The organism is Cupriavidus sp. FW305-3-2-15-C-LB2, from assembly GCF_058787575.1.
This window is the reverse complement of the sequence record NZ_JBYSZW010000001.1, coordinates 296,132-389,026: the sequence shown is the minus strand read 5'-3', so window position 1 is coordinate 389,026 and position 92,895 is coordinate 296,132. Positions and strand designations below refer to the sequence as shown.

The following is a 92,895-nucleotide window of genomic DNA, read 5'->3' as shown; positions in this document are numbered from 1 at the left end:
CGAACACCATGCGCACGGCGCGCTCGCGGACCTCGGGGGAAAACTTCACTGACTTCCTCATGGCTCCATTCTCTCAACGATTGGAGCCTCCTCAAAACCCGGGGCGGTTCAGTGCCTTTGAGTTGCAGCTTCAACTAAATCGAAGGTCGCTTTCGACTAAGAAGGATTCCGCATGCGCCCCACGCACCCCACAATCTACTTGGAGCCTCTTGGTTTGCATGCCACGAAGGGCGGATAAGGAACGAACAGCCGCATGCCCTGCGCATGGGCGTAGGAGACCAGCATCGCGGATTTCCACCTCTCGCCGGCGCGCTAGCCATTCCTCGTCCTAGCCAGCGGTATCGCGCATGCCGATAAAACCACCGGCCTGACCCAGGACTCCAGCAAGCTGGGGATCTTCGCCCCATGAGGGGCACCGCGGCTGCGTTCGGCAAGGAAATTTCGATGTCGAAACAGTCTACAAGTCAGTCAACTACGCGGGCAGCACCTACTGCGCAAGATCGAGATCGTGTGCGAAGACGCTCCCTGCGATGCCATGCGCGGCCCTGGAAGCGCTCGCGAAGCCGGCATCGACGAACGGGTGTTTGCCGGGATTCCGGCGCTGTGAAGCATATAGGAGACAAAGCATGAACATTTTCGATGTAGCGGTCATCGGCGGCGGCAACGCTGCCATGTGCGCCGCCCTGTCGGCGCGCGAATCGGGTGCGCAGGTCGTCGTCATCGAACGGGCCCCCAGGGAAAACCGGGGCGGCAGTTCCGCCTTCACCGGCGGGGCTTTCCGCATTGCCTACAAAGGCAACGATGACCTGAAGACGCTGATGCCCGACCTGAGCGAGGACGAACTCGCCAGCAGCGACTTCGGCACCTATACGGAAGACCAGTTCTATACCGAGGCGGTGGCCATGAGCGGCTATCGCGCCGACGCCGACGTGCTCGACACCGTGGTCAGCCAAAGCTTTCCGACCATGATGTGGATGCGCGGCCATGGCGTGCGCTTCATGCCCATCTACGGCCGCCAGTCGTTCAAGGTAGACGGCAAGAACACGTTCTGGGGCGGCCTTACCGTGGAGGTCTCCGGCGGTGGCCTGGGCCTGATGCAGTCCCTGTACGCGCGCGCCGAGAAGCTTGGCCTGGAACTGCGCTACGGCGCGCGCGCCTGTGGACTGGAGCGCCAAGGCGATGCCTGGACCATCACGCTTGAGCAGGACGGCCAAACCAGCACCCTTCAGGCCCGCGCTGTCGTGCTGGCCACCGGCGGCTTCCACGCCAACGTGCGCTGGCGCGCCCAGTACCTGGGCCCCAACTGGGATCTCGCCAAGGTTCGCGGCTCGCGCTACAACACCGGCGATGGCATCGACATGGCCATGGGCGCCGGCGCCATCGCGCATGGCAACTGGACGGGCTGCCATGCCGTGTTCTACGACCTGAACGCCCCGGCCTTCGGCGACATCAACTTGCTCAACCAGCAGAAGAACTATTTCAACTTGGGCATCGTGGTCAACGCCGACGGCCGGCGCTTCGTCGACGAGGGGCTGGACTTCCGCAACTACACCTACTCGGGCATGGGCGCCCGCGTGCTGGCCCAGCCCGGCGCCGTAGCCTGGCAGGTGTTCGACGCCAAGACCATGGGCCTGCTGCCCGACGAATACCGCGTCAAGCATGCCACCCGACTGCAGGCCGACACGCTCGAGGAACTCGCCGCCCAGATGGAAGGCATCAACCAGCGCGGTTTCCTGGAGACCGTGCGCGAATTCAACGAATCCATCGACCAGGACGTGCCTTTCAACCCCGCGGTCAAGGACGGCCGCGGCACGCGCGGGCTGCCCGTGCCCAAGTCGAACTGGGCCCACCCCCTCGACACCGGTCCTTTCGTCGCCTATGCCGTCACGTGCGGCATCACCTGCACCTATGCCGGTGTAAAGGTCAACCCAAGCGGCCAGGTGCTCGACGGCAATGACCTCCCGCTACCAGGGCTGTATGCCGCTGGCGAGATGGTCGGCGGGCTCTACTACGTCAAGTACGCGGGCGGCATAGGCCTGACCGCTGGCTCGGTGCTGGGCCGCATCTCCGGCGCGCACGCCGCCGCACTGGCCCGCAGTGCCTGAACACGACCTTCCGTCACGATCAAATACGGATACACCCATGAGCACTTCTGATCTGAAAACGACCCTGGTGGTAGTCGGCGCCGGCATGGCCGGCTTTTCGGCCGCGCTGCAGGCAGCCCAGGCCGGGCACGACGTCATCCTGCTCGAAAAGCAATCCGAGACCGGCGGGTCCTCCGCCATGAGCGGCGGCTGTCTGGCTTTCGCCGGCACCGACCTGCAACGCGCCAATGGCGTGGACGACTCCAGCGAGTTGCTGTTCAAGGACCTGCGCGAAGTCGGCAAGTTCGAGAACGACGAGCGCCTGGTGCGCGCCTACGTCGACAATCAGCTCGACACCTACGAATGGCTGAAGCAGGCGGGCGTGCAGTTCGGCCCGCACATCGAAACCTCGTCGGGCCAATCGGTGCCGCGCGTGCACAACGTGGACCCGGCCGACGCAGTGCGCGCGCTGGCGGCCAGCGCCAGGCGCACCGGCCGCGTCCAGCTGCTGACCGACACTCGCGCGCTGCGCCTGGTCCGCGACCCGCAAAGCGGGCGTGTCGCGGGCGTGACGGCGCAGCGTGGCAATGAAACCTTCAAGGTGCTCGGCAGCCGTGGCGTGGTGCTGGCCAGCGGCGGTTTCGTGCATAACGCCGAGCTGATACACCGCTATGTGCCCCAGTACAACGAGGAGGCGGCTGTCTTTATCGGCGGAGAGGGCAATGTGGGTGACGGCCTGAAGATGGCCCAGCAACTGGGCGCCGACTGCCGCGACATGATCTATATCAAGGGCACCTACGGCAAGCATCCTGTCGACGAGAGCAACCACCACAGCCTACTGGCCGTGTACAAGGGCGCCATCGCTGTCAACCAGGACGGCAAGCGCTACGTCGACGAATCCATCTCGTACAAGCTGCTGGGCGATGCCTGCATCGCCCAGCCCTATAGCTCCACGTTCCAGATCTTCGACCAGCCCATCTTCGAAAGCGGCGACAACCAGACGCGTATCCTGGACATCGAGCGGCGCCACGAAGAAGGCCTCGTCATCCAGGCCGACACGCTGGAAGAGCTGGCCGCGATGATCGAAGTGCCCGCCGACGTGCTGGCCGACACTGTCAAGACTTACAACGGCTATGTCGATGCCGGCCACGACCGCGATTTCGGCCGAGAGCACCTGGTGCACCAGCACGGCGAATTGGTAAAGATCGAGACCGGCCCTTTCTATGCCTACCCGTCCACCGCCGCCGTCTACGGCACCTACTGCGGCCTGTGCGTCGACCCCGACATGCGCGTGCTGGATGTCTACGGCGAACCGCTGGAAGGACTGTACGCGGCGGGCGAGGTCGTGGGCGGGCTGCACGGCGCGGCCTACATGACCGGCTCCGCCCTGGGCAAGGCTGCCATCTTCGGCCGCATCGCCGCGCGCGCGGCGCTGGCCGACTGAAGCGGAGACCGCCATGCATGTCGCCGTACTACTCGCCGGCGTGGCCGACCCCAGGAAGCTGCTGCCAAGGCCCGCCTCGGGCGATTGGCGCGACCTGCCGGGCGATCCCTCGGTGTCATACAAGCTCAGTCCCTTTGACGAGGCCGCGCTGGAAATCGCCCTCAAGCTGCGCGACCAGGGCGCGGCCACGCGAGTCACCGCCCTCGTCACCGATGGCGCCAGCGATATTGCCCTGATGCGCGCGATCGCGGCGCTCAAGCCCGACCGCGTGCTGGGCCTGTGCCCGCCCGCCGCGCAGCGCGGCAACCCTGCCTGGCTTGCGCAACACGCGTCCGGCCTGCTGCGCGAGGGCGATGCCTGGCCTGACCTGATCCTGATCGGCCGGGAGCATGGCGACCTGGATGACGGCATGGCGCCGGCCTACCTGGCCGAATCCTGGCGCCTGCCCTATGCGGGCCTTGCCCTGCAGGTGCAGGCCCGCGCCGATGGCGGCTGGACCTTGCTGCGCAGCGGCGCGCACCAAGACGAGTCGCTGCAAGTGCCCGCGCCTGCCATGATCAGCATCAGCAACGACAAGAGCAACCGCCTGCGCCACCCCCTCATGAAGAACGTGGCACTGGCCAAGCAATGCAAATTCGACCAGGCCACGCCGGATGCCACCCTGCCCCCCGCGCAAGCCACGCTGGCCCAGGCCGCTCCCGCCGAGGCATCCGCACGCGGAGCGCAGGCCTGCCGGCTGTTCACCGGCCCGATAGAAGAACAGGCGGCCGCGCTCGCCGCCTACCTGCGCGCGAATGCGGCCACCCACTGAGCCATGCCATCCATGTCCGTCACACACCACCTCCTGGCCCTCATCCCGGGCTACGACGCCGATGCACCGGCCGGGCGCGCCCTCATGGACGAGGCCCGGCAGCTCGCCGACCTCTGCGGCGGCACCGCCCATGCCTTGTTGGCCGCCCCTGCGTCGGCGCGCGATGCCGCGCTGGCCAGCTCCCAGGCCGCCGGGCTGGACCATACCTGGTTCATCCCGACGCCATCGGATGCCCTGCAGGCGCAGCAATACGTCGATCTGTTTGCCGGCGCGCTGCGGGCTGACGGCCTGGCCGCCCTGCTACCTCATGCCCTAATGCTGGTGGCCGCCCAGCCCGACAACGAGGCCTTTGCCGGCGCCCTGGCCGCACGCCTGGAAGCCGCGCCTCTGGGCCGCTGCACAGACCTCGAATTCGACGCGCAGGGCACGCTGCATGCCAGGCGCGGCGCCTACGGCAACAGGCTCGGCATCACCCTGGCCTGCGCCGGCACCGCAATCGCCGCCATCCGTCCCCGGCTTGGGCAAGCGCGCGCGCCCACCCGGCAAACCGCAACGCAGATAATGGACGGCCTGCCCGCGCCGCGGGCTGCGCATCCGCTCACGCTCCTGCCGCGCAACGAACCCCATGCCGGCCTCGATGGCGCGCGCATCGTGGTGTCCGGCGGCCGCGGCATGGGCAAAGACACGGCCTTCCCCATCCTGTACGACATAGCGGCCAGGCTGGGCGGCGCGGTCGGCGCAAGCCTGCCCGCCGTCGACGCGGGCTGGGCCCCCGTGACCCGCCAGGTGGGCATTTCCGGCAAGTACGTGAGTCCCGACATCTACCTCGCTGTCGGCATCTCGGGCACGCCCCAGCACCTGGCGGGCATTGACCCGCACACGCGCATCGTCGCCATCAACAAAGATGCCGAGGCCAACATCTTCAACGTCGCCCAGGCTGGTGCCGTCGCTGAATGGCAGACCCTGTTGCCGGCCTTGCTCGACGCATTGGACAAGACCCCTGGCCCTTAAATATCGTTATCGTTACTGCCGCCCGAAACGCCACAATCACCCATAACGAGACGGAGACAAACCATGCAAAACCACCGCACCTCCCGACGCAGCACGCTGCGCAGGCTGGCCGCATCCCTGGCCCTCCTTCCCCTGGCCATGGGAGTCCCAGCCAAGGCCGCGGACAACTTCCCCAGCAAGCCGATACGCCTCGTAGTAGGTTACCCGCCAGGCGGCTCCAACGACATCGCGGCGCGCATCATCGCGCCTGAACTGGGCCAGGCCCTGGGTGTCTCGGTCGTGGTGGAAAACCGCGTGGGCGCCAGCGGCGTCATCGGTGCGGACCATGTCGCCAAATCCGAGCCCGATGGCTACACGCTGATGCTCTCGAGCATCAGCCCCATCGTGCTGGCGCCCCAGACGATGAAAGCGCCCCCCTTCTACGCGCCCAAGGACTTCAAGGCAATCAACATGATGGCCCTGACGCCGGAAGCCATCGCCGTAGGCCCCAGGCTGAAGGGCGTCAAGACCCTGAAAGACCTGCTCGAGCGGGCCAAGACGCAGCAGATCACCCTGTCCTCCTCTGGCACGGGCGGCTTGCCCCACCTGACCATCGAACTGCTGAGGAAAATCCGGGGCAACATCGTCCATGTGCCCTACAAAGGCGCTGGTCCTGCCGTCACCGACACGTTGGGCGGCCATGTCGACGGCATCGTGATGGACTTGCCGCCCCTCTACAACCAGATCAAGGAAAAGCGCCTGACGGCCCTGGCCGTCACCAGCGAGAAGCGCGTGGACTTTCTTGCCGAGGTCCCCACTGCGCAAGAAGTGCTCCCGGGCTTCAGTGTAGAAAACTGGGTCGGCCTCTTCGCTCCCTCCAACACGCCCAACGCGGTCATCGCGAAACTGGACCAGGCCTTGCGCAAGGCCGTGTCCCAACCCCAGGTGAAGGCCCTGCTTGCCAACGCGGCCATGGCGCCTGCGATGATGGATTCACCACAGGCTTTCCAGAAACGGCTCGCCGATGACTATGCCCGCTGGGGCAAGGTCATCAAGGATGCGGGCGTGGAAATGACCGACTGATCGACCGGTCCGCGCCTACCCGGCGCGGACCGAGAATTCGCTTTCCTGGCGAGCGAGCGCGCCCAGGGCCCGCCTGGCGTGGCTTCTCATGGCGTCGGTGGGCTGAGCATAGAGCAGCCGGCGGCTGACATCCAGGCAACCGGCGGCACGTGCGCGCGCAAAGAATGCCGCATGGTGGAACAGCACCCCCAGCGCGTCGAGCACGACCGCGCCCTCCACCGACAGCAACCGGTGCCTCACCAGGAATTCATTGAGCACGCCATCGCCGGGAATGATGACTTCGGCCCCCTGCGACAGGGCCACCCGGCAGGCCTCGATGAAACGATCCCGGACAGAGGCCGCGGCGTCTTCGCCGCCCTCCAGGTCGAACAGGTTCACCGCGGGGCTCATCGACACCACGCCCGACAAGCGCCCGGACAAGCCATATTGCATGGCCAGGTCTTCAGTCTGCATCTTCTGGAATGGCGTCAGCGCGATCATGCCGACCTTGCGCCCCAATGAGCATGCGGTCAGCAGGCAACTTTCGGTCAGGCTGACCACGGGAATATCGACCAGGGACCGCGCCTCCACCAGGCCCGGGTCGAAGAAGCAGCCCAGCGCGAAGGCGTCGTAGCCCGCGGACTGCGCGGCCTCGGCGGCCTCGCAGACCTGGCGGACATTGAGCATGCGCATGCCCGCGCAACTGTTGACGCTCATGGGGGCCACCCCGGCAGGATAGGTACCCGGACGCAGGCCGTGCACGACGACCTGCGCCTGCGTGCCCATGACCGCATCGGCATGCGCCTGCAAGGTCTCCCGGTATTGCGGGAAAACATCCAGGTCGGTGAAGCTCTGGTGCCAAATTTTCACGATCGCTCTCCTTCCCAGTGGCGCAGGCCTTGTCAGGGATTCGCGAACACCACGGTTTCGCTGTTCTCCGTCTTGCAGAAGCGGCCGATGCTGCCAACCGAGTTGGCGTGCTCTTGCGCGCTGTGCGCGGCGCACAGGTCTTCGAGCAGGATCATTTCGTAGTCGCGGTCGTGGCCGTCGCGCGCGGTGGCCTGCACCACGGCCTGGGTGGAAACACCGGAGAAATAGATGCGCTGGATGTTCTGGGCGCGTAGCTGGGCTTCCAGCGTGGTCGCATAGAAGGGGCTGACGCGGTGCTTGATGACCTGGATGTCACCCACCTTCTGCTCGAGCTCGGGGTGGATCTCGGTACCCCAGGCACCGAGCTTGAACAGGCCGTGCTGCGGCGCGGCCGAGAACACCTGAGAGCCCTGCGGGCACTCCGGATAGCCTTCGGAGAAGCCGACGCGCACGAAGCCCACGGCGATGCCGGCGGCGCGGGCACGAGCAATTGCCTTGGCCGTCTTGGCGAGCAGCTGGCGCTCGCGCACCTGCTCGCCCAGTGGGCTCTTGCCATTGGGACCGTCGACGTGCACGAGGTCGTTCTGCATGTCCAGGACCAGGAAAAGGGCGCGGGGTTGTTGCATGGTTGGGTCTGCCTTGAGTTGAATTGGGGTTTATGGGAAAAAGGATTTCAATCGCACCAGATGCCGCCGTTGACATCCAGGATCTCGCCGGTGATGAAGCCGGACTGCGGCGCGGCCAGGAACAGCACGGCTGCGGCGATGTCTGCCGCAGCACCCATGCGGCCCACAGGGATCAGGTCGCGCAGGGTCTGCGGAAAACTGGTGGTCATGGCCGAGGCGACCGGGCCAGGGGCGACGGCATTGACCGTGATGTTGGCGCACGCCAGTTCCTTGGCCAGGAAAGCCGTCATGATATGAACGCCGGCCTTGGACGCGCCATAGGCGACGTTGCTGGCGCGGTCCTGCTCGCGCGGGTCCAGCCAGGGACGCGGGTTGCCGCCGTTCTTGCCGATGACCGATCCCATGTTGATGATGCGGCCGCCGCCACTGCGCTTCATGTGTCCGATGGCCGCCTGGCAGCACAGGAAGGTGCCCTTGAGGTTGATGTCAATGACGCGGTCCCATTCGGCCTCGGACAGGGTCTCGGCATTGCCCATGGAGACGACGCCGGCCACGTTCACCAGGATATCCAGGCGTCCCAGGCGGGCCATGGCCTCGTCCATGCACCGCACGATATCGTCGCGGCGCGTGACGTCCAGGGACATGCCCTGGACACCAGCAACCGGCGGCTCGAACGCCACGCGGTCCGCCGCGACGACTTGCGCGCCATGGCAGGCCAGGGCTTCGCAGACAGCCCGTCCTATGCCGCCTGCGCCGCCCGTCACCAGGGCGACGCGGCCCGAGAAAAGATCTGCGCTGTACATGTCACGATTCCTTAAAAGCCATGTCGAATGCCGCTTGCATGCGGGCAAGCCGGGTCCGGCTAGCGGGCGTCCGCGATATGGCTGGCCGCCCTGCGGCCGAACACCAGGCCCTTGAGCACCGACGTGGCACCGGTGTAGTTGGTGTAGTAGGTGCCAACGATCTCGCCGGCCGCATAGAGGTTCTTCATGGGGTTGCCGTCGGTGTCCAGCACCTGTCCGGACGGATTGATCTTGAGGCCGCCAAAGGTAAAGACGTTTGACGAGATGATGGGATAGGCAATAAAGGGGCCTTGCTCGATGCGGCGCGACCAGTTGGATTTCCGGGGCGCGAGGCCCTGCGTGGCCAATCCGTCGAGCTCCAGCGGCTTGAAACCGGCCTCTGCCGGACAGGCCGCGTTGTAGCGTTCGACGGTGGCTTCCAGCGCACCTTCGGGCAGGCCGATCCTGGCGGCCAGCGCGGCCAGCGTGTCGGCCTCGATCGCCGGTTGGTCGGTGCGGATGGCCAGACGATAGTTGGGCACGTCCTTCACGCGCTGGTCCAGGATGACATACGCGATACCCTGTTCCTGTTCGTAGATGCGGCGGGTGACGCGCTCGTAGTAGGCGTCGACCGTGCCCGGGGCTTCGTCGGTGAAGCGCTGGCCCGCCTTGTTGACGAGGATGCCGTAGGGAAAGATGAAGATCGACGGCTCGGACACGCCCGAGCGGGGGTCGACCGGCTCGGCGTGGTAGCTGCCGAATTCGCCGCTGGGCGCGGCGCCGGCCTCGAACGCCATCTCGATGCCTTCGCCGCGGTTGAAGTACCCGCCCTTACACACCGGACGCAGGTACACCGAGCGCGGACCGATGTACTTGGCCATGAGCGCCGAGTTGCCCTCGAAGCCGCCGCAGGCCAGCACCACCTGGCCCATGAGGCGCATGCCGCCTTCCTGCGCATGGTGGGCGAGCAGGCCCTGCACCGTGCCGTCGTCGCCGACGATCAGGCGCCGCGCGGTGGTGTGGTAAAGGAAGGTCACGCCCAGGCTCTCGGCCTTGGCGGCCAGCGCCTCGACCAGGGCCTCGCCGCCACCCACGGGCAGCAGGCGGGGCTGGGTCTTGGTAAGGAACTGCGTGGGCAGGAAGTCGAACTTCACGCCCATGTCCTGCAGCCAGGCAATGGTACCCGGCACGTGGTCGGCAAAGCCGCTGATCAGCTCAGGATCCAGCACGGACAGCGTTCGCGCGGCGTGCGACCATGATTCGCGGCCCTGGACCATCTCCGCCGCAAAATCGGGGTCCATATAGACACCGGCGTTCTCGGCCAGGTGCGTCTCGAAATCGTCGGACACCTGGTCAATAGCCTTCATGCGCAGGTAGGCCTCCGTATAGCGGCTCTGGCCGCCGCGATCGGCGCGGCTCGCGCGCTCGAGCACGGCCACCTTCAGGCCGCGCTCGGCCGCTGTCACGGCCGCCGACAGGCCTCCCACGCCACAACCGGCCACCACCACATCGAATGTACGTTCCATGCTCTCCACCTTTTTGGAAATGACGTCTGCGCCATATGAATCGGCGCCACACTCGAAAGAGTAAGATGCAACCTGCCTGCGTGTTTAGCCCCCGGTGGCTAATGCGCGATTTAAAAAAATCGAAAGGAGACTCATGGACAAGTTATGGGCCATGGAGGTGTTCGTGCGCGTCATGGAATGCGGCAGCCTCTCGCGCGCCGCCGAATCACTGGATCTTGCCAACGCCACGGTCACCACCAGCCTGCGCAATCTCGAGGCGCACCTGGGCACGACGCTGATCCAGCGCAACTCCCGGCACCTGCACCTGACCGAAGAAGGACGGATATTCCTGCCGCACTGCCAGGAGATCCTGCGCAGCGTGGCGCGTGCCGAAACGGATGTAAAGATCCACGCGACCGACGTCGTCGGGCCCTTGCGCGTGGAAGCGCCTTTCGCCATCGGCCAGAACCTGTTGTGCCCGGCCCTGGCCGAGCTCACGCGCCGCCATCCGGGCCTGTCCGTTTCCGTATCGTTGACCAACGACCCGCACAACCTGATCGAGCGGGCCACGGACGTGGCCATCCGCATGGACCGCGTGGAAGACGCCGACCTGGTGGGCCGGCCTATCTATGAAGCGCAATACGTCGTGTGCGGCACGCCGGCGACGGTCGGTGCCATGCGCGCCGCCACGCCGCGCGACCTCGACCCGGCTCGCTGCTTGGGGCTGTTCGCCGAAGGCAACCACACGCCCAATCCCTGGCGCTTCTCCCAGGATGGAAACGAAGTGGAGGTGAAGCCGGCCGGGCCACTGCACTTCAACAATACCGAGGCCCTGATCCAGGCCGCCTTGCAGAACGTGGGCCTGATCTGCGTCCTAGACGTGTTCGTGAGCGACCTGATCAAGCAGGGCAAGCTGGTCGAGCTCTTCCCCGACTGGCAGACTAGCAAGCGTACCTTCCACGCCGTGACGGTAAAGTCGCGCTTCGCGGCGCCCAAGGTGCGCGTCTTCATCGATTTTCTGCTCGAAATCTTCGACGCGCGGCGCCGCCCCAGCGTCACGACGATGGTTGCAGTCGGTCCAGACCGTAGAATGAAAAAACCTCATTGACGCGGCCGGCCTCGGGGGGCTTGTGGTAGTAGCCCTTGCGGCAGGTCTTGATGCCGCACAGGCGGCGCAGGTCGTGCATGGTCTCGGCCTGCTTGACCCAGGCGGCCAGCGAATCCAGGATGGGCACGCCATCCACTTCAGCAATGCCATTCTGCGCCAGCAGCACGTTCAGGGGGGCTTCGCCCGGGATGATGACGTCGGCGCCCTGCGCGATTAGCTTGCGCGCCGCGGCCTTGAACCGCTCGATCAGCTCGGTGGGATCTTGGAAGCCCTTGAGCACGTCATTGAAGGTAAAGCCCACCGGCACGGCGCCGGCAAAGCGCGACTCGAGGCCATGATTCCTGGCGTTCTCGGCGATAAGCTCGTTCATGTCGTCGATGAAGAGCAGCACGCCGAACTTGCGGCCCAGCATGCAGGCCGTCAGCATGGCCGACTCGCCATACCCCACCACCGGGATGTCCACCAGGCTGCGAATCTCGCGCAAGGCAGGCTCGGGCAGCGTGCTCAGCGAATAGACATCGTAGCCCTGCTCCTGGGCCTGCACTGCGGCCGCCATGAACTGTAGGCCGTGCACATACTGGAAGGCCACGTGGCGGATGTCGGAGCCAGGATAGTTGCTGCGGTAGGTGCCGACCTGCATGCCGTGCATGTCGATCTGCGTGTCGGGTCGGGCCACCCGCGCGAAGTGCCGCTTCAGCGCCTCACTGTAGGGACCCAGGTCGCTGAGCACGGTAAAGCTTTGATGCCAGATTTTCATATCACACCACTGTAGGGAACGGGTTAGGGATCAATCCAGGTGGACGTGGGCCTCGTCGACGACCTTGGCCCATTTCCGTACTTCCGACTTGAAAAATGCATCGAATTCACGCGGGCTGGTCCCCATGGGATCGCAGCCGACGGCTTCCAGCGCGGCGCGCACCTCGGGGGCCTGCGTGGCCTTGGCGGCGGAGGCGCTCAACTTCTGGATGACATCGGCCGGCGTCCCAGCCGGCGCGAACAGGCCGAACCAGGCCGTGGCGTCGTAGCCGGGCACGCCGGCCTCGGCCACGGTGGGGATATCGGGAGCGGCGCGCGAGCGTGTCTTGGTGGTGACCGCCAGCGCGCGCAGCTTGCCGCTCTTGACCAGCGGCAAGGTGGTGACGATGTTGTCGAAGGCCAGCGGGAGCTGTCCGCCCAATACGTCGGACATGGCCGGCGCCGCGCCGCGGTATGGCACGTGCCGCATCTTGATGCCTGCCTGGCTGTTGAACAACTCGGCAAAGAGGTGCGCCCCTGAGCCATTGCCCGCGCTGGCAAAGTAGATGGGCTTGTCGGCGGACTTCCTGGAGGCGGCGATCAGGTCGGCCAACGAATGGTAGGGCGTGCCGGGATTGACCACCACCAGAAAGGGCGTCGAGGCAACCTGCGCGATGGGAGCCAGGTCTTTCAAGGGGTCGTAGCTGAGCTTGCGGTAAAGGCTGGGATTGACCGCCAGCGAGATTGTGCCAAACAGCAAGGTGTAGCCGTCGGGCGTCGCCTTGGCCACGTGATCGGCCCCGATGTTGCTGGCAGCACCGGCCTTGTTCTCGATGACGATGGCCTGGCCAAGCATGGCTCCCATCTTGGCGGCGATGGCACGCGCAGCCACGTCCGAGGCACCACCCGCGGGAAAGCCCACGATGAGCCGTATCGGTTTGTCGGGATAGGCAGCCTGGGCCGCGCCCGCGAAGCCGAGGGTGGCCAGCATGCCGCTGGCCAGCAGCGTCTTGAGGTACTTCATGATCTCCCCCAGTAGTTCTGTTTTCTGGGCATTCTGCCCGGCCCGTGCCCGCCGGGAAATCTAGAGAAGCCGAAGGGCCGGTTCATTTATGTTGAATCCTGCATGCCTGCATGTCGTGTGTTTCAGAATTATTGAACGCCGCTTTCGATGACCGCGCCTTCTGTCCTGCCATGGGTGCACGCAAGAATGACCGGCATCGCACCAACGATCCGGAGACAACGATGAAAAATCTTCTGCGCGATGCCATGTACGCCATGGCCTTGTCGCTATGGGGGATCGCCCTGCCGCAAGCGGCCCAGGCCAAGACCGCAGCGGACTATCCGTCCAAGCCGATACGGCTGGTCGTGCCGTGGGCGCCGGGCGGGAGCACCGACATCCTGGCTCGCACCACGGCTGAACGGCTAACGCGCGCGCTCAAGCAACCGGTGATCGTCGACAACCGGGCAGGCGCCAGCGGCAATATCGGCGCGGATATCGTGGGACGCGCCGCACCCGACGGCTATACCCTACTGTTCACCAGCACCAATCTCACGTTGAACCCTGCCGTCATTCCCCAGACACCCTACGATCCGATCAAGAATTTCACGGGCATCACCATGGTGGCGTTCGCACCCATGATGTTGGTGACCAAGACGGGCTTTGCGGGCGATAGCTTGCAACGGCTCATCACGTACGGCAAGGCACACCCAGGAAAACTCAATTTCTCAAGCAGCGGCGCAGGTGGTGCACCACACCTGGCGGGGGAAATGTTCAAGCAAGCCACGAACCTGGATATCGTGCATGTGCCTTATACCGGCGCAGCGCCGGCGCTGACCGATGTGCTGTCGGGCCAGGTGCAGATGACTTTCACCACGTATATCTCGGCGCAGGCCATGCTTTCGGCAGGGCAGATGAAGGCGCTGGGCGTGGCCAGCAAGAACAGGCTGCCCGTGCTGCCCAATGTGCCTACCTTTGCCGAGCAAGGGCTGGATATCGAAATCGGCACTATGTTCGGCCTCTTGGCGCCGGCCGGCACGCCGCGGCCCATCGTGGACAAGCTGTATGCCGTGATCAAGCAGGCCGCGGCAGACCAGGCATTCCAGGAAAAGATCCTGCAGCAGGGCGGGACGGTCGTGGCCGACGATCCCGATCACTACAACGCCTATCTACGTGAAGATGTAGCCAAGTGGGCGGCCCTGATCAAGAAGATCGGAGGCTTGTCTACCCACTGAGGGGCCGCACGCCAATAGCCTGCGTCCATGTAGGCACCATCTGGGCCGGGCATGCCTGGCGGCCGGGAGCATTTCCCGGCCGCACCTGTGCGTTACTCCAGCACGGCCAAGGCTTGCGCGATGCGCCCTTGCATGCTGGCGTTCCAGGCCTGCTCGACGACCGCGCTATCGCGGCCCGAGTAGGCACAGCATTGCTCGAACTTGCTTCGAATGCCCTGCTCGTCGATCTTCAGGCTCAGGGGGTCAAACACATAATGCCGGCTGGCCCCATCGCCCGCATGCAAGGTGAGTTCGGCCTGGGGATGCCCGGGATTGTCAGAAAGGTTTTCAGTGATCGCCACACGCTCAGCCAACGTCAGCACGGCTTCGTCTCCAAGCACACGGTCGTCCATCCTGTCGAGTACGGGCGCGCCATGGACCAAGGCATAAGCCGTCATGAACGGCACGCTGTATTTGGCATCTTGCAGGGTCTGCGGACGCCGGCGTTGCGGCAAAGGATGACACAACCGGGCCGCCGATGCATTCACGGCAACATCGATACGTCCCTGCGCCGGTATGCCATCAGCTCGCGCAGCCAGCGCCACCGCAATGTACGGGTGCGACAGGCGACAGGACGGCCAGGGCTTGATATCGACATTTAGCAAGTGCCAGATCGAGAAATCCAGCAATTGCGGCCGGCTTTCTTCGTCGGGCGGGCCGCCCAGGTAGATGCGAAACATCCCTGCCGCGCCATCGAGCCCGCCAGCCGGGCCGGTAACGCCGGCGCGTGCCAATAGCGCGGCATGCATGCCACCCTGGGCCCCAAACGCGGGGTAGATGGCCCGGGAGGTCGCGCCTGTTCCAAAACCTGCCTGCTTGCCGCCAGCTAACTGCATGTAGGCCAGCCCCAGGGCCGAGGTCAGGCGCGCTGCATCGAACTGCATCACCACCCCGGCCGCCACGGTCGCGCCAAGATAGCCAAACAACTGCGTCAGGAACCAGTCGGAACCCGGGCCATCGCCTTGGGGCGCACACAACACGCCCAGGCGCACCATCAGTTCGGTACCCAATGCCACGGCATCGACCAGCCGCTCGTCGGAACAAGGCGCCAAATCCGCTGCCGCCAAGGCAGCCGGGAACACACACGCAGCCGGGTGCAAACGACCAAAATCGTGGATATCATCGAAATCCAGGATATGGATCAACGCCCCATTCGTGAAAGCCGCGGCTAGGGCTGACGCCTTGCCTCCACCGATCAACCGGCAAGGGCCATCGCCCGAAGCCGCGCGTTCGGCGGCCTCAACCTGTGCTGCCAGCTCGGTGCGTCTCGCCGCCAGGCCGATGCCCAGCGCGTCCGCAATGTGCAGGCAAGTAGTGGTTCGCACGGCTTGCGGAAGCCCTTCTCGGGCCAGCTCGACGAACACATTCGACAAAGCCTCGGCCAGCGACATGGCCGTGGACTCCTGCGCTGATGACATGCCTCTCTCCTGATGGACCGATTGGGGGGATCGTCCTGTTATCCCCATTTTGTTCCCGGAAGGAAACCTGGCGCACCACGGCTTACTGAATGGGTTTTTTGTTTATTTTGAAGGATCACCTATTAAATAATATGGAAGACCGTTGATCACGCAGATCGTGCGCGCGTTCACGTAGCCCGTGGGTTACCAACGCGACTTCCTTGACGCCTATCAACCCAATGTCACACGGTATCTGTCGGAATCGCTTCGGCGTCAGCTACACAAGATGGGCAAGACCGCACAGGCTGATGCCCGCTGTGGCCAACTCCGGCGGAGACTTTCACCCCGCAGCTCGCCCGCTCTCACGGGCGTACACTAAACCGGTCGCGCGGTAACCCTCCGGCCAAGCGCAAATTGACTCATCCGCCAGCGCTGTTTCCTATGTTGAGGACCTAGGAAATTCGCCTCGACCCTCGACCCTCGACAGGAGCACAGCCATGTCAGTCGCGACGCCTACCATCAGCCCGCTACGCGAGCGCTGATTGAAGACATGGGGATGTGCAAGCTCGCGGACAAGACCCAGGCCCGATGCATCCGCGCCGTGCGTCAGTTCATCTTCCTCGGCCGCTCTCCCGACACGGCCAGTACCGAAGACCTACGGAGCTATCAACTCCATCTGGTTGATCACGGCATCTCTTCGGTTTCGCCCAATGCCGCGATTACCGGATTGAAGTACTTCTTTGAAGTGACCCTCGGCGACGCCCAACTCATGGACCGATGCGTGTGCCATCAAACATCAAACAATCCTTAACAGCCTCGGTCATGCAACGGATTGATGCGAGGAGTCAGCATTGTCGCCCCAAGACGTAATCGCTCAACCCAGAAGAGCGAGGCTACTAGCCCTCGGCGGCTCTCCACCCGTAGGTGAACCCACCAATGTGGTCTCGCGCTTTCAGACCTCGGCAATTTACTGCCGCCCGACCTTGGCGCCATTGAGCAGTTCCCAGTGACGGTGCGATTCGTTTGAAGTCGGAACGGTTCTGAAAACCGCATAGATGGCTTCCTCAGTCGAGGCGGATATTTGCTTTCTTGATCGTCACACCCCAGCGCTGGTATTCGGATGCCAGTATCTTGCGAATCTCTCCGGGTGTGCCGCCGGCCGGAAGCACCGACATGCGCTGCATGGCTTCCACGAACTGACGATCGCGTACCACTTTTTCTATCGCCAAATTCAGCTTCTCTGCTAGCCCCGTCGGCACCCCTGCCGGCGCCACTACCACCAGCCAAGTGCCGCCGATAACGTCGATGCCGCGCTCCTTGAGTGTGGGAACGTGCGGCACTTCGGGCAAGCGCTCCGGCGCTGCTACAGCGAGAATTCTGGCCTTGCCGCTCTGGTGATAGGGGGCGGCAATGGAAACCGGGATCATCAAAGCGTCAATCTGACCCGCGGCCAGCGCAGCCAACGCCGGCGCCGCGCCGGTGAAGGGGACATGCATCATGTCTATACCTGTGGCCGCTTTGTACATTTCCATCGCAACTTGGGAAGAACTACCGACCCCCCAGGATCCATATGACATGCGGCCGCCGGCCTTCTTTGCATAGGCCGTAAATGCATCAACGGAGTCGGCAGGCACGCTGGTGCCGACGACAATTGCGTAGGGAAACGAGCCGATGCGGCCTACGGGTTCGAACTGTCGAAACGCGTCGTAACTGACTTTTTTGTAGACCTGCGGATTAATGGCATGTGTCTCGACCGATGCGATGCCCAGGGTGTAGCCGTCCGGTGTAGCGCGCGACGTCAACTCCGTCCCGATCATGCCGTTCGCGCCTGGCCGATTTTCCACCACCACATTCTGCCCCATTCGCTCGGACAAGTGCTTGGCAAATACACGCACCACAACGTCGGTGCCACCCCCGGCTGGCCAGGGTACGACCAAGCGCACTGGGCGGCTCGGAAAGCTATCTGCTAATGCCGTAGGCATCACCAGCACGGCGACGGTCAGCAGCAGCCATCGGCGGAATCGGCTAATCATCGTCAAATCTCCTCTTGTTTGTCCTACAAACGTGTCTTCGGTAATTGGCGCAATGTACGGCCCCCCGTCGCCAAAGCACAGCTATGCCGACCAAATAAGTCTTTCAAATTTCCTGAAATGCGGGGATCTCCCAGATGGGCACAGGCGAGGCTTTTCGCTTTTTCGAAAGGCGATTTCGCCGCGTGGCGGGGCCTATCTGCAGCCGTAAGCGCCGCAAGCGGCTTGAACGGCAGCCGATGTTCGCGCACTTGAAGCGACGCACCTCAACGGCGAGAACGACCCGCTGCTCGAGCATCGGTCGTTCTTCCAGACTGCGCACATAGCTGCCGTGGAGTCGGTTACTCCAACGACGGCATGCAGGACAAGGTGCCGCGCGAACCGTACTGCGGGCTTCGACAGTGATGGTCTCCCCTCGCGCGTCGCTGGAGACGACGCGCTTACCCACACGGGCGAGAATACGATCGATCCCACCGAGAACTTGGCTCAAGGTAACGATCAACGTGGGGCCAGATCGGCCCGAGATCAAGCCCTCGACGCGGCCGTCACACAAAGTGCGGAAGACCCAAAATTGCTTTGTTCTACGCCTGCCGCCGGTCCCGCGCCACGGCAATCCGCATCGCCGGCGGCCGACAAGGGCGCGGCGCCACTGGTCCAGGACATCGGTGGTGGCCAGCTGGACTTCGCCATCGTGCCCTTCAATGCCGCGCTTGGGGCCATGGCGCAGCAGGGGCGGCTGAAGCTGCTGGCCACCGTGGGCGCCAACCGTCCCGCGCTGTTGCCCAATGTGCCTACCATCAGCGAAGGCAAGCTGCTCAAGAACTTCGCCTTCACCATCTGGACTGGCGTCATGGTCAAGAAGGGAACGCCGCCCGACGTGGTCCAGCGCCTGAACCAGGCGCTCGGCAACGTGCTGCAGGATCCCGCCGTGCGCGCGGGCCTGGAAACCCAGATGCAACTGGTGGCCGCACCGATGTCGCTGCAGGAAGCGGCCCGTTTCTATGAGAGCGAAACCGCACGCTATCGTGGCCTGGCCAAGGCCATCGGGCTTCAGCCTCAGTAACGCGCCGACGCACCTCACGCATCACCGCCCTCACCTGACACAGAAAGGGAACCCCATGCATGCCATCCTGGAATCGCTGCGCGCGGGCGCAGACAAGTTCATCGCGTTGCGGCGCGATATCCATCAGCACCCCGAGCTCGGCTTCCAGGAGCACCGCACCAGCGATGCCGTCGCGAAATGCCTGGTGGAATGGGGCTACGAAGTCGAGCGCGGCTTGGGCGGCACTGGCGTGGTCGGCAGGCTGCAGCGCGGCAACGGCAAGCGCCGGCTTGGCCTGCGGGCCGACATGGATGCCCTGCCGATCGACGAGGCGAACGGGCTGCCCCATGCCAGCCGCCACGCAGGCGTGATGCATGCCTGCGGACACGATGGCCATACCGCCATGCTGCTGTGCGCCGCCGAATACCTGGCGCGCGAGGCGGCGTTCTCGGGCACGCTCAACCTGATCTTCCAGCCGGCCGAGGAAGGCCTGGGCGGCGCCCTGCGCATGATCGAGGAAGGACTGTTCGAGAAATACCCCTGCGACGCAGTGTTCGCCATGCACAATATGCCGGGCATGCCGCAGGGCAAGCTGGTGCTGCGCGAGGGGCCAATGATGGCCTCGTCGGACTACGCGACCGTCACCCTCCGGGGCGTGGGCGGCCACGGCGCCCTGCCCCACCGCGCGGCCGATCCGCTGGTAGCAGCGGCCGGCATCGTGCTGGCCTTGCAGACCGTGGTCGCGCGCAACGTCGATCCTCTGCAGATGGCGGTGGTAACCGTCGGCGCCATGCACGCCGGCCGCGCCAACAACGTGATTCCGCAGGAGGCCACGCTGGAGATCAGCGTGCGTGCGCTGGACGGGGAGGTGCGCGCCATGCTGGAGCGGCGCATCAAAGCCCTCGTGCAAGCGCAGGCGGAAAGCTATGGCGTGCGCGCAGAGATCGACTACCGGCAAGGCTACGCGGTGCTCGTCAATACGGCGCAGGAGACCGAATTCGCACGCCGCACGGCGCTCGAACTGCTGGGAGCGGACGGTGTAGTGCCGCAAAGTCCCGCGCTGCCGGGCAGCGAGGACTTCGCCTTCATGTTGGAGCGCTGCCCGGGTAGCTACCTGCTGATCGGCAATGGCGATGGCGACAGCGCAGGCGCCTGCATGGTGCACAACCCCGGCTACGACTTCAACGACGACAACATCGCCATCGGCGCGGCCTACTGGGCCCTGCTCGCGCAGCGTTTCCTGACGGACTGAAGCAGCAACCGGAGCCGACCGGCTGTCTGCACGCTGCAGTCATGCTGATGCCGCGCCCTGTCAAGAAGAAAAGCGGCGCACCTGCGCTTGCAATTTTGGCCTCCGAAGGAGCTGGGCCGCAGGCACTGCCGGTGATCGGCACAGTGCTGTACGCCGTTTCGCTGATGCACTTCCATAAGACCACCCGTTCAATCGTCAGCGGCGCTGCTTGGCACGTGGAGGCCGCCGGGCTCCCACGACACGTGCTTAAAGGCCTCCACCAGATAATCCACCAGCCGCCGTACCTTCAGCGGCAGCTGCTTGCGCGTGGGATAGACCGCGTACACGCCGATCTCGACGGCGCGAAACTGAGGCATCACCTCCACCAGCGCGCCGCTGCGCAAGTCCTCGTACAGCATGAAGCTGGGCTGCAGCATGATGCCGCCATGCCCGAGGGCAATGCCACGGCAGGTGTCGCCGTTGTTGGTGTGCACGCGCGCACGCGTGCGCACGCTGACCTTGCCGTGCGGGCCGTCGAAATGCCATTCGTCGCGATCGGACCAGTTCGTGTAGGCCAGCACGCGGTGGTGCGCGAGGTCGTGTGGATGCAGCGGCGTGCCGTGCCGCTCCAGATAGCGCGGCGTGGCGCATAGCAGCATGCGGGTGCTGACCAGCTTGCGGCTGATCAGGGCGGAACTGGGCATGTCGCCGATGCGCACCGCGAGGTCGTAACCTTCGTCGACGAGGTCGACCACGCGATCGTTCAGCGTGATGTCGAGGTCCACTTGCGGATGTGCCTCCATGAACGCGGCCCACAGCGGCGCGAGGTGCAGGATGCCGAAGGTCAGCGGCACGTTGATGCGCACCAGTCCACTGGGCTCCAGTGTGCGCGAGCTGACCTCGGACTCGGCGTCGTCCAGCGCCCCTAGCACTTCCTTGGCGCGCTCGTAGAAGATGCGTCCCTCCTCGGTGAGCGACAACCGGCGCGTGGTGCGCTGAAGCAGCCGCGCCCCCAGGCGCTGCTCGAGCGCATCCACATGGCGCGACACCGCCGCCTTGGACATGCGCAGTCCCTCCACAGCGCCGACGAAACTGCCCGCCTCGACCACGGCGGTGAACACAGTCATTTCCAGGGCTCTATCCATCACGTTCTTGCTGATTGTCTCGATTATCGGGACGATAAATCACAGGATAGGCAGTTTATCAGCGAATGCAAAACCAATAGACTGCGTTGATGCCTGTCGCCCGGCCGCGCGCGTTGTCGCGCCCCTCCCCGCGGCGACGACCATTGAGATGCCGTCATGTCCGCTACCGCCACCGCCACTCGCACCACCCTACCCGTGCTGTTCATCTCGCACGGCGCGCCCACCTTCGCCATCCAGCCCGGCATGGCCGGCCCGCAGCTCACTGAATTGGGTCGCACGCTGCCGCCCGCGAAAGCAGTGCTGGTGGTGTCGCCGCACTGGATGACGCCGCATGAAGTACGCGTGAGCACCAACGCGCAGCCCGATACCATCCACGATTTCGGCGGCTTCCCGCGCGCGCTGTATGAGCTGCAATACCCGGTGGCCGGCCATCCGGCCCTGGCCGCGCGCACGGCCGAACTGCTGACGGAATCCGGCTTCCCCACGCGGCTGGATCCGCAGCGCGGATTGGACCACGGCGCCTGGGTGCCGCTGCGCCACCTGCTACCCGATGCGCACGTGCCGGTGTTTCAGGTGTCGCTGCCGCATCCGCTGGACCCTGCCGGCGCACTGGCGCTGGGTCGCACGCTCGCGCCGCTGCGTGACGAGGGCGTGCTGATCGTCGCCTCCGGCAGCATGACGCACAACCTCAACGAGTTCCGCGGTCACGGCAGTGGCGAGGCGCCCTATGTGGCCGAGTTCACCCGCTGGGTGCGCGGCGCGGTGCGGGCCGCCACGCAGCACGGCAACGTGCAGCCGCTGATCGACTACCGCAGCCTCGCGCCGCATGCCGTGCGCGCGCACCCCAGCGACGAGCACTTCCTGCCGCTGCTGGTGGCCGTGGGCGCGGCCAGCACGGGCGAGCCGCTGCAGGTGATCGACGGCGGCATCACCTATGGCGTCCTGTCGATGGAGTCGTATGCGATCGGCGCGAGCGCGGCGGCCTGAGCCGCGGCTTCGCCCCCCAAGCCTTGAACACAGGAATTGAGATGAACACCACCCCACAAGACATCGGCCCGCTGCATCAGGATGCTGCCTCCGGCCTGCGCTATCGCTTGCGTGATACGGATGACGTCCCCGCTGGGCGTCTTCTGCTGCTGCATGGCGTCGGCAGCAACGAGACCGACCTCGCTCCCCTGGCGAGCTACATCGACCCGCGCGTGCAGATAGCGTTGGTACAAGGCCCGCTGGTCTTCGGCCCACGCCAGCATGGCTTCTTCGAAGTCAGCTTCCAGAACGGCGCACCGGCCATCAACGCGGCGCAGGCCGAGCGCAGCCGCCAGCAACTGATCACGCTGGTGCGCAGCTTCCACGCGCAGGATGCCAAGGTTGCAGCGCCGCGCGTGCCCACGGTGATCGCAGGCTTCAGCCAGGGTGGCATCCTCAGCGCCAGCGTGTCGCTGACTGCGCCGCAAGAGGTGGCGGGCTTCGCCGTGCTGAGCGGCCGTATCTTGCCCGAGATCGAACCGCATCTCGCGCCGCGCGAGGCGCTGGCCAAGCTGTCGGCGCTGATCTCCCACGGCGAGTTCGATGACAAGCTGCCGGTGGCCTGGGCCGAGCGCGCCAAAGAGTGGCTGACTGCGCTGGGCGTGCCAAACCAGAACCGCCGCTATCCGATCGGCCACACCCTGAACCAGCAGGTCGTCAGCGACTTCGCGCGATGGCTGGCCGGCCCGCTCGCGCTGGCCTGATCGACACAAGCCAGCTCCATCACCTCGCGCGCCAGCACGAACACGGCGCGCGTTATCCTGCGCCTCTGCTTTTGAAACCAGTCATGTCTTCGAAGCGGCCATCCTCTGCCTCCGCCCCCCCGCATCCGCAAGCCGCTGACCCTGATCCAGACTTTGAGCCTGATCGCCGTGCTTGGCCTGCTCGCCTGCGTCGTATTGAAGACGCACGGCTGAGCCGTGCACGCGCGTTCTCCGCTTCGGCCCCACTGCCGGAGACGCCGGCAGACACAAAAATCCACCGTCCCCTGTCGGCGATCCTTATTGGATCGACCTGACCACCGATGAAGCACAAGCCCTGCTCACGCAACTGCAGGCACGCTTGGGCAACCAGGGAGCAGACTCAGGCGTCGCCGCTGGTGTTTAGTTTGGAAGAGCCGGAAGGCACCGTGACCAACTCCGTTACTGCGACCGACGCCAAACCCAGAGGCGGCGGAGACCCTGGCGGACTCGATTGTGGTGAGCGATGTGGGAATGTGCTCAGCACAAATTCAGGATCTCGCGAGCCTGGGCTGCAGTCGCGACGGAGCGACCATACTCCTCGCAAAGCTCGGCAACCTGGCGCACAAGCGCGGCGTTCGACGGAGCGAGCGTATGCTTGTCCATCCGCACATTGTCCTCGAGCCCGGTGCGGCAGTGCCCGCCCAGCTCGAGAGACCAGCGAGCCATCGTCAGTTGATTTCGACCGATGCCAGCGCCGGTCCACGTCGCATCTGGCGAAAGACGCTTAAGGGTACGAACGTAGAATTCAAGCACTTCGCGATCGACCGGCATTGCGTTCTTGATGCCCATGACAAATTGGATATGCAGGGGACCGACGATCGCACCGGCTGCCTGCATAGCTGCGGCCTGGAAGATCATCGACAGGTCAAACGCCTCGACTTCGGGCTTGATGCCGTAGGTTTTCATTTCGGCGGCGAGCCAGTCGACCAGGTCCGGAGCATTGTCATAGACCCGGGTCGGGAAGTTGACGGAGCCGGTGGCCAGGGATGCCATGTCCGGCCGCAGGGATAGCATGGCACCTCTCTCATTGCCGGCCCCAGAGCGGCCCCCGGTGGACACTTGGGTGATCATGCCCGGCGCGTGCTTGCGAATGCCCTCCAGCACCAGGGCGAAACGATCGGGATTTGACGTGGGAGTTTCGTCATCGTTGCGTACGTGAAGATGGACCAGGGTCGCCCCGGCTTCGAATGCCGCCTGGGTCGACTCCACCTGCTCGCTCACTGTGATTGGTACAGCCGGATTGTCTTTTTTGCGCGGCAGTGATCCCGTGATCGCAACAGAAATAATGCAAGGCTTGCTCATGATTGATTTCAGTAAATTGGGTAGAATGGGCGTGGCATACTCTTTGCACCTCCAGGGTCACCGATAAGGCGACCTCTGTGCTTGCTTGGCGCCGTCTTCGTTTGTATTGGTCGGCAATTCGCACGCATCGTGTGCGGGGCAGCCTGGCTTCGTCCAATACTGATTGGGTCAGCGATGGCAGGCTTTTCGTCTCCGCGAGAGCCTGTCCTTTTTCTCTCAGGCCCGAGTCGCCAAGAAGATAGGCGTCGCACATCCTGGCTGTCCTATCTCAGGATTTTCGGTGTTGGGCGCGTAGAACGACCGTCCGTTCCGAATCCTCTTCTCCCTGGCTCGACCTGCTGTCGATCACCGATGCCGACCGCTTATGGTCAATCAGGAGCACAGCCAGCACTGCTATGGCACCAGGCACTGCCATTGCAGCGAAATTCTGCTGGAGCGGAAGGGACATGCTTACCAGCACGCCGATGACAATGGGCGCGAGGATTGCGCCGCTTCTGCCGACACCAGAGGCCCAGCCAATGCCCGTACCCCGGACGGTGGCTGGGTAGAACTGCCCTGCATAGGCGTACGTCACAATTTGCGTGCCGATCGTGGATGCTCCGGCGAGCGCAACCACGACGAACAAGGCCTCGGTCGGCATCTTGTAGCCAAGCAGCGTGATCGATATCGCGGCGAGTGCGTACATGCCAACCAGCACGTATTTGATATTGAACTTGTCTGCCAGCCAACCACCTCCGATTGCGCCGGCCATCGCGCCAAAGTTCAACACCAGCACGAACGTCAGTGCCGAGCCGAGGCTATAGCCCGCGCCAGCCATGAGTTTCGCGAGCCACGAGCTCAATGCATAGACCATAAACAGGCACATGAAGAAGGCGACCCATAGCATCGCGGTGCTGAATCCGCGGCCATCACGGAACAGCATGCTGATGGGAGCGCTGGACCATTTCTCGGCCTGCGGCAAGTCGAACCGGTCTGTCGTCTGAGCGCGGTAGGTGGGCTCCATCTGGGCCAGTACCGCTTTGAGAGTGTCCAGACGATTGCGCTGGATCAGGAAGGGCAGTGACTCCGGCATCAGCTTCAACACAGGAGGGATGATAAGTACGGGAACGCTCGCAGCCAGGAATACCGATTGCCAACCGTACGTCTCGATCAGTGATTTGCCCATAATTGCGGCAAGAATCCCGCCTACGGAATACCCGCTAAACATCAGCGTGACCATGGTTCCGCGGATCTTGCGCGGCGAGAACTCTGTCATCTGAGCGACGACATTGGGCATCACACCGCCGATGCCCAATCCGGCAAGGAACCGGGTAATGCTGAACGTGACCGGATCATGCGTCATTCCCGCCGCAGCAGTAAAGACGCTGAAGAGCGCAATACAGACTGCAATGGCCTTGGGCCGGCCAATGCGATCGGCAATAGTACCCATGAGGACGGCGCCGAACATCATGCCGAACAGCGCGGAGCTGACCATGAAGCCGGCGCGGGTCGCGTCGACGCCCATGTCTTTCATGATGGATGGGAGCGCAATGCCCACGACGGCAAGGTCATAGCCGTCAAAGATGATGATGAGCGCGCACCAGAACAGCAGGCCAGCGTGGAATCTGTTGAAGCGCGCATCGTCGGCGAGCTTGTGAACGTCAATGTGACGCATGCCTTGTCTCCTCCATTGTTTTAGGAATGGTCGCGGCGTTCTCCGCGGCAACTGCGGTTCACGCGCGCGCCTCCAGGTCTCTGAGCCTGAAGCGTTGGATCTTGCTGTTGCCGTCTTGGGCAGCGTGGGCAGGAATGGGATGGTGCGCTGATAGTTGCAGGCTGAGGCGGCCCTCTACGAAGGCCCTCAGCTCGCCATCGCATCACGACCCATCTGGTCAGGGACGCTCAAAGCGCTTCTGACCTTCACAGCAGGCGCGTAACGAATCTCTTTGTGGACCGCCTCCATCCCGGCTGGGACAATGGCTCTCCGTTAGCTCACCGTCCGGTTCCCTATCGCCGTTTCTTCGACGCGTTCTAGCCGTTGTCGCCGCCCGCAACCGGCAGCACGGCGCCTGTGATATAGCCTGCTTCGTCAGAGGCAAGGAAAAGTATCGGCGCAATCTGTTCGTCGAGCGTGCCGTAGCGTTTGAAGAAGGTCGACTCAGTAACCTGCGTCACCGCCTCGCCCATCCAGGTCCTCTCTTGCTCGCTATCTCCAGCCGCGTTGCGAGGCACGCGCCGGGGAGGCGCCTCGGTTCCACCGGGTGCCGCAGCAACCACGCGGATGTTGTGCTCGCCATACTCCATCGCAAGCGACTGGGTTAACGCGTTGACGCCGCCCTTTGCCGCCGAATACGGCACGCGGCGGATGCCGCGCGTTGCATTCGAGGAAACGTTGACGATGGTTCCGCGTCCTTGAGCGAGCATGTACGGGAGCACCGCGTGGCAGCCGTACAAGGTCGGCATGAGCGAGCGGCGGATTTCCGCGTCAATCTGAGCCGGTTCGAACTCGGCATAGGGCCGCATGCGAATGGCTCCACCGACACCGTTTACCAGAATGTCAATTCGACCAAATCGCTCCACAGCGAAGGCCATCGTGGAGGCTGCGCCTTCATAGGTCTCAAGGTCGGCAATGAAGCCGGCAGTGTCGGCCCCAACTGCTTCCGCCGCGACCTGGGAGACGAAGTCGGCGCGATCGACAAACAGAACCTTCGCACCTTCAGCCGCAGCGCGTAGCGCGACGCCGCGTCCGATACCTTGGGCGGCACCGGTGATCACCATCACCTTGCCTTCGAATCGCTTGGCGCTCATGGGGTCACCGGGGCTGCGTTGGGCGTGAACTTCTCGTAATGGAAGCTGTTGGGCTTCACGCCGTTGTCGTCGAAATACTTGCGCACCGCGTCGACCATCGGCGGCGGTCCGCACAGGTACACGTCAACATCACCATCGTTCAGACATTCCGCCGGCATATGCTGGGTCACCCAGCCCTTGCGGGGATGGCTCGATTCCGCTTCTGCGACCACTGTGCTGAACGTAAAGTTCGGCAACTTCGCGGCGTACGCCTGGATCGCCTCAACCTGGACCAGGTCGAGGTCTCGTGTCACGCCGTAGATGAGATGCACCTTCTGCTCCGAGTTCGCGCGAACCAGAACTTCCAGCATTGACAGGAAGGGAGCCAAGCCCGTGCCGCCAGCCAGGAACAACAAGGGACGCTCCACTGCCCGGAGGTAGAAGCTGCCCAGGGGGCCCGTCAGTTGCACCTTGTGGCCTGGCTGCGCCGATTCGAGCCAGGTACTCATCACGCCGCCAGGGATTTTTTTGATCAGGAAGCTGATTTTCGATGCGCCCGGCGCGGACGAAAATGAGTACGAGCGATGCTTTCCGCTGCCGGGGACGTCGATGTTCACATACTGGCCGGCGAGGAAGACCGGAGGGATGCTGTCCACGTCCAATTCAAGGACCACCGCCGCATCATTGTGCTGTTCGACTTTCGTGACCGTCGCAGCGAACTTGTTTTGCTCGGTTTTGCACACCGTCGACGATGCCGGAACTGCGATGACGCAGTCACTCTGCGGCACCATCTGGCACGTGAGCACGAGACCGCCAGCTTTCTCGTCGTCGCTCAACGCGTCCTCAATGTAGTCATCGCCCAGGTCGTAGCAGCCACTCTCGGCGCGGCACTTGCAGGTGCCACACACGCCGTCGGAGCAATCCATCGGCAGGTTAATCTTGGCGCGAAACGCGGCATCGAGAACCTTTTCGCCGGCCTTGCATTCGACAAAGCGGGTTACGCCGTCTTCAAAGTTCAGTGCGATGTTGTAGCTGGACATGTTACCTCCTGCGTCCTTTCTCATTCCATCCGGTGGCATCAGACGTGGTAGACGTCCAGCACCTGCCGGATATAGTCGTTCTTAAGCACAATCTTCTTGCTCGAAATCAGCAACCGGTCGTCAACGTTGCGCAAGGTGACGTAGGCGGTGCCGAAATACTGATCCGTGACCTTGTAACGATGGCTCAGCGTGTTGAAGTTGTATCGAACGTCGACTTCGTTATCCCGCTCCGCCAGCACTTCGACATTAGTGACGTTGTGGCTGGTGCGCGGTTCCGGCATCGACGCGCTGCTGCGCTCGGTTCTGATACGGAACACCCGATCTTCCAGGCCGCCGCGGTCCGAGTAGTACATCAGGGAAATTTCGCTTTGCGGGTCTTCGGTAAGCTTGTCATCGTCATCCCAGGCAGGCATCCAGTAGGTGACGTCTGCTGTGTAGCAGGCCAACCACTCGTCCCACTGACGGTCATCCAGAAAGCGCGCCTCTTGATAGAGCGCGCTACAGACCTTTTGATAGCCGATGCTCATACCGCTGCCTCCGCCTGTTCTTTGCGCAGGGCTTCGCGCATCACCCGCACCCAATATTCGTGTTGAACCACAAAGAGACCTTCATCTTCGCTGCGCTCGCCAGATATCAGTGGGTTCAATCCCATGCCCTTCGCGTTCGCGTCAGGTCCGTGGACCCACAACGGTGCGCCGCGCGACATGTCGTTCCACATCGACGTCGTGCTGGCGTAGCCCGCCTGGCATGCACGGAACTCTTCGAGGTCGTCGCTGGTGCCCATGCCCGAAACGTTGAAGAAGTCTTCGTATTGACGAATGCGGATCGCGCGGCTTTCTGCGCTTTCGCCCTTCGGTGCGAAGCAGAAGATGCTGACCTCTGTCTTGTCGACACTGATCGGACGGACGACACGAATCTGGGTACTGAACTGATCCATCAGGAACACGTTCGGATACAAGCACAGGTTTCGTGTCTGATTCACGATGTACTTCGCCTTGTCTTCGCCGACACGAGCCGCGATTTCGTCGCGATGTTGATAGACAGGACGCACTTCAGGATTCATCGTGTTGGTCCAAAGGAGAATATGGCCATGCTCGAAGCCATACACACCGGCAACCGACTTGCTCCAACCGTTTGCATCGACGGCCTTGGTGCCTTCGACATTGCGGCGGCCCATCGTTGCGGCATAGTTCCAGTGCACGGTGCTGACGTGATAGCCGTCACAACCGTTTTCCATCTGCATCTTCCAGTTGCCGTCGTAGATGTACGAAGAGTTGCCTCGCAACACTTCGAGACCATCCGGCGCCTGCGAGACGATTTGGTCAATGATGACTTTCGTCTCGCCGAGATAGTCCTCGAGCGGCATCACATCTTCGCTAAGGCTACCGAACAGGAAACCCCGATAGTTCTGGAAGCGCGCAACCTTCTTCAGGTCGTGCGACCCGTGTTTGTTGAACTGCACCGGATACTCGGTGGTCTTCTCGTCCTTTACCTTCAGCAGCTTGCCGGCGTTCGAGAACGTCCAGCCATGGAACGGGCAGGTGAAGCTGCCCTTGTTGCCGTGCTTGCGACGGCACAGCATGGCGCCCTTGTGGGCGCACGCGTTGATGACCGCGTGCAACTCACCGGCCTTGTCACGCGTGATGACAATTGGCTGACGGCCAATCCACGTCGTGTAGTAATCGTTGATGTTCGGTACCTGGCTTTCGTGCGCGAGGTAAACCCAGTTGCTCTCGAAGATGTGCTTCATCTCGAGCTCGTACAAATCGGCGTTCGTGAAGATGTCGCGGCGACAACGGAAGACACCGTTCTCCTTGTCGTCCTGGACGGCGTTGCTCAGCAAATCGTCCAGTTGCCGTGCTTTATCGATAGTTGCGGACATGAGTCGTCTCCCTATGCGAGCTTCGTAGTCAAGCCCTTGGCATCGGTTCAGATATTTCGTGCGTGGAAGTTGGCGGCCTGGCGAGAGAGGCCGCCGCGCGACAGGTTACGCCGTGGCGGAGGCGCGAGGGCGATTCACAAGCTGGTTGTCCTTGCCTTGCACCAGCGGAGTCAACTCGATGTTGAATTCGATTTCCTTATACGCATCGCCCTTGAGGCCGAGTGCGGCACCGCCCGTCTTCTCGACAACGTGCGGCACAAGTTCTTCGCGAGTCGCATAAGCGAAGTCATCCCAGATCAGCGGATCGCCTTCGATATTGATCTGCGTCGTGAGCTTGCGCGTCTTGTCGCTCGTGACGAAGAAGTGCACGTGCGCCGGACGGTTGCCGTGGCGGGCGATCACGTCAAGCAACTGTTGCGTGGCGCCTTGCGGCGGACACCCATAGCCGACGGGCATCAGCGTGCGGAACTCGTACTTGCCGTCGGCCCCGGTCTTTACCGCGCCGCGAAGGTTGAAATCGTCTTGCGCGCCGGTCGGATCGAAGTGCGAGTAGAAGCCCTTGGAGTTGGCGTGCCAGCATTCGACAACCGCATCGGCCACGGGCTTGCCGTCCGGTCCGGTCACCGTGCCACGGATGATGAGCGGACCCGCGTCTTCGTCGGCATTGAGATCAATCTTGGAGACGCCATCACGTACCGGGGCGCCAGCCACATACAACGGGCCTTCGATCGTGCGCGGCGTGCCGCCGTGGATGTCAGCTTCACGGTCCTCTGCATCCATGCGGATGTCGAGATACTTCTCGAGACCAAGGCCGGCGGCCAAAAGAGCCGCCTCACCATCTTGTCCAAGCTTGTTGAAGTAATTCACACCGGCCCAAATCTCGTCGGGCGTCATGTCCAAGTCGTCGATGGCCTTGAAGAGGTCGCTCAGCAGACGATGAGTAATCTGCTTGGTGCGAGCGTTGCCATCCTGGCTTCCCAAATTGGCAGCGGCCTTCAGCAGGTCCTGCACTTCCTTCGAGTCGAACACTTTGACACTCATGTCTGCTCCTAAACTTTCTGTGTTTTGCTGGGGTAAACCCTCGTTTCAGGTGGATCTGAATTTACTCAGAAGGTATGATCCGGCCTTAAAACAGAGCGTGATGGCAGAATAGAGGACGGCAAACTGGTCAGTCCAACACCGTTTTAGTATCGGATCATATCCCGGAGGTATCATATGGAGCTGCGACATCTTCGCTACTTTGTAGCGGTTGCCGAGGAACGCAACTTCACGCGCGCAGCCAAGCGGCTCCACATCGCGCAGCCGCCGTTAAGCCGCCAAATACAGCAGCTCGAAGAAGCGCTGGGGGTACTGCTATTCGAACGGAGCTCCCGTCCGCTCAAGCTCACCGAGACCGGCAAGTTTTTTTACTCGCACGCGGTGAATCTGATTGCGCAGACGAACGAGTTGGAGTCGATGACGCGTCGCGTGGGCAACATCGAGCGCAGTCTGTCTGTCGGTTTTGTGGGATCCACGCTCTACGGCATGCTGCCAAAGATCATTCGGCGATTCCGAGACGAAAACAAGTCGGTCGAGCTCAGCCTCCACGAGATGTCGACGATGGACCAGATTCGCGCGCTCAAGGACGGACGCATCGATGTAGGCTTCGGCCGGATTCGACACGAGGATGCGAACATCCGTCGGGTGACTCTCCGCGAGGAGAAAATGATCGTTGCACTTCCCGTCGGTCATCCGCTCTCGACGTCGAAGCCGATACTCGCGCTTCGGGACCTCATCTACGAAACACTCATTGTTTTCCCCAAGGCACCAAGGCCAAGCTTCGCGGACCAGGTTCTGTCGGCTTTCCAGGAGCGAGCCCTTGCGCCTCGCCGCATCTATGATGTCCGCGAATTGCAGATCGCATTGGGGCTTGTCGCGGCAGGAGAAGGGATAGCAGTCGTGCCAAGCAGCGTCTATGGGCTGAAGCGCGACGACGTGAGCTACATGGAACTGGATGACCCTACCCTCACGTCGCCAATCATCATGAGTATGCGTGCGATGGATGAGTCGCGTGACATCAAAGAAATGTTGGAACTGATTTATCGACTCTACGAGGAAGAGGGAATTCCCTATGTGCCTCGCACGGACAAGGGGTCGTAGAACGGTCATACCTCTGGGGGGGTATGATGGTCTTGGACAGCCGAAGATTGCCGGCGCAAAACTCCAACCTTCACCTGCGTTCAAGCGACGGCTTTGAGGGCATTGGTGAAGACGGGTCGAACAGGACGCGACGATGCACGCGCCGGCCACAGTAGAGGGCCCAACTGCGCCGCTGACATGCATCCCCGGAAAAGAGCATAACGCCGCTCCCCGGGTAGACCAAGCCGTGATGATAAGTTGCTTCTGCCCAGCTAAAAGCGACAGTTGGTATGTTTATATGCCGCCGATCCAGAACCAGGACACTATGCTTGAGGAAGCTCCGTGTGCTGCAACACCCATTCCACCGCGCGCGCCAGGAAGGGCGACGTGTCGCCGGCCCGCATGCTCATGATCACAGGCGAGACGAAACCAGGTGCTTCAATGGGGTAATAACGCACGTCGTCGCGGTGCAAGCGTTGTACGGAGGCCGGCACCAAGGTGATGCCCAGACCGGCGGCGATTAGCCCCAGGGCGGTTTGCAGTTCATTCGCTTCCTGGACCACGCGCAACTGCAGCCCGCGGGCGCGAAAGAGTGAAAGCAGATGATCCGCGTAGCTGGGCCTTGGTCGCGCAGGGTAAAGCACAAACGGCCGCCGGGCCAACGCTTCCGGCGTGAGTGCGTCGTCACCTCGAATCTCGACGGCAGCCGGCAACGCCGCGATTAACGGCTCGTTCATGACAACCGTTTGCGTGATGCCGGGATCGTTCAACGCAATGCGGCCAAAACCAAGGTCAATGCGCCCGGCCTTGAGTGCGGTCGCTTGCTGAACCGTGATCATTTCGCTGAGCCCGACTTCCACTTGGCTATCGGCACCCCGTAGTTCCCGAATCAGCTCTGGCAAGAAGCCGTACAGCACCGACGGCACGAAGCCAATGCCAAACCAGCGCTTTTCGTTGCGGCCGATACGCCGCGTGGCCTCGATCGTTTCCTCGAGCCGCTGGGTCATTTGTAGCGACTGCTCCAACAAGAATCGCCCAGCCTCGGTCAGGCGCATTCCGCGACCGACGCGGTGAAATAGATCCACGCCGATTTCATCCTCGAACTGGCGGATCTGGCGGGACAACGGCGGCTGGGCCATATGCAAGATCGAAGCCGCCCGCGTCACATTTAACTCCTGAGCGACGGTCTGGAAATAGCGTAAGTGGCGAAGCTCCATATCGGACCCCAGAAATACCTGTACGGTATGCTATCAGACACGAATGGTCTTGGACACCCATACGGTTGAGACGCATACTCAGAGGCAACTCAAATTGCACCGACAAGGTATCGAATGACCCATGCAACGGTTACGGCAGTCGAAGCCATCCTGGTCGATCTACCGACCATCCGCGCACACCAGCTCGCCATGGCGACCATGCAGCAGCAGACGCTGGTTATCGTGCGGCTGCAGTGCAGCGACGACATTGAAGGTATCGGCGAGGCCACTACTATCGGTGGCCTGTCCTACGGCGACGAAAGTCCCGAAGGCATCAAACTCACCATCGACACCTACCTGGCCCCGGCGCTGGTCGGCCAGGACGCCTCCAACGTGCATGCGGCCATGGCGCGCCTGAACAAGGTGGCGCGCGGCAACCGCTTCGCCAAGTGCGCCCTTGAAACCGCATTGCTGGATGCCCAGGGTAAGCGCCTCGGCGTGCCGCTGGCCACGCTGCTGGGTGGCGCCGTGCGCGACACGCTGCCGGCGCTATGGACCCTGGCCAGTGGCGATACCGGGCGCGATATCGCAGAGGCCGAGCAACTGCTGGAAGCCCGCCGCCACAACACCTTCAAGCTCAAAATCGGCCGCCGTGCCGTGCGCGACGACGTGGCCCACGTGGCCGCGATCAAGCGCGCGCTGGGCGAGCGTGCCCGCGTGACCGTTGACGTGAACCAGGCCTGGAACGAAGCCGAGGCCGCCACCGGCATCGCCATGCTGGAAGCTGCCGGCATCGACCTGATCGAACAACCCACGCCGCGTGAACAGCGTGCCGCGCTGGCCCGGCTGGCCGCCCGTTTTGTCGTGCCGATCATGGCCGACGAGGCGGTGTGCGGGCCGGAAGACGCGATGGAGCTGGCACGCATCGGCGGTGCCGACGTGTTTGCCCTGAAAGTCGCCAAGTCCGGCGGCATCTTCGGCATGCTGCGCACCGCGGCCGTGGGCGACGCCGCTGGCATCGCGCTCTATGGCGGCACCATGCTGGAAGGCAGCGTGGGCACCATCGCCGCCGCGCACGGCTTCTGCACCCTGCCGCAGCTCGCGTGGGGTACGGAACTGTTCGGGCCGCTGCTGCTCAAGGACGATATCGTCACGGCGCGCCCGGAGTACCGGGATTTCGCGCTGCACCTGCCGCAGGGGCCGGGCCTTGGGCTCGCGCTGGACGAGGACAAGCTGGCGCACTATCGCCGCAAGCAAGGCTGAAATCAGCCTCCCACAACACGATCGGAGAAACGCTCATGCTTTATCTGGTACGAATGGACGTCAACTTGCCGCACGACATGCCTGCGGCCCAGGCCGATGAGATAAAGGCGCGCGAGAAGGCCTACGCACAGGACCTGCAGCGCCAGGGCAAGTGGCAGCAGCTCTATCGCGTGGTGGGCGAATACGCCAACTACAGCATCTTCGATGTCGAATCCAACGACGAACTGCACACGCTGCTGGCCGGCCTGCCGCTGTTCCCGTATATGAAGCTTGCGGTCACGCCGCTGGCGAAGCATCCGTCATCGATACGCTGAACGAATCAATCACGAGACAGGACGGAGACAAATGAAATCCCTGCTGCAGCAGCTGTTCTCGCAGCCATTGACCAAACCTGAGGCCCGCACCGGCGCCGCCGCGCTGATGCTCGCCCTGGCCGCGGCCAGCGCGCCCGCCCACGCCGCGTGGCCCGACCACCCGATCCGCTGGATCGTGCCGTTCCCCGCCGGCGGCGCGATGGACAATATCGCGCGCACGCTGGGTGAAGATATGTCGCGCACGCTCGGTCAAGCCATCGTGGTGGAAAATCGCCCCGGCGCCGGCGGCAACATCGGCGCGGAGCTGGTGGCGCGCGCGCCGGCCGACGGCTACACCGTGATCATCGTGGCCAACGGCATGGCGGTGAATCCCGCCCTGTACGGCAAGCTCGGCTACGACCCGGTGAAAGACTTTGCCCCCGTGTCGCTGCTGGCTGTGGTACCCAATGTACTGGTGGCGAGCAAGGCCAAGACGCCAGTGAAGACGGTTGCGGAGGTGGTGGCCAATGCCAAGGCGCGGCCGGGCAAGTACACCTATGCGTCGGCGGGCAATGGCACCTCGATCCACCTAGCAGGCGAGTTGTTCACTTCCATGGCGGGCGTCGACCTGCTGCACGTTCCCTACAAAGGCAGTGGACCGGCCATGACCGACCTGCTTGGCGGCCAGGTCGACTACATGTTCGACAGCATCACCTCGGCAAAGCCGCATATCGATTCCGGCAAACTCACCGCCATCGCGGTAACGACCACCAAGCGCTCGACGGCGCTGCCCAATGTGCCTACCGTAGCCGAGTCCGGGTTGGCTGGCTATGAGCTATCGCCGTGGTTCGCCGCCTTTGTTCCGGCACGCACGCCTTCCGCCGCCATTGAGAAGCTGAACCAAGCCATGCTCGATGCGCTACGCAATCCTGCCGTGCAGAAACGGCTGGCGGCGATTGGCGCGGAGCCGATTGGCAGTACCCCGGCAGCACTACGCGACCACCTGGCGCGTGAGACCGCCAAGTGGGGCGAGCTAATCCGGGCGCGCGGGATCCGCGCCGATTGATCTCCAGTGCAGTCTGAGCCTAGTGCGATGATGCTCGGTAATGCGACCACGCAACGCTTCTCGCAATTTGGCAATGCCTCTGTCGGGCGTTGCCGAGGGCCAGGGCGGCAAGTCGCTCGGGGAAAACCATATCCATCGTCAGGAGCGCGAAGGACGGGACACCGCCGTTCTGCTGAGGCGGGTCAGGTCACACCCAACCGCTCTCGCATGCGACTGGGCACGTCGCGGGCCTCTCGATCGGGAGGCGCAGATTGTCGGTCTGCACGGCCTCCTCCGTAGCAGCCGGTGCGCTCGAAAATGCGACAAGGCGCACTTCATGAACTCAGCAATTGTTTTCCCGTTTTCAGCGATCGGTGCTGAGATCATCCATGCAAGTCTGCCTGGACAGCCAGTATTGGGCTGACCTCGCTCGGGTCGGAACGGAAATGGGGCCGGCAGGTTCTTTGCTGTCGGGATCATGCGTTTCGTCAAGTCGAAGGCCTCGTTTGTGAATTGTGAATTCCAATGTCACCGCTGTCGCCCTACTGTATTTGGCACGCCTATGGTGCAAATCTAATAAAAGGCGGCGCACGCTTTGGCGTGATCAACTAGGGAGACGACGATGAAGCAAGGCCTTGAAATGCTGCGGCTGGCAGTCGCCAGGCTGGTATTGGCGACAGCCGGGATGACGGGGGCCGTTGGCGTGGCGGCGTTGGCCGACCCGGGCGCTGCGCTGGCGGCATATCCCGACAAGCCGATCCGGCTGATCGTGCCTGCGGCAGCGGGTGGTACCACGGATATCGCGTCGCGTCTGGTTGGCAAACGCATGGCCGAACTCCTGGGCCAGCCGGTAGTGGTAGAAAACCGTGCCGGCGGCGCCGGCATCATTGGCGTGCAGGCGCTCAAGCAATCTGCCCCCGACGGCTACACCCTGATGATGGGCAATATCGGACCCAATGCGATCAACTATAGCTTGTACCGACAACTGCCCTATCGCGCGGAGGACTTTGCGCCGGTCAGCATGGTGGTGTCGGTACCCAACGTTCTTGTGGTCAATGCTAATGTGCCCGCGCGTACGGTGGCCCAGCTGGTAGCGCTGGCCAAGGCCCAGCCCGGCAAGCTTTCCTTCGCCTCGTCCGGCACTGGCCAGTCAGTCCATTTGTCCGGGGAACTGTTCCGCAATCGCACCGGTATTGACATTATCCATGTGCCCTACAAGGGCGCGGCACCGGCCGTGGCCGACTTGGTCGCCGGCCAGGTAACCATGATGGTGGATAATCTCCCCAGCTCCCTGCCTCATATCCAGTCGGGCAAATTGCGTGCTCTGGCCGTGACCAGCGCGAGCCGCGTCCGCGAGCTGCCCGACGTGCCTACCATGAAGGAGGCCGGTTTGGACGACTTCCAGGTGACTGCGTGGTTTGGCCTGGTGGCCCCGGCAGGCACGCCGCCGGCCGTGATCGACCGGCTGCAGAGGACCGTGGCTATCATCCTCGCCGAGCCCGAGGTCAAATCACGCCTGGCTGATCTGGGCGGCGTGCCCGGTGGTGATACGCCCACGCATTTCGGAAACTTCATCAAGAGCGAGCGCGAGCGCTGGGCACGCGTGGTCAAGGAAACCGGTATTCCGCTCCAATAAGCCTGCAATCGATCGCTGAGCCTCTTTGAGAGAGAGGCATAAGCGGCAAAACTGCACACCTGGCGCACCGTGAGAACCGCAACAGGCCGGCAGCTTAAGGCAACGCGAAGATCGAACGCGACCAACGTCGAGCAGGAGCTGGCCGGCCCCTTCTGCTGGCCAAACCTTCCTGCTCAAGTGATCGGGGGGCTTAGCTCCTCCCGCTTGCTCTTGGCCTTGCGAGACCCGTTTGGGCAGCGCCTCGCCGCATCGGCACCTCCAACGCAGCCACACACTCCCCGCCACGACGAGCATGCTTCGCTGCGCGCTGTACTGTTCTGGCTTCAGCCGCCCCCCTTTTTCCCAGACTCGAATGCATAGCAGCTTCCAAATGCGCCTTGCACTCGCAGGGGCTATCCCCCTGTTCGCATCAAGTCCTTCTCCCAAGGCAAGCCCTGCTCGAATTTGCATTTCAGAAAGTCAATAAATGCTCGCAACTGCGGCGGCGTGTATCGGTTAGGGAGCGTGATCGCATACAGTGTGCTGCCAGGCGAACGGGTTAGCCTATATTCGTTTAGGACGGTTTCCAGCCTACCGCTTTGCAGATGTTCTACTGCGACATACGAAGGCAGCAAGCCAATGCCGAGCTTTGCCGCAGCCATTTCGCCAAGGAAACCATAGTCCGAGCACTCCAAATGCGGTTGGATGGAAACCCTGTGCACGAGGTCACTGCCTGCTCGCACATATTCCAGCCCCACACGTGTGCGCACGCCAAGGCAGGTATGAGACGCCAAATCTTCCGGCGTGACCGGTCGACCATGCCGCTCCAAATACTCGGGATTCGCGCATAGCATCCATTCGATCGGCCCGAGGGCACGCGCCACACAATGTTCTCCGGGGTCATTGGTGACCCGCAAAGCCAGGTCGAGATCATTTTCCATCAGGTCCACGGCACCGCCTTTGAAGCTCACCGACAGCGATACCTTGGGATACAGATTGCAGAACTCGGCGAACATAGCGGTCAAGTACAGTCGGCCGACCGCCGGTGGACAACTCACACGCAATGGACCGCGGATGGAAGTGCCGAAGGTGTGCAGTAGTTCGTCCGCGCGCTCTACCTCGGCGCGGATGACGGCGCATTGCGCGTAAAACGCCTCGCCTATTTCCGTCAGACTCATGCGGCGCGTGCTCCGCCGTACGAGCTGCGCCTCCACATCGCGCTCCAGCTTACGGATGCGCCGGCTGACATTGGAGCGGTCAATGCCAAGCTTGAGCGAAGCATTCATGAAGCTGCCAGATTCCACAACCGTGGCGAAAAACAAGTAAGCGTCGAGTTCCATGGCTTGAGCAGCGATTGGTGCGCTGCGCGCAACGCACCTGTGCGCAAGCGCAGGCTTACGTGCCTGAAAAGTGGATGCAATACTCTCCCAAAGCCCGATTTGCTTGTTAAAAAGGCGGAGGAGACATGAAGCGGATCATACCCGCGCTACTGCTTTGTAGTGCGACAATCGCAACGAATGCGCAGGCCGAGTATCCCGTCAGGCCCATCACGCTAGTGGTGCCTTTTCCCGCCGGCGCAACGACGGATACAGTGGCCCGCGTGGTCGGCCAGGCGGCATCGGCCCAGCTTGGCCAGCCCATCGTGATCGACAACAAGCCAGGCGCGGAAGGGCAAGTGGCCGCGCAGGAGGTGGCCCGAGCGACACCGGACGGCTACCGTTTGCTGCTCGCCACGTCGGGCAACCTGTCGTTGGTGCCGGCGTTGCGCAAGAAGCCGCCCTACGACGTGCTGACCGATTTCACGCCCATCGCCGATGTCGGTCGCTTCGGCTTTTTCCTGTACGTGAACCCTGCCGTCCCGGCCAGCAACCTGAACGAGTTCCTCGCCTACGCCAAGGCCAATCCCGGCAAGCTGAGTTACGGCACCGGCAACAACACCGGCGTGGTCGCGTTCTCGCACTTCAAGACACTCACAGGCATCGAGCTGACCCAGGTGCCCTACAAGGGCGAGCCGCCGGCCATGCTGGATCTGATCGCCGGCCGCACCCAGGCCATGATCGGTACGACCATCGGCGCGTCCTATCTGCGCGAGGGCAAACTGCGCGCACTGGTCTCCATCAATGCCCAGCGAAACAGCCTGCTTCCCGATGTGCCGACGCTGCGCGAGGCAGGCATGCAGGATTTGGAGATCATGCCGTGGGCGGGTCTGGTCGGACCGGCGGGCATGCCCAAGGACGTCGTGGCCCGTCTGAACCAGGCATTCGTTGCCGCCATGAACAATCCGAAGGTACGCGAACAGATGGACCGGCTGGGCTTTCCGTTGACGCCTTCTTCACCTGAAGCGTTCGGTCGTCTGATCAAATACCAACTGGCGGTCCATGGCCGCCTGGTGAAGGACGCCGGGCTGCAGCCAGAATAACTGCACGTACCGCAAAGGAGAGAGTTAATGGTTGCCTCACTGCAATATGGCGAAGACCGGTTCGACGGCGCTGAGATCGAGCGCCGCGCCGCGCAGGTTGCCGGCGGCCTGGCTGCCTTGGGCGTGGGAGAGGACGATGTCGTGGCCATCGTGCTTCGCAACGCGCCCGCGATGTTCGAGATCACGCTGGCATGCAACCGCGTCGGCGCATATCACTGTCCGGTGGACTGGCGGTTCACCGTGGATGAGCTGGGCTATATCCTGCAGGACAGCGGTGCCTGTGTGCTGTTCATCGAGGCGGACCTGTTAGCAACATTGCGTGCCGCGATCCCGGAAGGGGTGCGCGTACTGGCGGTCACGCCAGAACCGTTGGCCGTGCAGGCTTATCCCTCTTCGCGCGTTACCGGCGAAGTGCCGGCAGACGTCCTTCGCTATGAAGCATGGCGCAGCGCACAGGCCGCGTACAGCGGTCCGTCGTGCTGGCCGCGCGGGCGCTTCGCCTATACCTCCGGCACGACTGGACGTCCAAAAGGCGTGCGGCGCCTCGAGCAGGGCCTGCATCCAGAGCAGCCGCGCCTGCTGCGCGATACCGTCAAGGCCGTGTTCGATTTTTCCGCGGAGGCACGCGTGTACCTGTCCGCGCCGCTCTATCACGGCGCGCCCAATCTCTACGGCGTGCAGGCCATGCTGGCAACCGGACTGGTCGTGCTGGATCCCCGCTTCGATGCCGAAACCACGCTGCGCGCCATCGAGCGCCATCGCATCACGCACCTGTACCTGGTGCCCACCATGTGCGTACGCCTGCTGGCGTTGCCGCAACACGTGCGCAACCGCTACGACCTGTCCTCCGTGCGCTTCGTCGCCTGTACAGGCGCGCCCTTTTCCGTTGCCATCAAGCAGGCCATGATCGATTGGTGGGGGCCAGTGATCAATGAATCGTATGCGTCCAGCGAAATGGGCATGATCACCGTGATTTCGTCCGCGGACGCCATCCGCAAGCCCGGGTCGGTCGGCCGGCCTGTGAGCGAGGCTGAGGTGCGCATCTACAGCGACGCGGGCTGCCGCCTCGGCACAGGAGAAGTTGGCAACATCCATGTGCGCCAGCCTGCCTATGCGGACTTTACCTACCACAATCGCCCTGAGGCACGCGCCGCGATAGATTGCGAAGGACTGGCATGCGTGGGCGACATGGGCTACGTCGATACCGACGGCTTCCTGTTCATCTGCGACCGCAAGAGCGACATGGTGATCTCCGGCGGTGTGAACATCTACCCGGCCGAAATCGAAAACGCACTGTCCGGCATGCCGGGTGTGGTGGACTGCGCGGCGTTTGGCGTGCCCCATGAAGAGTTTGGCGAAATGGTCGTGGCAGTGGTACAGCCTGCCGACGGCGCGCAACTGGATCCGGAGGGAATGCGTGTGTGGCTGAAAGAGCGGCTCGCCGCTTACAAGGTGCCAAAGGTGATCGAACTGCGCACCGAACTGCCGCGCCAGGAAAGCGGAAAGCTCCACAAGCGCAAGCTGCGCGATGGCTATTGGCAGCATGCCGGGCGCAGGATCTGAACAAGCGTCAGCAAGTGTAGGGATGAACAACAATCAACACGCTGCGAATGCAGCAATATGGGAGGCCGCATGAAGGCGAATCTGTGGAGCCTGATCGACGCGCACCTGGCAGAGCACCCTGATGCGGTCGCATTCATAGAGGGTGAGCGTGCCATCACCCATGCAGAGTTCGATCTGCTGTGCCGTCGCACAGTCGCCTGGTTGGACGCCCAGGGTATCGGCAAGGGAGACCGGGTAGGTGTGTGGCTCGTCAATCGCATCGAATGGCTGGCGCTGTTCTTTGCGCTGGTGCGCGTCGGCGCGACGCTGGTGTCGGTCAACACGCGCTATCGTAGTGAAGAGGTGAGCTACCTCATCGAAAAGAGCGGCGCCCGCCTGCTGGTGCTGCAACCGGGCTTTCGAAAGATCGACTTCTCCGGGATTCTCGATGCCATGGATCCCGCCTCGCTGCCCACGCTGCAAGCCATCGCGGTGGTGGATGCCAGTCCGGCAACGCCCGCCCGTCTGCTAGGCCGCCCGGTGGTGCCTTTCGATTTGCATATGCGCGAGCCGGTGCAAGGGCTGGATGAATCCGATCCCAATGCCTGCGCCATTTTGTTCACGACCTCGGGTACCACCAAAGGCCCCAAGCTGGTGATGCACCCCCAACGCACGCTCGTCGATCATGCCTGGCGTTGTGCAGACGCTTATGGCATGGATGCGGATGGTGCGGTCATGCTGGCCATGCTGCCGTTCTGCGGCGTATTCGGGCTGAATGGCGTGCTGGCGGCGTTCGCGGGGGGCGCGCCCGTGGTACTGCTCGAGACGTTTGAGGGGCCTCAGGCCGCCAGGCTGCTGGCTGACCAGCGTGTCACGCACACATTCGGCAGCGATGAGATGTATCGCCGCATCCTGGACACGGCACCGGCGGACCGGCCATTTCCGGCCGCGCGGCTATTCGGCTTCGGTGCATTTACTTCAAGCTTCTCCGAATATGCCAGCGAGGCTTGCGTACGGGGCATTCCACTCGCAGGGCTGTACGGATCGAGCGAAGTCCTCGCATTGTTTTCCTGCCAGCCGATGACGCTGCCGGTGCAGGCGCGCATCGAAGGAGGCGGCCTCCCGGTGGCACGGGGCGAGGCCACCGTGCGCATCCGTGATGTCCAGACGGGGGAGTTGCTGCCTGCTGGACAGTCCGGCGAGATTGAGATCAGCGCACCGAGCTTGTTCCTGGGGTATGACCACGATCAGGACGCCACCGCTGAAGCGATACGTCCCGACGGCTTTTTCCGAACTGGAGACCTTGGTCATCTACGCGCCGACGGCACTTTCGTGTATGAAACGCGCATGGGCGATGCGATTCGCCTGGGCGGGTTCCTGGTCAACCCGGTCGAAATCGAGGCCGTGCTCAAGCGCTTCGAGGGTGTCGCCGATGCGCAAGTGGTCGCCGTGGAAATCGATGGGCAGACCCGCGTGGTCGCTTTTCTGATCCTCACTGACGGTGCCCGGCTAGCCGAGGCCGATGTCATGGCCCAGATGCGCGCCCAAGTGGCGCCGTTCAAAGTGCCCGCGCGTGTCTGGTTCGTCGATGCCTATCCGGTCACGCTGAGCTCCAACGGCGTGAAGACCCAGCGCAACAGGCTGCGCGATCTGGCACTGGCGCGGCTGGCGGAACCTGTCCCGGCCGCCGGCGCGTGAACCCCTTCCGGAAAAATTTCATGCCGACTACGCTTTATTTCGAGGATTTCCTTCGCGGGCAGGTGTTCGAGAGCACTGGCCGCACCATCACCGAGACCGACCTGACGATGTTCTCAATGCTGTCTGGAGACTGGAATCCGATCCATGCCGACGCGGAATTCGCCAGGGGCACGCGCTTCGGACAACGTGTGGTCCACGGTGCGCTAGGCATCGCACTGGCCACCGGCATGCTGCATCAGCTCGGAGTCTTTGACAAATCAGCCGTGGCCATGATGTCGCTGCAGAACTGGACCTTCGCGGCCCCGATTTTCGTTGGCCAGACGCTGCGGCTCAGAATGGAGATCCTAGAAACAGAGGCCGGCACCAGCAAGCGCGTAGGGCGCGTGAACCGGCGACTGCAGTTAATCGACCAGACCGGTGGCGTGATCCAGGACGGCACGACCGACGTGCTGGTGCTCAAGCGCGACGCCCAGGCAGCCTGAGCGCGCGCCACATCGCCGCTCTCCCCTTGATCCGTTTCAGCGGGGTATCCGATCGCAGAATCGGGGCTCCTGTCCGCGACCGCCCGTGCGGTGGCGCATTGCAACCCCAGACGAACACCAGGAGACACCATGCAATCCCTGATCAGACTGACCGGCATGCTGGTCGCCCTAACGGTTGCCGGCACCGCAGCGGCACAGAGCTTCCCGAGCAAGCCGGTGACCATCGTCGTGCCGTACTCGGCCGGCGGGCCGGTGGACAGCTTCGTGCGAGGGCTCACGCCACGGCTTGCCGATGCGTGGAAGCAGCCGGTGGTGGTGCTGAACAAGCCTGGCGCCAATGAAATCATCGGCGCCGAGTTCGTCGCCAAGAGCGCGCCGGACGGCTACACGCTGTTTGCTGGCACGGAAGCTGCGCTAACCATGAACCAATTCCTGTACAAGAAGCTGCCGTACAGCCCAGACAAGGACTTTGCCGAGGTGTCGCGACTCGTGGCACTACCGTTGGTGTTCTTCGTGCCGAAGACCTCGCCCGCCAATTCACTCAACGAGTTCATCGCGCTCGCGAAGAAGGTTTCGGCAAGCAAGCCGATGACCTACGGCTCCTCTGGCGCCGGCGGCATCGCGCACCTACCCATGGCGATGTTCACGCATAACGAGAATCTGACCATGGTGCACGTCCCTTACAAGGGTGCCGCGCCACTGATCCCAGAAGTGATCTCAGGGCAGATCGATGCCGCCGTGCTCGGCGTCTCGGTGATCGAGCAGCACGTCAAGTCGGGCGCGCTCAAGGCCCTCGCCGTCTCGGCGGGCACGCGCTCGGCGGCGCTGCCCGATGTGCCCACCTTCAAGGAGTTAGGGATCAAGGAGATCAATGCGGTCTTCAATATCGGCCTTGTGGCGCCGCATGGCACGCCGACCGCGCTAGTGGAGAAGATTTCCTCTGACGTCAGCCGCATCGTCCAGTCTCCAGACTTCCGGAGAAAGTATATCGATGCGTTCTCCTATGTCGCGGTGGGCTCCACACCAGCGGCCTTCAAGGATTTTCTGGCACAAGACCGAAGAATCCAGAGCGAACGCGTGAAACTTTCCGGTGTGTCGCTCGATTGAGCCGAACTTAATCAACTCAAGGGAACCACCATCATGGCTACCGCCCCCCATCTGCCTCCCATCCTGCAGAACCTGACCTTGCCAGTGATCTCGTCGCCAATGTTCACGGTGAGCTATCCGGAATTGGTGCTAGCCCAATGCAAGGCCGGCATCGTGGGTTCATTTCCCGCATTGAATGCGCGTCAGCCGGAATTGCTCGATGAATGGCTGACGCTGATGAGGGAGGAGCTCGACACCTTTCGGGCGGCCAATCCCGGCGCGATTGTCGGGCCGCTCGCGGTCAACCAGATTGCCCACACTTCCAATGTGCGGCTGGAACAAGACGTAGCAACGTGCGTGCGCCATCGCGTGCCAATCTTCATCACCTCACTGCGGGCGCCGGTTCGGGAAATCGTCGAAGCCGTCCATTCCTATGGCGGCATTATCTTCCATGATGTGGTCAATCTGCGCCATGCAGAGAAAGCATTGGAAGCTGGTGTTGACGGGCTGATTCTTGTCGCTGCCGGTGCCGGTGGACATGCTGGAACACTGTCGCCGATGGCTTTGGTAGGTGAGGTCCGTCGTCGCTTCAACGGTCCCATCGCGCTGTCCGGCGCTATCGCCACCGGCGATGCAATTCTTGCGGCGCAGGCCATGGGCGCTGACTTTGCCTACATCGGTACGCGCTTCATCGCCAGCGAGGAAGCCAATGCGAGCCCGGACTACAAGCAATCGCTGATCAAGGCCAGCGCGTCTGACATCGTCTATAGCAATTTATTTTCCGGTGTGCACGGAAACTACGTCCGCGAAAGCATCGAGCGTATTGGGTTGGATCCCGATAATCTGAGAGAAGGCGAGAAATCCAAGATGAGCTTTGCGGATGGTCGCTCCAAGCCAAAAGCTTGGAAGGATATCTGGGGCGCCGGGCATGGCGTGGCGCAGATCCATGACATTCCTACCACCTCCGAGATCGTGAGACGACTTAGTCGTGAGTACGTTGCTGCGCGCGATCGTATTGCACGATTGCCCTGATCCCAAGACAAAAGAGCATCGCGCAACACAAGTGCAATCACTGTGACTGCGGTATCCGACTTTCTCGGAACCGTGGGATCTGGTGGAAAGGGCTCGAATCTGAAAAGGCTCTCCCGTCAGATCTGTCTTGCTGACGTCACCTTGAACACTGTCGGTAGTGGCATTCGAACACTCCATTCCGGGCTATATACCCTGCACAGACATGAAGGCGACAATTCAATCGATAGAAGCCATTCTGGTCGACTTGCCTACCATCCGGGTACACCAGCTCGCCATGGCCACCATGCAGCAGCAGACGCTGGTGATCGTGCGGCTGCGCTGCTGCGACGGCATCGAGGGCATCGGCGAGGCCACCACCATCGGTGGGCTGTCTTACGGCGATGAGAGTCCGGAAGGCATCAAGCTGACCATCGACACCTACCTCGCCCCCGCGCTGGCCGGGCAGGACGCCACGAACGTCCACGCCGCTATGACACGGCTGAATAAGGTGGCGCGCGGCAACCGCTTTGCCAAGTCGGCGCTGGAGACTGCGCTACTAGACGCACAAGGCCAGCGCCTCGGCGTGCCGCTGGCCACGCTGCTGGGCGGCAAGGTGCGCGACACCCTGCCGGTGCTGTGGACGCTGGCCTCCGGCGACACCGCGCGCGACATCGAGGAAGCCGAGCGCCTGCTGGCCGAGCGCCGGCACAACACCTTCAAGCTGAAGATCGGCCGCCGCAGCGTGCGTGACGACGTGGCGCATGTCTCCGGGATCAAGCGCGCGCTGGGCGATCGCGCCTGCGTCACCGTCGACGTCAACCAGGCCTGGAACGAGGCCGACGCCGCCACCGGCATCGCCGCGCTGGAAGCCGCTGGCATCGACCTGATCGAGCAGCCCACGCCGCGCGAGCAGCGGACGGCGCTGGCCCGGCTGGCCGCGCGCTTCATTGTGCCGATCATGGCAGACGAAGCCGTCTGTGGGCCGGAAGATGCCATGGATCTGGCTCGCCTCGGTGCCGCCGACGTATTCGCGCTGAAGATCGCCAAGTCTGGCGGCATCTTCGGCATGCTGCGCACCGCCGCCGTGGGCGACGCCGCCGGCATCGCGCTCTATGGCGGCACCATGCTGGAGGGCACCGTGGGCACGATCGCCGCCGCGCATGGCTTCTGCACCCTGCCGCAACTGGCCTGGGGCACCGAGCTGTTGGGCCCGTTGCTGGTGAAGGACGATATCGTCGTGAAGCGCCCCGAGTACCGCGATTTTCGCCTGCACTTGCCCGAAGGCCCGGGCCTAGGCCTCACGATTGATGAAGCCAAACTGGCGCACTACCGTCGAGTCTGATCCCGCACAGTTTCTGAAAGAGGATTGCCATGCTCTATCCGGTCCGTATGGATGTGAACCTGCCGCACGATTTGTCCGTCGGGCCGCCGGACGACCTCAAGGCGCCCGAAAACGCCTACGCCCAGCAGCTGCCGCAAGAAGGCAAGAAAACAAGTGGCAGCAGCTCTATTGCGTCGTCGGCCAATACGCCAACTACAGCATCCTCAACGTGGAATCGAACGACGCCCTGCACACGCTGCAGTTGGGCCTGCCGCTCGTCCCGTACATGACGATCCACGCCGCTAGCAAAGAACCCGTCGTCGATTCGATGAGTGCCGCGCCATTGATTTAGTCCCTGTATTTGAACCTGAACCCTGAGAGGAGACTATGAAGACATTGTTCCAGCGGCGGGGTAGCACCTGCCGCGCAGGCACCGTGGCACTCGCCACAGGCCTTTCGTTTGCACTGGCATTCGCAACTGCGGCCGCGCATGCCGCCTATCCCGACCGCGCCATCCGCTGGGTAGTGCCGTTTCCTGCGGGCGGTGCCATTGACAATATCGCCCGCACGCTGGGAGACGACATGTCGCGCACGCTCGGTCAACCGGTCGTCGTGGAGAATCGGCCTGGCGCCGGCGGCAATATCGGCGCCGAAATGGTCGCGCGCTCGCCCGCCGACGGCTACACAATGATTATCGTAGGCAACGGCATGTCCGTTAACTCCGCGCTATACGGCCAACTGACGTATGATCCTGTCAAGGACTTTGCGCCCGTTTCGCTGCTGGCCGTGGTGTCCAATGTATTGGTCCTCAACAAGAACCGAAGGCAAGAAGGCAGCGTCAAGGAGGTGATCGCCCACGCCAAGGCTTCGCCCGGCAAGTACACGTACGCTTCGGCTGGCAACGGTACTTCTATCCACCTCGCGGCTGCGCTCTTCAACTCGATGGCCGGCATCGACATGCTGCACATCCCTTACAAGGGCAGCGGCCCTGCCATGTCCGACATGCTGGGCGGGCAGGTGGACTATATGTTCGACAGCATCACGTCGGCCAAGCCGCAAATTGACGCCGGTAAGCTACGCGCCATCGCAGTGACCACTGCCAAACGCTCCAGTGCGCTGTTGAACGTGCCGACGGTGGCCGAAGCCGGACTTCCGGGCTATGAGCTATCGCCCTGGTTCGCCGCCTTCGTGCCGGCTAAGACCCCGCAGCCAGTGATCGAGTCGCTGAACCGAGCCATGCTCGAGGCACTGAAGAAACCGGAGGTGCAGAAGCGTCTGGCCTTGATCGGTGCCGAGCCGATCGGCAGCACGCCCTCCGCCCTGCGCGACCACCTGGCGAAAGAAAGCCAGAAGTGGGGCGTGCTGATCCGTGAGCGTGGTATTCGCGCCGACTGACCGCACATCGTGCCTGGTCGACCAAATGGACATTGTTCGGCGACCAGCGCATTTGTTGAAGCTCGCATACGCTGGTTCAGTACCTGATTGCTTGGCTTCAAGCGCGAGCAACTCGCTAGTCGCCAGCTCCGGGATGTACTCCGTCATCGGGCTCTCGGTCCACGCTATGCTCGGCCACGCGCTCAAATGTAAGTGGGAGGCACCCAATGCGCAATGAGACGGGTCATCTGCTGCCACGTTAGGCCGCACTTCTGACTCCGGCGACGCAAAGTGCGGTACCACGGTCGGGCAATGCAAATACGGAAACGGTCTAGCGGCGCTGTCCGTTGCGCGACACCCCGAACTACCGCACATGCCGGATCACCATCGCGCTCAGATACCTCTCTTGCTCCGCGATGGTCTGGTGCATGCGCCTGCGCAGTTGCTCTTTGACCGCCACCAGCTTGGAGCGCATGCGCTTGGCGCTGGTCACCCGCAGGACCGCGAACTTCCCTTTGCGAATCTTCCCGCAGCAATGCGAGAACCCAGGAGGTTTCAATGCGTATTGTTGATTCGCCAAGGCGCTGCGATACCTTGTAGATATCGAATCCAACATTTTCAGTCTTGGACACCCCAAGACTTGTGACTCATACTCTGACACGCATGCGAGTGTGAAATGCACCGCACGCATGAATCTGCCTGAAACCCCTCTTTTGGAATGCAAAATTGGCGGCGGGATGAAGATCACCGATGCTTGACGCCGGCCAATTCGGGCCTTGGCCATACCGCAAAGACAGGTCCCAAGGCGGGCCATCGCAACACCAGAAAAGGAGACACGGCACATGATGCAATCGCGCACCCTCGGCGACCTGAAGGTCACCCGCATCCTCGAATACGCGGGACCCACGCATGATCCCGCCTTCCTCTTCCCGGACATCGACCGCGCCGTGCTCGATGCCAACGCTGACCTGATGGCACCGCACCATTGGATACCACACATGAACAAGCTGATCGTGACGATCCAGTTCTGGGTAGTGCACGCCGGCGACAACATCATCGTGGTGGATACCGGCGTGGGCAACTTCAAGCCGCGCGCCGGCATTGCGCGTATGAATATGCTCAACACGCTGGTGCGCGAGTGGATGATCGCCGCCGGCGCACCACCGGAGAAGGTCACGCATGTGGTGATGACGCACTTGCATGCGGACCATGTCGGCTGGAACACTACCTGGCACGACAACCGCTGGGTACCAACCTTCCCCAATGCGCGCTACTACATCCCCAAGGATGACTTTGTCTTCTGCGACGAGGGTCGCAACAAGGAGCCGGACGTGGTGGATGTGTTCGGCGAGTCCTTTTTTGACAGTGTCATGCCGGTGGTCACGGAAGGCCTGGCAGAAATGATAATGCCCGGGCAGGAGATCGCCGGCTGCCTGCAGGTCGAGCCCGCCTCGGGCCACAGCCCTGGCCAGGTGGTGTTCCGCGTCCGCTCGCGGGGTGAGGAAGCGATTTTCTGCGGCGACATCCTGCACAGTCCGCTGCAAATCGTGCGCCCTGACATGAATTCCGGCTATTGCATCCGCCCCGACTTGGCGCGCAGTACGCGCCTGGCCTTCCTCAACCAGGCCGCTGACCGCGAGGCACTGGTCTTGCCGGTGCATTTCGGCGAGCCCTACTGTGGCTACGTGCGCCGCCAGGGCGAAGGCTTTCGCTTCGAGCCCGCCACCTGGTGACCAATGGTAGCCACGGCACGGCCGCTTTCCCGCCGCGCGCCTACCCGCCCTCGCGGGTATGAGCGTGGCACAGTCAGTTTGTGCGTGAGAACTGTGGCATGGCCGTTCCCTTCGACATCACCGATTTCCGCCTCTTCGTCAATGTAGCGGAGACGCGCAGCCTGACCCGTGGTGCGGAGCGTTCCTTCCTCTCCGTGCCGGCAGTCAGCAACCGCATCAAGAATCTCGAAGACACGCTGGGTGTGCGCTTACTGGAGCGCTCGCCCCAGGGGGTAGCGTTGACGGCGGCCGGCGAGGTTTATCTCCAGCACGCCCGCGTGGTGCTCGCCGAACTGGAGCGGCTCACAGGCAACCTCCAGCCGTTCACTGCGGGCCTTTCGGGGCAGCTCAAGCTGGTGGCCAACACCACGGCCATCACGGAGTACCTGCCACCGGTGATCGGCGACTATCTCGCCAGCCACCCGGACGTGCGCATCGACGTACGTGAGCGCCTGAGCGACGACATCGTCCGCCTGGTGCGCGAAGGTGCCACCGATCTGGGCATCATCTCCGGCAATGTGCCCACCGCGGGCCTGCAGGCGGTGCCCTTCGTCAAAAGCGCGCTGATTCTGGTTGCACCACTCGGCCATCCGCTGCTTGCGCAGCGCGAGGTCTGGTTCGAGCAGTCGCTGGAATACGCCTTCGTCGCGCTGCTCGAAGGCAGTGCCTTCCAGATGTTCATGACGCGTGCTGCCGGCGCGCTGCACAAGCCCATGACCATCCGCGTGCATGTGGCCAGTTACGACGCCATCTGCCGTATGGTCGCCGCCGGGGCTGGCATCGCCATCATGCCAAAGGCCGCGTTCGCGCGCCTCAAGGGCGAGCAGCCGATCGGCGCCTGCAACCTGCGCGATGACTGGGCCATCCGCACCTTCCAGGTTTGCGCGCGAGACCTGGAAGGCCTGTCGAGCTTCGCCCGCGAGTTCGCCAACCGGCTGATCGGCCGCTACGCACCGGGCGGCAGCGCTAGCTAGCTCCCTTGCCTGCTTGCACCTGCCCCGTACCCGCTCGATGTCAGCGCCGAGACCGGCTCGCGCGGGTTCGTTGTCGCCCGCCTTCGCAGATATAGAGATTGACGAGCATAGCGTTCCTCCCGCCGCAAGCAAGCGTGCTGTTGCCCGGCCTCACCACGCCTTAACCCAGCGCTAAGGGAGCTTGCAGAACCCGAAATTGTGAGGCCACCGACTGCATGGCAACCTACTCTCGCAGACAACAAGGACGCGAGACATGATCGATAAGCTTTACAGAACGGCGCGCGAAGCCATGGACGATGTCCCCGATGGCGCCACCATCGCGATTGGCGGATTCGGCGGCGCCGGCATGCCCGACGAACTGATCGACGCTCTGATCGAGCAGGGCGCCAAGGACCTCACGGTGGTCAGCAACAACGCCGGCAACGGTGACACCGGGCTGGCGGCGCTACTCAAGGCCCGCCGGGTACGCAAGCTGGTGTGTTCCTTCCCGCGCCAGCGCGATGCCTACGTATTTGAGGAACTGTACCGCGCCGGCCAGATCGAGCTGGAAGTTGTGCCGCAAGGCACGCTAGCCGAGCGCCTGCGCGCCGCCGGAAGCGGCATCGGCGCCTTCTACACTCCCACCGGTTACGGCACGCTGCTGGCTGAGGGCAAGGAGACCCGCCAGATCGACGGTCGCGGCTACGTACTCGAGTACCCCCTCCCTGTCGATGTCGCGCTGATCAACGCCGCGGCCGCCGACCGCTGGGGCAACCTTATCTATAACAAAACCGCGCGCAACTTCGCGCCCGTCATGGCAATGGCGGCAAGCGAGACGATCGCGGCCGTAGCTCGCGTATGCGAACTAGGCGAGCTAGACCCCGAGGACGTCGTGACGCCCGGGATTTTCGTTAGCCGCGTAGTCCTGCGCGACGGCGCAGTCGCACAAGCTGAAGTCATGCAGGCAGGGTGAGAACGATGGATCAATTGGCAAGAAACATGCTGGCCGCGCGCGTGGCGCGCGACATCCCCGACGGATCGTATGTCAACCTCGGCATCGGATTGCCCACGCTGGTGGCCAACCACCTACCCCGGCACCGCGAAGTCATCCTGCACAGCGAAAACGGTGTGCTCGGGCAGTGGTCGGCCGCGGAGCCGGGACAGGAGGACTGGGACCTGATCAACGCCGGCAAGGAAGCCATCCGCCTGGAGCAAGGCGCGGCATTCTTTCACCACGCCGACGCCTTCGGCATGATGCGCGGCGGCCATCTTGACATCTGCGTGCTTGGCGCGTTCCAGGTATCGGAGCAGGGCGACCTGGCCAACTGGCACACCGGCGCGCCCGATGCCATCCCGGCTGTGGGCGGCGCGATGGATCTGGCCATCGGGGCCCGGCGGGTGTTCGTCATGATGGACCATCTCACCAGGGACGGGGCCAGCAAGCTGCGCCGCCAGTGCAGCTATCCCTTGACCGGCTTGCGCTGCATCAGCCGCGTCTACACCGAACTCGGCACCTTCGCCATCGGCCCGCGCGGCGTGTCGGTCATCGAAACCGTCGGCGACATGTCGCCACAGGCGCTGCAGTCGGTGACCGACGTGGAACTCGACTTCACCACCCTGCTACGGCCCGAATACGCATGACACCGGGCACCGGCGCCGGTGCCTGTTTAAACACAGGGTGCAACGCCGGCCGCCCATCCAGACAGATCGACACAGAGAGGAGACAAACATGATGACTTGGTACAAGACTGGGACACCCCAGCAAAAGAAGACATTCTGGGCCTGCTATTCCGGCTGGGCCCTGGATTCGTTCGACATGCAGATGTTCAGCTTTCTGCTACCCGCGCTGACGCTCGCTTGGGGGCTGAACAAGGCGGAGGTCGGCGTGCTCGGCACCGTGGCGCTGATCGTCACAGCGATCGGTGGCTGGGGCGCCGGCATCCTCAGCGATCGCTATGGCCGTGCCCGCATCCTGGTCTTTGCCATCGTCTGGTTCACGTTCTTCGGCGTGCTGGCCGGCTTCGCCCAGACGTATCAACAGTTGCTGGTGGCACGCACGCTGCAGGGCCTTGGCTTCGGCGGAGAATGGGCCGTCGGCGCCGCGCTGATGGCCGAAGTCATCGACCCGAAGCACCGCGGCAAGGCCATGGGCTATGTGCAATCCGGCTTTGCTCTCGGCTGGGCGTTGGCGGCGGTGGTCGCAACGCTGCTGCTGGCCTGGTTGCCGCAGGACATGGCATGGCGGGTGGCGTTCTGGATCGGCATCATCCCGGCCTCAATCGTGCTGTTTATCCGTCGCCATATCAAGGACGCTCCCATGTTCGAGCGTGCCCGGCAGAGCAGCGCGCCGCGCGCGTCGCTGGCTTCGGTGTTCAATCGCAGGTACGCGCGCTCGCTAATCCTTTCGAGCGTGCTGGTGATCGGGCTGCAGGCCGGCTGCTACGCCATCCTGGTCTGGCTGCCGTCCCTGCTGAGCCAGCGTGAGGTCGCCGCCACCTCGCGGATCGTCACCGTCTTCATCATGGCCTTCGGCTCGTTCTGCGGCTTTGCGGTGGCGGCGGACCTGTGCGATCGCATCGGGCGCCGCCCCACGCTGATCATGCTGTCGATCTGTGCCTGGATCGTCACCGTCAGCTATATGCTGCTGCCGCTGAGCCCGACGCTCACCGCCATCCTGGGGTTCCTGGTGGGCTTCTCGGCCATCGGCATGTTCGCCGCGCTGGGACCATTCCTTAGCGAACTGTTTCCCACCAACGTGCGCACGACCTGCATGGGCTTCGCCTACAACGTTGGCAAGTCAGTCGGCGCGGGCTCCGTCGTCGGCGTGGGCGTGCTGTCCACCCATATCGGCCTGGCCAATGCCATGGGCGCATTCTGCCTCGCGGCCTATGCGTTCGCGGTCTTCGGCATGCTGCTGCTGCCCGAGACCCGAGGTATTGCCATCGAGAACATCGGCACCGAGGACGACAGCGACACGGTATCGCTCGCCAACCCGGCGCGGGCGCCTTCCTGAAGGGCGTCGGACGATCTCCAGGCCCACAGGGCCATTGACCACGGTTAATTCAACAACAAGGGGGATTCACATGATTCGCATGCTGTACCTGCTGGTCAAGCCAGAAGGCATGACCGACGAAGCATTCCGCGCCGAATGCCTGCGCCACTACGAGATGTCGCACGATGTGCCTGGCCTGCATCGGTACGAGGTGCGCCTCGTCGCCGGGCAGCCGACCGACACCCATGTGCCTTTCTTCGACATCGGGCATGTAGACGCCATCGGCGAATGCTGGTTCGAGAACGAGGCTGACTACGACCGCTACATGGCTTCCGACATCCGCAAGGCCTGGTTCGAACACGGCAAGACGTTTATCGGCCGGCTCAAGCCATTTCGCACCGCATCTGTCGTCGGCGAGAGTAGCGCTGGCTAAGCGCCTTCTTACCCGATTTGGCGCATAGGCTGAAGCCGGACCGGAGGCGGTCCGGCTCCGGTCCCACTTACCTGGAACAGACAAGGAGACACCATGCTTTACTGCGTACAGATGGACGTGAAGATTCCCGACTCAGTCCCCGCAGACCGTGCCGAAGCCATCAAGGCGGCTGAAAAGGCGCGGGCAACCGAGATCCAGCAGGCCGGAAAATGGCCACACCTCTGGCGCGTGGCGGGGCGCTACGCCAATATCAGCATCTTCGATGTAGAAAGCCATGACGAGTTGCATGAACTGCTGTCATCACTGCCCCTGTTCCCCTACATGACCATCCAGGTCACGCCGCTGGCACGACATCCATCTGCGATCTGAGCAGCGTCACCACTGAATCGAAATGACTCGTCTCCGGCGCTGGAAGCTTCGCGCCGGCAAGGCGATACCCGCTGCCTTTGACAGGTATGGCGTTGTCACGCTGGCGGACCCCTCTGATCGGACATTGCAGGACGACGCAGGCCAAGGCGCATACGTTGCAGATCGGCCGGGATGCCAGGCTTGGCCCATCGACCATTTCGCAGACGCCGTCTGCGAAATGCACACCGCCAAGTCGCATAGGTGCAGCCCTAAAAATGGACGCCCTATTTCTCGTCTGCGATTGGAGCGTTCTTCCTGAGCCACGAGAAGTGGGGGACGATCACGGTGCAGATCAGCCTTCCTGAGAAAGGAGCCCCAAGACCTGCGTTCGCAGCCATCTCACGGCCGGGTCTTCATGGTTGCGAGGATGCCATCGCGTCGTAAGCTTGTAGTGCTCGATCGGAATCGGTAGCTCAAAAATGTCGACGATTGCCGCAAAGGCGCAATTAGCATACGAGGCAGCGTGCAAACATAATCGGAGGTGCGCAGTATCTCGGGCACCATCATGACCTGCGGCACCGAAAGCACCGTATTGCGTCGCCGACTCTGGCGGCGTTCTTTACTCACCAGCACGTCCGGACGGATCCGCTTCATGCGAGTGGCGAGACGGGCCCAATCCCGCTTCGGCTGGCCACGGACCTCGGCATCGCTCGGCACGAGCGGTACCCCGACCTCATGGGAATGATTTACGCCGGGCGTGCCGGACGATCGGTTTCGGCCAGGACAGCCGCTGATTGCATGCGGCGCCGGTCACCGTGTTCAATCGGCAACTAGGCAGAGACTCTTCCCTAGCCGCGCCCGTCAAGCGTTCAGACGTTTGCTAACGATCCCAACCGCAAAAACGCTCGAGCAGATCCGCCTCAGTTTCATGGACCTCGACCGGCAGGCTGCCGTGAAGTGTAGTAACCTGCGAGGCCCCGGACCAGTTCGCCGACCTCGAGGATCTGTTCCTTCCGCAATTTGTGTGACGACGGCGGACTCGCGTGGACGACCTTGTCATCGTCTCCCCCGCCCCACTACCACCATTCTTCTGCTTGTTGACAAACGTACGCGGGCCCGCCAGCCTCGTGCCGGCCGCACGAACTCACCCGCCTGCGATGGCGATCGGACTCGCCTGTCCAGCGAGACAAGGCAGGCCGGTGTTCAGTTTGGCTTCAATACCCGCAGCCGCAGAAGCTCGATGGTCGCGCGGCCATACATCTGGCGCTTGAGAAACTTGAGCCGGTTGACATAACCCTCGGTCTGGCCATTGCTCCATGGCAGCCTGAAGGGCGCCCGCACAGCCGGTAAGTCGGCGCGAAGGCTTTGCGCGAACCTACGCATTTCCGCAGCGTCGCAGCACGATAGACGGTTCAACCATCGATCGAAATGTCGCAGACTTCGCCGGTGCATGAGCCCGAGAAACTCCCGCGCGAGGCTGCGGACCTCGCCCACCATGGGTTCGATATTGCACAGCGCCTGCACGAAGCGCTCGTGGTCCGCGCTCTTTGGCTCCTCGACGGCGAGCTTCTTCCATCCGACAAGCCATCCGAACACGCGCCGGGCCGAAGGGCACGGCATCGTGCGCACGGGTACCTGGACAAGCGGTGCCTTGCCTTGCGGAAAGAGAAGGCGGACCAGGCAACTCTGCACAGAGGCACGACTGCCCTTATAGCCTCGCTGCCTGAGTTCTTGCCAGATCAGTTCAGGAAAGCGACAACCTTGGGCGATTCGTTCCTCGATATAGCTGCGATAGGGATCCAAAGGCGTCGGACCCCGCGCCTTGGGTGCGCGCTCGGGGAATGCCTCCGCGGTGACGAACTTGAGCACGGTTTGTTTGCTGATTGAAAGCTCGTGCGCGATTCCTCTGATCGTGCCGCCCTGGGCGCGTAGCGCCATCACTTGCTCGTACAGCGCCAGCCGCGTGGCGCGTCGCTGATCGCTCAGACGCTGCCATGACCGGAGTGAGTTGCGGCTCAGCACCCCCTGCCGGCCCAGGGTCACGCCACCAACCTCGACTTGCTGCGCGGCTTGGCGCAATTGCGGCCCGAGTCGGTACAGCAGCCTCTCGACGTTGTCGCGCAGGTTGCTCAGCAGATGCCATCGATCCGAAACTTGCGTGGCAGCCGGCAGCGCGATGTCGACCGCCTCGGAGTAGGCCCCGGCCCGGTCCCTGGCAACAATATCGATCGATGGGTGCGCACGCATCCACGCGGCCACCGCAATGGCTTCCCTGCCGGCGAACACTTCGATCGGCTCACGTCGCTCCAGGTCGACGATAATCGTTCCGTACTGGTGACCGCGCGCGATCGCCCAATCATCGATGCCGACGACCCGCGGCTGTGGTTTGCGCTTGCGCTCGGGAGCTCTGCGCAACTCCCGCAGCACGGTATCGGCACTGGTGCGCAAGCCCAAGGCCTCAGCAAGCCGGACGGCAGCCTCACCACCAAGGGCGTGGCCCAGCGCGTTCAGCGCCCGAGCCTGCGATCGCGTACGACGTTGATACCGACCGGCCAAGGCGTGGATGCTCTCGGCAAACGTACGACGGGGGCAATTGGCGTTCGTACACTTGAAGCGACGCACCTCAACGGCGAGAACAACCCGCTGCTCGAGCATCGGACGTTCTTCCAGCCTGCGCACATAGCCGCCGTGGCGTCGGTTAGGCAAGCAGGACAAATTGCCGCACGAACCATACTGCAGGCTTCGACAGTAATGGTTTCCCCTCGCGCGTCGCTGGAGACGACGCGCTTACCCACACGGGCGAGAATACGATCGATCCCACCGAGAACTTGGCTCATGGTAACGATTAACCTAGGGCCAGATCGGCCCGAAATCAAGCCCTCGACGCGGCCGTCACACAAAGTGCGGGAGACCCACTTTTATACTTCACGCCGAGTGGTCGGAGGTATTCCCAAACGCTGCCTGCGTCGTCTCGCTGGTTGACCGGCAGGTGCATCGTGCCGAAGTCGTTGCGATCGAGGGCGAGTCGTACCGCGTCAAGGAAGCGCGTGAGCGGGCCGATCAGCGAGCAAAGAAACGCAGCGCGGCCACCTGGCGCCGCCATTTACTGTCGCTTTTAGACCGCCGTCAACAACTGCATACCAACGACAGTGAACGCGACATTCGCGACCACGTGAAAAAGCAGAAGATCAGTAGGGCACGCGCAGCGAACTCGGTCGTCAATGTCGTGACACCTTCTCAAGCTTGAAGAAGACCTGTCGAAAGCTGGGAATCTCGTTCTGGGACTACCTGGCCGACCGCATCTCACACACCAATCACATTCCCCTCCTTCCCCACCTCCTCGAACAGCGCATCGCTCTCTCCACCTGAGCGGCGTGCCGCCGGCTGCCCCGCTTTATTGAGAAGTTACGGGGTGATTGCTAGCGGATATACCGGCTACCGCTAGCGGAATTAGCGATCGGCAACAGCTGCGCGAGACGCAATCTTCGGAAGCACTCTCAGCGATTCAATACCGTGCGAAACCCTACATGGATGGTGGAAACGGTGGCTTCTTGTGGCTGCCGGGACGCGGGCCGGTAACGTACGCAGAAGTCCGGCGCGCAAAGGAAGGAACCTCCCTTTATGACCCTTGCCATGTCAGCTGCATTGCCGTCGCCAGTAACGGCGGCGGGCTCACGAGTTGCGATCAGGGGGTTGACCGCTTGTTCCGGGGCGTGCCCGGGTCGATAGACGTCGGCGGTCCATTCCCAAACATTGCCTATGGTGTCATACAGGCCATAGCCGTTGGCCGGAAAGCAGCCGACAGGCGCGGTGCCGGCATGGCCGTCAGCTTTGCTGTTTAAATGGGGGAAGCGGCCTTGCCAGGTATTGGCCATCTCTCGGCCGTTAGGGCGTGGCACATTGCCCCAAGCATAGACCGCGCCATCCAGACCGCCCCGTGCAGCATACTCCCACTGGGCCTCCGTGGGCAGGGAACGGCCCAACCAGTCTGCATAGGCCATGGCATCCTCATAGGCAATATGGACGACCGGGTGATTGTCTTTGCCCGCTATGGAGCTGCCTGGCCCCGAGGGGTGGCGCCAGTCGGCGCCCGGAACCCAGACCCACCAGCGATAGGCGGCGTCGGCTGGCGCGCCCGATCCGGGCGGCACGAATACGGCGGAACCGGCGGGCCCGGTAGCGCCGCGTCGCTCCGCGACGGTCACATGGCCGGTCGCGCGCACGAAGGCGGCGAACTGCGCGTTGGTGACCTCATGGCGATCGATGGAGAAGGCGGCCACGCTGACGCGGTGGACTTCCCGCTCCTCGCGATAGCCCTGGTCGGAGCCCATCAGGAAGGTGCCGCCGGCAACGCGAACCAAACCGGAGCGGTTGGGCTGGCCGGCGCGGCCGGGGCCAAAGCCGTCCGGCACGCCGCGATAGGCTTCGCACAGGGCGGCGGATTGGGGGGCGGGCACCGCGGGCGATGGGCCTGCTGCTGCCTGCCGGGCAACGCCCGCCGCCGGTTCGGCAGCGATCGCCCGCGCAAGCAGCAGTGCCAGCAGCGCGGCCGCGCCAGCGCGGCTACTGGTCCAGGCCACGGATGTCCTGATAGTAGGAAGTGCCATTGCTATAGCCCTTGCGCTTGTCCAGACCTTCGAACTCCACCACGCCGTTCTCACGCCGGTAATCCTCATAGGCCGCCACCAGTTCCCTGACTTTGTCGGGCCGGCTAGCGGCGAGGTCGTTCAGTTCCGCACGGTCTTTCGACAGGTCGAACAGCTCCCAGCGGTCCTTGCCCCAGGGCGCATTGGCCTGCACGATCTTCCAGTTGCCCTGGCGCATGGCCTTGCGTCCGTTCAGCTCCCAGCCCATACGGAATTCTTCGTGCACGGCGGCACGCTGCCCGGTCAGGAAAGGCAGCATGGAATTACCGCGCATCGGCGCGATCGGTCGTCCGCGATAGGTCTGCGTGGGGGCCTGCACGCCCGCCAGCGCCAGCAGGGTCGGCGCGATGTCGGTCACGTGGGCAGGTACGCTTGAAGTCTGCCCTCGACGCACGCCCGCAGGCATGACCACGATGCCGGGCACGCTGATGCCGCCCTCGTACATAAAGGCCTTGTACAGGTTGAACGGCGTCGAGCCCACCTGCGCCCAGCCGGGGCCATACTCGGCGAACGAGCCTGGCCGGCCCACGTTCTTCAGGCTGTTGTCGCGGTGCTTCTCGGCCCAAGCGCGGGTGGCGCCTTCGTCCAGCACGGTATTGCCGTCGGCACCGTTGTCGGACAGGAAGATCACCACGGTGTTGTCGAGTTGCTTGTGCTGTTCCAGGTAGGCCAGCACCCGGCCGATCTCCGCATCCATCGCTTCGACCATGGCGGCGTAGACTGCCATGCGCCGGGATTCCTGGCGCCGCTGCTCTTCGCTCAAGGCATTCCACTTTGGCCACGCGCTATTGCCCTGGTAGGCCTGCATGTCTGCGGGCACGATGCCCAGCGCCTTCATCCGTTCCAGCCGCCGGGCGCGGATCACGTCATAGCCGACGTCGTACTTGCCCTCGTACTTGCGGATCAGGTCGTCCGGCGCCTGCAAGGGCCAGTGCGGCGCGGTAAAGGCCAGGTAGCCGAAGAAGGGCTGCTTGCTGTCCCGGTCCGCGTCAATGTACTCGACTAGCCTCGAGGCAAAGAAGGTGCTGGAGTAGAAATTGGCTGGAATCTTCACCGGCTTGCCGTCTTCGCGGTACGTGGCTTCCGGCGTCTTGTTCTCGTCGAAGGTGATGATTCCGGTCTGGTCAAAGTGGCTGGCGCCGCCATTGACCATGGCATAGCTGCGGTCGAAGCCACGTGCCGGTGGGCTGTGCTCCTCCTTGACGCCGAGATGCCATTTGCCGGTCATGTAGGTGCGGTAGCCGGCGTCCTTCAGCAATTGCGGAAAAGCCAGCGCCCGTTCGTTCAGGAATCCTTCGTAGCCGGGCTGGCTGCGCTGCTGCGGTGTCATCAGCTCGGCCATGCCGCCGAAGCCGACCAGATGGTTATCGGTGCCCGACATCAGCATGGCGCGGGTCGGCGAGCAGAACGGCGAGGCGTACAGGCTCGTCATCTTCAGGCCCCGGGCGGCCAGGCGGTCCAGGTTGGGCGTGGCAATCTCGCCACCGAAGGCGCCGATATCCGAATACCCGAGGTCGTCGGCGACGATCAGCAGGATATTGGGGCGCGCGTCGCTGGCCTGCGCCGTCGTGTGCGGCGCTACAGCCGCAGCCAGCGCGAGGGCGCCGGCGAGTTTCCACAGTGTGATTTTCATGTCTCCACCATTGTTGTGTGCCGGACGCTCTTCTGTCGCCCGTCGGCGCCACCTCCGAACAGCAGCACCGGCTTCGCCCAGATCGCCTCCGGTGTGTCTACCCGGATATCAGCCGGCCGGCTACTCGCTGAAATGCCTGATCATCAGTTGGTTGAACCGCTCGGCGTGCTCGATCTGCGTCCAGTGGCCGCACTTTCCGAACACGTGCAACTGCGACTTCGGGATCAGTTCCAGCAGCTTCAGCGAGCTGGCGAGCGGGATCACCCGGTCATCCCGGCCATGGACGATCAGCGTGTCGTGCGGCAGCGCGCGGATGCGGGCCTCGTCGCTCGCCAGCGCATCGACCCAGCGCTGGCGCGGCGCGGGGAACATGCTGGAAAACGCTTCCTGATAGCCGGGCCGGATGCTGGCTTCATAGCGCAGCTTCGCCAGGTCGTCATTCACCAGCGTGCGGTCGGACGCGAAGATGTCGAGCAGCGTGCGCATGTTCCCGATAGACGGGGTGTAGCCCCAGGCCGCGTCGAGTCCTGCCGTCAGCGGGAATTTCGTGCCGGCGCTGCCCATCAACACCAGCCGGCCGACGCGCTCGGGGGCCCGGATGGCCAGCGCCAGCGCCAGTGCGCCGCCGAACGAGTTGCCCACCACGTGGGCGCGCCCAATATCGAGCGCATCGAGCAACCCGAGCGCATGCGCTACCCAGTTGTCCATCGAATAGCGATAGCCGGCCGGGCGCTCGGTCTCGCCGAAGCCCGCCATGTCCGGCGCGATCACGCGGAAGTGCTTTGCCAGCGCCGGCATGGTCAGCCTCCAGTTGGCATACGCGGTGACGCCCGGGCCCGAGCCGTGAATCAGCAGCACGGGCTGGCCCTCGCCCAGGTCATGATAGTTAGTCTCGATACCGTTGGCCGCGATGCGACGGCCGATTTCCGGATTGGATTGCATTGGAACTACCCCTTGTCAGCTTAACTCAGGCTGAGCTTCAGCGCCCGCGCTGCTTTGCGCTCTGCCCGCCGATGCCGAAATGCGCCTTCGGCATCTCGGTGATGATCACGCGCACCGATTCGACGGGTGCGTCAAGCGTGCGATGGATGGCTTCGGTGACCTCGGCGATCAGCCGCTCTTTCTTGTCATCGTCGCGGCCCTCAAGGATGTACAGATGTGCGATCGGCATGATGGCCTCCTCGTCAGATAAAGCGCAGGCTGACCGATCCCATGCCTTGCACGCGCAGCGTCACGTTGTCGCCGGGCTCGACGGCCACGGCCTCGGTGATGCCGCCCGACAAGATCAGGCTGCCGGCCGGGATGGATTCACCGCGCGCACCAAGGTGGTTGGCCAGCGCCGCGACCGCGGCGGCCGGGTGCCCCAGCACCGCCGCACCGGCCCCGAACGCCGCCGCCCGGCCGTTCTTCTCGAGCACGATGCCGAGCGTGCGCAGGTCGACGCCCTCCACCGCCAGCGGCTGGCCGCCGACGACGAAGCGTGCCGCCGAGGTGTTGTCGGCCACCACGCTCTTCAGGTCGAACTTGAAGTCCCGGTAGCGGCTGTCGATGACCTCGATGCCGGCCACGATGAATTCGGCGGCGGCGAGCACGGCGCCGATATGGCAGCCGGGCCCTTTCAGTTCGGTCTTGGTCACAAAGGCGATCTCGGGCTCGACCTTGGGGTGGATCAGTTCTGCGGTGCGGCACTCGCCGCCGTCAGGCAAGCCATAGGAGTCCACCAGGAAGCCGAACACCGGCGTATCCACGCTCATCTGCCGCATCTTGGCGTGCGACGTCAGCCCCGCCTTGTAGCCGACTATGCGGGCGCCGCGCTCCAGCAGGCGGTCGCGGATCGCGTCCTGGACCGCGTAGGCGTCCTCCCAGTCCATGCCAGGATGGTCGTCTGTGATCTTGGGCGTATCGCGCGCCTCGCGCACGCAATCGTCGAGGTGCGCGGCCAGCGCCGCGATGGTATCGGTCGACAGGTTCATGCTGTTTCCTTCTGTGCCGTGGCCGCATGGCGCTGCCTGGCGAGCGTTAGCGCGGTATCTTCAATCATGTCTTCCTGGCCGCCCACCATGCCGCGCCGGCCGAGTTCGACCAGGATGTCGCGTGCCGGCACGCCGTATTTCTCGCCGGCGCGCTTGGCGAATAGCAGGAACGAGCCGTAGACGCCGGCGTAGCCCAGCGTCAGCGCATCGCGATCGACGCGGATCGGGAAATCCATCATCGGCACGACCAGGTCCTCGGCGACGTCCTGGATCTTCCACAGATCGACGCCAGTCTCGATGCCCATCCGGTCGCAGACCGCGACGAAGACCTCAAGCGGCGTATTGCCCGCGCCGGCGCCCAGCCCGGCCGCCGCGCCGTCGATGCGATTGGCACCGGCTTCGACGGCCGCGAGGGAATTGGCAATACCCATCGCCAAGTTATGGTGGCCGTGGAAGCCCAGTTCGGTCTCGGGCCGCAGCGCCGCGCGTACGGCGCTGACACGCACCTTCACGTCATCGGGCAGCATGTAGCCGGCCGAGTCGGTAATGTAGAGGCAGTTGGCACCATAGCCTTCCATCAGCTTCGCCTGCGCGACCAGTCCTTCCGGACTGTTCATGTGGCTCATCATCAGGAAGCCCACGGTATCCATGCCGAGCTTGCGCGCCAGCGTGATGTGCTGCTCCGATACGTCCGCCTCGGTACAGTGGGTCGCCACGCGGATGGTATGGACGCCCAGCTCGTGCGCCTGTTGCAGGTGGTCGACGGTGCCGATGCCCGGCAGCAGCAGCGCCGAGACTTTGGCCTGCTTCAGCAGCGGGATCACGGCACCGAGGTACTCGGCATCGGTGTACGCGGGGAAGCCATAGTTGACCGACGAGCCGCCAAGGCCGTCGCCGTGGGTTACTTCGATCAGTGGCACGCCCGCCGCGTCCAGCCCGGTCGCGATGGACCGCATCTGTTCCAGGGTCATCTGGTGGCGCTTGGGGTGCATGCCGTCACGCAGCGTCATGTCGTGGACGGTGATTCGCTTGCCTTGAAGAGTCATGGCCATTTCCTTGTTTGGTGCGATCGTTGGGATGAGGCGCATCGGCCAGTCAGGCGGCGGTTGCCTCCGGGGGGGCCAGCGCAATGCGGCCCGCCAGCAGTTCCTCAGCGAACATCTCGGCCGTGCGAGCGGCAGCGGCCGTCATGATGTCCAGATTGCCGGCATAGCGCGGCAGGTAGTCGCCCAGCCCTTCCACTTCCAGGTAGACCGACACGCGCTTGCCGTCGAACACCGGCCCGTTGACCAGCTTGTAGCCCGGCACGTAGCGCTGCACGTCGGCGATCATCGCGTTCACGGAGTCGACGATGCGCTGCTGATCCGGCTCGTCTTCGGTCAGGCAGTGCACCGTGTCGCGCATAATCAGCGGCGGCTCGGCGGGGTTGATCACGATGATGGCCTTGCCTTCCTTCGCACCGCCCACCGCCTTCACTGCCGTTGCCGTGGTGCGTGTGAACTCGTCGATGTTCTTGCGCGTGCCGGGGCCGACCGAGCGCGACGACACCGTCGCCACGATCTCCCCGTACGCCACCGGCTGCACGCGAGAGATCGCGTGGACCATCGGGATCGTGGCCTGGCCGCCGCAGGTGACCATGTTGACGTTCATCTCGCGCGAGCCGAGGTGTTCCTTCAGGTTGACCGGCGGCACGCAATATGGCCCGATGGCGGCCGGCGTCAGGTCGATCATCATCACGCCCAGGGCGTTCAGCTTGCGGCTGTTCTCGGCATGGACGTAGGCGCTGGTCGCGTCGAAGGCGATCTGCACGTTGTCGGCGATGACGTGCGGCACCAGGCCGTCGACGCCTTCGGCGGTGGTCTTCAGGCCAAGCTCGCGGGCACGCTTCAGGCCGTCGGACTCCGGGTCGATGCCGACCATCCAGACGGGTTCGAGCACCGGGCTGCGCATCAGCTTGGCGAGCAGGTCGGTGCCGATGTTGCCCGGGCCGATCAGCGCGCAACGTATTTTTTTGGTCATGGGAATGTCCTTGTGTCTTTTGTCTGTCGATGAATCCGCCGGCGCTTCAGGCGAAGCGCACAGAGCACGCACCGATCCCGCCGATCGAGACGCGGAAGCTGTCGCCCGCCGCGACCGGCGCCATCGCCGCCAGCGCGCCCGACAGGATCACCTCGCCCGCCTTTAGCGGGATGCCGAGCCGACCGAGCGTGTTGGCCAGCCATGCCACCGCATTTACCGGCGAGCCCAGCGCGGCCGCGCCGGCGCCGGTGCCGATCACCTCGCCGTTCTTCTCGAAGACCATGCCGCACGTGGCCAGGTCGACGTTGCGCGCACTGACCGCCTTGTCGCCGAGCACGAAGACGCCGCACGAGGCGTTGTCTGCGACGGTGTCGCCGATCCTGATCTTCCAGTCGCGGATGCGCGAATCGACGATCTCGAAGCACGGCATCACGCATTCCGTGGCAGCCAGCACCATGGCGTTGGTCACGCCGGGACCGATCAGGTCACGTTTGAGGATGAAGGCGATCTCGCCCTCGGCCTTGGGCTGGATCAGCGTATCCAGCGGGATGCATTCGCCCTCGCCGTAGACCATGCCCGACAGCAGGTAGCCAAAGTCCGGCTGGTAGACGCCGAGCATGTCCATCACGGCCTTGGAGGTGACGCCGACCTTCTTGCCGATGACGGTCTCGCCCGCGTCGAGACGGCGTTGCACGAAGCGCTGCTGGATGCGGTAGGCGTCGTCGACCGACAGGTCCTCGAACTGCGAGGTCAGCGGCGCGATCGTCTGGCGCGTGGCCATGGCGTCGTAGAGCCGGTCGCCCAGCGCTTGAATCAGGGTGGAGTCCATGAAGGTGTCCGATGAAGTGAATCAGAGCTTGATGCAGACGTTGCGCAGCTCAGTGTAGAACTCGAGCGAATGCACCCCGCCCTCGCGCCCGATGCCAGACTGCTTGGCGCCGCCGAACGCGGTGCGCAGGTCACGCAGGAACCACGAGTTGACCCAGGCGATGCCGACCTCGATAGCACCGGCGACGCGATGGGCGCGCGCCAGGTTGGTGGTCCAGATCGCGGTGGCAAGACCGTACTCGTTGGCGTTGGCGCGGCCGATGACCTCGGCCTCGGTGTCGAACGGCATCACCAGTGCGCAGGGGCCGAAGATTTCTTCGCGGGCGATGGGCGCGTCGTCGCCCAGGCCGGTCCAGATGGTCGGCTGGACCCACGCCCCTTCGCGCAGTTCGCCCGGCATGTCCGGCACGCCGCCGCCGGTAACGACCGTTGCGCCCAGCTCGACGGCCTTGCGGTAGTAGGACAGCACCTTGTTGCGATGCTCCTGGCTGATCAGCGGGCCCAAGCCGGTCTCATCCGCTTCGGGCCGCCCCGGGCGCAGCCGCTCGGCACCCTCCTTGAGTGCGGTGACGAAGCGGTCGAACAGCGGGCGCTCGACGTAGACGCGCTCGGTGCCCAGGCACACCTGCCCGGCGTTGGCGAAGCACGAGCGCAGCGTGCCTTCCACCGCGGCATCGAAGTCGCAGTCGGCGAAGACAATGGCGGCGTTCTTGCCGCCCATCTCCAGGCTGACCGGCCGCGCACCGTCGGCGGCGGCTTTCATGATGGCGGCGCCGGTGCGGGTTTCGCCGGTGAAGGTGATGGCGTTGACGCCGGGATGGGTCGTCAGGAATTCACCCGCAGACTGCGGGCCGAAGCCGTGGACGACGTTGTAGACGCCGCGCGGCACGCCGGCGGCATTCATTACCTCGCCCAGCAGCGCCGCCGTCTGCGGCGTCTCCTCGGACGGCTTGACCACGACGGTGTTGCCGCACGCCAGCGCCGGCCCGACCTTCCACGTCATCAGCAGCAGCGGCAGGTTCCACGGGCAGATCACGCCGACCACGCCGACCGGGCGGCGGATCGCGTAGTTGATCGCGCCTGCGCCATCGGGCGTCGGCATCTCGAAGCTTTCGCCGGGCACGTTCTTGACGACGTCGGCGAACACCTTGAAGTTGGCCGCGCCACGCGGGATGTCGATATGCCGGGCGAGGCTGACTGGCTTGCCGGTGTCGGCGACTTCCGCTTCCAGGAAATCGTCGAAGCGGCGCTCGATGCCGTCGGCCACGGCATAGAGGATCTCGACGCGCTGCGCGACCGTCAGGCCGCCCCACGGGCCGGACAGTGCCGCCCGCGCGGCCTGCACGGCGGCGTCGACCTCGGCGCGCCCGGCCTCGGCGACGCGCGCGATCAGGCGGTTGTCGAGTGGCGAGCGCTTGTCGAACCAGTTGCCGGTGCCCTGGTACTCGCCGTCGATGAAGTTGAGGATCTGCCGCACGGCGGGCCGGGTAGCGGCCTGGCCGCTGCTGGCAGCGATCGGTGTTGTGTCGTACATGATGGTCTCTACGGTGGTCCGATTTGAAAGAGGTTGCGCGATCAGGTGTAGACCGTAGTGAAGGCCTCGTTCAGCTCGCCCGAGTGGAAGAAGATCGCCCGCCCGATCTCGTCCTCGGTCCACGTCGTTACCGGGCGGTCGGGCTGGGCCAGGTAGCCAAGCCCGGCGAAAGTCTCGTTGCGGTTGCCGCTGGGGTCGAAGAAATAGATGGTGGTGCCGCGCGTGATGCCATGCCGCGTCGGCGCGACGTCGATCTTGACCTTGTTCTTGGCCATCACGTCGGCTGACTTGAGCACATCGGCCCAGTCATCGAGGAAGAAGGCGATGTGGTGCAGGCCGTTGCCCGGGCCGCCGACGAAGGCGATGTCGTGCGGGGTAGAGCTGCGAAACATGAAGGCTGCCGCCTGGATGGAGTGGTCCGGGCCGGCCATGACCTGCTCGCCAAGGTGGAAGTCCAGGCACTCCTTCATGAAGCGGGCGTTCTCCGCCACGCGGTTGACGCCGGTCTCCGGATTCAGCTCGCACATCAGTAGGCAATGGTCGAGCCAGTGCACGCCGGAACCCTGCACGTCATCGGGCCACGGATCCGGGTTCAGCGAACCGACGTCGGTGCCGACCTGTTCCTTCTGCGCATAGAGGCGCATCTCGTGCCCGCTCGGCAAGGCGAACAGCAACTGGCGGCCGACGCCCGGCAGCGCGCCTACCGGCAGCATCTCGGTGGACGCGCCGTACGCGACGATGCGCGCGCGCAGCGTGTCCAGGTCGGCATCGTGCTCGACCTTGTAGGCAACGTGCCGGAGCCCGGCCTCATCGGACGGGGTCAGGATCAGCGAGTACTTGTCCCACTCGTCCCAGCACTTGAGGTAGACGTTACCGTCCGCGTCGCGCATCACTTCCTTCATGCCCAGCACCCGCACGTAGTGGCGCAGGGCCGCTTCCATGTCCATGACCTTCAGGTTGGCATGGCCTATCCGCATCACACCCATGATGTGTCTCCTGTTAATGTTTTCTTGCTGGCTTTACTTCCTGGCCTGGGCGCAGCAGAGGAACGGCTTCTGCATCTTCCCGGCCACCTCCAGTTCGACGTCGCCCTGCGGCGCCACGCGGCAGGCCAGCGTGTAGCCCGCACACTCTTCGTCGGCGCTGACATGCGCGCGGCTGACGGGACCCAGCTTGCGCACATCGCCGCACAGCACCCGCACCTTGCAAACCCCGCAGCCGCCGTTCAGGCAGCCCACCGGAATCCCGCGCCGGCCCAGCTTCGCCATGCCGGCGAGCAGCGATTCGCCGACTGCGCACGAGAACGACTCACCCGTCTGCGCGACCCGCACCGTGGCTTTGCTGCACGTGTCCACGTCACACCTTGCGGAACAGCGGGCTGCGGGTCTGCTGCGCATCCGCCGCCGAAATGAACTTCTCGTGATAGATGTCGCGCTCGAACAGCCGGCCCTGCATCAGCGCCGTGATGCAGGCGTCGATCATCGCGGGCGGCCCGCACAGGTAGGCCTGGTGACCCGAGAAGTCGTTGTCGAAGTGCGCCCTGGCGACGTCGTGGACGAAGCCCTGCGCGACCTCTCCGTCCCCCGCCCCCTCCGACAGCGCCGGCACGTAGGTGAAGTTGGGATAGCGCTCGCTCAGCGTGCGGAACTCGTCGTGGTAGTACAGCTCCTTCGCGTTGCGCTGGCCGTAGACCAGCGTAATCGGCGCGGTAACGCCGCCCGCCAGCAAGTCGCAGATCATGGAGCGCGGGCTCGACAGCCCCGAGCCGCCCGCCATGAAGATCATCGGCAGCCCCGCCGAGCGGCGCACGAAGAAGCGGCCATAGGGGCCGGACAAGCGCACGCGGTCACCGGCGACGAGCTGCTCGTGCAGGTAGCCGGTGCCGAGACCGCCCGGCACCTGCCTCACGTTCAGCTCGATCTCGCCGGTCGCGGCGACGTTCGCCGGCGCGTTGGCGATCGAGAAGGCGCGGCTTTGGCCCAGGCCCGGGATCTCGAACTGGACGTACTGGCCCGCCTGGAAATGCATCGGGTCGGAGAGCCGCAGGCGGATCGCCTTGATGGTCGGGGTGAGCTGGTCGATGCGCGTGACCTCGGCCTCGAAATCCCGCACCGGGATGATCTCGCCATCCGGGTCCTCGTCGACATCGGCCTCGATGGTGGTGTCGGCCTGCAGCGTCGCACAGCAGGCGAGCGCCTTGCCCTCCTCGCGCTCGAAATCCATCAGCGCGAACGGGTTGGCCTCGCCCAGGTCGGCCTCGCCGTCGAGGATCGAGACCTTGCAGGTCCCGCACAGGCCGTGACAGCACGCATGCGGGATATAGATGCCCTGGCGCAGCGCCGCATCGAGGATGGTCTGCCCTTCCTCGACCTCGATCGTCGCGCCGAGCGGCTCGATGGTAAGTTGGTGGCTCATGATGGATACCTCGTCATTGCTGGAGCACCGGACGGGCGCTCAGATCGATGCCCCGCCGATGCCTTCCAGCCCCGGTGTGCGGAAACTGATCAGGTCCTTGTGCCCCAACCCGTTCTCGCCGAGGCTCTTCGACGTGTCTGGTGTCCAGGGTTGGCCGGAGCGAAACCACTGCACGCGATCCCACTCGATCCGGGCGAAGTCCGGGTGATAGCCGTAGACGGGCGGCAGGATCTGTTCGGCGAGCGCGCTGAACGGCGTGTCAGGCGGCAGCGGCAGGCAGAACGGTGCCGGGAACATCAGGTGGTTTTCCCAGTTCACGTACAGCAGCGGCGCTGGGAACTTCTCCACCGTGTCCATCAGCGGGAAGTCGTAGGGCTTGAGCGCATTGACGGTCATGGCTGTCTCCTGCCGGTCAGTTGCTGGTGGCCTGGCCGCGCCACGCCGCGAAGTTCTTCTGGTCTTCCGAGCCTTCGAAATCCATCGTGTCCCGGGGCTCCACCTCGTAGTAGTCGAGCACGGCGGCCAGCGGATCGAAGCCTTCGGCGCTCGGGTCCACGCCCGGCTTGAAGCAGTTGCCCTGGTAGATCTGGTGCACGGGCAGCCACGCCTGCACGTATTTCTCCGGCTCGTGGTCGAAGATCTCCTTGCAGTGGTCGCTGCAGAAGTGGAACTTGTTGCCGAAGTAGTTCGATTCGCGCGTGCAGAGCCTGGTGGGGTCGCCCGGCTCGGTGAACAGCATCGGGATCTGGCAGGTCTGGCACAGCATTGGCAGCGTCTTCATGTAGAACCGGTTGCCGGCCTTGGCCTGCTCGTCCCAGTGCTCCAGGCGCGGACGGTAGTGCTGGTCGAACGTCTCCGGGTACTTGGCGGACAGCCAGGCCATCTCGTCTTGCTGCGGCACCCAGGTATGGAACGGGGCGGCCGCGTTGAAGCCGTAGAAAGTCGCCCAGGCCTGGTGGCTGATGTGATCCTTGCCTTCGCAGGCGTCCTGCCAGCCCTTGGGCTCGCGGATGCCGTAGCGGGCCAGGTCCTTGAACAGCGCGCCGCCGTTCTGCTCGGCGTACATCTCCCACGACTCGCGCCAGCTCATCACGCGCTTAGGCTGCATGTAGTCCATCATCATGGCCACCAGCGTCAGCAGCCGGTAGCCGCGCCAGAACCACTTGTCGATCCAGCGCTGCACGATGGGCACGTTGTCGGGATCCTGTTCCAGCAGGAACTTGATGCACTCGATGCCCAGCGTCATGTGGCGCGATTCGTCGGACTGGGCCGAGAAGCCGAAGGTCACGGTCGACATGTCGCCGTTATAGGCGGCGCCCGACATGAACGGCACGAACAGCAGGTTGGTCAGCACGTACTCGAACGAGAAGCTGACCGCGGTCAGGAACTCGAACGGCCCGGCCGAGTAGGCGTCCTCGAAGAAGGACTTCGGCACCGACAGGTACCAGACGCGGTCGAACCAGTGGTTGGAGTGATGCAGGCCGTTGAAGAACTTGTTGTAGGTGGAAAGCGCGTGGGTTTCCGTCTGGTAGTGGCGCAGCTCGTCGATCGACTGCATCTGGCAGGCCACGCGCGCGCCCTCGCCGGTAAAGTGGCGGCCGACGTGAGCGAAGCCGCGATGAGCCAGGTATTCCAGCGGCGTCACGCCCTGCACGAACAGCTTGAGCGCATTGATATAGCGCGCGTCGGTCACGCCGAGGAAGGCGTTGTTCTGCGTGAAGGCGTCGATCACGGCGTAGAGCTTCTTCTCCTTCTCGCCCTGGTACTTCCAGTACGCGTCCATGGTCAGGCGGAACGGGTCGACCCACTTGTCCCAGTCGTGGATCTTGATGCCCTCATAGCGGTCGTAGGGGAAAACCTTGTCCATCGGCTGGTAGGTGGTGTCCCAGCCCAGGCCGCGGGTCATGGCGGCGTAGCGTTCCTTCAGGCCGAGCTTCTTCTTCAGCGTCGGGGTTTCCATTTTCGTGTCTCCTTCTTTGTTGGGGGCAGCTGCGGCGTTGCGCAGGGCGTTCAGTGCTTCCAGCTCAGCGTGAAGGTGTCGTCGTCTTCTTCGATATGGCCGGACAGCGTGATCAGGTTGACCTGGATCTGCTGCAGATCGAAGCGCGTGCCGGTCAGTTCCTCGATGGTCTGGCGGCGGATGGTCAGGTGGCCCGGCGCGTCGATCTTGACCATCCCCGGCGACTCGACCAACACCGCGTCCGGGTTGTCGGCCAGGATGGCCTCGACCACCGGACGGGACTCCTCGTTGGCCTGGAAGGCGATGAATACGTTGGACATGTGTTTTCCTTAAGAGCGAGTGAGGGGAGCGATCAAAGCGCGATGCCGAGTTTCGAGATCCGGGTCTGGAACTGCTCGCGCACCGCGTCGAGTAGTTCGGGCGCATGGCTCTGGAAGGCCAGCTCGGCGACCGGCTGCAGCGCGGCAAACGCACGCCCGGCCCAGTCGCGGGTCCAGTGCGCCAGCAGCGCCTTGTTCTCTTCGGACTCGGCCGCCATCGTCTTCACCACGGCATCGACCCAGCGCTTCGACTCCTCGTGCCACTCGGGCATGAAGGCCGTCAGCATCGCGATCGCAGAGCCGCCGCCCAGGGCGATCCGTTCGTCGACAAAACGGTCGTAGATCAGCGGGTAAAGCAGGCCGTCAAGCGCCAGGTTCTGGGCGACGAACAGTTCTACCGGGTCGTCGACGACGAAGGTGTCCTCGACGTAGTGGCGCAGCGGTTGCCACGCCGGATGTTCGAGCCAGGCGTGCCGGCCTGCGTCGAGTACCTCAGGACCGGCCACGGCCAGCGCCAGGCGCGTCAGGTATTGCGCAACGCCAAGGTTGTCCATCGCGTGGAACATCGCCGCCGCGGTGAAGGCGGTGCCGTAACCCAGTGCGCAGACCTGCGCGTTGTTCATGTTCGCGCCCCATGCGGCGTGGCGCAGCGGTACCAGAAGGTCGAGCGCGTGTTTGGCCACCTCCGCCGGCATCCGGTCGATCATCCGGCGCGACTCGACGAATTCGAAGTTCGATTCCATCGTGTCCTGCTGGCGCGCGCGAGCCGTGGTCCACGAGGCGTAGTAGTACTGGCGCGGGTCCTTCAGCACGTACCAGCTCGCCATGCGGATCGCCGAGCGCGAGGCGTCGAAGATTTGATGCGCCGGATCCCAGGTTGGCCGATAGTGGAAGTTGGTCTCGGGCTGCGCGCCCATCATGCCTTCCTGGTAGCGCGAGGCCGTCTTGTCGCCACCGATATGCCGCGCCACATGCGCGTAGGTCTGCCGTAGCGGCTTGATGTCGACGGTTTTCAGCTCGATTGTCACGGGTTGCTCCTGAGGGTCGTGGGGTCGCGGTGGAAGTCGCTGCCGGAGTCATCCAGCCGGACGACGTTCTGCGTGGTGCAGAACGCGTCGAATGCGTCAATGGGCAAGGTCAGTTCGACGAACATCTCCGGCCCGCCGACCGCGAACTCGAATTCGACGAATCCGCGTGGGTTGAGGCCGGTGACCCGGACGAACTTGCGGCAGGGATCGAATGGTTGGTTGGCTGGGGTCTGCAGGGTCATGGTCGATGGGTCGATGTCGCCTCCGTGCCCCTTTCATTGCAGGGGGCGTGCCAGCGGTGCCAGCCCATGACCAGAAATCTCGATAATTCAGGGAAAGTACTGAGTCAAAGTTGGCTGCGCGCCTGCAAAATGCTGGTTAACCAGCACGCTCCCGGATCTGGTACCGCTCTTATGCGGACGCTTCAAATCGTTGATCCCGCGCGGTTTTTTATCTTTTGATCAAGTACCGAAAGGCCCTTTTTGATGAAATGGTGAAGCCGGCGAGCGCTGCGGCGTTACCGCTACGCATCCACCACAATCCGCAGAAATATAGAAAATCTCGATGGAGACGACATGACGCAGTCTCGCCTGCCCCCGCTGCCCACCGACGCCGATCTGCGGCGATCGATCCACTTTTCTGCCGCCGATGGCCGCATCTGGCTCGCCGGCCAGCGGATGGTGCTGGTCCACGCTGCCGCCCTCGGCACGCTGCGGCAGGAACTGATGGAGAGTGTGGGCCCGGCCCAGACCCGGCGGCTTTTCACGCGCGTGGGCTTTGCCTCCGGCGAGCGTGACGCCGCGCTGGCCCGCGTTATTCGCAGAAACGGATCACTGCAGGACATGTTCAATGTGGGCCCGCAGCTGCACATGCTGGAGGGCTCGGTGCAGGTCACGCCGATCTGTTTCGAGGCGGATCCCGCTACTGGCAAGTTCTACGGCGAATACCGCTGGGAACACTCCTGGGAGGCCGAGGTGCACAAGCGCACGTTCGGCCCTCAGGCGGAGCCGGTGTGCTGGATGCTGATCGGCTACGCCACCGGATACACCAGCGCCTTCATGGGCCGCACCATCCTGTTCAAGGAGACCATGTGTGCGGGCATGCATGACGAGCACTGCATGATCGTGGGCAAGCCCGTGGAAGAATGGCCGGATGGGGAAGAAATGGCGTCGTGGTTCAACGCCAGTTCGCTGCTCAGCACCATCCGCGACCTGCAGACCGAGGTCGAATCGCTGCGCCTGGAAATTGCCCCCGACGCTGACCGCACCAGGCTGGTGGGCCGGTCCAACGCCTTTCGCAACGCCTACACCTTGCTGGAGACCGCGGCCCCCACCCGCGTCACCGTGCTACTGACCGGCGAGACCGGTGTCGGCAAGGAACGCTTTGCGCGCGCCCTCCACAGCCTGAGCCCGCGCGCCGAGCTACCTTTCGTCGCCATAAACTGCGCCGCCATCCCGCATGCGCTGATCGAGTCCGAACTGTTCGGCGCGGAGAAAGGCGCCTTCACTGGCTTGCAGGCCACGCGCCCGGGCCGTTTTGAGCGCGCCGACGGCGGTACTTTGTTCCTCGACGAGATCGGCGAGTTGCCGCTCGATGTCCAGGCCAAGCTGCTGCGTGTGCTGCAGGAAGGTGAAATTGAGCGGCTCGGCGCCACGCAAAGCCGTAAGGTCGACGTGCGCCTGATCGCCGCGACCAACCGCGACCTCGAGCAGGCTGTCAAAGAAGGCCGCTTCCGCGCCGATCTCTTCTACCGGCTCAATGTCTACCCGGTTCTGATCCCTCCGCTGCGCGAGCGTGCCGAGGACATCGAACCGCTGGCGCAGACCATGCTGGAGCGGTTTGCTTCGATCCACGGCAAGCCGGTGCCGACGCTGACCGACTACGCCTGCGAGTCGCTGCGCCGGTATCAATGGCCGGGCAACGTGCGCGAACTGGAGAACCTGATCGAACGGGCGGTCATCCTCGCACGGCCCAATCGCGCCGTCGATGCCACGGACCTGTTCCCCGGCCTGAGCATGCCGGCGGGCGCCACCGTCGACCATGCTGGGCAGATCCACCAGCCGACCGCCAAGGGGATCGATTGCCAGGCCCTACTCGACCAGCTGAAGGGGTGCAGTGAGGGAATCGAGGGGCTGGAGCGCGCGCTGCTGCATGAAGCGGTAGAGCGTGCCAACGGCAACCTTTCCGCCGCCGCAAGACTGCTCGGACTATCCCGCGCGCAGCTCAGCTATCGTCTCAACCGCAAGCAAGACACGGAGGGCTAGCGAGATGACTACCGTTTTTCCTCCTCCTGCTCTCAACGCTCCCGCCCCCGCTCCGCCAGATGAGCTTGACGGTCGGCAAGCGCGCACGCTTAGCGAGCATGCCTATTACCAGTTGCGGCAGCACGTCATCGAAGGCCACTATCCACCGGGCACCAAGCTGCGCGTCGAGCGACTGAAGGATGTCTACGGCGTGGGCGCGGGCACGCTGCGCGAAGCGCTGACGCGGCTGGTCAGCGACGCCTTGGTGATCGCCGAGGGGCAACGGGGCTTCCGCGTCACGCCTATGTCCGTGGCCGACCTGGAAGCGATCACGCGGCTGCGCATCCATATCGAGGTCGATGCGCTGCGCGAATCCGTACGCTGCGGCGATGCCGCGTGGGAGCAGCGCGTCAGAGCGAGCTATGAGGCGCTGTCCGCCTGGGAGCAGCCGGTGTCTATGGCCAATCGCGCTGCCTGGGAGACTTGCAACCGGCGCTTCCACGAAGCGCTGATTTCGGCGGCTGCGTCACCGTGGACCTATCTGGTGCTGCGCATGCTGTCACAGCAGGGGGAACGTTACCGGCGTGTGTGCATCGGGTTGGAGACGCCGCCGCGCGATGTGCATGTGGAACACCAGTGCATTTTCGATGCGGCACTGCAGCGGGCCGATGCGCGCGCGGCACTGGCCCTGGAGGACCATCTCAGTACGACGTTGATGATGGTGCGGAATGCACCGGCGGGAACCTTGCCGTTTTGAAGGGCAATGGGAGCCAAAAGAACATACGTCCCAAACAGTGGCATACGTCAACACGGCAGAAATCGTCTGCGAATTATGGTTGGACCAATATGGTTGTTAGCGGATATAGGGGTCGCAGCTAGCGGAATTGGCGATCACCCAATGGCAGCACAGGCGTATGCAAAGAAGCCGGTTTGGCCCGGTTTGTCGGCGACAAGCTATGGTTCAAGGGGTCCTGGCCGTTTAATGGAATGGGCCAACCTTGGGCGGCAAGCCCGCAATAGGACGCGAGCTCTGCCCGCATAGCTGTCACAGCTGGCCCCTGTGGCGCTGCGAGGAGACACCAGGAGGTGAAGCATGGCTTCCATTACCCTCATGTTCCCTGATTCCCGGCAACTCCGGGTGCGCGATGTCACGCTTTGCGCGAGCGACGATTTCCAGGCCCAACGCGACAAGCTCGCGCGCATCATGCTGGACGCGATGTTCCAGTTCGTGGGCCTGCTGGATGTGCACGGGACGATGCTCGAGATCAACCGTGCCGCGCTCGAGGCGATTGGCATTCGGATGGACGACATTAGAGGGAAGCCGTTCTGGGAGGCCCGCTGGTGGGTGGTCTCGCCGGAGACCCAGGCGCTGCTGCGGGAACTGATTCAGCGTGCAAGCCAGGGCGAATTTGTCCGTTGCGACTTCGAAAACTACGGCCAAGCCGACGGCGAGGAGAAGATCATTGTCGACTTCTCCCTCCTGCCGATCCGGGATTCGCACGGGAACGTCGTATTCCTACTCCCGGAAGGCCGCAATATTACGGAGAAGAAGCGCGCCGAGGCCGCGCTAGCGCGGAAGAACGAAGAACTGCAGGCAAGCTGGGAATTGATCCGCCGCCAGCGCGACGAGCTCCAGAGCCTCTATGACAGGATTCTGGTCGAACAGAAATTGTCGGAGCGGCTGCTGCTCAATCTCCTGCCCTACCCGATCGCTGAACGGCTGAAAGCGCGTCCGGATCTCATGGCGACAGGCGTTCCGGAGCTTATCGCCGACAGCTTTCCAGAAGTGACGGTCCTGTTCGCTGACATCGTGGCCTTCACACGGTTTTCAACAGGCATGAGTCCCGAGCAGCTGGTTGCCATTCTCAATGAGATCTTCACCGAATTCGACACCATTGCCGAAGATCGCGGCCTCGAGAAGATCAAAACTATAGGCGATGCGTACATGGCAGCCGCGGGGCTACCGGAACCGACGCCTGATCACGCTGTGCGGGCAGCGCATATGGCGTTAGACATGAGCGACGCGATCATGCGTTTCAACCTGCGCACCGGCTTCAAGCTGCAGATGCGCATCGGGATCAACAGTGGGGCGGTGGTTGCCGGCGTCATCGGCAAGCGCAAGTTCATCTATGACTTGTGGGGTGCGGCCGTCAACACCGCGAGCCGGATGGAATCCCACGGCGTGGCCGGACGGGTGCAGGTCACCGATGCCACCAGGCGCCTGCTGGGCGAGGCGTTCGAGTTCGAAGAGCGCGGCTCAATCGAGGCAAAGGGCATAGGCAGGCTACACACTTGGTTCCTGACAGGCCGAAACGATGCAGTAGTCGCATAGCGTTTGCCGCAGAACAAAGGAAAGCTGGGTCTCCCGGCCGCCGCCGCATGGGGAATCGAGTCGACGGCGAGCGCGTTGGCCGCCTGGCTCGATGCCATCGACCGGGGTCGCGCTCCGTCCCCGCCTGAGGATTGCCAGGACTGCGTTCGCTTAAGCGGAACCGATGAAGGGCTGTCGCTGGCCAGACGGCGTCGAGCGAGCTCAGGCAACGCGGCGCAACCCGGCCTAAACTGGGTCTAGCGCGGCCCTCGGTCCGTTGCCGCCCTTCCCGCCGGATGCCTGTCGAGGCTGCCCTGGGGTTAGGAACAAAATGCTGCAAAAACCGGGAACAAATTTGTGCAAACCAACGTGGGCCGTTGGTTTGCATAATTTTGTTCCCGCTGGTCGTCCGCCGGCTAGCCGATTGCTGGCATGTCGGGAACAATTTTGCTTCAAGATGACCTGCAGAAAATTGTTCTTTCGGCCGACGCTTGAAGTAATTCTGTATCTTTCCCAACGCAGCGCTCAGTCCCTGTCTTGAACTCTTCCATCGGTGCTCTATCGTTCACTTAGTGGCATCCTCTCTATCCGAGGAGCTTCTATGGAAGCAGATGACGTTGAAGACAGCGATGCTTGCCTCCACCGCATAGTCGGCGGCAGAAGTATCGACATGTCGCAGTGGGCGACCCCAGATGAGGGCGCACTCGAGGGCAATAGTCGTGCCCTTTACTTTGCGAGAAAGTGTGCGGTAGAGCTGTACCTTGGTGGCGCTACGACCCACGTCATCAAGCAGCAGACGCCCCTCGGAGCCAAACAGGCCTATCGTCTGATTCGAGAGCGCTGCCTTGAAACTCACCCCGATGGACAACCATATGGATGGCGTGGGCTCGTACCGTGGCTCCGGATAAGGCCTTATCGACGCCGCACCAAAATCCGCATCGACCGGTTTGGGAGTGGTGCGGCAGGGGCGATGCAAGCGCGCCTGAACTCCCATCCGGCTTTGCGCCAAGCATTCGAGGCCCGCATCCGTGCAAGCGCCTCGGGCAAGCGGCTCGTGGAAAGCAGGCGCTCCCGAAGGCGTCATTGTGCATGGTTTCTGGAGGAGCTTCGCGGGCTCGGCTACGAGGCGCGCAACGAGTGGCCATTCAACACCTCCAGCCAGGGCTACTTCTCGATCTGCCGGTATATCGACAGCGTGCTGTCGGCGGACCCTAAAGCTCTGGCCGCGGTCACGGGCGGTCCTGATCTAGTCTCGAAGCTCAAGGCCGGGGACGGAACCGGCCGCCCCGCACTGAAGTTCATGGAACGTGTCGAGATGGATGCGCACAAGCTCGACGGGCGCTTCTGCGTATCCCTTCCGCTGATGGGCGGCGGTTTCCAGGAGAAGATCGTACATCGCCTCTGGGTCATCGTTATCCTGGAGGTCGTCTCCCGAGCCGTGGTCGGATACTACTTTAGCTTGAGACGAGAGGTCTCTAGCGACGACGTGCTGCGCGCCCTTAAACGGGCGTTGGGTCGATGGTGTCCCCGCCCGGTGAGTTTCTGCGAGACGCCGTATGTGTCTTGCCAGCCGCTTTCAGTACGAGTATGCGGAAGAGTTGCTGGATGTGCTCATCGCCAACTATAACGCGACCCCGCATCGGGGAATCGCTAACCGTACGCCTCTCGCCTATGCCCGGTTCCTATACCAGCATGGTGAGCGCAATCCACGCCACGCTGACCCGGCGGTCGTGGCAGCCCTGTTCAGCGTCCGCAAGCGCTGTCGCGTGCGAGGCGGCGCGAAGGTGGGTCGTGCGCCCTTCGTCGAGTTCCATTACGGCCGCTATACCAATGAGGTGCTTCACAACCGGGAGGACCTGGTCGGCTCCGAGATCTGGGTGGTATGCCACCAGGAGGATGACTGTCGCATCGCCTTTGCTTCCACCCTCGATGGCCTATCGCTAGGCGTGCTGCGGGCAGCGCCGCCGTGGAACATATCGCCGCACAGCCTAGCGCTTCGCGCTGCGGTTTGCCAAGCCTGCGCCCGTGGCCAGTTCACGATCCCTGCCGGCGCTGACGCGATCGAGGTGTTCATGCGATATGTCGAAAGCCAGACGGACCGCAAATTGCCCGTTCACCCAGCATACCTCGAGGCAAGGCGAATCCTGGCTGCCGCAACGGACCGCTCCATCGGGGAGTCCATGCTGGACGCAGCGATGGCTCGAGCCGGGGCCGGCGACAGTGCCGCGGCATCGCGCGGGCCGTCCACCGGGAGCGTTACCGACCGACGCACCTTGCATGAGGCCAAGTCCGGCGGTCGTGCGCTGGGTACGAAGGCCACGCTGCCCCCGCGTCAGCGACCTTGGCGAAGACATCGCCGAGCAGCTCGAATACGTTCCCGGGCATTGGCGAGTGATTCGTCATCGTCGACCCAAGAAGGCCTGTATTTGCTGTGACTGCATCGTGCAGGCGGCTGCCCCCAGTCGCCCCATTGATCGCGGTATGCCGGGTCCCGGGCTGCTCGCCCATGTCCTGGTTAGCAAATATTGCGACCATCTCCCCCTGTACCGTCAGTCGGCCATATACGCGCGCGATGGTGTCGAATTGAGCCGATCGACTCTGGCCGATTGGGTCGGCCAGGCCAGCGCACTGCTGCGCCCTCTGGTCGATGCCATTCGAAAGTACGTGATGGCGGCCTCGAAGATCCATGCACGATATCTTCACGCGGTAGATGATCGGGGAGCGATTTGCGTCCGCCAGACTTGCCCGCATCAGTGAGGCGCTGCTTGCGTGTTTCGAGAGCCGCAGCGCCTTCCTCGGCCTGCAGGTCCTCAAGACGCAATTCCAGTTGCTCGATCTGGCGATCGATCTTCTCGGACTTGCGCCCGAACTGCATTCGCTGGAGCTTGGCGATCCACAGCTTCAGACTCTCGATTTCCAGCGCTCGGTCCGAGAGAGTCCTCTGAAGCGTCGCGACGGTGTCGCGCAGATCCTCCAGGTCACTGTCACGCTCGCGCAGCGCCGCTTCGCGCGCGAGCAGGAGCGCCTTCAAGGCGTCGATGTCGTCCGGAAGCGAAGCGTCGCTGGAGTTCATGCAGGCAGTTTACGCGCCCGCATCTCGCCTCACGTGCGTTGTCACAGACGTTTACAAAGCACTGCAAGGACGGGCGGCATCGATGGGCTGCCGCCAATCGAATCCCTCCAGCAGTAGGCCAAGTTGCGCGCTCGTCAAAGCTACTACCCCACCTTCGGCGCGCGGCCATGCGAAGCGCCCCCGTTCCAGCCGTTTGGCAAACAGGCACAGTCCGCCATCGCGCCAATACAGGCACTTGAGCAGATCGCCACGTTTGCCTCTGAAGATGAACACGTGGCCCGAGAAGGGGTCCTTCTGAAGTACCGTCTGCACCTTGGCCGCCAGGCCGTCAAAGCCGCATCGCATGTCCGTAAAACCTGCGGCAACCCAGATTCGGGTGTTCGCCGGCGGCCCCATCATTGGCTCAGGCATTGCACCACCGTGCGCAGGACTTCCGGATCGACCCGGCCTTCAATGCTTACTTGTCCCTTGGCTAGTTGCAACCGGATGACCCCGGTAGGCAATGCTTCCGGCTGGTCGCATGGGTTTCCCAAGGGCGGCACGTCGACCGATTCTGCGGCTGCGGGTGCCACAACCACAACGGGCAACAGCAATGAGTCGTTGGGAACCTCAGGGGCGCCGAAATGGCCTGCTCGATACAAGCGACGCCAGCGAAAGACCATGTTCACGTTCAGGCCGTGTTCCAGCGCTAGCTTTGAAACAGAAACGCCTGGCACGCACGCAGCTTCTGCCAGCCTACGTTTGAGTTCAATCGGGTGATTGCGGCTCCCGTGCAGGCGACCGCCCCGTTTTGCCACAGACTCCAAAGTAGTCCCCACCAAGTTCTGATGGTGACTACTCTGGATACATTCACCTTACGCGTCTACACGGCCTTCATCGGACGGTTACTGCACACCAGACGCTCCCTGGCTAGATCTCTGGGGCAATCTCGGCAATATTCGGGCGTATGTCAGTGTCATCAACGTGCGCGGAAATCGCTGCAAGATAACCGGACCGGCCTTCTCCGCTGGCAAGCGAGATCGCAGGCCTTTCGGCACTGCTGCGGCCTGCCTTTTCGATTCGATTGTGATTCGCTAGTAGCCGAAAAATTCTTCACTGCGGATCGCATCCTCATTGACGCCAAGATCAATCAGGACGTCCCGCATCGCTTCCACCATGCCCGGTGGCCCAGCCACATAGTAGATCGGTGCGTCAAGTTCGCTGCAGGCCCTTCTGAGCATATCTTCGTCAATCTGGCCAGCTCTGCCGTCCCACGGAAGCGCGGACTTTGTTGCCTGCGTCATTGTCGCAATCAGGTGGAAGTACTTGTATCTCTGCTCAAGCTGCCTGAGCTCGACGAGGAATGCAGCATCTTCCGGGCGGCGATTGGCGTAAAGCAGCAGAATGCGCTGCGACAACTGCTCCCGCGCAGCCTGCCGCAGCATGCTGACAAAGGGCGTGACACCAATGCCCCCCGCAACCAGGACCGCGGGCCGTGCGCGATCGCCGTGCAGGGTCAGGGACCCGAACGGCCCTTCCAGCCTAACGATGGCACCGGCTGACAAGGACTTGAGTGCCCGCTTGAACGGGCTGTCGCGCATTCGCGTCGCAATGACCAGTTCATCCTGGAACGGTGCACTAACAAGGGAGAACGTGTGTCGCGCGAGGTACCGCCCCGAGGGCGGCGCAGGATCGGGGAGGACCAGGTCGATCGCCTGGCCGGGCTTGAAATGGAAACCGGACGGCTTTTCAAAATGGAAGGCGAAGGTGCCAGCCGCGACTTCTTCGCACCCTTTCAGCCTTGCTTCATAGGAATTCATCATATGCCCTCGAGAATGGCTTGCCTGGTCCGGAAACTTGCGCCTTCCCCGACCGCCTGCTCAGCCTCACGTGACCCGGATGCGTGATGCGTACGAAAGCCGAGTGATTGTGAATCGATTCAAAGTTCTCCGCCTCGACCTCGAAGGCCAACACGCGCGCATCGCTACCCAGCGCAAGCGCGACATCGCGCACCAGGTCTTCGACAAACCTCGGGTTGTCGTATGCCTGCTCAGTGACGTATTTCTCGTCTGCGCGCTTCAGCAGGCCATACACTTCGCAGGAGGCGTTGCGTTCGGCGATGGCAATCAGCTCCTCGACGGCCATCTCTTCCGCGAGCCTGGCCCCGATGCAGATGTGCGAGCGCTGATTATGTGCGCCGTATGCGGCGATCTCTTTCGAGCATGGGCACAGGCTGGTAGCTGGGACCGTAACGTACATCCAGAATCCATACTGCCTGTCTTCCGCCACGGTACCTAGCCAACACACTTCATAGTCGAGCAGGCTCTGCACGCCCGAGACCGGAGCGGATTTTCTGACGAAGTATGGAAACCGCATCTCAAGTTCCCCGCTAGGTGCCTCCGATCTCTGCAGCATGGCGAACAGGAATGCCTTGAACCCCGCCTGATCGAGCGCTTCTTTCTCAGCCTCCAGCACCTCGATGAAGCGGGACATATGCGTACCCCCGGGCGGTGGCCGGCAGCCCCACGGCCATCGACAATGTTGCGATGGTCGGCAACAGTCTCTTGCCCGCACGCAAGGTAACTGGATACCGCACCCCCTTGACGCCAACGGCGTCGATGGCCAGCTTTCGCTGATCCTCAGTCGCCTGCACGTCCGGAAGAAAATCGGTTCTCTCTGGGGCGTTCATATTCGTCCTTTGTTTGTTTGCGCAGGGTAGATACCCGGGCTTGCCCGCGGTATTGGCATCAGTGCGGCCTGATCAGGCCGCGCCGGTTGAGTTCGCTCAGCACATGGTTGACCACAGCGTCGCAGCGCGATCCGGCAAACGCGAAGGTCGCATGCAAGTATGGCGTTGCCTGCTCAGTCAGGATGGCGCGCAGCATCGTGCGCGCCCGCAGGAAGCGCGTCTTGACAACGTCATTGCTGACGTCAAGGCAGAATGCCGTTTCTTCGACGCTCATGTCTTCGACCGCGCGCAGAATGAAAACGCTGCGGTAGATGGCCGGCAACCGCTCGATCGCCCCTTGCAAGATCTCGCGCATCTGGCCCCGTTCGGCCATGGCATCGGGCGATTCGCTGTCCGCGGTGCGCAATGACATCAAATTCTCCTGCGAGGGTTCGGCCCCCTGTTCCTCACTGTCTTCCATCTGGATGAGCCGCCCTCTCTTGCGTTGCGCGCTCATCGCGACATTGATTGCGATGCGCACCAGCCAGGTACTCAAGGCAGCGTCGCCGCGGAACGAATCCAGGCTGATAAAGGCGCGCAGATAGGTCTCCTGTACCACGTCCTGAGCCTCGGCATCATCAGGCACCACACCCCGCGCCGCACGGAACAACAGACGGTTGTTGCGGCGCATGATGATCTCGAATGCACTTGCATCCCCGGTTCTGGCGCCCGTCACAAGGTCGGCATCCGGGCGAGCGTCAATGGTCGGTGGTGGCTGCTGGGCACTCATTGTATTAGGCATTCTGGATACCGCTCCATTTTTCCGACTTCTGGCAATTAGACGCGTGACGTCCCACAAAGGTGACAGGCAATTGGACTACGGGGCAAGCAATTGACGCCAGTTGGTCCGCGTCGAATTCAGCTACAGATTTCACGCGTTTGCTCGCGGCCATGCCGTCCTGACGATAACTGCCCGTTGGCGACGAAACGCTGAGCCGATCTTCGGCATTAGGATTGTCAGGGGCGTGGCCATGCATCCACTGGCGGTGGCCGCAATTCCAGACGCATGCCTTCAGACCCTGGGAGAAAGCGCGCCTTCACTCATGCATTCGGAAACCTGCGATGGAGCTTGCGGCGTCGGAACGGGAAACGACCGACGACCGCATCCGGTTCATCTTCTGGCTCGCCAGCATCCTCCTCCGGCCCTGCCGCCGAGTGGTGGTGGCGCCATCTTTTTGCTACGCCGCCGGCTTGAGCCTTCTCTCGAAGCAGGGCCACATCTTTTTTATGTCCGCCTTCATCATAGGTGATCTGTCCGGCGAGTTCATAGGCAGGGCTCCGTGCTGCGCCATTTGCCAAACGTCGGGTGGAGATCTTGCAGCTCATGGGTATCGGGTGGTCTGTCACTATTCGGCGACTTGGTGCGTCTAAAGTCAAAGACCAGTAGAACGGGTGGATGTCATGTCCGAGCGCCCCCTCATCAGAACGACCATGAGGCCAATCGATCCGCCGTCGGAACGCGCCTCGATCGTGCTCGCGCGCCGGGGAGTCCGCGCGGCGTTCCGCCCATCATTCATTGACACCATCGACTATCACCCTGCGCTGCTGCGCCGCGGCTCAATCGCAGCGGCGGTGTCCACCACGAAGGAGATTGAACGTGAAACAGGTTCCGCACGTACATCCGCCCGCGACCCAGCCATCGGCGAGGCGACAGCTGCGTTCGATGCTCACCTGTTGGCGTTTGCTGACCACCATGACGACAGGTGCCGCCGTGGCGGCTGCCGCCGCTTGCGGCGGCTCGTCGGGCGAGACTGTGGCAGTCAACGAGGATGCCACGGCGAAGCAGGCAGCGCTGGTCGAACAGGGCAAGCAGATATTCCGGTTCGACACATTTGGCGATGAAGCACATTGGACCGACACACTGAAGATGCACGAGGTCATCGCCTCGGCAGTCGACCCCGTGACCGCCCTGTCGGTCGGTCTGAAAGTGGATGCCGAAGCCTTGCCCGCGGCGGTCGTGGACGGCATCAGGAATGGCACCGTCGACCTGAAGAGCCCGGCCACCACCGTGGCTCTGCTGAAACTGAACGCGGTCGTCGGCGTCAAAGGCACCGTCGAAACCATTAGCGGCGTGGACAAGCTGGTCCGGGTCGGGATCACCTGCGCGCTATGCCATTCGACGGTCGACAACTCGTTCGCGCCCGGCATTGGCAAGCGCCTGGATGGATGGGCCAATCGCGATCTCAACCCGGGCGCAATCATTGCGTTGTCGCCGGCCGTGGATGCCGTCATGAAGAAGGTCCTCAATGCGTGGGGCGCCGGCAAGTTTGATCCCCGGCACAATATCGACGGGCTCAGCAAGCCGGTTGTGATCCCGCCCGCCTACGGTCTGGCCGGCATTCATCGCATTACCGTTACCGGCGACGGCGAAGACATCGCCTACTGGAACCGGTACGTCGCCGTGGCCGAGATGGGCGGCCTCGGCTCCGTTTCCGAACCGCGGCTGAACCTGGCCATCACGCATGGCACGGAGGATCTTGTCACCAGCAAGCTCCCCGCCCTGCAGGCCTACCAGCTATCCCTGAAGGCCCCGCCGGCGCCGGCCGGCAGTTTCAACGAGATGGCGGCGCAGCGGGGAAAGCTCGTTTTCGAAGGCGCCGGGAAATGCGTCACTTGTCATAGCGGAACGACCTTCACTGACGCCAATTCGCAACTACATCCGCCCGCCGATTCGATGGCCGAACCCGAATCGCCAAGCTACGCATCCCGCTCGGCGACCAAGCAGTATCGGACCTCGCCGCTGAGCGGAGCATGGCAGCACCCGCCCTACTTCCACGACGGCTCGGCGGCGACGCTGACGGATGTAGTGCAGACCTACAACACGAAGCAGGCGCTTGGCCTGACCAGCCAGGAGATCGCCGACCTGGCCGAGTACCTGAAATCCTTATAGCGCCGCTTAAGCCAAGATCGTGTGTGAACGCACAATCCGTGACCATGACAGAGCGAGTTCCGATCCCCAACCTATCCGCGGCATGCTCGTGTCATTCGCGGATTTGATGCGTGAGTTTTGTCCCTGCAAGGATGCTCACGCAACGAATGCAAATTTCGGTTCAAACAATCGAGGTGACTTCTATACTGATCGAACGTATTGCAAACCAATGAGGACACGAAGCCATGAAAATCACAAACATCTTTCTTGCCAGCGCTATGTTTCTCTCAACCGGCGCAGCAGTGGCCGAGGAGGCCGCACCAAACGACGCGCAAATCGCTGCCATTGTCGTCACGGCGAATCAAGTTGACATCGACGCCGGAAAGCTCGCCAAATCACGGGCATCCAGCAAAGACGTAAAGGCATTCGCACAGCAGATGATTACCGATCATACCGGCGTCAATAAGTCTGCAACCGCACTCGTGAAAAAGCTCAAGGTCAAGCCCGAAGACAGCGCGACCAGCACGGGTCTCAAGACGGGCGGCGACCAGAACTTGCAGAAACTCAAAGGCCTCAAGGGAGCCGAGTTCGACAGCGCCTACATCGACCACGAGGTCACCTATCATCAGACCGTGATCGATGCCATGGATAAGACGTTGATACCAAATGCCAAGAACGAAGAGTTGAAAGCGCTGCTGGTAAAGGTTCGGCCTGCCTTCGTGGCGCACCTGGAGCATGCCAAGGGAATCCAGGTCTCGCTCGGCAAGCAGAAATGATGATGCGTATGGGGGTACTGGCCACGCGATATCGGGCAGCGGCGCTGTGGGTCACGGCAGGAGTGCTATTGGTGCAGCCGATCGTGACGGCGAGGGCTAGGCCAGTCGTGCACACCGTGGTGATTGAGGGTACCCGATACGAACCGGAAGCCCTCACCATACGGGCGGGCGACACCGTTGTGTGGATCAACCGGGACTTCTTTCCACACACGGTGACGGCGCAAGCTGGCGGATTCGACTCGAAGACCATCACAACTGGGAAGTCGTGGAAATACGTGGCCAGGAAGGCCGGCGTATTTCCCTATATCTGCACATTTCATCCGACCATGAAAGCCACCCTTCGCGTCGAATGAAACCGGGCTGCGTTTGGACCATTGCGGCGTGCGGTCGAGCTCAAGAAGCCTGCCCAGCCGCCGCGCCACGTCCTTTTCGTATCGTTATGCATTCCTCCATGGCAAGGAGCATGACGGGTTCGGTGATGCCGACTACCAATTGGTCCAAAAGCATGCCTTGGGCAAGGCGACGCCGTTGGGGAGGCGGCGCGATGGACTTGAGCACGTCATTGCCCGTATCCGCGACCGAGGTCGAGCATTTGTTCCGCACCTGATTACGTGCCGGTTCTCCTACCTCGGGTGCGTTACCGTGGCTTGCTGAAGAACAAGCGACAACTGCCTACGCTGTTTGCGTTGAGTAATTTTTTAATGACGCACCTTGGGCTGGAGCCGGCAGCCAAAAGATGAGTGCCGGGACGTGGGCCAACGAGGCAAAGCACGGGCGATGCCTGCCTGTTGCCAACGCCGAACCAGGCCGAATTCAGGCGAAAGAACTCATCGAGTTCATCGGGCAACGCGCACACAATCGGATCGTTCGCGCTACCGTTGTTTTGAACACCCTAGGCTACAACCAGCTCGAAAGTCCCCCAAAGCAACGATGGGACAGTGCGGCACCGACAAGCCCGGCTCGTAATCTAGCGGCGAACGACCGGCGGCAAGGCCGGTCAGGTCTTCGTGGACAGGGCGCAGTTACTGCAGGTGCTGGCCACCGTTGATGGCTAGGTTGGCCCCAGTCACGAAAGCAGCCTCGCGAGAACACAAGTAGGCGACCAGCGCTGCCACTTCCTCGGATTTCCCTAGCAGGCTGTTGAATTTGGCCCCCGAGTAAACGGGGATTTGACGCCAGACGTTATGGATACCGTGTTCATGAACTCAGGCGGCGAATGCGATGCGTGGAATGGATGAGATGCAAGAGACGTTGTTCACAACGATCAAGTTGGAAGACTTCGTCCCCGCCGATCATCCATTGCGGGCAATCCGGCTGCTGGTTAATGACGCGCTGAAGGAACTCAACGGGCTGTTTAGCACCATCTATGCCGATAGCGGACATGCCTCGATTGCGCCGGAGAAGTTGCTGCGCGCACTGCTGTTGCAAGTGTTCTACTCGGTGCGCAGCGAGCGCATGTTGATGGAGCAGATGCGCTACAACATGCTGTTTCGTTGGTTCGTTGGCCTGGCAATGGTAGACGACGTGTGGAACCACTCGGTCTTTTCGAAGAACCGTGATCGGTTGCTTGAACACAAGGTAATCGAGAGCTTCTTCACGAAGGTGATGAGCGTGGCCGACCGGCATAACCTTCTGTCCAAGGACCATTTCTCGGTCGACGGCACGCTGATTCAGGCATGGGCCAGCCACAAGAGCTTTCGCCCCAAAGACGACACGGATGACACCTCGCCCCCAGGCGGCGGGCGCAATGCCGAGGCCGACTAGAAGGGGCAGCGGCGCAGCAATGCGACTCTCGGGCTCTGGGCACACTTCTTGTACAGCCGCGCATCCGGGTCGGTGCTCGATTTGCCATCCTCAGCTATCAGGGGCACGTTCTGATGGAGAACCGTTTTGGCCTGGTGTTCGGCGCGGTTGTGAGCCACGCCGATGGCTTTGCCGAATGTGCCAGTGCCTTGCGCTTGCTCGACTGCATGCCTGGCAATCATGCCAAGACGGTCGGTGCGGACAAGGCGTACGACACGCACGACTTTGTTAAAGACTGCCGGGCTCGCGGGGTGACGCCCCATGTGGCACGCAACGACGCGCGAGTTGGCGGCAGCGCCATCGATGGCCGTACCTCGCGACACGAGGGATACCGAGTAAGCCAGGTTATCCGCAAACGTATCGACGAGCACTTTGGCTGGGGCAAGACGGTCGGACGGCTTCGACAAACCGTATATCGTGGCCTCGAACGCGTGGACCAACACTTCAAGCTGATGATGATCCCAGCAATCTGACCCGAATTGCACGAATACTGGGTGCGGTACCGCCAGGAGCGGTGCAATGAGCCGCCAAAGCGGGCTGCCGCACGGCGCCATGCTGGCGCGCCGCCGGAATTGGGTCGCTCAATTGCATGGCAGGGTAGGAATTCAGCGGCCATTTGCATGTCGAGTCGTGTTTAGCTGCGCAGCGCCTTGAGGTAGCCTGATCGAGACGGACACGCTTGGTCCTTAGATTAAGATCGCGGATCAGGAGTGTGCACAGATGAGCAAGGCAAGACAGACATACACGGAAGAGTTTCAGGCAGAGGCTGTACGACTGGTGCTGGAACAGGGACTGACGCTGCAGTCGGCCGCCCAGCGCCTGGGGATTCCGAAGGGCACGTTGACGAATTGGGTATTGAGAGCCAAGACGCCTGGAGCCGCACCGGCACCAGTAGGCGTGACAGTGGCAGAGTTGGCTGCGGAGAATGCGAGGCTTCGCAAGAAGCTTGCCGAAGCAAAGCTGGAGCGCGATATTGTAAAAAAAGCCTCAGCGTACTTCGCCAGGGAATCATTGCCCGGTACGCGTTCGTGAGGCAATGGCGAGATGTGTATCCGGTGAAGATGATGTGCCGGGTACTGGAGGTCTCGCGCAGCGGCTACTATGACTGGACGCACAGACCTCACGGGCTCAGTCCGGAGCACGAGCGGCTACGTCTGGCAATCCGCGCAGCCCACAAGCGCACGCGTCAGACATATGGTACCCGGCGCCTGCAGCGGGAGCTGGCTGGCAATGGATTCGTGGTAGGCCGTGACCGGCTGGCCAGGCTGCGCAATGAGATGGGGATTCTGTGTCGGTAAAAGCGTCGATTCGTGGCGACAACGCGCTGGCGGCCGCAAATGTGGCCCGGGTGGTTCCTTTCAAGCTGGAGAGCCAGGTAGAGCCGGTTGTCATGGTTTGGAACGGCGCACTGGCGCTGCGCGCTCCGGCTCAGGCCTTTCTCGACTTCATGTTGCAGCGCGTTAAGGAGATGCCACCGGATTGATCGGCCCTCTGCGCCGCCCACTTTCCTGCAAGCGGGCGTGAAGAGGAAACAATCGGCCCCAATTGGTGGCACAACTATGCGAACAACGGCAGGCCCGTCCTACCCCGCCAGCGCCGGGCTGAAATGCCGCCAAGGATCGAACGGCATCCCCGCCCCCTGCCGCGCGGCAATGAAGACGATGCGCGAGCGTGCCGTCGCCTCCGGTGGTCCCGGCCGTTCCAGCGTCCAGCGCTTGCCGCAGATCTGCAGTACCCGCGGAGCGTCCTCGTCCTCCAAGAACACAATGCCCTTGCCGCGCAGCACGTGCGGCGGCAAGGCATTGAGCGCGCCCTCCAGCGCGGCGCGGCGGAAGCGGATGGATGAGGCAAAGCTGCTGCCGGAAAATGCGGCAGCATGGTCCGGATCGGTCCTCGCTGCACCGTCCCCGCTATTGCCCGCCTGCACCGACGCGCCCGGTGTCCCCAAGTCCTGCCCCAAGTCCGGCCCCAGCTCCGGCCCCAAGATCAGGCGAGCATCGACTCGGCCGTGCTGGCATGCCAGCACCCGCGCATCCGGCACCTCGGCGGCCAGCCAGCCGCGCAGCGCGTCAAGCTCGCCCGCATCGACCAGGTCGGCCTTGTTCAGCAGCACAAGGTCGGCCGCGTGCAACTGGGCACGGACCGTATCGCCGACATAGCGGTCGGCGGTCAGGCGGCGCACGGCTTCGGCGTCCGCCACGGTCACCACGCCTTCGCTGCGGAAGCCGCCGCCCATGCGGCCGAGTTGGGCGATGCGGGCGGGATCGCCCACACCGCTGGCTTCGACCACGATGCGCTCGGGCGGCTCGGGCAGCTTGAGCACGGTCAGGAAGGCCTGCATCAGGTCGCCGCCGACCGAGCAGCACACGCAGCCGTTGGTCAGGCTGACGATACCCTCGGGCATGCCTGGCGCTGCCTTCGCGATCAGTTCGGCATCGATATTGATGGCGCCGAAATCGTTCACCATCACCAGCACGCGCTCGCGTTGCTGCGTGCGCAGCAGGTGATTGAGCAAGCTGGTCTTGCCGGCGCCGAGGAAGCCGCCGAGCACGGTCAGGGGTATGTCCGGGCGCCGCATCAGGCGTTTCCAGGTGCCGCGAAGACCCTGCCGCCCAGCACCGTGCCCCAGACCGGCACATCGCGCAGCGCCGCGGGCGGCACCGCCAGCGGGTCGTCTCCCAGCACGGCGAAGTCCGCGTGCTTGCCCACCTCGATGCTGCCCATCAGATGGTCCATGCGCAGCGTATGGGCGGCACCCAGCGTCATGGCATGCAGCGCGTCCTGCACAGAAATGCGCTCGCCCTCCCCAAGGATGCGGCCGCTCGCGGTCTGGCGGTTGACTGCGCACCACGCGGTGAACAGCGGCCCGATCGGCGTGATGGGCGCATCCGAATGCAGGGAGAACGGCACGCCGCTGCGCAGCGCGGTATGGGCGGCGTTCATGCGGTTGGCGCGATCCGGTCCCACCGTCATGGCGTAGTGGGCATCGCCCCAGTAGAACAGATGATTGGCGAACAGGTTGGCGCACATACCGAGCGCCGCCATGCGCCGGAACTGGGCGGCATCGGCAAGCTGGCAGTGCTGCAGCGTGTGACGATGGTCCCAGCGCGGATGCTTGCGCAGCACACCCTCGACCGCGTCCAGGGCGAGCTCGGTCGCTTCATCGCCGTTGGTATGGATATGCACGGTCAAGCCGGCGCGATGATAGACCGCGAGCAGTTCCTCGACCTGCGCCGGCGGCACGATCCACAGGCCGTTGGCGGTGCCGTTGTAGTAGCCGGGCCAGCGCAGCCGCGCGGTGAAACCCTGGATGGAGCCGTCGATCACCAGCTTGACCAGGCCGAAATGCAGCTTGTCGGTGTTGCTTTCCATGGCTTGGGCCACGCGCTGCGCGCCACCGCCCTGCAGGTCCCGCATCGGCGCGTACGCGGGCACCATGCGCACGGGGAAGTCCGGATCGGCAGTCACCCGGCTCAGGTTGGCGACGGCATCCGCATCCAGGCTGTTGACCAGGTCGGTCGCGGTGGTAACACCGGCCTGCTGCGCCACGCGGCCGAAGTTGCGGATGCCCGCTTCCGTCTGCCCGGCATCGAAGAACACATTGCCGATGGTCTTGAACACCAGGAACATGGCGGCGAACTCCTGCAGCTCGCCGGTCGGCAGACCGTCGCTGTCTTTGGCGATGCCGTCCACGGGGGTCTCGGCGTCGATGCCGGCCGCCTGCAGCATGGCGCTGTTGACGTTCATCAGGTGCATGCTGGCGTGCATGACCACGATCCGGCGCGTGGCCGAGACCTGGTCCAGGTGCCGCTCGGTCATGCGCGCACGGCCGAAGTGGATGGGATCGAAGCCCCACGCCAGCAGCGGCTGTGCGGGATCCTGCAGTTGCGGGGGGGGGGCG

The 92,895-nt window shown here is 63.2% G+C and carries 87 protein-coding genes and 8 pseudogenes; 47 read left to right on the top strand and 48 right to left on the bottom strand.

From position 1 onward, the window contains the following. Positions 1-626: 626 nt before the first annotated feature. The 5 genes from tcuA to AC3WRR_RS01985 all read left to right on the top strand — a co-directional run bounded on the left by tcuA (position 627) and on the right by AC3WRR_RS01985 (position 6,412). Positions 627-2,105 carry an FAD-dependent tricarballylate dehydrogenase TcuA gene (gene tcuA, locus AC3WRR_RS02005; protein WP_492296020.1) on the top strand — a complete coding sequence of 493 codons (1,479 nt, stop codon included), beginning with the start codon at positions 627-629 and terminating at the stop codon, positions 2,103-2,105. A 37-nt stretch (positions 2,106-2,142) separates the two neighbouring features. Continuing rightward, on the top strand, positions 2,143-3,528 hold the full coding sequence (locus AC3WRR_RS02000) for an FAD-dependent oxidoreductase (protein ID WP_492296019.1): 1,386 nt from the start codon (positions 2,143-2,145) through the stop codon (positions 3,526-3,528). 13 nt (positions 3,529-3,541) lie between these two features. After that, on the top strand, positions 3,542-4,339 hold the full coding sequence (locus AC3WRR_RS01995) for an adenine nucleotide alpha hydrolase family protein (RefSeq protein WP_492296018.1): 798 nt from the start codon (positions 3,542-3,544) through the stop codon (positions 4,337-4,339). Between the two features lie 12 nt (positions 4,340-4,351). After that, positions 4,352-5,350 (top strand): electron transfer flavoprotein subunit alpha/FixB family protein, encoded by a 999-nt coding sequence (locus tag AC3WRR_RS01990; protein ID WP_492296016.1) that lies wholly within the window; start codon positions 4,352-4,354, stop codon positions 5,348-5,350. A 63-nt stretch (positions 5,351-5,413) separates the two neighbouring features. After that, positions 5,414-6,412 carry a Bug family tripartite tricarboxylate transporter substrate binding protein gene (locus tag AC3WRR_RS01985; protein WP_492296015.1) on the top strand — a complete coding sequence of 333 codons (999 nt, stop codon included), beginning with the start codon at positions 5,414-5,416 and terminating at the stop codon, positions 6,410-6,412. A gap of 15 nt (positions 6,413-6,427) precedes the next feature. Here the strand turns inward: AC3WRR_RS01985 and AC3WRR_RS01980 are convergent, their stop codons facing one another. Genes AC3WRR_RS01980 through AC3WRR_RS01965 form a run of 4 tightly spaced genes read right to left on the bottom strand, consistent with a single transcriptional unit; the run spans position 6,428 to position 10,195 of the window. After that, entirely contained in the window at positions 6,428-7,261 is an 834-nt protein-coding gene (locus tag AC3WRR_RS01980) for an aspartate/glutamate racemase family protein (RefSeq protein WP_492296013.1), read from the bottom strand. 32 nt (positions 7,262-7,293) lie between these two features. Next, the gene (locus tag AC3WRR_RS01975) at positions 7,294-7,887 is read right to left on the bottom strand and encodes a cysteine hydrolase family protein (protein ID WP_115215009.1); all 594 of its coding nucleotides are present in this window, start codon (positions 7,885-7,887) and stop codon (positions 7,294-7,296) included. A gap of 47 nt (positions 7,888-7,934) precedes the next feature. Then, positions 7,935-8,690 (bottom strand): SDR family NAD(P)-dependent oxidoreductase, encoded by a 756-nt coding sequence (locus tag AC3WRR_RS01970; RefSeq protein ID WP_492296012.1) that lies wholly within the window; start codon positions 8,688-8,690, stop codon positions 7,935-7,937. A gap of 59 nt (positions 8,691-8,749) precedes the next feature. Next, positions 8,750-10,195, bottom strand: coding sequence for an FAD-binding protein (locus AC3WRR_RS01965; protein ID WP_492296010.1), 1,446 nt, complete (start codon positions 10,193-10,195; stop codon positions 8,750-8,752). A 151-nt stretch (positions 10,196-10,346) separates the two neighbouring features. On the opposite strand from AC3WRR_RS01965, the gene AC3WRR_RS01960 reads away from it, so the two are divergent. Continuing rightward, the gene (locus tag AC3WRR_RS01960; RefSeq protein WP_492296009.1) at positions 10,347-11,282 is read left to right on the top strand and encodes a LysR family transcriptional regulator; all 936 of its coding nucleotides are present in this window, start codon (positions 10,347-10,349) and stop codon (positions 11,280-11,282) included. Here AC3WRR_RS01960 and AC3WRR_RS01955 read toward each other — a convergent pair. Next, the gene (locus AC3WRR_RS01955; RefSeq protein ID WP_492296007.1) at positions 11,230-12,039 is read right to left on the bottom strand and encodes an aspartate/glutamate racemase family protein; all 810 of its coding nucleotides are present in this window, start codon (positions 12,037-12,039) and stop codon (positions 11,230-11,232) included. The two genes, AC3WRR_RS01960 and AC3WRR_RS01955, sit on opposite strands and share 53 nt — an antisense overlap. A gap of 30 nt (positions 12,040-12,069) precedes the next feature. Beyond that, positions 12,070-13,041, bottom strand: a complete 972-nt coding sequence (locus tag AC3WRR_RS01950) for a tripartite tricarboxylate transporter substrate binding protein (protein ID WP_492296005.1) — start codon at positions 13,039-13,041, stop codon at positions 12,070-12,072. Positions 13,042-13,172: 131 nt separating this feature from the next. Here AC3WRR_RS01950 and AC3WRR_RS01945 point away from each other — a divergent pair, with 131 nt between their 5' ends. After that, entirely contained in the window at positions 13,173-14,252 is a 1,080-nt protein-coding gene (locus AC3WRR_RS01945; protein WP_492296004.1) for a tripartite tricarboxylate transporter substrate binding protein, read from the top strand. A 92-nt stretch (positions 14,253-14,344) separates the two neighbouring features. Here AC3WRR_RS01945 and AC3WRR_RS01940 read toward each other — a convergent pair whose 3' ends face one another. Then, positions 14,345-15,709: an MmgE/PrpD family protein gene (locus tag AC3WRR_RS01940; RefSeq protein WP_492296002.1), complete on the bottom strand. Its 1,365-nt coding sequence runs from the start codon at positions 15,707-15,709 to the stop codon at positions 14,345-14,347. Positions 15,710-16,244: 535 nt separating this feature from the next. On the opposite strand from AC3WRR_RS01940, the gene AC3WRR_RS01935 reads away from it, so the two are divergent. Continuing rightward, a complete protein-coding gene (locus AC3WRR_RS01935) occupies positions 16,245-16,499 on the top strand; it encodes a phage integrase N-terminal SAM-like domain-containing protein (RefSeq protein WP_492296000.1) in 255 nt (84 codons plus the stop codon). A 253-nt stretch (positions 16,500-16,752) separates the two neighbouring features. Here AC3WRR_RS01935 and AC3WRR_RS01930 read toward each other — a convergent pair whose 3' ends face one another. Together AC3WRR_RS01930 and AC3WRR_RS01925 are read right to left on the bottom strand one after the other, a co-directional pair. Then, positions 16,753-17,721 carry a Bug family tripartite tricarboxylate transporter substrate binding protein gene (locus AC3WRR_RS01930; RefSeq protein ID WP_492295998.1) on the bottom strand — a complete coding sequence of 323 codons (969 nt, stop codon included), beginning with the start codon at positions 17,719-17,721 and terminating at the stop codon, positions 16,753-16,755. Positions 17,722-17,950: 229 nt separating this feature from the next. Next, positions 17,951-18,208, bottom strand: a pseudogene (locus tag AC3WRR_RS01925) (transposase family protein); the annotation flags it as partial. A gap of 81 nt (positions 18,209-18,289) precedes the next feature. Between AC3WRR_RS01925 and AC3WRR_RS01920 the strand changes: the two are divergent. After that, positions 18,290-18,781 (top strand): tripartite tricarboxylate transporter substrate-binding protein, encoded by a 492-nt coding sequence (locus AC3WRR_RS01920; protein ID WP_492295997.1) that lies wholly within the window; start codon positions 18,290-18,292, stop codon positions 18,779-18,781. A 55-nt stretch (positions 18,782-18,836) separates the two neighbouring features. Beyond that, a complete protein-coding gene (locus AC3WRR_RS01915) occupies positions 18,837-20,012 on the top strand; it encodes a M20 aminoacylase family protein (protein WP_492295995.1) in 1,176 nt (391 codons plus the stop codon). A gap of 188 nt (positions 20,013-20,200) precedes the next feature. Here the strand turns inward: AC3WRR_RS01915 and AC3WRR_RS01910 are convergent, their stop codons facing one another. Beyond that, positions 20,201-21,136 (bottom strand): LysR family transcriptional regulator, encoded by a 936-nt coding sequence (locus AC3WRR_RS01910; protein ID WP_492295994.1) that lies wholly within the window; start codon positions 21,134-21,136, stop codon positions 20,201-20,203. A gap of 156 nt (positions 21,137-21,292) precedes the next feature. Between AC3WRR_RS01910 and AC3WRR_RS01905 the strand changes: the two genes are divergently transcribed. Both AC3WRR_RS01905 and AC3WRR_RS01900 read left to right on the top strand, forming a co-directional pair. Next, entirely contained in the window at positions 21,293-22,123 is an 831-nt protein-coding gene (locus tag AC3WRR_RS01905) for a dioxygenase family protein (RefSeq protein WP_492295992.1), read from the top strand. A 41-nt stretch (positions 22,124-22,164) separates the two neighbouring features. After that, a complete protein-coding gene (locus tag AC3WRR_RS01900) occupies positions 22,165-22,866 on the top strand; it encodes an alpha/beta hydrolase (RefSeq protein WP_492295990.1) in 702 nt (233 codons plus the stop codon). 516 nt (positions 22,867-23,382) lie between these two features. Here the strand turns inward: AC3WRR_RS01900 and AC3WRR_RS01895 are convergent. From AC3WRR_RS01895 to catA, 7 genes are all read right to left on the bottom strand, one after another. Continuing rightward, complete coding sequence (locus tag AC3WRR_RS01895) at positions 23,383-24,207, bottom strand: 3-oxoadipate:acetyl-CoA acetyltransferase (protein WP_492295988.1); 825 nt, start codon at positions 24,205-24,207, stop codon at positions 23,383-23,385. A 268-nt stretch (positions 24,208-24,475) separates the two neighbouring features. Beyond that, positions 24,476-25,861 (bottom strand): MFS transporter, encoded by a 1,386-nt coding sequence (locus tag AC3WRR_RS01890; protein WP_492295986.1) that lies wholly within the window; start codon positions 25,859-25,861, stop codon positions 24,476-24,478. Between the two features lie 356 nt (positions 25,862-26,217). After that, positions 26,218-26,994: a benzoate diol dehydrogenase BenD gene (gene benD / locus AC3WRR_RS01885; protein WP_492295984.1), complete on the bottom strand. Its 777-nt coding sequence runs from the start codon at positions 26,992-26,994 to the stop codon at positions 26,218-26,220. Then, a complete protein-coding gene (gene benC / locus AC3WRR_RS01880; RefSeq protein ID WP_492295982.1) occupies positions 26,991-28,013 on the bottom strand; it encodes a benzoate 1,2-dioxygenase electron transfer component BenC in 1,023 nt (340 codons plus the stop codon). The genes benD and benC overlap by 4 nt, the downstream gene beginning before the upstream one ends. Before the next feature lie 38 nt (positions 28,014-28,051). Continuing rightward, on the bottom strand, positions 28,052-28,540 hold the full coding sequence (benB, locus tag AC3WRR_RS01875) for a benzoate 1,2-dioxygenase small subunit (protein WP_492295980.1): 489 nt from the start codon (positions 28,538-28,540) through the stop codon (positions 28,052-28,054). After that, positions 28,537-29,895 carry an SRPBCC family protein gene (locus tag AC3WRR_RS01870; RefSeq protein ID WP_492295979.1) on the bottom strand — a complete coding sequence of 453 codons (1,359 nt, stop codon included), beginning with the start codon at positions 29,893-29,895 and terminating at the stop codon, positions 28,537-28,539. The genes benB and AC3WRR_RS01870 overlap by 4 nt, the downstream gene beginning before the upstream one ends. Positions 29,896-30,000: 105 nt before the next feature. Beyond that, positions 30,001-30,936 carry a catechol 1,2-dioxygenase gene (catA, locus tag AC3WRR_RS01865; RefSeq protein WP_492295977.1) on the bottom strand — a complete coding sequence of 312 codons (936 nt, stop codon included), beginning with the start codon at positions 30,934-30,936 and terminating at the stop codon, positions 30,001-30,003. Positions 30,937-31,110: 174 nt separating this feature from the next. Between catA and AC3WRR_RS01860 the strand changes: the two genes are divergently transcribed. After that, complete coding sequence (locus AC3WRR_RS01860; protein ID WP_492295976.1) at positions 31,111-32,034, top strand: LysR family transcriptional regulator; 924 nt, start codon at positions 31,111-31,113, stop codon at positions 32,032-32,034. Between the two features lie 302 nt (positions 32,035-32,336). On the opposite strand, the gene AC3WRR_RS01855 is transcribed toward AC3WRR_RS01860, so the two are convergent. Then, positions 32,337-33,230: a LysR family transcriptional regulator gene (locus AC3WRR_RS01855; RefSeq protein ID WP_492295974.1), complete on the bottom strand. Its 894-nt coding sequence runs from the start codon at positions 33,228-33,230 to the stop codon at positions 32,337-32,339. A gap of 114 nt (positions 33,231-33,344) precedes the next feature. Between AC3WRR_RS01855 and AC3WRR_RS01850 the strand changes: the two genes are divergently transcribed. The 4 genes from AC3WRR_RS01850 (at position 33,345) to AC3WRR_RS01835 (ending at position 37,446) form a co-directional block, all read left to right on the top strand. Then, positions 33,345-34,472, top strand: coding sequence for a muconate/chloromuconate family cycloisomerase (locus AC3WRR_RS01850; protein ID WP_492295972.1), 1,128 nt, complete (start codon positions 33,345-33,347; stop codon positions 34,470-34,472). 35 nt (positions 34,473-34,507) lie between these two features. Then, positions 34,508-34,786 carry a muconolactone Delta-isomerase gene (gene catC, locus AC3WRR_RS01845; protein WP_022538584.1) on the top strand — a complete coding sequence of 93 codons (279 nt, stop codon included), beginning with the start codon at positions 34,508-34,510 and terminating at the stop codon, positions 34,784-34,786. A gap of 31 nt (positions 34,787-34,817) precedes the next feature. After that, the gene (locus tag AC3WRR_RS01840; protein WP_492295970.1) at positions 34,818-35,831 is read left to right on the top strand and encodes a tripartite tricarboxylate transporter substrate binding protein; all 1,014 of its coding nucleotides are present in this window, start codon (positions 34,818-34,820) and stop codon (positions 35,829-35,831) included. 664 nt (positions 35,832-36,495) lie between these two features. Then, positions 36,496-37,446, top strand: coding sequence for a Bug family tripartite tricarboxylate transporter substrate binding protein (locus tag AC3WRR_RS01835; RefSeq protein WP_376992270.1), 951 nt, complete (start codon positions 36,496-36,498; stop codon positions 37,444-37,446). 392 nt (positions 37,447-37,838) lie between these two features. On the opposite strand, the gene AC3WRR_RS01830 is transcribed toward AC3WRR_RS01835, so the two are convergent. Then, entirely contained in the window at positions 37,839-38,765 is a 927-nt protein-coding gene (locus AC3WRR_RS01830; protein WP_492295968.1) for a LysR family transcriptional regulator, read from the bottom strand. 125 nt (positions 38,766-38,890) lie between these two features. On the opposite strand from AC3WRR_RS01830, the gene AC3WRR_RS01825 reads away from it, so the two are divergent. From AC3WRR_RS01825 to AC3WRR_RS01785, 9 genes and pseudogenes are all read left to right on the top strand, one after another. Then, a complete protein-coding gene (locus AC3WRR_RS01825) occupies positions 38,891-39,844 on the top strand; it encodes a Bug family tripartite tricarboxylate transporter substrate binding protein (RefSeq protein WP_492295967.1) in 954 nt (317 codons plus the stop codon). A 27-nt stretch (positions 39,845-39,871) separates the two neighbouring features. Next, positions 39,872-41,407 carry an AMP-binding protein gene (locus AC3WRR_RS01820; protein WP_492295965.1) on the top strand — a complete coding sequence of 512 codons (1,536 nt, stop codon included), beginning with the start codon at positions 39,872-39,874 and terminating at the stop codon, positions 41,405-41,407. Positions 41,408-41,476: 69 nt separating this feature from the next. Further along, the gene (locus AC3WRR_RS01815) at positions 41,477-43,084 is read left to right on the top strand and encodes an AMP-binding protein (RefSeq protein WP_492295963.1); all 1,608 of its coding nucleotides are present in this window, start codon (positions 41,477-41,479) and stop codon (positions 43,082-43,084) included. Between the two features lie 20 nt (positions 43,085-43,104). Beyond that, a complete protein-coding gene (locus AC3WRR_RS01810; RefSeq protein WP_011154309.1) occupies positions 43,105-43,566 on the top strand; it encodes a MaoC family dehydratase in 462 nt (153 codons plus the stop codon). Positions 43,567-43,695: 129 nt separating this feature from the next. Then, positions 43,696-44,673, top strand: coding sequence for a Bug family tripartite tricarboxylate transporter substrate binding protein (locus AC3WRR_RS01805; RefSeq protein ID WP_492295961.1), 978 nt, complete (start codon positions 43,696-43,698; stop codon positions 44,671-44,673). 33 nt (positions 44,674-44,706) lie between these two features. Next, entirely contained in the window at positions 44,707-45,684 is a 978-nt protein-coding gene (locus AC3WRR_RS01800; RefSeq protein WP_492295959.1) for an NAD(P)H-dependent flavin oxidoreductase, read from the top strand. A 202-nt stretch (positions 45,685-45,886) separates the two neighbouring features. Continuing rightward, on the top strand, positions 45,887-47,005 hold the full coding sequence (locus tag AC3WRR_RS01795; RefSeq protein WP_492295957.1) for a muconate/chloromuconate family cycloisomerase: 1,119 nt from the start codon (positions 45,887-45,889) through the stop codon (positions 47,003-47,005). Positions 47,006-47,034: 29 nt separating this feature from the next. Next, positions 47,035-47,316: pseudogene (locus AC3WRR_RS01790) on the top strand (muconolactone Delta-isomerase family protein). A 55-nt stretch (positions 47,317-47,371) separates the two neighbouring features. Continuing rightward, positions 47,372-48,379 (top strand): tripartite tricarboxylate transporter substrate binding protein, encoded by a 1,008-nt coding sequence (locus AC3WRR_RS01785; protein ID WP_492295955.1) that lies wholly within the window; start codon positions 47,372-47,374, stop codon positions 48,377-48,379. Positions 48,380-48,722: 343 nt separating this feature from the next. Here AC3WRR_RS01785 and AC3WRR_RS01780 read toward each other — a convergent pair whose 3' ends face one another. Next, positions 48,723-48,938, bottom strand: a complete 216-nt coding sequence (locus tag AC3WRR_RS01780) for a hypothetical protein (protein ID WP_492295953.1) — start codon at positions 48,936-48,938, stop codon at positions 48,723-48,725. A gap of 262 nt (positions 48,939-49,200) precedes the next feature. Between AC3WRR_RS01780 and AC3WRR_RS01775 the strand changes: the two genes are divergently transcribed. From AC3WRR_RS01775 to catC (AC3WRR_RS01745), 7 genes are all read left to right on the top strand, one after another. After that, positions 49,201-50,091: an MBL fold metallo-hydrolase gene (locus AC3WRR_RS01775; RefSeq protein WP_492295951.1), complete on the top strand. Its 891-nt coding sequence runs from the start codon at positions 49,201-49,203 to the stop codon at positions 50,089-50,091. A gap of 98 nt (positions 50,092-50,189) precedes the next feature. Further along, positions 50,190-51,104, top strand: a complete 915-nt coding sequence (locus AC3WRR_RS01770) for a LysR family transcriptional regulator (RefSeq protein ID WP_454750505.1) — start codon at positions 50,190-50,192, stop codon at positions 51,102-51,104. A 253-nt stretch (positions 51,105-51,357) separates the two neighbouring features. After that, positions 51,358-52,056, top strand: coding sequence for a 3-oxoacid CoA-transferase subunit A (locus tag AC3WRR_RS01765; protein WP_492295949.1), 699 nt, complete (start codon positions 51,358-51,360; stop codon positions 52,054-52,056). A 5-nt stretch (positions 52,057-52,061) separates the two neighbouring features. Then, on the top strand, positions 52,062-52,724 hold the full coding sequence (locus AC3WRR_RS01760; RefSeq protein WP_492295947.1) for a 3-oxoacid CoA-transferase subunit B: 663 nt from the start codon (positions 52,062-52,064) through the stop codon (positions 52,722-52,724). Positions 52,725-52,812: 88 nt separating this feature from the next. Beyond that, positions 52,813-54,096: an MFS transporter gene (locus AC3WRR_RS01755; protein ID WP_492295946.1), complete on the top strand. Its 1,284-nt coding sequence runs from the start codon at positions 52,813-52,815 to the stop codon at positions 54,094-54,096. 70 nt (positions 54,097-54,166) lie between these two features. After that, positions 54,167-54,508 (top strand): 4-carboxymethyl-4-methylbutenolide mutase MmlI, encoded by a 342-nt coding sequence (gene mmlI / locus AC3WRR_RS01750; protein WP_492295944.1) that lies wholly within the window; start codon positions 54,167-54,169, stop codon positions 54,506-54,508. A gap of 93 nt (positions 54,509-54,601) precedes the next feature. Further along, entirely contained in the window at positions 54,602-54,877 is a 276-nt protein-coding gene (gene catC / locus AC3WRR_RS01745; protein WP_492295942.1) for a muconolactone Delta-isomerase, read from the top strand. Between the two features lie 1,182 nt (positions 54,878-56,059). On the opposite strand, the gene AC3WRR_RS01740 is transcribed toward catC (AC3WRR_RS01745), so the two are convergent. Next, complete coding sequence (locus AC3WRR_RS01740; RefSeq protein WP_492295940.1) at positions 56,060-57,511, bottom strand: ISL3 family transposase; 1,452 nt, start codon at positions 57,509-57,511, stop codon at positions 56,060-56,062. A gap of 274 nt (positions 57,512-57,785) precedes the next feature. On the opposite strand from AC3WRR_RS01740, the pseudogene AC3WRR_RS01735 reads away from it, so the two are divergent. Continuing rightward, positions 57,786-57,944, top strand: a pseudogene (locus AC3WRR_RS01735) (ATP-binding protein); the annotation flags it as partial. Between the two features lie 409 nt (positions 57,945-58,353). On the opposite strand, the gene AC3WRR_RS01730 reads toward AC3WRR_RS01735, so the two are convergent. The 17 genes from AC3WRR_RS01730 to AC3WRR_RS01650 all read right to left on the bottom strand — a co-directional run bounded on the left by AC3WRR_RS01730 (position 58,354) and on the right by AC3WRR_RS01650 (position 73,454). Further along, positions 58,354-59,436, bottom strand: a complete 1,083-nt coding sequence (locus AC3WRR_RS01730; RefSeq protein WP_492295939.1) for a formylglycine-generating enzyme family protein — start codon at positions 59,434-59,436, stop codon at positions 58,354-58,356. Next, positions 59,420-61,135 carry an arylsulfatase gene (locus AC3WRR_RS01725; protein WP_492295938.1) on the bottom strand — a complete coding sequence of 572 codons (1,716 nt, stop codon included), beginning with the start codon at positions 61,133-61,135 and terminating at the stop codon, positions 59,420-59,422. Before AC3WRR_RS01725 ends, AC3WRR_RS01730 begins: the two co-directional genes overlap by 17 nt. 120 nt (positions 61,136-61,255) lie before the next feature. Beyond that, positions 61,256-62,077, bottom strand: coding sequence for an alpha/beta fold hydrolase (locus AC3WRR_RS01720; protein ID WP_492295936.1), 822 nt, complete (start codon positions 62,075-62,077; stop codon positions 61,256-61,258). Positions 62,078-62,114: 37 nt separating this feature from the next. Then, positions 62,115-62,306, bottom strand: coding sequence for a 2-hydroxymuconate tautomerase (thmT, locus tag AC3WRR_RS01715; RefSeq protein WP_042877611.1), 192 nt, complete (start codon positions 62,304-62,306; stop codon positions 62,115-62,117). 13 nt (positions 62,307-62,319) lie between these two features. Beyond that, the gene (gene dmpH, locus AC3WRR_RS01710) at positions 62,320-63,108 is read right to left on the bottom strand and encodes a 2-oxo-3-hexenedioate decarboxylase (protein WP_492295934.1); all 789 of its coding nucleotides are present in this window, start codon (positions 63,106-63,108) and stop codon (positions 62,320-62,322) included. After that, positions 63,105-64,154, bottom strand: coding sequence for a 4-hydroxy-2-oxovalerate aldolase (gene dmpG, locus AC3WRR_RS01705; protein ID WP_492295932.1), 1,050 nt, complete (start codon positions 64,152-64,154; stop codon positions 63,105-63,107). Before dmpG ends, dmpH begins: the two co-directional genes overlap by 4 nt. Before the next feature lie 49 nt (positions 64,155-64,203). Then, positions 64,204-65,127: an acetaldehyde dehydrogenase (acetylating) gene (locus tag AC3WRR_RS01700; protein WP_492295930.1), complete on the bottom strand. Its 924-nt coding sequence runs from the start codon at positions 65,125-65,127 to the stop codon at positions 64,204-64,206. 46 nt (positions 65,128-65,173) lie between these two features. Beyond that, a complete protein-coding gene (dmpE, locus tag AC3WRR_RS01695; RefSeq protein WP_492295929.1) occupies positions 65,174-65,956 on the bottom strand; it encodes a 2-oxopent-4-enoate hydratase in 783 nt (260 codons plus the stop codon). A gap of 21 nt (positions 65,957-65,977) precedes the next feature. Then, positions 65,978-67,489, bottom strand: a complete 1,512-nt coding sequence (locus AC3WRR_RS01690; RefSeq protein WP_492295927.1) for a 2-hydroxymuconic semialdehyde dehydrogenase — start codon at positions 67,487-67,489, stop codon at positions 65,978-65,980. 41 nt (positions 67,490-67,530) lie between these two features. After that, the gene (locus AC3WRR_RS01685) at positions 67,531-68,475 is read right to left on the bottom strand and encodes a catechol 2,3-dioxygenase (protein ID WP_492295926.1); all 945 of its coding nucleotides are present in this window, start codon (positions 68,473-68,475) and stop codon (positions 67,531-67,533) included. A 33-nt stretch (positions 68,476-68,508) separates the two neighbouring features. Then, the gene (locus tag AC3WRR_RS01680; protein WP_492295924.1) at positions 68,509-68,844 is read right to left on the bottom strand and encodes a 2Fe-2S iron-sulfur cluster-binding protein; all 336 of its coding nucleotides are present in this window, start codon (positions 68,842-68,844) and stop codon (positions 68,509-68,511) included. Position 68,845: 1 nt separating this feature from the next. Further along, positions 68,846-69,904 carry an NADH:ubiquinone reductase (Na(+)-transporting) subunit F gene (locus tag AC3WRR_RS01675; RefSeq protein WP_492295922.1) on the bottom strand — a complete coding sequence of 353 codons (1,059 nt, stop codon included), beginning with the start codon at positions 69,902-69,904 and terminating at the stop codon, positions 68,846-68,848. Positions 69,905-69,943: 39 nt separating this feature from the next. Continuing rightward, entirely contained in the window at positions 69,944-70,300 is a 357-nt protein-coding gene (locus AC3WRR_RS01670; protein WP_492295921.1) for a phenol hydroxylase subunit P4, read from the bottom strand. Positions 70,301-70,316: 16 nt separating this feature from the next. Beyond that, on the bottom strand, positions 70,317-71,864 hold the full coding sequence (locus tag AC3WRR_RS01665; RefSeq protein WP_492295919.1) for an aromatic/alkene/methane monooxygenase hydroxylase/oxygenase subunit alpha: 1,548 nt from the start codon (positions 71,862-71,864) through the stop codon (positions 70,317-70,319). Positions 71,865-71,914: 50 nt separating this feature from the next. Next, entirely contained in the window at positions 71,915-72,184 is a 270-nt protein-coding gene (locus AC3WRR_RS01660; protein WP_492295917.1) for an MmoB/DmpM family protein, read from the bottom strand. 32 nt (positions 72,185-72,216) lie between these two features. Next, complete coding sequence (locus AC3WRR_RS01655) at positions 72,217-73,212, bottom strand: aromatic/alkene monooxygenase hydroxylase subunit beta (RefSeq protein ID WP_492295915.1); 996 nt, start codon at positions 73,210-73,212, stop codon at positions 72,217-72,219. Further along, positions 73,209-73,454, bottom strand: coding sequence for a phenol hydroxylase subunit (locus AC3WRR_RS01650; RefSeq protein ID WP_454750464.1), 246 nt, complete (start codon positions 73,452-73,454; stop codon positions 73,209-73,211). The genes AC3WRR_RS01655 and AC3WRR_RS01650 overlap by 4 nt, the downstream gene beginning before the upstream one ends. 333 nt (positions 73,455-73,787) lie before the next feature. On the opposite strand from AC3WRR_RS01650, the gene AC3WRR_RS01645 reads away from it, so the two are divergent. The 6 genes and pseudogenes from AC3WRR_RS01645 to AC3WRR_RS01620 form a co-directional block, all read left to right on the top strand. Next, positions 73,788-75,476, top strand: coding sequence for a sigma 54-interacting transcriptional regulator (locus AC3WRR_RS01645; RefSeq protein ID WP_492295913.1), 1,689 nt, complete (start codon positions 73,788-73,790; stop codon positions 75,474-75,476). A 4-nt stretch (positions 75,477-75,480) separates the two neighbouring features. Beyond that, positions 75,481-76,212: a GntR family transcriptional regulator gene (locus AC3WRR_RS01640; RefSeq protein WP_492295911.1), complete on the top strand. Its 732-nt coding sequence runs from the start codon at positions 75,481-75,483 to the stop codon at positions 76,210-76,212. Positions 76,213-76,548: 336 nt separating this feature from the next. Beyond that, entirely contained in the window at positions 76,549-77,787 is a 1,239-nt protein-coding gene (locus AC3WRR_RS01635; protein WP_492295909.1) for an adenylate/guanylate cyclase domain-containing protein, read from the top strand. A gap of 580 nt (positions 77,788-78,367) precedes the next feature. Beyond that, the gene (locus AC3WRR_RS01630) at positions 78,368-79,393 is read left to right on the top strand and encodes a hypothetical protein (RefSeq protein WP_492295907.1); all 1,026 of its coding nucleotides are present in this window, start codon (positions 78,368-78,370) and stop codon (positions 79,391-79,393) included. Beyond that, positions 79,323-80,201: a hypothetical protein gene (locus AC3WRR_RS01625; RefSeq protein ID WP_492296050.1), complete on the top strand. Its 879-nt coding sequence runs from the start codon at positions 79,323-79,325 to the stop codon at positions 80,199-80,201. The genes AC3WRR_RS01630 and AC3WRR_RS01625 overlap by 71 nt, the downstream gene beginning before the upstream one ends. After that, a pseudogene (locus AC3WRR_RS01620) lies at positions 80,098-80,457 on the top strand (IS66 family transposase); the annotation flags it as partial. The gene AC3WRR_RS01625 and the pseudogene AC3WRR_RS01620, both read left to right, overlap by 104 nt. On the opposite strand, the pseudogene AC3WRR_RS01615 reads toward AC3WRR_RS01620, so the two are convergent. The 7 genes and pseudogenes from AC3WRR_RS01615 to AC3WRR_RS01585 all read right to left on the bottom strand — a co-directional run. Further along, positions 80,453-80,839: pseudogene (locus AC3WRR_RS01615) on the bottom strand (transposase domain-containing protein); the annotation flags it as partial. The pseudogenes AC3WRR_RS01620 and AC3WRR_RS01615 sit on opposite strands and share 5 nt — an antisense overlap. 51 nt (positions 80,840-80,890) lie before the next feature. Continuing rightward, positions 80,891-81,250 (bottom strand): IS66 family insertion sequence element accessory protein TnpB, encoded by a 360-nt coding sequence (gene tnpB, locus AC3WRR_RS01610; RefSeq protein ID WP_492295906.1) that lies wholly within the window; start codon positions 81,248-81,250, stop codon positions 80,891-80,893. Continuing rightward, complete coding sequence (locus AC3WRR_RS01605; RefSeq protein WP_492295904.1) at positions 81,235-81,555, bottom strand: transposase; 321 nt, start codon at positions 81,553-81,555, stop codon at positions 81,235-81,237. Before AC3WRR_RS01605 ends, tnpB begins: the two co-directional genes overlap by 16 nt. Positions 81,556-81,912: 357 nt before the next feature. Next, positions 81,913-82,638: a ferredoxin--NADP reductase gene (locus tag AC3WRR_RS01600; RefSeq protein ID WP_492296044.1), complete on the bottom strand. Its 726-nt coding sequence runs from the start codon at positions 82,636-82,638 to the stop codon at positions 81,913-81,915. A gap of 85 nt (positions 82,639-82,723) precedes the next feature. Then, positions 82,724-83,507 (bottom strand): annotated as a pseudogene (gene folE2 / locus AC3WRR_RS01595) (GTP cyclohydrolase FolE2); the annotation flags it as partial. Positions 83,508-83,565: 58 nt separating this feature from the next. Continuing rightward, entirely contained in the window at positions 83,566-84,276 is a 711-nt protein-coding gene (locus AC3WRR_RS01590; RefSeq protein WP_492295903.1) for an RNA polymerase sigma factor, read from the bottom strand. A 311-nt stretch (positions 84,277-84,587) separates the two neighbouring features. Beyond that, positions 84,588-84,872: a hypothetical protein gene (locus AC3WRR_RS01585; protein WP_492295901.1), complete on the bottom strand. Its 285-nt coding sequence runs from the start codon at positions 84,870-84,872 to the stop codon at positions 84,588-84,590. A gap of 271 nt (positions 84,873-85,143) precedes the next feature. Between AC3WRR_RS01585 and AC3WRR_RS01580 the strand changes: the two genes are divergently transcribed. The 3 genes from AC3WRR_RS01580 (at position 85,144) to AC3WRR_RS01570 (ending at position 87,544) form a co-directional block, all read left to right on the top strand. Further along, the gene (locus tag AC3WRR_RS01580; protein WP_492295899.1) at positions 85,144-86,436 is read left to right on the top strand and encodes a c-type cytochrome; all 1,293 of its coding nucleotides are present in this window, start codon (positions 85,144-85,146) and stop codon (positions 86,434-86,436) included. Positions 86,437-86,660: 224 nt separating this feature from the next. After that, entirely contained in the window at positions 86,661-87,191 is a 531-nt protein-coding gene (locus AC3WRR_RS01575; RefSeq protein ID WP_492295898.1) for a DUF4142 domain-containing protein, read from the top strand. Beyond that, positions 87,188-87,544, top strand: a complete 357-nt coding sequence (locus AC3WRR_RS01570) for a cupredoxin domain-containing protein (RefSeq protein ID WP_492295897.1) — start codon at positions 87,188-87,190, stop codon at positions 87,542-87,544. Before AC3WRR_RS01575 ends, AC3WRR_RS01570 begins: the two co-directional genes overlap by 4 nt. A 669-nt stretch (positions 87,545-88,213) precedes the next feature. On the opposite strand, the pseudogene AC3WRR_RS01565 reads toward AC3WRR_RS01570, so the two are convergent. Further along, positions 88,214-88,324 (bottom strand): annotated as a pseudogene (locus tag AC3WRR_RS01565) (SDR family oxidoreductase); the annotation flags it as partial. A gap of 88 nt (positions 88,325-88,412) precedes the next feature. Between AC3WRR_RS01565 and AC3WRR_RS01560 the strand changes: the two are divergent. The 4 genes and pseudogenes from AC3WRR_RS01560 to AC3WRR_RS01545 all read left to right on the top strand — a co-directional run bounded on the left by AC3WRR_RS01560 (position 88,413) and on the right by AC3WRR_RS01545 (position 90,477). Then, positions 88,413-89,517 (top strand): annotated as a pseudogene (locus AC3WRR_RS01560) (IS5 family transposase). 197 nt (positions 89,518-89,714) lie between these two features. Beyond that, positions 89,715-90,026 carry a transposase gene (locus tag AC3WRR_RS01555; RefSeq protein WP_492295895.1) on the top strand — a complete coding sequence of 104 codons (312 nt, stop codon included), beginning with the start codon at positions 89,715-89,717 and terminating at the stop codon, positions 90,024-90,026. A 29-nt stretch (positions 90,027-90,055) separates the two neighbouring features. Continuing rightward, complete coding sequence (locus AC3WRR_RS01550) at positions 90,056-90,292, top strand: IS3 family transposase (protein WP_492296043.1); 237 nt, start codon at positions 90,056-90,058, stop codon at positions 90,290-90,292. Then, positions 90,283-90,477, top strand: coding sequence for a hypothetical protein (locus tag AC3WRR_RS01545; protein ID WP_492295893.1), 195 nt, complete (start codon positions 90,283-90,285; stop codon positions 90,475-90,477). The genes AC3WRR_RS01550 and AC3WRR_RS01545 overlap by 10 nt, the downstream gene beginning before the upstream one ends. Positions 90,478-90,576: 99 nt before the next feature. Here the strand turns inward: AC3WRR_RS01545 and AC3WRR_RS01540 are convergent, their stop codons facing one another. Both AC3WRR_RS01540 and AC3WRR_RS01535 read right to left on the bottom strand, forming a co-directional pair. Continuing rightward, positions 90,577-91,572 (bottom strand): CobW family GTP-binding protein, encoded by a 996-nt coding sequence (locus AC3WRR_RS01540; protein ID WP_492295891.1) that lies wholly within the window; start codon positions 91,570-91,572, stop codon positions 90,577-90,579. Then, the coding region (locus AC3WRR_RS01535) for an amidohydrolase (protein WP_492295889.1) at positions 91,572-92,895 on the bottom strand (1,324 nt) is incomplete at its 5' end. The genes AC3WRR_RS01540 and AC3WRR_RS01535, both read right to left, overlap by 1 nt.

What these genes read in the sequence shown, in the direction of transcription:
- AC3WRR_RS01640 (WP_492295911.1), top strand. Translation starts at nt 75,481, where the DNA reads ATGACTACCGTTTTTCCTCCTCCTGCTCTCAACGCTCCCGCCCCCGCT.
- AC3WRR_RS01720 (WP_492295936.1), bottom strand. Translation starts at nt 62,077, where the DNA reads ATGCAATCCAATCCGGAAATCGGCCGTCGCATCGCGGCCAACGGTATC.
- benD (WP_492295984.1), bottom strand. Translation starts at nt 26,994, where the DNA reads ATGAGCGCCAAGCGATTCGAAGGCAAGGTGATGGTGATCACCGGTGCC.
- tnpB (WP_492295906.1), bottom strand. Translation starts at nt 81,250, where the DNA reads ATGCCTGAGCCAATGATGGGGCCGCCGGCGAACACCCGAATCTGGGTT.
- AC3WRR_RS01575 (WP_492295898.1), top strand. Translation starts at nt 86,661, where the DNA reads ATGAAAATCACAAACATCTTTCTTGCCAGCGCTATGTTTCTCTCAACC.
- AC3WRR_RS01555 (WP_492295895.1), top strand. Translation starts at nt 89,715, where the DNA reads ATGAGCAAGGCAAGACAGACATACACGGAAGAGTTTCAGGCAGAGGCT.
- dmpH (WP_492295934.1), bottom strand. Translation starts at nt 63,108, where the DNA reads ATGAACCTGTCGACCGATACCATCGCGGCGCTGGCCGCGCACCTCGAC.
- AC3WRR_RS01935 (WP_492296000.1), top strand. Translation starts at nt 16,245, where the DNA reads ATGTGCAAGCTCGCGGACAAGACCCAGGCCCGATGCATCCGCGCCGTG.
- AC3WRR_RS01650 (WP_454750464.1), bottom strand. Translation starts at nt 73,454, where the DNA reads ATGACCCTGCAGACCCCAGCCAACCAACCATTCGATCCCTGCCGCAAG.
- AC3WRR_RS01940 (WP_492296002.1), bottom strand. Translation starts at nt 15,709, where the DNA reads ATGTCATCAGCGCAGGAGTCCACGGCCATGTCGCTGGCCGAGGCTTTG.
- AC3WRR_RS02000 (WP_492296019.1), top strand. Translation starts at nt 2,143, where the DNA reads ATGAGCACTTCTGATCTGAAAACGACCCTGGTGGTAGTCGGCGCCGGC.
- catA (WP_492295977.1), bottom strand. Translation starts at nt 30,936, where the DNA reads ATGAGTGTCAAAGTGTTCGACTCGAAGGAAGTGCAGGACCTGCTGAAG.
- benC (WP_492295982.1), bottom strand. Translation starts at nt 28,013, where the DNA reads ATGTCCAGCTACAACATCGCACTGAACTTTGAAGACGGCGTAACCCGC.
- AC3WRR_RS01990 (WP_492296016.1), top strand. Translation starts at nt 4,352, where the DNA reads ATGTCCGTCACACACCACCTCCTGGCCCTCATCCCGGGCTACGACGCC.
- AC3WRR_RS01690 (WP_492295927.1), bottom strand. Translation starts at nt 67,489, where the DNA reads ATGTACGACACAACACCGATCGCTGCCAGCAGCGGCCAGGCCGCTACC.
- AC3WRR_RS01805 (WP_492295961.1), top strand. Translation starts at nt 43,696, where the DNA reads ATGCAATCCCTGATCAGACTGACCGGCATGCTGGTCGCCCTAACGGTT.
- AC3WRR_RS01540 (WP_492295891.1), bottom strand. Translation starts at nt 91,572, where the DNA reads ATGCGGCGCCCGGACATACCCCTGACCGTGCTCGGCGGCTTCCTCGGC.
- AC3WRR_RS01665 (WP_492295919.1), bottom strand. Translation starts at nt 71,864, where the DNA reads ATGGAAACCCCGACGCTGAAGAAGAAGCTCGGCCTGAAGGAACGCTAC.
- AC3WRR_RS01760 (WP_492295947.1), top strand. Translation starts at nt 52,062, where the DNA reads ATGGATCAATTGGCAAGAAACATGCTGGCCGCGCGCGTGGCGCGCGAC.
- thmT (WP_042877611.1), bottom strand. Translation starts at nt 62,306, where the DNA reads ATGCCGATCGCACATCTGTACATCCTTGAGGGCCGCGACGATGACAAG.
- AC3WRR_RS01855 (WP_492295974.1), bottom strand. Translation starts at nt 33,230, where the DNA reads ATGGAGCTTCGCCACTTACGCTATTTCCAGACCGTCGCTCAGGAGTTA.
- AC3WRR_RS01840 (WP_492295970.1), top strand. Translation starts at nt 34,818, where the DNA reads ATGAAATCCCTGCTGCAGCAGCTGTTCTCGCAGCCATTGACCAAACCT.
- AC3WRR_RS01970 (WP_492296012.1), bottom strand. Translation starts at nt 8,690, where the DNA reads ATGTACAGCGCAGATCTTTTCTCGGGCCGCGTCGCCCTGGTGACGGGC.
- AC3WRR_RS01975 (WP_115215009.1), bottom strand. Translation starts at nt 7,887, where the DNA reads ATGCAACAACCCCGCGCCCTTTTCCTGGTCCTGGACATGCAGAACGAC.
- AC3WRR_RS01850 (WP_492295972.1), top strand. Translation starts at nt 33,345, where the DNA reads ATGACCCATGCAACGGTTACGGCAGTCGAAGCCATCCTGGTCGATCTA.
- dmpE (WP_492295929.1), bottom strand. Translation starts at nt 65,956, where the DNA reads ATGGACTCCACCCTGATTCAAGCGCTGGGCGACCGGCTCTACGACGCC.
- AC3WRR_RS01900 (WP_492295990.1), top strand. Translation starts at nt 22,165, where the DNA reads ATGAACACCACCCCACAAGACATCGGCCCGCTGCATCAGGATGCTGCC.
- AC3WRR_RS01725 (WP_492295938.1), bottom strand. Translation starts at nt 61,135, where the DNA reads ATGAAAATCACACTGTGGAAACTCGCCGGCGCCCTCGCGCTGGCTGCG.
- AC3WRR_RS01775 (WP_492295951.1), top strand. Translation starts at nt 49,201, where the DNA reads ATGATGCAATCGCGCACCCTCGGCGACCTGAAGGTCACCCGCATCCTC.
- AC3WRR_RS01630 (WP_492295907.1), top strand. Translation starts at nt 78,368, where the DNA reads ATGGAAGCAGATGACGTTGAAGACAGCGATGCTTGCCTCCACCGCATA.
- AC3WRR_RS01675 (WP_492295922.1), bottom strand. Translation starts at nt 69,904, where the DNA reads ATGAGCCACCAACTTACCATCGAGCCGCTCGGCGCGACGATCGAGGTC.
- AC3WRR_RS01770 (WP_454750505.1), top strand. Translation starts at nt 50,190, where the DNA reads ATGGCCGTTCCCTTCGACATCACCGATTTCCGCCTCTTCGTCAATGTA.
- AC3WRR_RS01930 (WP_492295998.1), bottom strand. Translation starts at nt 17,721, where the DNA reads ATGATTAGCCGATTCCGCCGATGGCTGCTGCTGACCGTCGCCGTGCTG.
- AC3WRR_RS01785 (WP_492295955.1), top strand. Translation starts at nt 47,372, where the DNA reads ATGAAGACATTGTTCCAGCGGCGGGGTAGCACCTGCCGCGCAGGCACC.
- tcuA (WP_492296020.1), top strand. Translation starts at nt 627, where the DNA reads ATGAACATTTTCGATGTAGCGGTCATCGGCGGCGGCAACGCTGCCATG.
- AC3WRR_RS01965 (WP_492296010.1), bottom strand. Translation starts at nt 10,195, where the DNA reads ATGGAACGTACATTCGATGTGGTGGTGGCCGGTTGTGGCGTGGGAGGC.
- benB (WP_492295980.1), bottom strand. Translation starts at nt 28,540, where the DNA reads ATGAGCATCGGCTATCAAAAGGTCTGTAGCGCGCTCTATCAAGAGGCG.
- AC3WRR_RS01955 (WP_492296007.1), bottom strand. Translation starts at nt 12,039, where the DNA reads ATGAAAATCTGGCATCAAAGCTTTACCGTGCTCAGCGACCTGGGTCCC.
- AC3WRR_RS01915 (WP_492295995.1), top strand. Translation starts at nt 18,837, where the DNA reads ATGCATGCCATCCTGGAATCGCTGCGCGCGGGCGCAGACAAGTTCATC.
- AC3WRR_RS01995 (WP_492296018.1), top strand. Translation starts at nt 3,542, where the DNA reads ATGCATGTCGCCGTACTACTCGCCGGCGTGGCCGACCCCAGGAAGCTG.
- mmlI (WP_492295944.1), top strand. Translation starts at nt 54,167, where the DNA reads ATGATTCGCATGCTGTACCTGCTGGTCAAGCCAGAAGGCATGACCGAC.
- AC3WRR_RS01910 (WP_492295994.1), bottom strand. Translation starts at nt 21,136, where the DNA reads ATGGATAGAGCCCTGGAAATGACTGTGTTCACCGCCGTGGTCGAGGCG.
- AC3WRR_RS01585 (WP_492295901.1), bottom strand. Translation starts at nt 84,872, where the DNA reads ATGAGCTGCAAGATCTCCACCCGACGTTTGGCAAATGGCGCAGCACGG.
- AC3WRR_RS01625 (WP_492296050.1), top strand. Translation starts at nt 79,323, where the DNA reads ATGTGTCTTGCCAGCCGCTTTCAGTACGAGTATGCGGAAGAGTTGCTG.
- AC3WRR_RS01635 (WP_492295909.1), top strand. Translation starts at nt 76,549, where the DNA reads ATGGCTTCCATTACCCTCATGTTCCCTGATTCCCGGCAACTCCGGGTG.
- catC (WP_022538584.1), top strand. Translation starts at nt 34,508, where the DNA reads ATGCTTTATCTGGTACGAATGGACGTCAACTTGCCGCACGACATGCCT.
- AC3WRR_RS01860 (WP_492295976.1), top strand. Translation starts at nt 31,111, where the DNA reads ATGGAGCTGCGACATCTTCGCTACTTTGTAGCGGTTGCCGAGGAACGC.
- AC3WRR_RS01645 (WP_492295913.1), top strand. Translation starts at nt 73,788, where the DNA reads ATGACGCAGTCTCGCCTGCCCCCGCTGCCCACCGACGCCGATCTGCGG.
- AC3WRR_RS01870 (WP_492295979.1), bottom strand. Translation starts at nt 29,895, where the DNA reads ATGTCCGCAACTATCGATAAAGCACGGCAACTGGACGATTTGCTGAGC.
- AC3WRR_RS01550 (WP_492296043.1), top strand. Translation starts at nt 90,056, where the DNA reads ATGATGTGCCGGGTACTGGAGGTCTCGCGCAGCGGCTACTATGACTGG.
- AC3WRR_RS01740 (WP_492295940.1), bottom strand. Translation starts at nt 57,511, where the DNA reads ATGCTCGAGCAGCGGGTTGTTCTCGCCGTTGAGGTGCGTCGCTTCAAG.
- AC3WRR_RS01890 (WP_492295986.1), bottom strand. Translation starts at nt 25,861, where the DNA reads ATGCGTCACATTGACGTTCACAAGCTCGCCGACGATGCGCGCTTCAAC.
- AC3WRR_RS01815 (WP_492295963.1), top strand. Translation starts at nt 41,477, where the DNA reads ATGAAGGCGAATCTGTGGAGCCTGATCGACGCGCACCTGGCAGAGCAC.
- AC3WRR_RS01600 (WP_492296044.1), bottom strand. Translation starts at nt 82,638, where the DNA reads ATGAATTCCTATGAAGCAAGGCTGAAAGGGTGCGAAGAAGTCGCGGCT.
- AC3WRR_RS01795 (WP_492295957.1), top strand. Translation starts at nt 45,887, where the DNA reads ATGAAGGCGACAATTCAATCGATAGAAGCCATTCTGGTCGACTTGCCT.
- AC3WRR_RS01660 (WP_492295917.1), bottom strand. Translation starts at nt 72,184, where the DNA reads ATGTCCAACGTATTCATCGCCTTCCAGGCCAACGAGGAGTCCCGTCCG.
- dmpG (WP_492295932.1), bottom strand. Translation starts at nt 64,154, where the DNA reads ATGACTCTTCAAGGCAAGCGAATCACCGTCCACGACATGACGCTGCGT.
- AC3WRR_RS01765 (WP_492295949.1), top strand. Translation starts at nt 51,358, where the DNA reads ATGATCGATAAGCTTTACAGAACGGCGCGCGAAGCCATGGACGATGTC.
- AC3WRR_RS01700 (WP_492295930.1), bottom strand. Translation starts at nt 65,127, where the DNA reads ATGACCAAAAAAATACGTTGCGCGCTGATCGGCCCGGGCAACATCGGC.
- AC3WRR_RS01905 (WP_492295992.1), top strand. Translation starts at nt 21,293, where the DNA reads ATGTCCGCTACCGCCACCGCCACTCGCACCACCCTACCCGTGCTGTTC.
- AC3WRR_RS01820 (WP_492295965.1), top strand. Translation starts at nt 39,872, where the DNA reads ATGGTTGCCTCACTGCAATATGGCGAAGACCGGTTCGACGGCGCTGAG.
- AC3WRR_RS01800 (WP_492295959.1), top strand. Translation starts at nt 44,707, where the DNA reads ATGGCTACCGCCCCCCATCTGCCTCCCATCCTGCAGAACCTGACCTTG.
- AC3WRR_RS01950 (WP_492296005.1), bottom strand. Translation starts at nt 13,041, where the DNA reads ATGAAGTACCTCAAGACGCTGCTGGCCAGCGGCATGCTGGCCACCCTC.
- AC3WRR_RS01810 (WP_011154309.1), top strand. Translation starts at nt 43,105, where the DNA reads ATGCCGACTACGCTTTATTTCGAGGATTTCCTTCGCGGGCAGGTGTTC.
- AC3WRR_RS01755 (WP_492295946.1), top strand. Translation starts at nt 52,813, where the DNA reads ATGATGACTTGGTACAAGACTGGGACACCCCAGCAAAAGAAGACATTC.
- AC3WRR_RS01570 (WP_492295897.1), top strand. Translation starts at nt 87,188, where the DNA reads ATGATGATGCGTATGGGGGTACTGGCCACGCGATATCGGGCAGCGGCG.
- AC3WRR_RS01670 (WP_492295921.1), bottom strand. Translation starts at nt 70,300, where the DNA reads ATGACCGTCAATGCGCTCAAGCCCTACGACTTCCCGCTGATGGACACG.
- AC3WRR_RS01830 (WP_492295968.1), bottom strand. Translation starts at nt 38,765, where the DNA reads ATGGAACTCGACGCTTACTTGTTTTTCGCCACGGTTGTGGAATCTGGC.
- AC3WRR_RS01685 (WP_492295926.1), bottom strand. Translation starts at nt 68,475, where the DNA reads ATGGGTGTGATGCGGATAGGCCATGCCAACCTGAAGGTCATGGACATG.
- AC3WRR_RS01985 (WP_492296015.1), top strand. Translation starts at nt 5,414, where the DNA reads ATGCAAAACCACCGCACCTCCCGACGCAGCACGCTGCGCAGGCTGGCC.
- AC3WRR_RS01825 (WP_492295967.1), top strand. Translation starts at nt 38,891, where the DNA reads ATGAAGCGGATCATACCCGCGCTACTGCTTTGTAGTGCGACAATCGCA.
- AC3WRR_RS01835 (WP_376992270.1), top strand. Translation starts at nt 36,496, where the DNA reads ATGACGGGGGCCGTTGGCGTGGCGGCGTTGGCCGACCCGGGCGCTGCG.
- AC3WRR_RS01895 (WP_492295988.1), bottom strand. Translation starts at nt 24,207, where the DNA reads ATGAGCAAGCCTTGCATTATTTCTGTTGCGATCACGGGATCACTGCCG.
- catC (WP_492295942.1), top strand. Translation starts at nt 54,602, where the DNA reads ATGCTTTACTGCGTACAGATGGACGTGAAGATTCCCGACTCAGTCCCC.
- AC3WRR_RS01960 (WP_492296009.1), top strand. Translation starts at nt 10,347, where the DNA reads ATGGAGGTGTTCGTGCGCGTCATGGAATGCGGCAGCCTCTCGCGCGCC.
- AC3WRR_RS01590 (WP_492295903.1), bottom strand. Translation starts at nt 84,276, where the DNA reads ATGAGTGCCCAGCAGCCACCACCGACCATTGACGCTCGCCCGGATGCC.